This window comes from Streptomyces roseolus, assembly GCF_014649855.1.
Taxonomy (GTDB): Bacteria; Actinomycetota; Actinomycetes; order Streptomycetales; family Streptomycetaceae; genus Streptomyces; species Streptomyces roseolus.
Window position 1 is genome coordinate 1 of sequence record NZ_BMTV01000018.1, and the last position, 111933, is coordinate 111933.

Annotated in this window: 103 protein-coding genes and 1 pseudogene; 57 read left to right on the plus strand and 47 right to left on the minus strand. The window is 74.7% G+C overall.

What is annotated here, in order from left to right:
* Positions 1–687, plus strand: a 687-nt coding sequence (locus tag IE245_RS21390) for an ROK family protein (protein WP_189949989.1), incomplete at its 5' end; no start/stop codon positions are given.
* Positions 688–870: 183 nt separating this feature from the next.
* On the opposite strand, the gene IE245_RS21395 is transcribed toward IE245_RS21390, so the two are convergent.
* The 5 genes from IE245_RS21395 to IE245_RS21415 all read right to left on the minus strand — a co-directional run bounded on the left by IE245_RS21395 (position 871) and on the right by IE245_RS21415 (position 7663).
* Complete coding sequence (locus tag IE245_RS21395; RefSeq protein ID WP_189949991.1) at positions 871–2010, minus strand: XdhC family protein; 1140 nt, start codon at positions 2008–2010, stop codon at positions 871–873.
* A 39-nt stretch (positions 2011–2049) separates the two neighbouring features.
* Complete coding sequence (locus tag IE245_RS21400; protein WP_189949993.1) at positions 2050–3522, minus strand: NCS2 family permease; 1473 nt, start codon at positions 3520–3522, stop codon at positions 2050–2052.
* Between the two features lie 252 nt (positions 3523–3774).
* Positions 3775–6174 (minus strand): xanthine dehydrogenase family protein molybdopterin-binding subunit, encoded by a 2400-nt coding sequence (locus IE245_RS21405; protein WP_189949995.1) that lies wholly within the window; start codon positions 6172–6174, stop codon positions 3775–3777.
* A 2-nt stretch (positions 6175–6176) separates the two neighbouring features.
* Complete coding sequence (locus IE245_RS21410) at positions 6177–6770, minus strand: (2Fe-2S)-binding protein (protein ID WP_189949998.1); 594 nt, start codon at positions 6768–6770, stop codon at positions 6177–6179.
* Positions 6771–6772: 2 nt separating this feature from the next.
* A complete protein-coding gene (locus IE245_RS21415; RefSeq protein ID WP_189949999.1) occupies positions 6773–7663 on the minus strand; it encodes an FAD binding domain-containing protein in 891 nt (296 codons plus the stop codon).
* A gap of 325 nt (positions 7664–7988) precedes the next feature.
* Here IE245_RS21415 and IE245_RS21420 point away from each other — a divergent pair, with 325 nt between their 5' ends.
* Together IE245_RS21420 and IE245_RS21425 are read left to right on the plus strand one after the other, a co-directional pair.
* A complete protein-coding gene (locus IE245_RS21420; RefSeq protein ID WP_189950002.1) occupies positions 7989–9683 on the plus strand; it encodes a PucR family transcriptional regulator in 1695 nt (564 codons plus the stop codon).
* Positions 9684–9979: 296 nt separating this feature from the next.
* Positions 9980–10783 (plus strand): hypothetical protein, encoded by an 804-nt coding sequence (locus IE245_RS21425; RefSeq protein ID WP_373305364.1) that lies wholly within the window; start codon positions 9980–9982, stop codon positions 10781–10783.
* A gap of 7 nt (positions 10784–10790) precedes the next feature.
* On the opposite strand, the gene IE245_RS21430 is transcribed toward IE245_RS21425, so the two are convergent.
* Entirely contained in the window at positions 10791–12404 is a 1614-nt protein-coding gene (locus tag IE245_RS21430; RefSeq protein ID WP_189950006.1) for an AAA family ATPase, read from the minus strand.
* A gap of 506 nt (positions 12405–12910) precedes the next feature.
* Positions 12911–13750, minus strand: coding sequence for a GntR family transcriptional regulator (locus IE245_RS21435; protein WP_373305365.1), 840 nt, complete (start codon positions 13748–13750; stop codon positions 12911–12913).
* 194 nt (positions 13751–13944) lie between these two features.
* Here IE245_RS21435 and IE245_RS21440 point away from each other — a divergent pair, with 194 nt between their 5' ends.
* Both IE245_RS21440 and IE245_RS21445 read left to right on the plus strand, forming a co-directional pair.
* On the plus strand, positions 13945–14814 hold the full coding sequence (locus tag IE245_RS21440; RefSeq protein WP_189950010.1) for a (2Fe-2S)-binding protein: 870 nt from the start codon (positions 13945–13947) through the stop codon (positions 14812–14814).
* Positions 14815–15008: 194 nt separating this feature from the next.
* On the plus strand, positions 15009–16109 hold the full coding sequence (locus tag IE245_RS21445) for a DUF2637 domain-containing protein (RefSeq protein ID WP_189950012.1): 1101 nt from the start codon (positions 15009–15011) through the stop codon (positions 16107–16109).
* Between the two features lie 76 nt (positions 16110–16185).
* Here IE245_RS21445 and IE245_RS21450 read toward each other — a convergent pair whose 3' ends face one another.
* The 4 genes from IE245_RS21450 to IE245_RS21465 form a co-directional block, all read right to left on the minus strand.
* Positions 16186–16590 carry an ATP-binding protein gene (locus tag IE245_RS21450; RefSeq protein WP_189950014.1) on the minus strand — a complete coding sequence of 135 codons (405 nt, stop codon included), beginning with the start codon at positions 16588–16590 and terminating at the stop codon, positions 16186–16188.
* A gap of 84 nt (positions 16591–16674) precedes the next feature.
* Positions 16675–18417: a pyruvate dehydrogenase gene (locus tag IE245_RS21455; RefSeq protein ID WP_189950016.1), complete on the minus strand. Its 1743-nt coding sequence runs from the start codon at positions 18415–18417 to the stop codon at positions 16675–16677.
* A 27-nt stretch (positions 18418–18444) separates the two neighbouring features.
* Positions 18445–19902: a protein phosphatase 2C domain-containing protein gene (locus tag IE245_RS21460; protein WP_189950018.1), complete on the minus strand. Its 1458-nt coding sequence runs from the start codon at positions 19900–19902 to the stop codon at positions 18445–18447.
* A gap of 123 nt (positions 19903–20025) precedes the next feature.
* On the minus strand, positions 20026–23835 hold the full coding sequence (locus IE245_RS21465; RefSeq protein WP_189950020.1) for a S8 family peptidase: 3810 nt from the start codon (positions 23833–23835) through the stop codon (positions 20026–20028).
* 232 nt (positions 23836–24067) lie between these two features.
* Between IE245_RS21465 and IE245_RS21470 the strand changes: the two genes are divergently transcribed.
* Together IE245_RS21470 and IE245_RS21475 are read left to right on the plus strand one after the other, a co-directional pair.
* Positions 24068–25051, plus strand: a complete 984-nt coding sequence (locus IE245_RS21470; RefSeq protein WP_189950022.1) for a helix-turn-helix domain-containing protein — start codon at positions 24068–24070, stop codon at positions 25049–25051.
* 254 nt (positions 25052–25305) lie between these two features.
* Positions 25306–25782, plus strand: a complete 477-nt coding sequence (locus tag IE245_RS21475; RefSeq protein ID WP_373305373.1) for a DUF456 domain-containing protein — start codon at positions 25306–25308, stop codon at positions 25780–25782.
* Here IE245_RS21475 and IE245_RS21480 read toward each other — a convergent pair.
* Both IE245_RS21480 and rsgA read right to left on the minus strand, forming a co-directional pair.
* Positions 25769–27124: a DNA-3-methyladenine glycosylase 2 family protein gene (locus tag IE245_RS21480; RefSeq protein WP_189950024.1), complete on the minus strand. Its 1356-nt coding sequence runs from the start codon at positions 27122–27124 to the stop codon at positions 25769–25771. The two genes, IE245_RS21475 and IE245_RS21480, sit on opposite strands and share 14 nt — an antisense overlap.
* Positions 27125–27187: 63 nt before the next feature.
* Positions 27188–28312, minus strand: a complete 1125-nt coding sequence (rsgA, locus tag IE245_RS21485) for a ribosome small subunit-dependent GTPase A (RefSeq protein ID WP_189950026.1) — start codon at positions 28310–28312, stop codon at positions 27188–27190.
* Between the two features lie 334 nt (positions 28313–28646).
* Between rsgA and IE245_RS21490 the strand changes: the two genes are divergently transcribed.
* The 4 genes from IE245_RS21490 to IE245_RS21505 all read left to right on the plus strand — a co-directional run bounded on the left by IE245_RS21490 (position 28647) and on the right by IE245_RS21505 (position 32150).
* Complete coding sequence (locus tag IE245_RS21490; RefSeq protein WP_189950028.1) at positions 28647–30089, plus strand: hypothetical protein; 1443 nt, start codon at positions 28647–28649, stop codon at positions 30087–30089.
* Between the two features lie 50 nt (positions 30090–30139).
* A complete protein-coding gene (locus IE245_RS21495) occupies positions 30140–30619 on the plus strand; it encodes a hypothetical protein (RefSeq protein WP_189950030.1) in 480 nt (159 codons plus the stop codon).
* Between the two features lie 220 nt (positions 30620–30839).
* On the plus strand, positions 30840–31469 hold the full coding sequence (locus IE245_RS21500; RefSeq protein ID WP_229851430.1) for a hypothetical protein: 630 nt from the start codon (positions 30840–30842) through the stop codon (positions 31467–31469).
* A gap of 261 nt (positions 31470–31730) precedes the next feature.
* Complete coding sequence (locus IE245_RS21505) at positions 31731–32150, plus strand: VOC family protein (protein ID WP_189950032.1); 420 nt, start codon at positions 31731–31733, stop codon at positions 32148–32150.
* Here IE245_RS21505 and IE245_RS21510 read toward each other — a convergent pair.
* Together IE245_RS21510 and IE245_RS21515 are read right to left on the minus strand one after the other, a co-directional pair.
* Positions 32090–32743: a helix-turn-helix domain-containing protein gene (locus tag IE245_RS21510; RefSeq protein WP_373305366.1), complete on the minus strand. Its 654-nt coding sequence runs from the start codon at positions 32741–32743 to the stop codon at positions 32090–32092. The genes IE245_RS21505 and IE245_RS21510 overlap by 61 nt on opposite strands.
* Positions 32744–32868: 125 nt before the next feature.
* Complete coding sequence (locus tag IE245_RS21515) at positions 32869–33993, minus strand: YihY/virulence factor BrkB family protein (RefSeq protein WP_189950033.1); 1125 nt, start codon at positions 33991–33993, stop codon at positions 32869–32871.
* 17 nt (positions 33994–34010) lie between these two features.
* On the opposite strand from IE245_RS21515, the gene IE245_RS38240 reads away from it, so the two are divergent.
* From IE245_RS38240 to IE245_RS21580, 15 genes and pseudogenes are all read left to right on the plus strand, one after another.
* On the plus strand, positions 34011–34388 hold the full coding sequence (locus IE245_RS38240; protein WP_444545740.1) for a hypothetical protein: 378 nt from the start codon (positions 34011–34013) through the stop codon (positions 34386–34388).
* 54 nt (positions 34389–34442) lie between these two features.
* Positions 34443–34775, plus strand: a pseudogene (locus tag IE245_RS38245) (DNA alkylation response protein); the annotation flags it as partial.
* A 438-nt stretch (positions 34776–35213) separates the two neighbouring features.
* Positions 35214–36506: a helix-turn-helix domain-containing protein gene (locus IE245_RS21525; RefSeq protein WP_189950035.1), complete on the plus strand. Its 1293-nt coding sequence runs from the start codon at positions 35214–35216 to the stop codon at positions 36504–36506.
* Between the two features lie 311 nt (positions 36507–36817).
* Positions 36818–37387, plus strand: coding sequence for a GNAT family N-acetyltransferase (locus IE245_RS21530; RefSeq protein WP_189950037.1), 570 nt, complete (start codon positions 36818–36820; stop codon positions 37385–37387).
* A gap of 155 nt (positions 37388–37542) precedes the next feature.
* Positions 37543–37626, plus strand: coding sequence for a putative leader peptide (locus tag IE245_RS38120; RefSeq protein WP_311136957.1), 84 nt, complete (start codon positions 37543–37545; stop codon positions 37624–37626).
* A gap of 126 nt (positions 37627–37752) precedes the next feature.
* Positions 37753–39450 carry a nitrite/sulfite reductase gene (locus IE245_RS21535; RefSeq protein WP_189950039.1) on the plus strand — a complete coding sequence of 566 codons (1698 nt, stop codon included), beginning with the start codon at positions 37753–37755 and terminating at the stop codon, positions 39448–39450.
* Positions 39451–39538: 88 nt separating this feature from the next.
* Positions 39539–39718, plus strand: coding sequence for a hypothetical protein (locus IE245_RS21540; protein WP_189950041.1), 180 nt, complete (start codon positions 39539–39541; stop codon positions 39716–39718).
* Complete coding sequence (locus IE245_RS21545) at positions 39715–40431, plus strand: phosphoadenylyl-sulfate reductase (RefSeq protein WP_189950043.1); 717 nt, start codon at positions 39715–39717, stop codon at positions 40429–40431. Before IE245_RS21540 ends, IE245_RS21545 begins: the two co-directional genes overlap by 4 nt.
* Positions 40431–40997, plus strand: coding sequence for an adenylyl-sulfate kinase (gene cysC / locus IE245_RS21550; protein ID WP_373305367.1), 567 nt, complete (start codon positions 40431–40433; stop codon positions 40995–40997). Before IE245_RS21545 ends, cysC begins: the two co-directional genes overlap by 1 nt.
* Positions 40994–41929 (plus strand): sulfate adenylyltransferase subunit CysD, encoded by a 936-nt coding sequence (cysD, locus tag IE245_RS21555; RefSeq protein WP_189950047.1) that lies wholly within the window; start codon positions 40994–40996, stop codon positions 41927–41929. The genes cysC and cysD overlap by 4 nt, the downstream gene beginning before the upstream one ends.
* A 2-nt stretch (positions 41930–41931) precedes the next feature.
* Positions 41932–43275, plus strand: a complete 1344-nt coding sequence (locus IE245_RS21560) for a sulfate adenylyltransferase subunit 1 (RefSeq protein WP_189950049.1) — start codon at positions 41932–41934, stop codon at positions 43273–43275.
* Positions 43276–43475: 200 nt separating this feature from the next.
* Entirely contained in the window at positions 43476–44585 is a 1110-nt protein-coding gene (locus IE245_RS21565; protein WP_189950051.1) for an aliphatic sulfonate ABC transporter substrate-binding protein, read from the plus strand.
* A gap of 34 nt (positions 44586–44619) precedes the next feature.
* Positions 44620–45417 (plus strand): ABC transporter ATP-binding protein, encoded by a 798-nt coding sequence (locus tag IE245_RS21570; RefSeq protein ID WP_189950053.1) that lies wholly within the window; start codon positions 44620–44622, stop codon positions 45415–45417.
* Positions 45404–46291 (plus strand): ABC transporter permease, encoded by an 888-nt coding sequence (locus IE245_RS21575; RefSeq protein WP_189950055.1) that lies wholly within the window; start codon positions 45404–45406, stop codon positions 46289–46291. The genes IE245_RS21570 and IE245_RS21575 overlap by 14 nt, the downstream gene beginning before the upstream one ends.
* A gap of 4 nt (positions 46292–46295) precedes the next feature.
* Positions 46296–47093, plus strand: a complete 798-nt coding sequence (locus IE245_RS21580; protein WP_189950057.1) for a sirohydrochlorin chelatase — start codon at positions 46296–46298, stop codon at positions 47091–47093.
* On the opposite strand, the gene IE245_RS21585 is transcribed toward IE245_RS21580, so the two are convergent.
* Positions 47090–47644, minus strand: a complete 555-nt coding sequence (locus IE245_RS21585) for a DUF1697 domain-containing protein (RefSeq protein WP_189950059.1) — start codon at positions 47642–47644, stop codon at positions 47090–47092. The two genes, IE245_RS21580 and IE245_RS21585, sit on opposite strands and share 4 nt — an antisense overlap.
* Positions 47645–47842: 198 nt before the next feature.
* On the opposite strand from IE245_RS21585, the gene IE245_RS21590 reads away from it, so the two are divergent.
* The gene (locus tag IE245_RS21590) at positions 47843–48700 is read left to right on the plus strand and encodes a phosphotransferase (protein WP_189950061.1); all 858 of its coding nucleotides are present in this window, start codon (positions 47843–47845) and stop codon (positions 48698–48700) included.
* Positions 48701–48792: 92 nt separating this feature from the next.
* Positions 48793–49623 carry an alpha/beta fold hydrolase gene (locus IE245_RS21595; protein WP_189950063.1) on the plus strand — a complete coding sequence of 277 codons (831 nt, stop codon included), beginning with the start codon at positions 48793–48795 and terminating at the stop codon, positions 49621–49623.
* Between the two features lie 21 nt (positions 49624–49644).
* On the opposite strand, the gene IE245_RS21600 is transcribed toward IE245_RS21595, so the two are convergent.
* From IE245_RS21600 to IE245_RS21615, 4 genes are all read right to left on the minus strand, one after another.
* Entirely contained in the window at positions 49645–50370 is a 726-nt protein-coding gene (locus IE245_RS21600) for a 3'-5' exonuclease (protein WP_189950065.1), read from the minus strand.
* Between the two features lie 89 nt (positions 50371–50459).
* Complete coding sequence (locus IE245_RS21605; RefSeq protein ID WP_189950067.1) at positions 50460–51746, minus strand: DUF5919 domain-containing protein; 1287 nt, start codon at positions 51744–51746, stop codon at positions 50460–50462.
* A gap of 108 nt (positions 51747–51854) precedes the next feature.
* Positions 51855–53177, minus strand: a complete 1323-nt coding sequence (locus IE245_RS21610) for a copper amine oxidase (RefSeq protein ID WP_189950069.1) — start codon at positions 53175–53177, stop codon at positions 51855–51857.
* Between the two features lie 68 nt (positions 53178–53245).
* On the minus strand, positions 53246–54103 hold the full coding sequence (locus IE245_RS21615) for a Tat pathway signal sequence domain protein (RefSeq protein WP_189950070.1): 858 nt from the start codon (positions 54101–54103) through the stop codon (positions 53246–53248).
* A 137-nt stretch (positions 54104–54240) separates the two neighbouring features.
* On the opposite strand from IE245_RS21615, the gene glgX reads away from it, so the two are divergent.
* Positions 54241–56361 carry a glycogen debranching protein GlgX gene (gene glgX, locus IE245_RS21620; RefSeq protein WP_189950073.1) on the plus strand — a complete coding sequence of 707 codons (2121 nt, stop codon included), beginning with the start codon at positions 54241–54243 and terminating at the stop codon, positions 56359–56361.
* Here the strand turns inward: glgX and IE245_RS21625 are convergent.
* Entirely contained in the window at positions 56315–57574 is a 1260-nt protein-coding gene (locus tag IE245_RS21625; RefSeq protein ID WP_189950075.1) for an MFS transporter, read from the minus strand. The genes glgX and IE245_RS21625 overlap by 47 nt on opposite strands.
* An 81-nt stretch (positions 57575–57655) precedes the next feature.
* Between IE245_RS21625 and treY the strand changes: the two genes are divergently transcribed.
* Positions 57656–60082, plus strand: coding sequence for a malto-oligosyltrehalose synthase (gene treY, locus IE245_RS21630; protein ID WP_189950077.1), 2427 nt, complete (start codon positions 57656–57658; stop codon positions 60080–60082).
* 31 nt (positions 60083–60113) lie between these two features.
* The gene (locus IE245_RS21635; protein ID WP_189950079.1) at positions 60114–60332 is read left to right on the plus strand and encodes a cytochrome c-type biogenesis protein; all 219 of its coding nucleotides are present in this window, start codon (positions 60114–60116) and stop codon (positions 60330–60332) included.
* A 63-nt stretch (positions 60333–60395) separates the two neighbouring features.
* On the opposite strand, the gene IE245_RS21640 is transcribed toward IE245_RS21635, so the two are convergent.
* The 3 genes from IE245_RS21640 to IE245_RS21650 all read right to left on the minus strand — a co-directional run bounded on the left by IE245_RS21640 (position 60396) and on the right by IE245_RS21650 (position 63015).
* The gene (locus tag IE245_RS21640; protein WP_189950081.1) at positions 60396–60884 is read right to left on the minus strand and encodes a hypothetical protein; all 489 of its coding nucleotides are present in this window, start codon (positions 60882–60884) and stop codon (positions 60396–60398) included.
* Positions 60885–60994: 110 nt separating this feature from the next.
* Positions 60995–62068: a cytochrome P450 gene (locus tag IE245_RS21645; RefSeq protein WP_229851431.1), complete on the minus strand. Its 1074-nt coding sequence runs from the start codon at positions 62066–62068 to the stop codon at positions 60995–60997.
* 398 nt (positions 62069–62466) lie between these two features.
* Positions 62467–63015 carry an FHA domain-containing protein gene (locus IE245_RS21650; protein ID WP_189950083.1) on the minus strand — a complete coding sequence of 183 codons (549 nt, stop codon included), beginning with the start codon at positions 63013–63015 and terminating at the stop codon, positions 62467–62469.
* A gap of 177 nt (positions 63016–63192) precedes the next feature.
* Between IE245_RS21650 and IE245_RS21655 the strand changes: the two genes are divergently transcribed.
* Both IE245_RS21655 and treZ read left to right on the plus strand, forming a co-directional pair.
* A complete protein-coding gene (locus tag IE245_RS21655; RefSeq protein ID WP_189950085.1) occupies positions 63193–64161 on the plus strand; it encodes a GNAT family N-acetyltransferase in 969 nt (322 codons plus the stop codon).
* Between the two features lie 80 nt (positions 64162–64241).
* Positions 64242–65993: a malto-oligosyltrehalose trehalohydrolase gene (treZ, locus tag IE245_RS21660; RefSeq protein WP_189950086.1), complete on the plus strand. Its 1752-nt coding sequence runs from the start codon at positions 64242–64244 to the stop codon at positions 65991–65993.
* Between the two features lie 11 nt (positions 65994–66004).
* On the opposite strand, the gene IE245_RS21665 is transcribed toward treZ, so the two are convergent.
* The 5 genes from IE245_RS21665 to IE245_RS21685 form a co-directional block, all read right to left on the minus strand.
* Positions 66005–67159 (minus strand): aminopeptidase P family protein, encoded by a 1155-nt coding sequence (locus IE245_RS21665; protein WP_189950088.1) that lies wholly within the window; start codon positions 67157–67159, stop codon positions 66005–66007.
* Positions 67160–67245: 86 nt separating this feature from the next.
* Positions 67246–68205, minus strand: coding sequence for a DUF1444 domain-containing protein (locus tag IE245_RS21670; protein ID WP_189950090.1), 960 nt, complete (start codon positions 68203–68205; stop codon positions 67246–67248).
* 124 nt (positions 68206–68329) lie between these two features.
* Positions 68330–68854, minus strand: a complete 525-nt coding sequence (locus IE245_RS21675; protein ID WP_189950092.1) for a tetratricopeptide repeat protein — start codon at positions 68852–68854, stop codon at positions 68330–68332.
* Between the two features lie 16 nt (positions 68855–68870).
* Positions 68871–69977 carry a hypothetical protein gene (locus IE245_RS21680; protein ID WP_189950094.1) on the minus strand — a complete coding sequence of 369 codons (1107 nt, stop codon included), beginning with the start codon at positions 69975–69977 and terminating at the stop codon, positions 68871–68873.
* Between the two features lie 29 nt (positions 69978–70006).
* The gene (locus IE245_RS21685; protein ID WP_189950096.1) at positions 70007–70633 is read right to left on the minus strand and encodes a nucleoside/nucleotide kinase family protein; all 627 of its coding nucleotides are present in this window, start codon (positions 70631–70633) and stop codon (positions 70007–70009) included.
* Positions 70634–70791: 158 nt separating this feature from the next.
* On the opposite strand from IE245_RS21685, the gene IE245_RS21690 reads away from it, so the two are divergent.
* On the plus strand, positions 70792–71199 hold the full coding sequence (locus IE245_RS21690) for a VOC family protein (protein ID WP_189950098.1): 408 nt from the start codon (positions 70792–70794) through the stop codon (positions 71197–71199).
* Positions 71200–71470: 271 nt separating this feature from the next.
* The gene (gene fusA / locus IE245_RS21695) at positions 71471–73483 is read left to right on the plus strand and encodes an elongation factor G (RefSeq protein ID WP_189950099.1); all 2013 of its coding nucleotides are present in this window, start codon (positions 71471–71473) and stop codon (positions 73481–73483) included.
* On the opposite strand, the gene IE245_RS21700 is transcribed toward fusA, so the two are convergent.
* Positions 73480–73914 carry an ATP-binding protein gene (locus IE245_RS21700; RefSeq protein WP_189950101.1) on the minus strand — a complete coding sequence of 145 codons (435 nt, stop codon included), beginning with the start codon at positions 73912–73914 and terminating at the stop codon, positions 73480–73482. The two genes, fusA and IE245_RS21700, sit on opposite strands and share 4 nt — an antisense overlap.
* 108 nt (positions 73915–74022) lie before the next feature.
* On the opposite strand from IE245_RS21700, the gene IE245_RS21705 reads away from it, so the two are divergent.
* From IE245_RS21705 to IE245_RS21715, 3 genes are read left to right on the plus strand one after another with little or no spacing between them, the layout of a single operon-like run.
* A complete protein-coding gene (locus IE245_RS21705; RefSeq protein WP_189950102.1) occupies positions 74023–74898 on the plus strand; it encodes a helix-turn-helix domain-containing protein in 876 nt (291 codons plus the stop codon).
* On the plus strand, positions 74895–75134 hold the full coding sequence (locus tag IE245_RS21710) for a DUF397 domain-containing protein (protein WP_189950104.1): 240 nt from the start codon (positions 74895–74897) through the stop codon (positions 75132–75134). Before IE245_RS21705 ends, IE245_RS21710 begins: the two co-directional genes overlap by 4 nt.
* A 56-nt stretch (positions 75135–75190) precedes the next feature.
* Positions 75191–75979 (plus strand): SDR family NAD(P)-dependent oxidoreductase, encoded by a 789-nt coding sequence (locus IE245_RS21715; RefSeq protein ID WP_189950106.1) that lies wholly within the window; start codon positions 75191–75193, stop codon positions 75977–75979.
* A gap of 82 nt (positions 75980–76061) precedes the next feature.
* On the opposite strand, the gene IE245_RS21720 is transcribed toward IE245_RS21715, so the two are convergent.
* The 3 genes from IE245_RS21720 to IE245_RS21730 all read right to left on the minus strand — a co-directional run bounded on the left by IE245_RS21720 (position 76062) and on the right by IE245_RS21730 (position 78309).
* Entirely contained in the window at positions 76062–76928 is an 867-nt protein-coding gene (locus IE245_RS21720) for a GNAT family N-acetyltransferase (RefSeq protein ID WP_189950108.1), read from the minus strand.
* A 219-nt stretch (positions 76929–77147) separates the two neighbouring features.
* Positions 77148–77714, minus strand: coding sequence for a TetR/AcrR family transcriptional regulator (locus tag IE245_RS21725; RefSeq protein ID WP_189950110.1), 567 nt, complete (start codon positions 77712–77714; stop codon positions 77148–77150).
* A 67-nt stretch (positions 77715–77781) separates the two neighbouring features.
* On the minus strand, positions 77782–78309 hold the full coding sequence (locus tag IE245_RS21730; protein WP_189950112.1) for a hypothetical protein: 528 nt from the start codon (positions 78307–78309) through the stop codon (positions 77782–77784).
* Between the two features lie 100 nt (positions 78310–78409).
* Here IE245_RS21730 and IE245_RS21735 point away from each other — a divergent pair, with 100 nt between their 5' ends.
* On the plus strand, positions 78410–78805 hold the full coding sequence (locus IE245_RS21735; RefSeq protein ID WP_189950114.1) for a PPOX class F420-dependent oxidoreductase: 396 nt from the start codon (positions 78410–78412) through the stop codon (positions 78803–78805).
* A 286-nt stretch (positions 78806–79091) separates the two neighbouring features.
* Here IE245_RS21735 and IE245_RS21740 read toward each other — a convergent pair whose 3' ends face one another.
* Complete coding sequence (locus IE245_RS21740; RefSeq protein WP_189950116.1) at positions 79092–79724, minus strand: GNAT family N-acetyltransferase; 633 nt, start codon at positions 79722–79724, stop codon at positions 79092–79094.
* Between the two features lie 290 nt (positions 79725–80014).
* Here IE245_RS21740 and IE245_RS21745 point away from each other — a divergent pair, with 290 nt between their 5' ends.
* The 8 genes from IE245_RS21745 (at position 80015) to IE245_RS21780 (ending at position 90870) form a co-directional block, all read left to right on the plus strand.
* Positions 80015–82198, plus strand: coding sequence for a hypothetical protein (locus tag IE245_RS21745; protein WP_189950118.1), 2184 nt, complete (start codon positions 80015–80017; stop codon positions 82196–82198).
* A 1-nt stretch (position 82199) separates the two neighbouring features.
* On the plus strand, positions 82200–83450 hold the full coding sequence (locus IE245_RS21750; protein WP_189950120.1) for a TRAFAC clade GTPase domain-containing protein: 1251 nt from the start codon (positions 82200–82202) through the stop codon (positions 83448–83450).
* On the plus strand, positions 83447–85930 hold the full coding sequence (locus tag IE245_RS21755) for a GTPase-associated protein 1-related protein (RefSeq protein WP_189950122.1): 2484 nt from the start codon (positions 83447–83449) through the stop codon (positions 85928–85930). The genes IE245_RS21750 and IE245_RS21755 overlap by 4 nt, the downstream gene beginning before the upstream one ends.
* 4 nt (positions 85931–85934) lie before the next feature.
* Positions 85935–87536, plus strand: a complete 1602-nt coding sequence (locus IE245_RS21760) for a TRAFAC clade GTPase domain-containing protein (RefSeq protein ID WP_229851433.1) — start codon at positions 85935–85937, stop codon at positions 87534–87536.
* Positions 87533–87727 carry a hypothetical protein gene (locus IE245_RS21765; RefSeq protein WP_189950123.1) on the plus strand — a complete coding sequence of 65 codons (195 nt, stop codon included), beginning with the start codon at positions 87533–87535 and terminating at the stop codon, positions 87725–87727. The genes IE245_RS21760 and IE245_RS21765 overlap by 4 nt, the downstream gene beginning before the upstream one ends.
* A gap of 79 nt (positions 87728–87806) precedes the next feature.
* On the plus strand, positions 87807–88481 hold the full coding sequence (locus IE245_RS21770) for a vWA domain-containing protein (RefSeq protein WP_189950254.1): 675 nt from the start codon (positions 87807–87809) through the stop codon (positions 88479–88481).
* Positions 88478–89536 (plus strand): PP2C family serine/threonine-protein phosphatase, encoded by a 1059-nt coding sequence (locus tag IE245_RS21775; RefSeq protein WP_229851434.1) that lies wholly within the window; start codon positions 88478–88480, stop codon positions 89534–89536. Before IE245_RS21770 ends, IE245_RS21775 begins: the two co-directional genes overlap by 4 nt.
* Entirely contained in the window at positions 89533–90870 is a 1338-nt protein-coding gene (locus IE245_RS21780) for a protein kinase domain-containing protein (RefSeq protein WP_189950128.1), read from the plus strand. The genes IE245_RS21775 and IE245_RS21780 overlap by 4 nt, the downstream gene beginning before the upstream one ends.
* Positions 90871–90910: 40 nt before the next feature.
* On the opposite strand, the gene IE245_RS21785 is transcribed toward IE245_RS21780, so the two are convergent.
* From IE245_RS21785 to IE245_RS21810, 6 genes are all read right to left on the minus strand, one after another.
* Complete coding sequence (locus IE245_RS21785) at positions 90911–91246, minus strand: hypothetical protein (protein WP_189950130.1); 336 nt, start codon at positions 91244–91246, stop codon at positions 90911–90913.
* On the minus strand, positions 91243–92757 hold the full coding sequence (locus tag IE245_RS21790) for an AbeC-like domain-containing protein (RefSeq protein ID WP_229851435.1): 1515 nt from the start codon (positions 92755–92757) through the stop codon (positions 91243–91245). Before IE245_RS21790 ends, IE245_RS21785 begins: the two co-directional genes overlap by 4 nt.
* Before the next feature lie 51 nt (positions 92758–92808).
* Entirely contained in the window at positions 92809–93216 is a 408-nt protein-coding gene (gene msrB / locus IE245_RS21795) for a peptide-methionine (R)-S-oxide reductase MsrB (RefSeq protein WP_189950132.1), read from the minus strand.
* A 15-nt stretch (positions 93217–93231) separates the two neighbouring features.
* The gene (gene murC / locus IE245_RS21800) at positions 93232–94629 is read right to left on the minus strand and encodes a UDP-N-acetylmuramate--L-alanine ligase (protein WP_189950134.1); all 1398 of its coding nucleotides are present in this window, start codon (positions 94627–94629) and stop codon (positions 93232–93234) included.
* 116 nt (positions 94630–94745) lie between these two features.
* Complete coding sequence (locus tag IE245_RS21805; RefSeq protein ID WP_189950136.1) at positions 94746–95234, minus strand: indole-3-glycerol phosphate synthase; 489 nt, start codon at positions 95232–95234, stop codon at positions 94746–94748.
* 106 nt (positions 95235–95340) lie between these two features.
* Positions 95341–96120 (minus strand): pyrimidine reductase family protein, encoded by a 780-nt coding sequence (locus IE245_RS21810; RefSeq protein ID WP_189950138.1) that lies wholly within the window; start codon positions 96118–96120, stop codon positions 95341–95343.
* 36 nt (positions 96121–96156) lie between these two features.
* On the opposite strand from IE245_RS21810, the gene zapE reads away from it, so the two are divergent.
* The 3 genes from zapE to IE245_RS21825 all read left to right on the plus strand — a co-directional run bounded on the left by zapE (position 96157) and on the right by IE245_RS21825 (position 99201).
* A complete protein-coding gene (gene zapE / locus IE245_RS21815) occupies positions 96157–97242 on the plus strand; it encodes a cell division protein ZapE (protein ID WP_229851436.1) in 1086 nt (361 codons plus the stop codon).
* 35 nt (positions 97243–97277) lie between these two features.
* On the plus strand, positions 97278–97703 hold the full coding sequence (locus tag IE245_RS21820) for an OsmC family protein (protein WP_189950140.1): 426 nt from the start codon (positions 97278–97280) through the stop codon (positions 97701–97703).
* Positions 97704–97839: 136 nt separating this feature from the next.
* The gene (locus IE245_RS21825; protein WP_189950142.1) at positions 97840–99201 is read left to right on the plus strand and encodes an alkaline phosphatase PhoX; all 1362 of its coding nucleotides are present in this window, start codon (positions 97840–97842) and stop codon (positions 99199–99201) included.
* On the opposite strand, the gene IE245_RS21830 is transcribed toward IE245_RS21825, so the two are convergent.
* Positions 99182–99439, minus strand: coding sequence for a hypothetical protein (locus IE245_RS21830; RefSeq protein WP_189950144.1), 258 nt, complete (start codon positions 99437–99439; stop codon positions 99182–99184). The genes IE245_RS21825 and IE245_RS21830 overlap by 20 nt on opposite strands.
* Positions 99440–99648: 209 nt before the next feature.
* Here IE245_RS21830 and IE245_RS21835 point away from each other — a divergent pair, with 209 nt between their 5' ends.
* Together IE245_RS21835 and IE245_RS21840 are read left to right on the plus strand one after the other, a co-directional pair.
* Positions 99649–100245, plus strand: a complete 597-nt coding sequence (locus IE245_RS21835) for a helix-turn-helix transcriptional regulator (protein ID WP_229851437.1) — start codon at positions 99649–99651, stop codon at positions 100243–100245.
* A gap of 120 nt (positions 100246–100365) precedes the next feature.
* Complete coding sequence (locus IE245_RS21840; RefSeq protein WP_189950148.1) at positions 100366–101214, plus strand: polysaccharide deacetylase family protein; 849 nt, start codon at positions 100366–100368, stop codon at positions 101212–101214.
* 10 nt (positions 101215–101224) lie between these two features.
* On the opposite strand, the gene IE245_RS21845 is transcribed toward IE245_RS21840, so the two are convergent.
* The 4 genes from IE245_RS21845 to IE245_RS21860 all read right to left on the minus strand — a co-directional run bounded on the left by IE245_RS21845 (position 101225) and on the right by IE245_RS21860 (position 103764).
* A complete protein-coding gene (locus tag IE245_RS21845) occupies positions 101225–101926 on the minus strand; it encodes a bleomycin resistance protein (protein WP_189950150.1) in 702 nt (233 codons plus the stop codon).
* A gap of 70 nt (positions 101927–101996) precedes the next feature.
* Positions 101997–102185, minus strand: a complete 189-nt coding sequence (locus tag IE245_RS21850) for a hypothetical protein (RefSeq protein WP_189950152.1) — start codon at positions 102183–102185, stop codon at positions 101997–101999.
* A gap of 32 nt (positions 102186–102217) precedes the next feature.
* Entirely contained in the window at positions 102218–102862 is a 645-nt protein-coding gene (locus IE245_RS21855) for an ABC transporter (RefSeq protein WP_189950154.1), read from the minus strand.
* Entirely contained in the window at positions 102859–103764 is a 906-nt protein-coding gene (locus IE245_RS21860) for an ATP-binding cassette domain-containing protein (RefSeq protein ID WP_229851438.1), read from the minus strand. The genes IE245_RS21855 and IE245_RS21860 overlap by 4 nt, the downstream gene beginning before the upstream one ends.
* Positions 103765–103837: 73 nt before the next feature.
* Between IE245_RS21860 and IE245_RS21865 the strand changes: the two genes are divergently transcribed.
* From IE245_RS21865 to IE245_RS21880, 4 genes are all read left to right on the plus strand, one after another.
* Entirely contained in the window at positions 103838–104545 is a 708-nt protein-coding gene (locus IE245_RS21865) for a peptidyl-tRNA hydrolase (protein ID WP_229851439.1), read from the plus strand.
* Positions 104546–104627: 82 nt separating this feature from the next.
* Positions 104628–106325 (plus strand): MbnB/TglH/ChrH family RiPP precursor modification enzyme, encoded by a 1698-nt coding sequence (locus tag IE245_RS21870; RefSeq protein ID WP_189950157.1) that lies wholly within the window; start codon positions 104628–104630, stop codon positions 106323–106325.
* Between the two features lie 5 nt (positions 106326–106330).
* A complete protein-coding gene (locus IE245_RS21875; RefSeq protein ID WP_229851440.1) occupies positions 106331–107362 on the plus strand; it encodes a TIGR04222 domain-containing membrane protein in 1032 nt (343 codons plus the stop codon).
* 45 nt (positions 107363–107407) lie between these two features.
* Positions 107408–108136, plus strand: coding sequence for a TIGR04222 domain-containing membrane protein (locus IE245_RS21880; protein ID WP_189950262.1), 729 nt, complete (start codon positions 107408–107410; stop codon positions 108134–108136).
* Positions 108137–108304: 168 nt separating this feature from the next.
* On the opposite strand, the gene hemQ is transcribed toward IE245_RS21880, so the two are convergent.
* Complete coding sequence (hemQ, locus tag IE245_RS21885; RefSeq protein WP_189950161.1) at positions 108305–109018, minus strand: hydrogen peroxide-dependent heme synthase; 714 nt, start codon at positions 109016–109018, stop codon at positions 108305–108307.
* Between the two features lie 17 nt (positions 109019–109035).
* Entirely contained in the window at positions 109036–110511 is a 1476-nt protein-coding gene (gene hemG, locus IE245_RS21890; RefSeq protein WP_189950163.1) for a protoporphyrinogen oxidase, read from the minus strand.
* 61 nt (positions 110512–110572) lie between these two features.
* Here hemG and IE245_RS21895 point away from each other — a divergent pair.
* Positions 110573–111933: FAD-dependent oxidoreductase (locus IE245_RS21895; RefSeq protein WP_189950265.1), on the plus strand; the 1361-nt coding region annotated here is incomplete at its 3' end.

The following is a 111933-nucleotide window of genomic DNA, read 5'->3' on the forward strand; positions in this document are numbered from 1 at the left end:
AAGACCCTCGGCCAGGCCGAGATGTGGTTCGGCGCCGGCCGCGGCGCGAGCAGCGCCGTCGTCGTCCTCTTCGGCTCCGGCGTCGGCGCCTGCGTGACGACCGACCCGATCGGCCCCGGACGCGCCCTGGAATGGGGCCACTTGAAGGTGTCCGTACGGGGCCGGCGCTGCCGCTGCGGCGCCCAGGGCTGCCTGGAGGCGTACGCCGGCGCCGAGGCCCTCCTCGCACGCTGGCGCGAGGCCGGCGGGCGGCCACCGGCGGGCGCGGACGAGGAGACCGCCCTCGCGGCGTTCGTCGCGGCGGCGTACCCCGGGGACGGCGCCACCGCCGACCCGGCCGCGGCCGCCGTCCTGGAGGAGACGGCCGAGTACCTGGGCGCGGGGTTCGCCGACCTGGTCAACCTCTTCCAGCCGGAGCGGATCCTCGTCGGCGGCTGGGCCGGACTGCTGCTCGGCACGCGGTTCCTGGCGGCCGTCGAGGAGCACGCGCGCGCGTACGCGCTGGCGTACCCGGCGGCCCGGGTGACGATGGGCATGGGGCTGCTCGGCCCGGAGGCGGTCACGGTCGGCGCGGCGATCCTCCCGCTGGCGGACTTCTTCGCCCGCGGCGGCCGGCGCGAGGAGTCCGGTCCCGTCGGCGAGGCCCCCGCCTGGGCGGAGACCGTGCGGGAACGCGCCGCGCGCTGACCCCGTGCCGGGGCCGCGGCGGGCGGAGAGCCACCGGCCCGGGCCTCAGACACCCGCCGCCCCGGCTCCGGCGTGGTCCGGGGCCGCGCGGGCCGCACGCGGGGGTCCTGGTGTCGCGGGCCCCGCGCGGTCGTCCGTGGAGAGCGGACAGGCCGAGGGAGCCGGACAGGCCCAGGGAGCCGGTCAGGCGACGGAGCCGATGCGGCCCGCGACGGGCGCGTCGGGGCCGTCGTGGTGGATGGGGGTGTGGGCGCCGGTGAGCGAGGCGCCGCTGCCGCCTCGGCGGTCGGCGACGATCTCCGCGCCGATCGACAGGGCCGTCTCCTCGGGGGTGCGCGCACCGAGGTCGAGGCCGATCGGCGAGCGGAGGCGCGCCAGTTCGAGTTCCGTGACGCCGACCGCGCGGAGGCGCGCGTTGCGGTCCTCGTGGGTGCGGCGCGAGCCCATCGCGCCGACGTAGGCGACGGGAAGCTTCAGGGCCGCCTGGAGGAGGGGGACGTCGAACTTCGCGTCGTGCGTGAGCACGCACAGCGCGGTCCGGCCGTCGACCTCCGTCGACTCCAGGTAGCGGTGGGGCCATTCCACGACGATCTCGTCGGCCTCGGGGAAGCGCGTCCGGGTCGCGAAGACGGGACGGGCGTCGCACACGGTCACGTGGTAGCCGAGGAACTTGCCGACCCGGACGAGCGCCGACGCGAAGTCGATGGCACCGAAGACGATCATGCGGGGGGCCGGGACGGAGGACTCGACGAGCAGCGTGAGCGGCTGCCCGCAGCGGCTGCCGTCCTCGCCGATCTCGACCGTGCCGGTGCGGCCGGCGTCCAGCAGCGCCCGCGCCTCGGCCGCGGCGGTGCGGTCCAGCTCGGGGTGGCCGCCGAGCTTCCCCTCGTACGAACCGTCCGGGCGGACGAGGAGCGCCTGGCCGAGCAGGTCCCCGGGGCCGGAGACGATCCGGGCGAGGGCCGCCGCCTCGCCCGAGGCGGCGGCGGCCAGCGCGGCGGGGAAGACCCCGCCGCGGACCGGGGTGACGAGGATGTCGATGATGCCGCCGCAGGTCAGGCCGACCGCGAAGGCGTCCTCGTCGCTGTAGCCGAAGCGTTCGACGACGACCTCGCCGTCGTCGAGCGCCGCCTGGCACAGCTCGTACACCGCGCCCTCCACGCATCCGCCGGAGACCGAGCCGATCGCGGTGCCCTCGCTGTCGACGGCGAGGGCGGCGCCGGGCTGCCGGGGCGCGCTGCCGCCGACGGCCACCACGGTGGCCACGGCGAAGTCGCGTCCCTGCTCGACCCACCGGTGCAGCTCTTCGGCGATGTCCAGCATGTCGGTCTCCTTGGCGGTGTGGGAGGAGGGGCTCGGGCGTCAGCTGACGCCCAGCCAGCCCTCGATCGGGTGAAGGGCGAAGAACACGATGAATATCGCGGTGAGGCACCACATGAACGCGCCGACCTCGCGCGCCTTGCCCTGCGCCACCTTGATGACGGTGTAGGCGATGACGCCGGCCGCGACGCCGGGGGTGATGCTGTAGGTGAACGGCATCAGCACGACGGTCAGGAAGACCGGGATGGCGACGGAGCTGTCGCCCCAGTTCACGTGCTTGGCGTTCATCATCATCATCGCGCCGATGACGACCAGGGCGGCGGAGCCGACCTCGCGGGGCACGATCTGGGTGATCGGGGTGAAGAAGAGGCAGGCCGCGAAGAAGAGGCCGGTGATCACCGAGGAGAAGCCGGTGCGGGCGCCTTCGCCGACGCCGGTGGCGGACTCCACGAAGACGGTCTGGCCGGAGGCGCCGGAGACGCCGCCGATCGCGCCGCCCGCGCCGTCGATGAAGAGGGCCTTGGACAGGCCGGGCATGCGGCCCTTGTCGTCGGCGAGGTTGGCCTCGGTGCCGACGCCGATGATGGTGGCCATGGCGTCGAAGAAGCCGGCGAGGACGAGGGTGAAGACGATGACGCCGACGGTGATGTAGCCGACGTCGCCCCAGCCGCCGAAGGAGACGTCGCCGAAGAGCGAGAAGTCCGGGGCGGAGACCGCGCTGCCCTTGAGCTCGGGCGCGCCGTTGGCCCAGGCGCCCGCGCCCTTGGCCGGGATGTCGGCGACCGCGTTGACGATCAGCGAGAGGATCGTGCCGCCGACGATGCCGATGAGGATGGCGCCGGGGATCTTGCGGGCCTGGAGGGCGAAGATCGCGAGGAGGGTGACCGCGAAGATCAGGACGGGCCAGCCGACGAGTTCGCCGCCCGAGCCCATGGTGACGGGCGGGCCGAACTGCGGGCCGGCGCCGACGAAGCCGGCCTTGTTGAAGCCGATCAGCGCGATGAAGAGGCCGATGCCGATGGTGATGCCGTGCTTGAGCGGCAGCGGGATGGCGTTCATGATCATCTCGCGGAGACCGGTGACCACCAGGAGGCAGATCACCAGACCGTAGACGACGCACATGCCCATGGCCTGCGGCCAGGTCATCTGCGGCACCACCTGGGTGGCGAGCACACCGGAGACGCTCAGGCCGGCCGCGAGGACGAGCGGCACCTTGCCGACGAAGCCCATGAGCAGGGTCGTCACCGCCGCCGCGAGGGCGGTCGCCGTGATGACGGCGGAGGAGGCGAGGACGTTCTTGTCGACGTCCGGGCCCCCGAGGAGGATCGGGTTGAGCAGGAGGATGTACGCCATCGCCATGAAGGTGGTGACGCCACCGCGGATCTCCGTGCCGACGGAGGATCCTCTCTCCGAGATGTGAAAGTACCGGTCGAGCCAAGACCGTCCGGCGGGGTTGCGCGAGCCGGAGCCCGCGTCTTCCGCGGCGGTCTTCGGCTCCACAGACGACTGGGTCATGGGGCCTACTCCCAAGGTTCAAAGGGGCACCCGCACGAGGGGGACTCGTATGAGGCGGGATTTGGGAACTGCTGTTGGCTGCACGACCCGGGGGACGGCCCGAGACGAACGGGGTACTGCGGGCACTTCTGGTGGGGCGGGTACTTCGGGGTGGTGCGGGTGCTGCTGGTGGTGCGGGTACTGCGCTCCGGGCGGTGCGGGCGGGGAGGGACGGGTGACGTTCCCCGGGAGGCACGCACCGCCCGGAGGGTCCTACAGGGTGCCGGTGAGCGCCTCGGGGCGGACCGGGGTCTTGTTCAGCTCCAGGCCGGTCGCCGCCCGGATCGCCGCGAGGACGGCCGGGGTGGACGACAGGGTCGGGGCCTCGCCGATGCCGCGGACGCCGTAGGGCGCGTGGGGGTCGGCCAGTTCGAGGTAGTCGACCGGGATGGTCGGCGTGTCGAGGATCGTCGGGATCAGGTAGTCCGTGAAGGAGGGGTTGCGCACCTTCGCGGTCTTCGGGTCGACGATGATCTCCTCCATCACCGCGACGCCCAGGCCCTGGGTGGTGCCGCCCTGGATCTGGCCGATCACGGAGAGCGGGTTGACCGCCTTGCCGACGTCCTGCGCGCAGGCCAGCTCGATCACCTTGACGAGGCCGAGCTCGGTGTCCACCTCGACCACCGCGCGGTGCGCGGCGAAGGCGTACTGGACGTGTCCGTCGCCCTGGCCGGTGACGCGGTCGAAGGCCTGGGTCGGACGGTGCCGCCACTCCTCCTCGACCTCCACGGCCTGGTCCTCCAGGACGTCCGCGATCGTGGCGAGGGCCTCGCCGCCGTCGGTGACGACCTTGCCGCCCTCCAGGAGGAGTTCGGCGTTGGCCCACGCCGGGTGGTGCGAGCCGAACTTGCGCCGGCCGATCTCCAGGACCCTCTCGCGGACGAGCTCGCAGGAGTTCTTGATGGCGCCGCCGGTCATGTACGTCTGGCGGCCCGCGGAGGTCGAACCGGCCGAGCCCACCTGGGTGTCGGCGGGGTGGATGGTGACCTGCTGGACGCCGAGCTCGGTGCGGGCGATCTGCGCGTGGATCGTGACGCCGCCCTGGCCGACCTCGGCCGCGGCGGTGTGGACCGTGGCGACGGCCTCGCCGTTGATGACCTCCAGGCGGATCTTCGCGGTCGAGTAGTCGTCGAAGCCCTCGGAGAAGCCGACGTTCTTGATGCCGACGGCGTAGCCGACGCCGCGGACGACGCCCTCGCCGTGCGAGGTGTTGGAGAGGCCGCCCGGCAGAGCGCGGACGTCCGCGCTCTCGCCGGCGGTCTCCCACTGGCGCTCCGGCGGCATCGGGCGGGCCTTGACCCGGCGCAGCAGCTCGGCGACCGGGGCCGGCGAGTCGACGACCTGGCCGGTCGGCATGATCGTGCCCTGCTCCATGGCGTTGAGCTGGCGGAACTCGACCGGGTCCATGCCCAGCTTCGCCGCCAGCTTGTCCATCTGCGCCTCGTAGGCGAAGCAGGCCTGGACCGCGCCGAAGCCGCGCATGGCGCCGCAGGGCGGGTTGTTGGTGTAGAGGCCGATCGCCTCGATCTCGACGTCGTCGATGACGTACGGGCCGACCGAGAGGGAGGAGGCGTTGCCGACGACCGAGACCGTGGAGGAGGCGTAGGCGCCGCCGTCCAGGACGATCTTGCACTTCATGTGCGTGATCTTGCCGTCCTTGGTGGCGCCGTGCTCGTAGTAGAGCTTCGCCGGGTGCCGGTGGACGTGCCCGAAGAAGGACTCGTACCGGTTGTAGACCATCTTGACGGGCTTGCCGGTGCGCAGCGCGAGCAGCGAGGCGAGGATCTGCATGGAGATGTCCTCGCGGCCGCCGAAGGCGCCGCCGATGCCGGCCATGGTCATCCGGACCTTGTCCTGGGGCAGGCCGAGGCAGGGGGCGATCTGCTCGCGGTCCGCGTGCAGCCACTGGGTGGCGACGTACAGGTCGACGCCGCCGTCCTCGGCCGGCACGGCGAGGCCGGACTCCGGGCCGAGGAAGGCCTGGTCCTGCATGCCGAAGGTGTACTCGCCCCTGACGATGACGTCGGCGCGCTTGGCGGCCTCGTCGGCGTCGCCGCGGATGATCGGCTGGCGGTGCACGATGTTGGGGTGCGGGACGTGGGCCGCGTGGTGGTCGTCGCGGTTCTCGTGGACCAGGATCGCGTCGGGGGCGGTGGCCGAGGCCTCGTCCGTGATGACCGGGAGCTCCCGGTACTCGACCTTGATCTTGGCGGCGGCGCGGCGCGCGGTCTCCGGGTGGTCGGCGGCCACGAGGGCCACCGGCTCGCCGTGGTGCCGGACCTTGCCGTAGGCGAGCACCGGGGTGTCCCGGAACTCCAGGCCGTAGTTCTTGGCGGCCGGCAGGTCCTCGTGGGTCAGGACGGCGTAGACGCCGTCCGTGGTGAGGGCCTCGGAGGTGTCGATGGAGACGATCTCGGCGTGCGCGACGGTGGAGCGCAGGACCTGGCCCCACAGCATGTCCTCGTGCCACATGTCCGAGGAGTAGGCGAACTCGCCGGTCACCTTGAGGGTGCCGTCGGGGCGGAGGGTGGACGCGCCGACGCCGCCCTGGGTGTGGTTCTGGGTGACGTCGGTGGGCGTGCCCACCGGTACGGTACGGGTGTTCTGAGCCATCGTCAGACCGCCTCTCCCTGGCGCTCCTGGCGCGCGGCCGCGAGGCGGACCGCGTCGAGGATCTTCTCGTAACCGGTACAGCGGCAGAGGTTGCCGGAGAGCGCCTCGCGGATGTCCGCGTCCGTCGGGGACGGGTTGCGCTCCAGCATCTCGTCGGCCGCGACGAGCAGGCCGGGGGTGCAGAAGCCGCACTGGACCGCGCCGGCGTCGATGAACGCCTGCTGGATCGGGGAGAGTTCGACGCCCTCACCGGTCTGCGAGTCCTGCGGCTTGGCCTCCCACTTCTTGGCCTGGTCGACCGAGGTGCCACAGGCTCCGGAGGCGCAACCGCCGTGGGCCTCGCGCTCCTTGGCGTACTCGGCCAGGCCTTCGACGGTGACGACCTCGCGGCCCTCGACCTGGCCGGCGGCGACCAGACAGGAGCAGACCGGCACCCCGTCCAGGCGGACCGTGCAGGAGCCGCACTCGCCCTGCTCGCAGGCGTTCTTGGAGCCGGGCAGGCCCAGCCGCTCGCGCAGGACGTAGAGGAGGGACTCGCCCTCCCAGACATCGTCGGCTTCCTGCGGACGGCCGTTGACCGTGAAATTCACGCGCATGGTTATGCAGCTCCCTCAAGCGTGCGGCCGGTGCCGCGGTACTGCTCCCAGGTCCAGCCGAGCTGGCGGCGAGCCATGATGCCGACGGCGTGGCGCCGGTACTTGGCGGTGCCCCGTACGTCGTCGATCGGGTTGGCGGCGGCCGAGCAGAGGTCGGCGAACTGCTTCGCGATCGCGGGGGTGATGATCTTCCCGTTGTCCCAGAAGCCGCCCTCCTCCAGGGCCGCGTTCAGGAAGGCCTCGGCCTCCTTGGCGCGGATCGGGGTCGGCGCGGCCGAACCGATGCCGGTGCGGACGGTCCGGGTCTCCGGGTGCAGCGCCAGGCCGAAGGCGCAGACGGCGATGACCATCGCGTTGCGGGTGCCGACCTTGGAGTACTGCTGGGGGCCGTCCGCCTTCTTGATGTGGACGGTCTTGATGAGCTCGTCGGGCTGGAGCGCGTTGCGCTTCACGCCGGTGTAGAACTCGTCGATCGGGATGAAGCGGCTGCCGCGGACCGACTCGACCTCGACCTCGGCGCCGGCGGCGAGGAGGGCGGGGTGGGCGTCACCGGCCGGGGAGGCGGTGCCGAGGTTGCCGCCGACGCCGCCGCGGTTGCGGATCTGCGGAGAGGCGACCGTGTGGGAGGCGAGCGCCAGGCCCGGCAGCTCGGCCCTCAGGTTCTCCATGATCTGCGTGTACGGAACGGAAGCGCCGAGCCGGACGTTCTCCTCGCCGACCTCCCACTCGCGCAGCAGCTCGATGCGGTTCAGGTCCAGCAGGTACTCGGGGCGCCGGTGGTCGAAGTTGATCTCGACCATGACGTCGGTGCCGCCCGAGATGGGCACGGCTGTGGGGTGCTCGGCCTTGGCGGCGAGCGCCTCCTCCCAGCTGGCGGGGCGAAGGAAGTCCATGGTGGCTCTCTTCTAGCGATTCTGGTGGGGGTCGGACGTCTGGGCCCTGGGGGACGTTCGGCCCTCGACTTCGGTGTTCATGTCCTGTTCACGCGGTGTGTGGCCTAGTACACAAGCCACGGTGGCCGGGGTGCAGTCACCGAAAACATGAAGGAGTTGGCCGGTGCCCCCGCACGTCTTGTAGATTCGAACGAAAGACGGTGAGCGGAAACCTCGCCGTTTCCCCCTGGAAACGGCGGCACCACCCTCACCGACTCCACCGTCGATTACCCGACAACCCCATCACCACCCGAATCACCCACTCGAAGGAACGGCGGCGACACGAATGCGGCTGCGCGCACTGCTGGAGAACGACGCGCTCGGGCTGCGCCTGCTGGGCGGCGAGGAGGAGCTGGACCGCTCCGTCCGTGGCGTGATGACCACGGACCTCAAGGACCCCAGCCGGTACCTCTCCGGCGGCGAGCTGGTCCTCACCGGCCTGGCCTGGCTGCGGGAGCCGGCCGACGCCGAGCCCTTCGTCCGGATCCTCAGCCAGGCCGGGGTCTCCGCGCTCGCGGCCGGCGAGGCCGAGCTGGGCGACATCCCCGACGATCTCGTGGAGGCGTGTTCGCGCCACCGGCTGCCGCTCTTCGCCGTCAACGAAACCGTTGCGTTCGCGACGATCACCGAACACGTCGTTCGACAGGTCTCCGGCGAGCGGGCCGGCGACCTGGCGGCCGTCGTGGACCGGCACCGGCGGCTGATGACCTCGGGCCCGGCGGGCGGCGGCCCCGAGGCCGTCCTCGACCTGCTCGGTTCCGACCTGGACCTGCGCGCCTGGGTCCTCTCCCCCACCGGACGGCAGATCGCCGGCGCCGGGGAGCCCCTGGACCCGGCGCTCGCCGCCGCCCTCGCGGGCGAGCACCTGGCCGCCACCCGCACCGGCCGGCGCGGCCCGCACCGGCTGACCCTCCAGGGCAGCGCGTACTCCCTCTTCCCGATCAGGAACGCCGGCCGGGCCGCCGGGCCGGGCGCCCGGGACGTCCGCGAGACGGTGCTGTCCGACTGGCTGCTCGCCGTGGAGGCCGACGCCGGGGACTGGCCGGCCGCCCGGCTCGACCTGCTCCAGGGCGTCACCCAGCTGATCTCCGTCGAACGCGACCGGCGCGACGCGGCCCGCACGGTGCGCCGCCGGCTCGCCCAGGAGGTCCTGGAGCTGGTGCAGACGGGCGCCGCGCCCGCCGAGATCGCCGCCCGGCTGCGGGTCGCCGCCCCGGTGCTGCTGCCCGGCCTCGGCGCGGCCCCGCACTGGCAGGTCGTCGTGGCCCGCGTCGAGTGGGAGCAGGAGGGCGGCCAGGCCCCGGTGGAGCCGGGACCGGTCACCCAGGCGCTCCTGGAGGAGATCCTGGTCGACCCGGCGACCGTCGGCCCCGAGTCCGCCGACCGGATCGCCGTCGCCCACACGGGTGACGAGGCCATCGCGCTGGTGCCGCTGGCCGCCGGCCCGCTGCCGGAGAGCGAGGACGACGGCCCGTCGCCCGCCCTGGGCCTGCACGCGGACGCCCTGCTCGCGGCGGTACGGGCTCCGCTCTCGTCCGGCCTCGCCGACGACGGACGGCTCACCCTGGGCGTCAGCGCCGCCGTGCACTCGGCGGAGGGGCTGCGGGGCGCCCTGGAGGAGGCCCGGCACGCCCGCCGGGTGGCCGCCGCCCGCCCCGGCCGGGTCTGCGCGGCCGGCCACCACGAGCTGGCCTCGCACGTGCTGCTGCTGCCCTTCGTCCCGGACGACGTGCGGCGCGCCTTCACGGCCCGGCTCCTGGACCCGCTGCGGGACTACGACCGGCGGCACCGGGCGGAGCTCATCCCGACCCTGGAGGCCTTCCTGGACTGCGACGGCTCCTGGACCCGCTGCGCGACCCGGCTGCACCTCCACGTGAACACGCTGCGCTACCGCGTCGGCCGCATCGAGCAGCTGACCGGCCGGGACCTGTCCCGTCTGGAGGACAAGCTCGACTTCTTCCTGGCCCTGCGGATGAGTTGACGGAGTCTGACCGGCGCGGATCCGGATTTCACTCCTTCGGTTGAGTCCGGAGGAGTGACGGGGGACCCTCCGGCGCACCCCCTCCGCCGAGGCCCTCGCACCCCCGCCCTCCCTGATCACCGCGGTGATCAGGGGTCTCGGCGCCCTGGTGCCCCGCCGGGCCCTGCCCCGGCGGGGCACCACGACGACCTCCCGGCTTTGTGAAATTTTTCACCCGACCCCTTGGCCGGGTACGGCCGTTCGTGCTGAGATGCCGTCCTACTCAACAGCTCGATGGCGCGCTCGGGGAGGGCAATGTGGCGGACACCGCCATGTCTGGTTCCGAATCAGGGGGCGGCGGAAACCCGTCCCTCGCCTACGGCAAGGAGACTCCCGTGGAGACCGCCATATGGCGGCTCCGCTCCCGCGGCTGCTGGACCGACGCGGCGGCGCTGCTCGCCCCCCGCGCCCACGAACCGGCCGCCGCGCTCGAACGGGCCGCGCTGCTGATCGAGCGCTGCCTCTACACCGAACAGGGCTGGGCCGAGGCGGAGGAGGCGCTGCGCGCCGCCGAGGCGGTCGCGAGCAGCGACGAGGAGCGGGGCGCGGCCGCCTGCGAGCGCGGCTACCTCGCCTACGCCTCCACCCTGTTGGGCGTCCGGGACCGCGCCGACGAGGCCCGGATGGCGCTCGGCCGGGCGGCGGCCCTGATCTCCCCCTCCGAGCCGGGCCGTCCGCTCCTGGACTACCGGCGCGGTCTGATCGCCCAGAACCTCGGCGACTCCCCGCAGGCGGCCCGGGCCGCGTACCGCCGGGCGCACGCCGGCGCCACCGCGCAGGGCGACTCGCTGCTGCTCTCCTCCACCTGGCGCCATCTCGCCGGACTGGCGTTAAGGGAGGGCGAGTTGGCGGAGGCCCGGCACGGCTTCGCCGAATCGCTGCGGATCCGTGAGGAGTTGGGCTACCTGGTGGGTACGGCCCCGGCGCTGACCGCGCTGGCCGACACCGAGACCGAAGCGGAGGCCGGGCGGCTGCGCGCCGAGGCCCGCCGCCTCTTCCGCCTCCTGGGGGGCGTACCGACCTGGCTGGCGTCGCAGCTGACGCCCCGCACGGCCATGTGAGCTCCCGTCAGTCCGCCCGCGGCTCCAGGCAGACGAGGCTCTCCTCGGTGCCGACGACGAGCGCCCCGGTGGCGGTCACGGCGACGGCGCGGACGGCGGGGCCGGGCCGGAAGACGCGGCGCCGGCCGTCCTCCGGGGCGATCAGCTCGACCCGGCCGTCGGCCCAGGCGGCCGCGACGAGCGGCCCGCCGGGGGCGGGGGCGGCGTGCAGCGCGACCACCGGCGCCCGGCGCTCCGCCAACGCCTCGGGCACCGGGGCCCGGCCCGGCGTCCAGAGCCGTACGGTGCCGTCGGCGCCGCCCGAGCAGACGAACGGGGTCGCGGACTCGACGGCGGTCACGGCGGTCACCCGGCCGCTGTGCGAGGCGGCCTGGTGGAGGCCGTTGACCCCGAAGGCGTGCACCGAGCCGAGCCGGTCCCCCACCACCACCGAGCCCGCGATCGCCGCCAGCGCCGTACCGGGATGCCGGGACAGGGTGGTGGAGACGGCCTCGGTGAGCCGCTCCAGATAGGGCGGGCGGGGCGCGGTGCCCGGCACGGAGTGCAGCCGGCCGCGCTCGTCGAGCAGCAGCACCGTCCCGTCGGCGGTGGGCGCGAGGGCGGTGATCCGGCCCTGGACCCGGTGGGCGAGCCGCCCCGCGCCGGAGGCGTCGGCCTCCCGCAGCAGCCGGACCGTGCCGGTGTGGTCGCCCACCAGGAGCAGCTCGGCCGAAGGCCCGCCGGCGGTCGCGCCGAGCACCGCCACGGGGCCGGGCCACGGCGGGGAGACGTCCCCCCGGTGCCGGGCCCAGCGCAGCCGCCAGGGCGCCGGGGCCGCCTGCGCGGCGAGCGCGGGCCGCAGCCGGGGGTCGGCGCCGTCGCCGAGCGCGGTGAGCAGCACCAGGGCCCGGCCGGCCGGGCCGTCCGCCGCGCACAGCGCCTGCCCGGCCCGCAGCCAGGCGTCGCGCAGCCCGCCGTGGTCGTCGGGGGAGGCGGTCGCGTAGCCGGTGGTGACGAGCAGCGGATCGGCGGCGCAGACGGCGACCGGGTCGGAGAGGTCGGGGAGGCCGGGGAACGGCGCCGGGGCCGGCGGCCCGGGGGGCGCGTCCCCGTCGAGGTCGACGACGGTGGTGCGGGCGGCCCGGGGGACGCGGGTGCCGGTGCGGGCCTCCACGACGAGCCGGATCCGACCGACCTCGGCGAGGCCGCCGAGCAGTTCGGCGAGGGCGTCCGGTTCGGCGGCGGCGTGCAGGTCGGTGAGGAGCAGCACGGTCCGGCCGGTGCGGCGGGCCTCGCTGGTGGCGAGCGCGTGCACGAGGTCGGCGGGGGTGCGGGCCACCACGCCGAGCCGGTCGGCGAGCGTCCAGGCGACGCCGAGGGCGCTCTGCCCGGCGAGCGGCACCCGCACCCGCTCGGTCCCGGGCCGACCGCGCCGGGACCGCGTCCCGTGGGCGGCCAGCCAGTCCAGGAGGGCGCTCTTGCCGCTGCCCGGGGCGCCGGTGACCAGGCAGAGCCGCGGTGCCTCGGGGTCGGTGAGCCAGCCGAGGAGGGCGGCGGCCTCGGGCCCCGTACCGGTGTGCGGCGCCGAAGTCCGGGGGGAGGGCCGGCGCCCGTCCGCGGGGGACGGGGTCGCGGACGGCATGGGACACCTCACGGGCGCGCGTACGAACGGCTGTCGCCCCCGACCTTAGTGGGCGCGGCCCCCGGGGAGGCCGTCCCGTCGAAGACCGGCTTCCCGGAGACCGGCCGGCCTCCCCGGGGGGGGGGGTGGGCCGGTCTCCGGGAGCCACCGCCCGCCGCGACCGGCCCCGGCCTGATCCGGCCCGGGGCCCGGAGGTGCGCCGCACGCCCCCGGCCGGGCCGCCGTGACCACGGCGTGCCCGCGGCGGCCGAGGACGGCGGGACGACCGGGGACGGCGGGAGGGCCGAGGACGGCGGGGCGACGGGACGGCCGAGGACGGCGGGAGGGCCAGGGACAGCGGGACGGCCGGGGACAGTGGGACGGCCGAGGACGGCGAGACGGCCAGGGACAGTGGGACAGCCAGGGACAGTGGGACGGCCGAGGACGGCGAGACGGCCAGGGACAGCGGGACGGCCGGGGACGGCGCACGCGGGTTCCGGCGGCGGCGCGGCGGCCGTCCGGTGGTCTCAGCCGTTCGCGCCGGTGAAGTGCTCGCGGACCAGGGACTCCACGACCGGGAGGTCCCGGGCGACGAGGGCGTCGAGGAGGGCGGAGTGCTCGGCGGCGTCGGCGACCAGGTCCGCGTGGCGCAGGACGGGGGCGCTGAGCAGGGGCCACTGGGAGCGGCGGTGGAGGTCGTCGGCGATCACGAGGAGCTGTTCGTTGCCGGCGAGGGCGAGGACCTCGCGGTGGAAGGCGCGGTCGGTCTCCGCGTAGTGCGCGCGGTCGCCGCGGGCGGCGGCGGCTCCGGTCGCCTCCGCGAACGGCCGGAGCGCGGCCCAGCGGGCCGCCGGGACGGTGCGGGCGAGCCGCAGCATGACCGGGACCTCGATGAGGGCGCGGACCTCGGCCAGCTCGGTCAGCTCGCGGGCGGTGCGGACGACGACGCGGAAGCCGCGGTTGGGCACGACCTCGACGGCGCCCTCGACGGCCAGGCGCTGCATCGCCTCGCGGACGGGGGTCGCGGAGACGCCGAAGCGCTCGCCGAGGGCGGGGGCGGAGTACACCTCGCCGGGCCGCAGCTCGCCGGCGACGAGGGCGGTGCGCAGGGCGTCGAGGACCTGGCCCCGGACGGAGTGCCGCCGCACGGTGCGCGGGCCGTCCCCGGCGAGGGGGGACTCGCCGTGGGTGTGCTCGCCGTGGGTGTGCTCGCCGTGGGTGTGCTCGCCGCGGGCCTGCTCGGGCACGCGCGCGGAGCCGGCGCCGGGTCCCGCGCCGCCCCCGGGGGCGTACGGACCGGGCGCGGGGTCGCCGAATCGCACGGACGGTCCCTCCGTCGCCCGCTCGCGTGCTGCGCCCTGCTCCACCCGGGTCCTCCTGCGGCCTCGTGCCGGGCCCGGCTCGCGCGGCCCGGGTCCCCTGTGCACCATAGGCGAACGAACCGTTCCGCGGGACCGCGCCCACGAGGCGCAGGTGGGAACGGGTCGGCCGGTGGTGAGACGCGACGCCGATTCGGGTAAGGTAAGGCTTACCTGCTAACGATCGCGATTCGGTGGTCCGCATGACCGTCCCCGCTCTGCTGCCCTCCCTCCACGCCTCGCCCGTCGCGGCCTCGTACGCCCGGCTCGCCGAGGTCTTCTCCGGCCTGCGGATAGAGGAGACGGCCGAGAACGAACGGCTGCCGCGCGGCGCCGGCTGGGTCCTCGCCGAGGAGCTCGCCGCCGGCGGGGCCGCCCTGGACGCCTTCCTCGCCTGGGACAACGCGCAGGTGCTCCGCGACCACGGGCAGCAGGCCCGCCCCGACGTGGTCGCGAGCTTCGGGCTCCACCGGTACGCCTGGCCCGCCTGCCTCCTGGTGACCCTCCCCTGGTTCCTGCACCGCCGGGTCCCCCGCCTCCCGGTGACGGCGGTCTCCTTCCAGCGGACCCGTGGCCGGATGGCGGTGCGCGTCGAGGAGTTCGTCTGCCTCCCCGGCGACCCGGCGGCCGCCCTGCCCGGCGCCCGCGTGGTCGCGGACGAGGACGCCCTGCGCGCGGAGGTCCGCGCCTCCCTCGCCGAGCACTTCGAGGCCCTCCTCGGCGGCTTCGGCCCCCGGATGCGGCGCGGCCGCCGCGCCCTGTGGGGCATGGTGACGGACGAGATCGTCGAGAGCCTCTGGTACATCGGCGCCCTCCTCGGCGAGGAGGAGCGGGCGATGGCCGAACTGGAGCTGCTGCTCCCGGGGAGCACCGGCCGGCCGGAGAAGCCGTACGCGGGCGGGGCCGGCTTCCGGCCGCTGCCCGGGAGCGAGGGCCCGGACGGCGCTCCGCGCGCCACCCGGGACCGGGCGACCTGCTGCTTCTTCTACACGCTGCGCCCCGAGGACACCTGTCTCACCTGTCCGCGCACCTGCGACGCGGACCGGGTGCGGCGGCTCGCCGCGACCGCCTGAGGAATACGCCACCCGGACGGGTGACGTGAATCGAACACAACTCCGCCCGAGCGGCGGGGCGTTCGACCAGAAGGTACCTATTCGTATGCCCTGGACCCTCGTTGGCGTGCTCTTGCCCCGAAACCCCGTGCGTCCCGTGATCGGTCGGACAGTATGGGCGGCCCAACGCCCGACTGCGATGCGAGGGACACCGCATGAGACTGACCGACATATCGCTGGACTGGCTGCTTCCGGGCGGCGTGATGGTCGCCGGAGTCCTGACGGCGGTGGCGGTGCTCGCGCGCGGGAAGCGCGCCGGTGACCAGGCCGCGGCCGAGGACTCCTGGGAACGCAGCGAGGAGCGGCGCAGACGCAAGGAGGCCATCTACGGCTTCGCCTCGTACGGACTGCTGTTCTGCTGCGCCGCCGTCGCGGCGGCGCTCTCCTTCCACGGGCTCGTCGGCTTCGGCCGGCAGAACCTCAACCTGACGGGCGGCTGGGAGTACCTGGTCCCCTTCGGCCTCGACGGCGCCGCGATGTTCTGCTCGGTGCTCGCCGTCCGCGAGGCCAGCCACGGCGACGCGGCCCTCGGCTCGCGCCTCCTGGTCTGGCTCTTCGCGGGCGCGGCCGCCTGGTTCAACTGGGTGCACGCGCCGCGCGGCCTGGGCCACGACGGGGCCCCGCAGTTCTTCGCGGGGATGTCCCTGTCGGCGGCGGTCCTCTTCGACCGGGCGCTGAAGCAGACCCGCCGGGCGGCGCTGCGCGAGCAGGGCCTGGTGCCCCGCCCGCTGCCGCAGATCCGGATCGTGCGGTGGATAAGGGCTCCCCGGGAGACCTTCGCCGCCTGGTCGCTGATGCTCCTGGAAGGCGTACGGACGCTGGACGAGGCCGTGGACGAGGTCCGGGAGGACCGGCGCGAGAAGGAGCAGAACAGGATCCGCCGGCGCGAGCAGGCCAAGCTCGACCGGGCGCAGATCAAGGCGCTCAACCGTCAGCACCGGGCCTTCGGCCGGGGCGGCGGCCGCCAGGTGGAGGTGGCGGCGCTGACCGCCGCCTCCGGGACCGGCGGGGGCCAGCCCCCCGCGTCCGGGCCGGGTTCCGCGACGGCGTCGGTGACGGCGGCCGTCGCGGAACCCGCCATAGCGGACCCGGGACAACTGCCCCTTCGGCCCCGGCCCTCCCTGCAAGCCGTCAGGGAAAGTGAGAAGCGGGAGTCGCGGACGGTGGACCTCACCGCCGAGGACGACACCCAGGCCCTGCCCCGACTCGACTCCCTGGAGGCGAAGATCTCCGAGATGGAGCGGCTGCTCGGCTGACGGGACCGCCCCACGGCACGGCAGGACCGCGCCACCCCACGGCACGACCGTGACCCCCCGACGGCGGGGCCGCCCCTCAGGCGGCCCCGCCGTTCAGTTCGAACCAGACGACCTTCCCCGTGTCGCGCTCCTCGACCCCCCAGGAATCGGCGAGCTCCCGCACCAGGAAGAGCCCCCGGCCGCTCGTACCGTCGCCGGCGGGCGGTACGGGCGGGGCGTCGAGGCCGGGCTCGAAGTCGCGGACCTCGACCCGGAGCTGGACCGGATCGACGGTCGCGGTGACGACCGCGCCGTGGGCGGTGTGGACCAGTGCGTTGGTGACCAGTTCGCTGGTGAGCAGCTCGGCGACGGCCCCGGCGTCCGGCCCGCCCCAGGCGCCGAGCAGTTCCCGTAACGCGTGGCGCACCTCCGGCACCGCCGTCAGGTCCGCCCCGCCCACCTTCCTGAGCAGTTGAGTCGGCTGTCGTGCGTTCCCGGCCATAGCCCCCCACCCACGATCGCGTCGAACAGGCTCACGGAAGAGCCTGCCCCGCGCGCCGGTCCGCATGCGCCGTGCCCGGTGCCCTCAGGGGCGGGGCACGTTGCGCAGGTTGGATCGGGCCATCTGGAGCATCCGGCCCACTCCCCCGTCGAGGACGATCTTGCTGGCGGAGAGGGCGAAGCCGGTGACCATCTCGGCGCTGATCTTCGGGGGGATGGAGAGGGCGTTGGGGTCGGTGACGACGTCGACGAGGGCGGGGCCCTTGTGCCGGAAGGCGTCCTTGAGGGCCCCGGCCAGGTGCTTGGGCTTCTCGACGCGCACTCCGTAGGCACCGGCGGCCCGGGCGACGGCGGCGAAGTCGGGGTTCTTGTGGGCCGTCCCGTACGAGGGGAGTCCGGCGACCAGCATCTCCAGCTCGACCATCCCGAGCGAGGAGTTGTTGAACAACACGATCTTCACCGGGAGTTCGTACTGCACGAGAGTGAGGAAGTCGCCCATGAGCATGGAGAAGCCGCCGTCGCCGGAGAGGGTGACGACCTGCCGTCCCCGGTCGGTGAACTGGGCGCCGATCGCCTGCGGGAGGGCGTTGGCCATGGAGCCGTGGCTGAAGGAACCGATGATCCGGCGGCGCCCGTTGGGGGTGAGGTAGCGGGCCGCCCATACGTTGCACATACCGGTGTCGACGGTGAAGACCGCGTCGTCGTCGGCGAGTTCGTCGAGGACGGAGGCCACGTACTCGGGGTGGATCGGGGTGTGCTTCTCGACCTTGCGGGTGTAGGCCTTCACCACGCCTTCCAGGGCGTCGGCGTGCTTCTTCAGCATCTTGTCGAGAAAGCGTCGGTCGGTGCGCTGCCGGATCCGGGGCGTGACGCAGCGCAGGGTCTCGCGGACGTCGCCCCAGACGGCGAGGTCGAGCCGGGAGCGGCGGCCGAGGTGTTCGGGGCGGACGTCGACCTGCACGATCCGGACGTCGTCGGGGAGGAAGGCGTTGTACGGGAAGTCGGTGCCGAGCAGGATCAGCAGGTCGCACTCGTGGGTGGCCTCGTAGGCGGCGCCGTAGCCGAGCAGGCCGCTCATGCCCACGTCGAAGGGGTTGTCGTACTGGATCCACTCCTTGCCCCGCAGGGCGTGGCCGACGGGGGCCTTGAGCCGCTCGGCGAACTGCATGACCTCGGCGTGGGCGCCGGCGGTGCCGCTGCCGCAGAACAGCGTCACCCGTTCGGCCGCGTCGATCATCCGGACCAGGGCGTCGATCTCGGAGTCGCCGGGACGGACGGTGGGGCGGGAGGTGACGAGCGCGGAGCCGGCGGTCTTCTCGGGAGCGGGCTGGTCGGCGATGTCGCCGGGAAGGGCGACCACCGAGACGCCGCCGCGGCCGACGGCGTGCTGCACGGCGGTGTGCAGCAGCCGGGGCATCTGCTTCGGGTTGGAGATGAGTTCGCTGTAGTGGCTGCACTCGCGGAACAGCTGGTCGGGGTGGGTCTCCTGGAAGTAGCCGAGCCCGATCTCGCTGGACGGGATGTGGGAGGCGAGGGCGAGGACGGGGGCCATCGAGCGGTGGGCGTCGTACAGGCCGTTGATGAGGTGGAGGTTGCCCGGGCCGCAGGAGCCGGCGCAGGCGGCGAGGCGGCCGGTGATCTGCGCCTCGGCGCCCGCGGCGAAGGCGGCGGTCTCCTCGTGGCGCACCTGGACCCAGTCGATGGCGGGGTTGCGCCGGATGGCGTCGACGACCGGGTTCAGGCTGTCGCCGACCACGCCGTAGAGCCGCTGCACTCCGGCGCGGACGAGGATGTCGACGAATTGCTCCGCTACGTTCTGTTTGGCCATGGGTCCATCAACACACGGCCCGGCACCTCACGCCTCCCAGACGGCCGCTCCCGTACGGTCATCGGCGTACCCCGTCACCCTCAGCTGGGTGTCGGCGAGGAAGGCGGCGAGGCCGGGCGGTTCGGCGCCGGTCCAGCGGGCCGCCAGCTCGCGGGCGAGGGCGGGCTCGCCGCGCATCGGCTCGGCGAGGCCGGGCGAGGCGAGGAGGAGGGTGTCGCCGGGCCGGGCCACCGAGGCGCGGAAGCGGAACGGTTCGGCGGGCGGCGGGACGGGCTCCTCGACGAGCGGCCCGGGGGCGGTGGCGATGCCGAGGTCCATGGTGAGCCGGTCGCCCTCCTCCGTCACCTCGGGCGTCCCGTGCGGCGGCGTCGAGCCGAAGCCCACGACGGGCGCGCCGGTGACCGAGGCCGGGTCGGGGAGGAGCGGCTCGATGTCCTGCCAGGCGCCGTCGCGGAGCCGGAAGAGTCCGCCGCCGCCGATGCCGAAGAAGACCCGGGTGCGGCAGTCTGGGTCGGCGGGGATGAGCAGGCAGCGCAGGGTGGCGGTGTACGCGTCGGGGGCCAGGCCCCGCTCGGCGGCGCGGGCCCGCAGCCGGCCGTAGGTGCGGTCGGTGAGCCGCTGGAGCCCCGACTTGAGCTCGCCGCGGCGGCCGGAGCGGATGTCCTCGGAGAGCCGGGCGTGGCTGCGGCCGACGGCCTCGCCGATCCAGCGGCAGGCGTCGGCGGCGGCGAGGTGCGCCTCGTCGGCGGCGCGGGAGCCGGCCGCGACGGCGACGAGCACGAGCGCGGTCTCGTCGTGGCCGAAGCGGGCGGTGAGGAGGGCGTCGCGGCGGGGTTCGCCGCGGTAGCGGGCGGAGTCGCCGCGGACGGAGGCGGCGCGGAGGGTGGCGGTGCCGTAGCGGGCGCCGTCGAGGACGGTGTCGGCGACCAGGTCGGCGAGTTCGCCGGGGCGCGCGGCGGGCAGGGCGGTGGGCTCGGCCTCGTACGTCGGCGGCCGGCTGCCGAGGAAGCCGGTGCGGGGCCGGGGCATGGGCACCTGGACGGTCGGCTCGTGACCGGTCGGCTCCTGCCCGGGGGCGGGCAGCTCGACCAGCACGGTGGCGTCCGTCCCGGACCCGGGCGCGGGTCCGGGATCCGGTTCGCGTACGGGGTCGGGCTCGGGCTCCGCGTCGGCCGGGGGCGCGGCCGGGAAGGTGCGGGGCCCCGTGACCGGCGCCTCCCACGGTGCCGGCCCGAGCACGGAAGGCGCGGGCGGCCCGGAAGGCGCGGGCGGCGCGGGCGGCAGCGGCGGCGCGGAGGGCGCGGGCGGTGCGGAAGGCGCCGGCGGCACGGAGGGTGCCGGCGGCGGGGCGGCCTGCGGGGCCTGCGTGGCCTGGGTGGCGGACGTGAAGTGGGCGTCCAGCGAGTCGGACGAGGGCGTCGGCGTGAGGTCCTCCGCCGCGTCCTCGTAGAGCGCGTCCCACCAGTTGTCCCCCTGCTGAGTCATGCCCTTATTGTCCACCGCGGGCGGCCCGGGAAAACGGGACACGAGGAAAACCGTTGCTGCGAATGGGTGGTCCGCCGGACGACCCCACCCCCCACGGGAAGGACGTCCGGCGGACCGGCGTGGTCAGCGCACGTCGTAAGCGCGGACCACGGTCTGGGTGACGGAGTTGCCGCGGGCGTCCGTCAGTTCGGTCCTCAGGGTGACCGGCTTGCCCGTCGCGCCCGCGTGGTCCACGGTCGCGGTCCAGGTGCCGTCCTGCTGGGAGACCGGCGCTTCGGTCCAGGTCGTACCGCCGTCATAGGAGTACGAGAGCCTGGCCGAGGTGAGAGCGGCCGGCTGGTAGCCGGCGTGCCCGGTCGCGGTGAGGCCGATCTTCTGGCCGTCGGTCGCCGCGAGGGTCTTGAGTCCGTCCACCGGCAGGTCGTACCGGGGGAAGAGAATCGGGATGCCCTGAGAATAGACCGTCTCGTCGAGCTGAGAGGTGAATTTCCAGATCGACCGCACCGAGGTGGAGCGGGTCCAGTTCCGGTTGCCGAGCTTCGTGGTGTTCTGTTCCAGCTCGTACGCGCCCCGCTCGGCGGGCACCTCGAAGACGCCGGAGGGCCACGCGTTCTCGCCGATGAGCTCGCCGTCGCGGCGCAGCCGCAGGTTGCCGAGGTCGCCGAAGGAGCCGGGCTCGGCGTGGTGGGTGCCGTCGCCCCACATCGCGGCGGCGAAGCCGATCAGGTTGCCCTGGCGCTCGGAGACGAGGACGGGCTCGCCGGAGGCGTCGCGCGGTGCGGTCGGCACGATGACGCCGTCGTACCAGTCCTCGGTGCGCCGCTCGCCGGGGGCGTACGCGTGCCGGTCGCCGATCATCAGCTCGCCGTAGGGGAAGCTGCTGCCGGTCGTCTGCTGCCAGACGGTGTCGCCGGCCGTGTGGTATTCGGTGCGGCTGCCCGGGGCGGGGACGGTCTCCAGGCCGGCGAAGCCGACGGCGAGGCCGTTCGGGCGGTACGCGGCGGGGAAGTTCATGAAGTCCGCCGCGGTGCCGGCCGAGCCGTAGGTGACCTCGGAGCGGCCGAGGCGGGAGTCGCGGACCCGGTGGACGCGGTCCCGGTCCACCTCGCCGGTCTCGGGGAAGGCGAGGCTGTAGACGTACGGCGGCTTGGCCGTGGCCTTCCAGTGCAGGGTGACCTCGCCGGCGGCGAGCCGCTCGCGGAGCGCGGCGGCCTCGGCGGCCGGGACCGCGAGGGCCGGCAGACCGGCGCCGGTGAAGCCTCCGGTCGGGTACCAGCGGAGCGCCGACTCGTGGTGGACGACGACGCCGGTCGCGCCGGCGGCCTTGGCGTCGCGGGCGAGGACGGCGACGCTCGTGGTGGCGTCGGGGAGGCGGACCAGGGCGAGGCGGCCCTGGACGCCGGCGGCCCTCAGCTCGTCCGGGGTGCCGGCGCCGGCGTCGACCAGCCGGGCGGAGCCGGTGCCGTCGAGGTTGTCGGAGCCGGTGGAGGCGGTCACCGCGTGGAGGTCCAGGCCGTCGCCGGTGCGCAGCGAGGTGAGCTGCGGGGCGGCGGCGCGCCAGTAGCTGCCGGACTCGAAGGAGCCGTCGCGGGCCTCGCCCTCGACGGAGGCGTAGTAGGCGCGGAGGGTGCGGGGGCCGACGGCGGTGCCGGTGTGCGCCCAGACGTCGTCCCAGGTGCGGGCGAAGGCCAGGGTGGCGCCGCGGACCTCGGACGGCCGGTCGGTGCGGACCGAGAGGCGGGCGGCCTCGCGGGCGTCGAGGACGACGGTCGTGTCCTTGGTGACCTCCAGCTGCGGGCGGGCCAGGTGGGTGAGGGAGTCGGTCAGCGTGGCGCCCTCGCCCGCGTCGGGGGTGGTGACGAAGGAGGTGAGGAAGTAGCTGCCGGGGCGCACCCGGAAGACCTGGTCGGCGGCGCCCTCGTTGAAGCGGCGCTCGCCGGTGGCGTCGTCGGTGCCGATGACGTCGAGCGAGGAGGCGCCGTCGGCCGGCTTGCCCAGGCGGTCGATCAGCTTGACGCGGAGGGTGACGGTCTCGGGCTCGACGTACAGCGAGAACGGGGTGGAGACGTGGACGCCGCCACGGCCGGTGGCGACGACCCGGCCCGTGACGTCGCCGTACTGCGCGCGCTCCAGGCGGGCGGTGGGGTCGACGGCGAGCGGGACCTCGACGGTGGCTCCGGCGGGGACGGTGACCGTGCGCTTGCCGAGGCGGGCGACGGTGGACCGGACGGCGGAGCCGTCGTTGCCGGTGACCTTCTCGACGGCGAGGTCGAGGGTGACCGGGGCGCCGGAGGTGTTGGTGTAGGGGACGGTGACCGTGGTGCGGTCGCTCCTGTCCTGCGGCCAGTGATAGGTGCCGGCCTGGACGGCGGGGGCGGAGAGCACCGTCTGGTCGAGCGCGGCCCCGACGTCGAGCCGGCCGGCGCCGGTCTCGCGGACGTCGCCGGGTGTGTCGGTCTCGGCGGAGGCCACGAGCGCGGCCTTCAACTGCTGCGCCTTCCAGTCGGGGTGACGCTGCTTCAGGATGGCGGCGGCGCCCGCGACGTGCGGGGTGGCCATCGACGTGCCGGACATGGCCTGGTACGCGTAGAGGCCGCGCCCGCCGGCCGCGGCGGCGGAGATGCCGACGCCGGGGGCGGCGATCTCCGGCTTGAGGGTGTGGGCCTCGTTGGCGACGGGGCTGCGGCTGGAGAACCAGGCGGTGGAGTCGTCGCGGTCGGTGGCGCCGACGGTGAGGACGCCGGGGGCGCAGCCGGGCGAGGAGACGGAGTTGAGGGTGGGGCCCGCGTTGCCCGCCGCGACGACGAACAGGGTGCCCTCGCTGCGCGCGAGGTGTTCGGCGGCGGCGCTCATCGGGTCGTCGCAGTCGGTCTCGGAGGGGTTGCCGAGGCTCATGGAGACGACGTCGGCGCCCTGGGCGACGGCCCACTCCATGCCGGCGATGATCCACGAGGTGGCGCCGGAGCCCGAGTCGTCGAGGACCTTGCCGTTGAGGAGCGCGGCTCCCGGGGCGACGCCCTTGTTCCGGCCGCCGCTCGCGGCGCCGGAGCCGCCGACGGTGGAGAGGGTGTGGGTGCCGTGGCCCCCGCGGTCCTCGGAGGTGTCGGAGTCGGTGAAGTTCTCCGAGGCGACGATCCGGCCCCGGAGGTCCGGGTGCCCGGTGTCGGCGCCGGTGTCGAGGACGGCGACCTTGGTGCCGGTGCCGTCGTAGCCGGCGGCCCACGCCTCGGGGGCGTGCACCTGCCGGGTGGAGCGCTCCAGGGCGGCCTCGACCTTGCGGTCGAGCCACAGCTTCTCGATGGCCGCGGCGGAGGAGCGGGCGGTGGGCGCGGAGACCTCGGACCAGAAGGTGGCGGCCTGCTTCTTGTCGGCCTTGAGGGCGACGCCGCCGATGGTCGTGAGGACCTGGCCCTTGCGGGCGCCGCGCGGGGCGGCCGGGGTGGTGCGGGCGGTGGCGCCGGAGCCGTAGACGGCGATCAGCGGCAGGGTGGTGGTGGAGGCGTCGTCGTAGCCCTGGCGGACCAGGCCGGTGACGTTGAAGAGCTCCTCGTCGACCCGGTCGGCGGCGAGCGCGCCGGTGGCGTCCTCGGGGTAGACGTAGAGGTCCCGGCCGGAGCGGCGGGTCTGGACCAGGGGCACGGTGCCGTCCGCGCGGGGCAGCACGGTGGCGGCGGGGTCGCCCCGCTCGTCCCGGCTCACCAGGACGCGGTCGCCGGTGACCAGGGTCACCGTGGCGGGCCTCCCCCGGCCTTCGGCCAGGGAGGCCCCCGTCTCGCTTCGCTCGCCGGCGCGGGCCTGGGCCTCGCTGCCGACCGGCGGGCGGTCGGCGGGGCCTCCGGCCGGCGGCTGGGCCGCGACGGACGGCAGGGCCGCGGTGACGGCCAGGACGGCGGCGGTCGCCGCCCCCAGGGCCGTACGCGAAATCGGGCGCATCGCTCTCCCCATCTGAATCCGGACAACAGGAGTAAGTCACCTGAATCCGGAGGCGGTTGGTGCTGCGGTGGCGCCACATTGGCAGAGGTGAGGGCGGTACAGGGATGATGGGCGCGGCGGGAATGCGCCGTGGCCGATTCCCGCCAGGTCACCAACGGAACGAATGCCTCCGGAGAACACGCGCGGAACGTCGCGCGCGCTCCCCCGGAGGCACGGCGAGGGGCGGGAACCGATGCTGGGTGCGATAGGACTGGACGAGCGGCAGGAGTCCGCCTACCGGGCGCTGATCGCGCTCGGCGCGGCGGAGGTCACCGACCTGGCGCACCGGCTCTCGCTCCCCGAACCGGACACCGAACGGGCGCTGCGCCGCCTGGAGGCGCAGGGCCTCGCCGCCCAGTCCTCCGCCCGCACCGGCCGCTGGGTGGCGGCCCCGCCCGCGGTCGCGCTCGGCGCGCTCCTCACCCAGCAGCGGCACGAACTGGAACAGGCGGAGCTGGCGGCGGCGCTGCTCTCGGAGGAGTACCGGTCGGAGGCGGCCGAGCCGGCCGTCCACGACCTGGTGGAGGTGGTGACCGGCGCGAGCGCGGTGGCGCACCGCTTCTTCCAGCTCCAGCTCGGCGCCACCGAGGAGGTCTGCGCGCTCGTCACCGGCAAGCCGATCGCCGTCACCGGCCTGGAGAACGACGCGGAGGAACTGGCCGCGGGGCGGGGCGTCCGCTACCGCGTGGTCATCGAGCGGGAGGTGCTCACCCTCCCCTCCGGGCTGCTCGAACTGTCGGCGGCGCTCGGCCGCGAGGAGCAGATCCGGGTGGTCGACCGCGTCCCGACCAAGCTGGTGGTCGCCGACCGTACCCTCGCGATGGTCCCGCTCACCGGCCGCGGCGCCGAGCCGGCCGCGCTCGTGGTCCACGCCAGCGGCCTCCTGGAGTCCCTGATGGGCCTCTTCGAGTCGGTGTGGCGGGAGGCGCTGCCGCTGCGGCTCGGCGTCGGCGCCCAGATCACCGAGGACCAGGCCCCCGGCCCGGACAGCACCGACCTGGAGATCCTCTCCCTCCTCCTCGCCGGCATGACCGACGCGAGCGTCGCCAAACAGCTCGACCTCGGCCTGCGCACCGTCCAGCGCCGCGTCAAGGGCCTGATGGAACTGGCCGCCGTGACGACCCGCCTGCAGCTGGGCTGGCACGCCTACGAGAAGGGCTGGGTGGCGAGGGGCTGACCACACCGCCCGGGAGCGGGCACGCCCGCCGCCCCGGGGGCACCCCCGTTCCCATGGATGCGCGCCCAATCCCCCTGGGCAGGCCCGCCCGCGGGGCGGGACGCCTGCCCACGGGACGGCGCCCCCCCCTGCCGGGCCGGGGCTTCCGGGCCCGGAACCGCGTCCGCCGCGCGGCGCACCCGCTCCCCCGTCCACCCCTTCGGTCCCCGCGACCTGCGGGAACCCGCCCGGTGGGGGAGGCTGGCCCCGTGGGTGTGTGGCAGCTCCTGATGGTCGCGGCGGTCATGCTCCTCGGCCTGTTCGGGGTCCTGGCCCCCGGCGTGCCGGGCAGTTGGCTGGTGTGGGCCGCCGTGCTGTGGTGGTCGCTGCACGAGCAGACCGGCCTCGCCTGGATCCTGCTGGTCTCCTCGACCGCCCTGCTGCTCCTCACCCAGGTGGTGGTCTGGCAGCTGCCGCCGCGCCGCTTCCGGGGCACGGCCCTGACCCGCCGGACGATCGGCTACGCGGGCTCCGGCGCCCTCCTCGGCTTCGTCCTGGTCCCGGTGCTCGGCGCGGTCCCCGGTTTCGTCGGCGGGATCTACCTGTGCGAGCGGCGCCGCCTCGGCGGCCACGGCCAAGCCCGCGCCGCCACCCGCGCGGTGATGCGCGCCGGCGGCACCAGCATCCTCGTCGAGCTCTTCTCCTGCCTGCTGATCGTGGGCGCGTGGGCGGGCGCGGTCATACTCGGCTGACCTGCGAGAACTCCAGGTGGCGCCACGCGTACGACCGCCAGGGCGCCCACTCCCCCGCCTCCCCCGCCACGGCGACGTCCGGGTCGCCGAGCGACCGGATCCGGATCAGGGCGGCGGCACGGGCGTCGACGCCGGGTACGGCCCCGAGGACGCGGGCGGACTCGTCGCGGTCGGCACCGGGGTCGAGCCGGAGGCCGCCGTCGACGAGGGCCCGGGCGAGCGGCCCGGCGACGGGGTGGCCGACGAGGTCCGCGGGCGCGGGAAAGAGTGCGCGAAGGGTCCCGTCCGGGCTGTCCAGCGGCGTGCCGAGCTCCGCGAGGACGCGCGCGGACTCCTCCGGCCCGAGGACGGTCCGGAGGGCGTACTCCTCCGGGTCCGCGGCGCCCGGCGAGCGCAGCCCCGGCCGGGCGGCGACCGCGGCGGCGAGCCGCGGGTCGGCGCCGAGGCGCTCGGTGACCGCGTGGGGATCGGCGTCGAGGTCGAGGAGGCGGCGCAGCCGGTGCACGGCGGTGGTGAGGTCGCGCAGCTCGGCGAGGTGCAGCCGCGCCTCCAGCCAGCGGCCGGGCGCCGCTTCCGCCACGGCGACGACCCCGGGACCGTACGGCAGCCGCAGGGTGCGCCGGTAGGTGCGGGCGCCGCGCTCCCCGGTGACCTCCTCGACGCCCGGCAGGGCCTCGGCGGCCAGCAGGTCGAAGACCTCGGCGGCGGCGTACGGCCCCCGGTAGGCGAGCCGCAGCGGTACGCCGGTGGTGGTGGCGGCGCGCGGCCCGGCCGCTCCGGCGGTCTCGGCGCGGAGCTCGGTCGGGGTGCGGGCGTACACGGCCCGGATGGTGTCGTTGAACTGGCGGACCGAGGCGAAACCGGCGGCGAAGGCGATCTCGGTGACCGGCAGGGAGGTGGTCTGGAGCAGGACGCGCGCGGTGTGGGCCCGCTGGGCGCGGGCGAGCGCCACCGGCCCGGCGCCCAGCTCGGCGGTGAGCTGGCGCTGGACCTGGCGGGTGCTGTAGCCGAGGCGGACGGCGAGGCCGGGGACGCCCTCGCGGTCCACGACCCCGTCGCCGATCATGCGTACGGCCCGTCCGACGACGTCGGCCCGGACGTCCCACTCGGCGGAGCCGGGCACCGCGTCGGGCCGGCAGCGGCGGCAGGCGCGGAAGCCGTGACCCTGAGCGGCGGCGGCCGTCGGGAAGAAGGCGACGTTGCGCCGCTTGGGGGTGACGGCGGGGCAGCTGGGCCGGCAGTAGATGCCGGTGGTGCGGACGGCGAAGAAGAACTCCCCGTCGAACCGCGCGTCCCTGCTGCTCACCGCCTGGTAGAGGGTGTCGCCCTCGTCGTCCGTCATGCCTCCAGTGTGCGGCGGCGGACCGCCGCGCACCGGCGGCTTTCGGACATCGCGGGCGACCGCCTACCGGAGCCGCCCCTCCCTCTTGAAGGCCAGGGCGGCCCGGCCCTCGGCGCCCTTGCGCTTCCAGTCCTTGCGGATCTCGTGGCGCATCCGGGCGTCGGTCTTGGCGACGAGCCGCTGGTTCTCCCGGAGGAGCTTGCGGTAGCTCTCCAGGCGCCGTACGGACAGCGTGCCCTCGTCGAGGGCGGCGGCCACCGCGCACCCCGGCTCGGCCTCGTGGGAGCAGTCGTGGAAGCGGCACCCGGCGGCCAGTTCCTCGATCTCCGCGAAGGTCTGCCCGACCCCGGCCTCGGCGTCCCACAGCCCGACCCCGCGCAGCCCCGGGGTGTCGATGAGCACGCCGCCCCCGGGCAGCACGAACAGGTTCCGGGTGGTGGTGGTGTGCCGGCCCTTCCCGTCCACGTCACGGGCCGCCCGCACGGTCATGACGTCCTCGCCGACGAGGGCGTTGGCGAGGGTGGACTTGCCGGCGCCGGAGACGCCGAGCAGCACGGTGGTGCCGCCGCCGACCACGGCCGACAGCACCTCGACCCCCTCGCCGGTGGAGGAGCTGAGCGGCAGCACCTCCACGCCGGGGGCGACGTTCCGGACGTCCTCGACGAGGTGCGAGAGCACGACCGGGTCGGGCACGAGGTCGGCCTTGGACAGCACGACGGTGGGCAGGGCACCGGACTCCCACGCGAGGGCGAGGAAGCGCTCGATCCTGCCGAGGTCCAGCTCGACGGCGAGCGAGACGGTGATGACGGCGTGGTCCACGTTGGCCGCGAGGATCTGCCCCTCGGACCGCTTGGACGACGTCGACCGCGCGAACGCCGTCCGCCGCGGCAGACAGGCCCGTACGTACCGGGGATCGGCGGCGCCCTCGGGATCGACGGCGGCCCAGTCCCCGGTGCAGACGACCCGCAGCGGATCGTGCGGCGTCACGAACGCGGTGTCGGCGCGCACGACCCCGTCGGCCGTGGCCACGTCACACTGCCCCCGGTCGACCCGGACGACCCGCCCCGGGACCAGCCCCTGGGCGGCGTACGGCGCGAAGGCCTCCGCCCAGCCGGCGTCCCAGCCGTGGGCGTCGAGGACGGACGAGGAAGTGGAAAGGGAAAGCTGGTGAAGCGAAGCGTTGAACAAGGGGGACCCTTCGAAGGGCGGCCCCCGGCGGCGCGCTCCGAGCGCGCGGTACGAGTGGGTGTCAGCCGGAGACCACAGGGGCGGGAACGATGAACTCCTGAATGCGGGCAGAGCCCGTCACCGTGACAGTCATCAATGTCCTCACCTCCTGCTTCTTCTCAACGAACCGACACCGCGCCCTGCTTGGGAGCGGATGAGCAGAACCATAACCCCGTCCCAGGGCGCGGCACCACCGATTAAATCCGAGACCTCACCCGCCCGACATCGGCCGCGGACGCTCCGTCGTCACGCCCCGGGGAAACCTCGTGGCGCTGTGATCCGATGATGCGATGGCATGGGACGAATGGGACCGCGCGAAAGCGGACGTGACCGCCCGACAGCAGGCGCCGACTGGAAGCGCATGGTGGAGAAGATGCAGCGGCTCGGCGGTGACGCCCGGGACGGCATGAAGGCGAGGGCCGACAAGGCCCGTTGGGACGGAGTCAACGCGAGCGTGACGCGGGCTTTCGTCGGCAAGACGGTGAAGGAGCTCGCGGACCTCCACAAGGAAGCTCAGAGCATCTTCAGTGTCCTTGATGACGCACTCACCGAGCTGAGAGGCCTCCGGCAGCGGGCCGGGAGTGTGACCGCCGAGGCCGAGGAGAAGGGCTTCAGCGTCACCGGTCACGAGGACGGAAGCATAGCGATCGCGGACGCCCTCATCTGCGAGGTGGACGGGCCCGGGCAGAAGAAGCGCGACATGATGCAGTGGTACGCCGACACATTGACCGGGATCCTGAGCCACGCCACCGAGGTGGACGCGGCCGCGGTGCGGGCACTGCGTGCGAGCCACGGCGGTGATCCGACCAACGCAGGTCACGCCTCGTACACGGCACTCGACGAGGACATGCTCCCCCGCGCGATGAAGCTCGCCGGGTTGGGAGCGGATGCCGATGACAAGCAGCGTGGGGAGCTGCGGCGGCTGTGGACGTCCCCGAGTCCTGAGGCCCGGGCTCGGCTCTGGACGCAGCACAAGGACGACCTGCTGGCGGCCGGCCTGTTGACGCCGTCGGTCAAGTGGGTGGCCGCCGACGACGGTGCAGGGCCGTACGACGTCGATTCGCCGGGCTTCGGGGACTACTGGATGGAGTTGCAGGCCAACGGGATATCGAACAGTGGTGACTTCCTCGGCAAGACGGATGCGGCCCGACACATGGACCACTACCTGAACGAGACCGGCAGTACTCTCGACCTCGATGTCGACAGGATGCTGAGCGACGAGAACGACACCGTACTCCGCGACGTATCGGCGGCGACGCGCGCCAAACAGGAGGACGAATGGCGCCGTCAGGCACTTGAAGCGTTCGCGCGGTCGGGTGGCAAGCCCGTCGCCATCCCCGTGGAGACCGCAGGGGTGGGGTACACCCATGGCAAAGGGCCGGACGGCACGGCGAACTGGTACCTCGCGGTGGGTAGTGCCATGACGAACACCACGGGTGTCGTCACTGCGGTGCCGGGCCCGGACGGCAAGCCGCACGTCAGCATCGACTACCAGGTCGATGTCTGGGACCGGTACAACTGGGACCCCGGCAAGGCCACGCCCATCGGTCCGACCACGGTCACCGACGCCGACATGGCCCGCATGCACACGACTGGGCAAGCCAGGGAGTTCGACATGAGAGGGAGCAGTTCGGTGCAGCGGCACGACTTGCCGTCGGGCGGCGCCTGGCCCGATCCGAAGGACCCCGGCCGGAACGGCACACGCACCGACATCGGCCGGAACGGGGACGCTCGATGAACAGGGAGCCACGGGACCGGTGGCGTCCCGCGCTGACCGGCGGGGCGACCGTGCTCACCGCGCTGCTGGTGACCGGATGCTCGGGGGCGGCGGAGAACCGTACTCCGGCGGCGGAACGCTCCTCAGGAGGGGTGACCCACTGGGTGGACACGGCCACCGTGGAGTCGGTGGCCGAGATGCTGCGCGTGCGGGTGCCGGCGACGGCGACGCAAGCGAAGGCGGCGCACTTGGCAGGGCTCCAGGACGACGGCCTGATCATGGCGTTCGTCCTCCCTACGGCCGAGGTGGATGACTTCGTCGCGCAGTTGAAGCCAGAGGAGCCGCTCAGCCTGCGGGAACGGCCACTCGCCCGCAACACGAACCCGTCGACGCCGTTCTCGCACCTCGGACTGCCCGAGCCCGACCTGTCGGCGAAGGTCCGTGAAGCTCAGGTGTGCGCGCCCTGCGAGGATGACCTCGACTGGTTGAAGATCGCGGTGACGAAGGTCGACGCACACACCAGCCGGGTCTACCTGAGCGGCGCCGACTGACGACCGCGCGCTTCCGGTCCGTCGACGCGACCCGCGCGGCCGCGCGGGCTTCGGTGACGACCATGGGGTGGGCAGCACCGCCTCGGGCGGTGGAACCCGTCTCCACTCCGGGCGGCGGCTTTCAGAAGTCGCCTGCTGCCGCAGCCGGACCAACCGGGCCGCGAGGGCGACCGGACGGATCCGGGTCGTGAGCGGCAGGAAGCGCGATAGAGGATCACGGATGGACACCTCCCCCCGGACCGCTGCCGGCACCCGGCCCGTGCGCCGCCGTCGTGTGCCGGTCGCAGTCGTCGTCGTCGCGGTTCTCCTCGGCTGCGTCGCCACCGCGATCGGTGCGGTGTCCTGGGTCGCCGATGACGTGTCGTCGGATCTGACGGACCAGGAAATGACGTGCTGCTGGGAAGAGGGGGCCACGCCCGCCTGGATGAGCGACCAGCTCGGTATCCGCATTCCGGAGGGAGCCTCGGACCGGCGGTCGGGCTACAAGACCGGCCAGCGTTACGACACCGGCCTGCTCGCCTTCGTCCTGCCGAGCGAGGACGCGGAGCGGTACACAGGCAGACTCATCCGGAGCGGCACCGAGATGATCGGGAACGTGCACCCCGAGGAGAAGGGCTACCGGCCCGCCGCCGCCTTCGGTCACCTCGGACTGCCCGAACCCGAGACGCTCGTCCAGGGCCTCCGGAAGGCCAGCCTGTGCCCGGACGACCTGGCGTCCCCGGAGGGCAAGTACCTCCAGCGCTGCGTCGACCTCTTCGCCCACGAGTTCACACCCGGCACCACGCGGATCTACGTCCGGTCGACCATCGAACCGTCCCTCACGCCTCCACCCGCGAGCAGCGCTCCGTAAGCCCGTTGCGCGGGCATCGCGGAAGGGATCGGCGGTGGCCGCGGAGGTGGGTGAACGAGCTTCTGCGGGCGGGCGAGGCCTTTCGTGACGACGGCCATCGTTCACACCTCCTGTGCCTTTCCCGGCGCGCGACCGGCGTGCGGGGTCCGTCGGGCACGGGCGTGCGTCGCCCCGGCCGGGGCCGCGTGGGCCGCGCCACGGGTTCTTCCGGTGTCCGATCCGTACAAGACGCCGGTGTCCGGCGGGCCTAGTTTCCGGGGCATGAAGACACTTCGACTCGACCTCATCGGGCTGGTGGTCGCCGACATGGCCGCCTCGCTCGCCTTCTACCGGCGGCTCGGATTCGACTTTCCGGAGGGGGCGGAGGAGGAACCTCACGTGGAGGTGGCGGTGCCGGGCGGGCTTCGGTTGGCGTGGGACACGGAGGAGTCCGTGCGGGCCTTCGATCCGGGGTTCCGGCGGGCGGAGGGCAGCCGGGGGGAGCTGGCGTTCCGGTGCGGCACGGCGGAGGAGGTGGACGCGGCGTACGCGGAGCTGACGGGGGCCGGGTACGCGGGGCACCTGGCGCCGTGGGACGCGGTCTGGGGGCAGCGGTACGCCGTGGTGACCGATCCGGACGGTTACGGGATCTCGCTGTTCGCCGATGTCCCGGCCGGCTCCGGGGCTTCCGGCGGCGCCTGACCGGCCGCCGCGCGCGCGTACGCCCCGGGGGTCGTGCCCGCCAGGGCGCGGGTTTCGCGGGTGAGGTGGGCCTGGTCGGCGTAACCGGCGCGGGCGGCGGTCTCGGCGGGCGGCAGGCCGGCCCGCAGCAGGGCCAGGGCGCGCTGGAGGCGGAGGACGCGGGCCAGGGTCCGGGGGCCGTAGCCGTAGGCGTCCAGGGCGAGCCGGTGGAGGCGGCGGGTGCCGAGGCCGAGGGCCTCGGCGGTCTCGCCGACCGGGCGGCCCGCGCGGAGCCGGGCGGTGACCGCGCGGAGCAGCGGGTCGGGCGGTCCGGTGCGGGCGGCGCGGCGGAGCGCGTACGCCTCCAGGGCGGCGGCGGGGTCGGGGGCCTCGCCGATCCGCTCGGTGAGGCGGCGGGCGGCGGCGGCGTCCCACAGGTCGGTGAGGTCCGCCCGGCGGTCGCGGAGTTCGCGGGCCGGGACGCCGAGGAGGCGGGGGGCGTCGCCGGGGGCGAAGCGCAGGCCCGCGTACCGGGCGACGGGCTCGGTGGAGCGGTGCGCGCGGGTGTCGGCGCCGGCGACGAGGAGGCGGCCGTCGGCCCAGATGAGGTCCATGCAGCCGTCGGGGACGACGAGGGCTGCGGAGACGACCGGGGCGGGCGCCGTCCGGGTCCACAGGACGGCGCCGGCGAGCCGGGCGGGGCGCTCCCCGTAGGCCCCTGCGGGGGCGGGCGGGGTGCTCAGTCCTTCTCCCAGCCCGTGTGGAGGCGGGACTTCACGTCGTCCGGGGGGAGGAACCTGGACCAGCGTTCGGGGAATTCGGAGGGCATGTCGGGGTCGTCCTCGTCGACGTCCTCGGCCTCGGCTCGGATGCGGGCGACGAGTTCGGCGGCCTGGACGGCGCGGGCGCGTTCGTTGGCCTCGCGGGCGGCGGCGGTGGCGACGGACGGCCAGACGCGGTCGATCGCAGCGTTGACCGCCGCGCCGACGAGGACGGCGAACGCGGAGACGCCGATCCAGAGGAGGATCGCGATGGGGGCGGCCAGGGAGCCGTAGATGGTGGGGCCCTCGACCTGGCTCGTCAGGTAGATCCGCAGCAGGAAGCTGCCGAAGGCCCACATCGCGAGGGCGACGAGCGCGCCGGGGATGTCCTCGATCCAGGGCGACCGGACGGGGACGGAGACGTGGTACAGCGTCGTCAGGAAGGCGATGGAGAGCAGGATGACGGCCGGCCAGTACAGGACGGCGACGACGCCGGTGCCCCAGGGGACGAGTTCGACGACCCGGTCGGGGCCGACGACCGCGAGGGGCAGGACGACGGCTCCGATGAGCAGCGCCACGATGTAGAGGAGCAGGGCGAGGAGCCGGGTCTTGACGATGCCCCGGTGTCCGTCGAGGCCGTACATGACGGTGATGGTGTCGATGAAGACGTTCACCGCGCGGGAGCCGGACCACAGGGCGATGGCGAAGCCGAGCGAGATGAGTTCGGGTCGTTTCGCGCGGGTGATGTCGTCGAGGATCGGCTGGGCGATCTCGGCGACGCCCCGGTCGGAGAGGATCGTTCCGGCCGCCCGGAGGATGTTCTCCTCGATGCTGGCGACGGTGTCGGTGTTGGTCCAGTCGTCGGCGTAGCCGAGGACGGCGATCAGGCCGAGCAGGAGGGGCGGCAGGGACAGCAGGGTGAAGAAGGCGGCCTCGGCGGCGAGGCCGAGGATCCGGTACTCGATGCACGAGTTGACGGTGTCCTTGAGGAGCAGCCAGACCATCTTCCGCTTGGAGACGTTGCGGTAGAGGACACGGGCCCGGTGGAGCCTGCTCCAGGGGCGTCGCTCCGGCCGTTCGGGTGTTTCGCTTGCTGCCTGCACGTGCTTACCGTATCGGCATGGAAGCACCCTCCCGCACCGCCGTCGACCAGGCTCCGCCCCTGGTGGGGTACGACGTCTTCGCGTGCGACCGGGCCCTCGCCGAGGCGGTCGACCGCCACCTGCCCGCGGAGCTCCTCGACGGGGCCCGCGAGGAGCTGCGGGCGCTCGGCCGGGCGGCCGGTTCGGAGCGGGTCCGGGAGTGGGGCGAGCGGGCGAACTCCTTCCCGCCCCGGCTGCGGACCCACGACCGGCACGGGCGGCTGATCGACGAGGTGGACTTCCCTCCGGCCTGGCGCCGGCTGCTCGGCGAGGCGGTGGCGGCGGGGCTGACGGACGCGTGGGACCGGCCGGGCGGGCACGTGCGGCGGGCCGCCGGGTTCCTGGTGGCGACGTAGACCGGGGCCGGGGTCGGCCGCCCGGTGTCGATGCCCCACGCGCCGGTGCCGGCGCTGCGGGCGCTGCGGACGGAGCCGGCGGCGCTCGACGCGTATCTGCGGGAGGTCGGCGAGGCGCGGGGCGCGGACCCCCGTCTCGACCGGGCGATCCGCGGCGTCCTCTCCGAGCTGGCCGATATGGAAGGCGCGGAGGGGCGGGCCCGGCGCCTCGCGGAGCGGATGGCCCTGGTCCTCCAGGGCGCGCTGCTGGTCCGCTGGGCGCCGCCGGAGGTCGCGGACGCGTTCTGCGCGGGCCGCCTGGGCGGCGATTCGGGTACGTCCTTCGGCACCCTGCCGCCCGCCCTCGACCTGCGCGCGGCGGTGGAGCGGGCCCGGCCGGCGGAGTGAGCGGGGCCCGGGGCACGGTTCCGGACGGGTGTGCGGGAATCGGTCACGCGGCGGGGAGGCGGGGCGCGTTCCGGAGGGGCCGGTCGCGCGTTCCGGAGGCCTGGCCGCGCGTACCAGGGGTGGCCCGGCGGCCCGCGGGGCGGGGCGCGCGGGCGGTACGCGCGGAAGGCGGGGGTGGTGCTGCGCCGACACGGCACCACCACCCGCCGTCATCCACCCTCACGCACGGGGGCGGTAGGGGGCCAGAGTTGCAAAGGGTTGCAGGATTACCCGAACCGGGCTCCATGGAGGGCTTCCGGGCGGCACGATGGACCCTCGGCACTGCGAGTCGCGGCCCTGGAGGACAATTCGGACGGGCCGTGCGGGCTCATGGCGCTCCGGTCATCCGCCCGGGCACTGCAGAACCGATCCAGCGCACCGGGTGGCGGGGAGGGACCGATGAACAACACGCGGCTCGACATGAAGCGGCTGTCCACCATGGACGCCGTCCAGGCGGCCCGGCTGCTGCACCGCGTCCGCGACGAGACCCTGGCCGGGCGTACGCCTCCGATCGCGCCCCGCGCGGAGATCGACGCCTCCTGGCGGCGGATGGCCCGGCTCGGGCTCGACCCGGACCAGGGCACCAGGAGCGTGCTGCTCCGCCGCGACGAGCTGGAGCACCGGCGGCGGAGCACCCTGCTCGCCGAGGTGATGGAGACGCTCAGCTCCGGGCTCGCCGGGATCGCCGACGCCTCGCTCCAGATCATGGTGGTCACCGACGAGCACGGCCGGGTCCTCTGGCGCGAGGGCCACCCCTCGGTGATGCGGCAGGCGAACGGCATCTGCCTGGAGGAGGGCGCGGCCTGGGACGAGCACGCCACCGGCACCAACGCGGTCGGCACCGCGCTCGCCACCCGGCGTGCGGTGCAGGTCCACTCCGCCGAGCACTACGTGCAGTCGCTGCACAACTGGACCTGCGCGGCGGCGCCCGTCCACGACCCGCGCGACCGGCGGCTGCTCGGCGTCCTCGACGTCAGCGGACCGGCCTCCACCTTCCACCCCTCGATGCTGGCCCTCGTCGGCTCGGTCGCCCGGCTCGCCGAGGCCGAGCTGCGCGAGCGGCACCGGTCCACGATCGAGCGGCTGCGGGCGGTCGCCGCGCCGATCCTGTGCCGGGTGGGCGGCCGGGCCGTCGCCGTGGACGCCCACGGCTGGACCGCCGCGGTGACCGGGCTCGCCCCGGCGGACCGGATCCCCCTGCCGAAGGGGCTGGGCGCCGGCCGGGTCTGGCTGCCCTCGCTCGGGCTGTGCACGGTGGAGCCGCTGCCGGGCGGCTGGCTGCTGCGGGTGGAGGAGGACACGGCGCCGGCCGGTACGGGGTCGGGGGCGGCGAGCCGGGTGGTCCTCGATCTGAGCCGGCCCCGCCGCTGGACGGTGGCGGTCTCGGGGGCGGCGGGGAGCTGGCAGCAGGAGCTGAGCCCGCGCCACGCCGAGCTGCTCTACCTGCTGGCCCTGCACCCGGACGGGCGGACGGCGGCGGATCTGGCGGAGGACGTGTTCGGGGACCGGACCAGGACGGTGACCGTCCGGGCCGAGATGTCCCGGGTGCGGAGGACCCTCGCGGGGGTCCTGGCGCACCGCCCGTACCGCTTCCGCGAGGAGATCGCGGTGGAGGTGCGGCGCCCGGAGCACCCGGACGAGCTGCTGCCCCATTCGACGGCCCCGGCGGTCCGGTCCGGCGTCGGCGTCTGAGACCGGACCGGCCGACCGGACCGGGTCCCGGGCTCACCGACCGGACCGGACCCCGGACCTGCCGACCGGGCGGCCGCCGGACCGGACCGATCCACCCGCCCGCCCACCGCCGTCCACATGCTGGACAACGCGTCCGACGCGTCCTCGAGGGCACCCCGACGCCGCCCCGAGGCCACCTCGAGGGCGTCCCGAGGGCTTCCACGGTCCCGGGACCCCGCCGCGCCCGGCGTGACGCCCCCGACCCCCGACCCCCGACCCCCGACCCCCGACCCCCCTGGGAATCCCGCGCTCCGCATGATGCGATAAGGGGCATGAGCATCACTCTCACCACCTGGTCCCTGGAACAGACCTCGCCGGACGACCTGCGTCCGGCCCGGGTCCCGGAGGGCGACGGCATCGCCGTCCGCCGGGCCGAGGTGCCCTCCCCCGAGTTCAGCCGCTTCCTCTACACCGCGGTCGGCGGCGACATCCACTGGGCCGACCGGCTGTCGCTCTCGTACGAGCAGTGGAAGGAGATAGCGGAGAAGCCGGGCGCCGAGATCTGGGTGGCGTACGACCGGGGGACGCCCGCCGGGTACGTGGAGTTCGACCCGCAGGACGACGGGGTCGTCGAGATCGTCTACTTCGGCCTGATCCCCGCCTTCCGGGGCCGCCGCATCGGCGGCCACCTGCTCACCGAGGCCGTCCGGCGCGCCTGGGACCTGGCCGAGCGCTGGCCGGACCGGGAGCCGACCAAGCGGGTCTGGCTGCACACCTGCTCGCTGGACGGGCCGCACGCCATGGCCAATTACGAGCGCCGCGGCTTCCGCCTCTTCGACACGAAGACGGAGACGGTCGAGGAGGCCGAGACGCCCGGACCGTGGCCCGGGGCGCGGGCCTGAGCGTCCGCCGGTCCGCCGTCGCGCGGCGTGAAAGGGGCCCTGATCAGGGCCCCTTTCACGTGACCCAGACCACACTGTCTCGACAAGCGAGACGTTCGCGTCCACATAGCGGACGAAGCTGGACTGGGTCCAAAGTCCCGTGACACGCTTCCGCCATGCCTGGAACTGGAACTGCCTTGGTGAGTCGGCGGCACGTCGACCTCGGCCGCATGTCCAGCGCCATCTGTCCGGCGCGCTGAGCAAGCCAGCACTGCCGCACCTCCCTCTGAGCCCGACCCTGCTGCGCACCGTCGCGCCACTCTCTGTTCTGCGCGCGAGTGTGCAGGTCAGAGCCGCCCTCCCGCAGTCCCGAAGGACAAGACGCCATGGCCGCCACCCCGGAAAACCCCACTCCCGCCGCCGCCCGCCGCAAGACCGGGCGCCACCGTGGCGAGGGTCAGTGGGCCGTGGGGCACTTCACCCCGCTGAACGGCAATGAGCAGTTCAAGAAGGACGACGACGGTCTCAACGTGCGGACACGCATTGAGACGATCTACTCCAAGCGTGGATTCGACTCGATCGACCCCAACGACCTGCGCGGGCGCATGCGCTGGTGGGGCCTGTACACGCAGCGGAAGCAGGGCCTCGACGGCACGAAGACCGGCGTCCTGGAGCCGGAGGAGCTGGACGACGAGTACTTCATGCTCCGCGTCCGCATCGACGGCGGCCGGCTGACCACGCGGCAGCTCCGCGTGATCGGCGAGATCTCCGAGGAGTTCGCGCGCGGCACCGCCGACATCACGGACCGGCAGAACGTCCAGTACCACTGGATCCGGATCGAGGACGTCCCCGAGATCTGGAACCGCCTGGAGGCGGTCGGCCTCTCCACCACCGAGGCGTGCGGCGACACCCCGCGCGTCATCCTCGGCTCGCCGGTGGCCGGCATCGCCGAGGACGAGATCATCGACGGCACCCCCGCCATCGACGAGATCCAGCGCCGGATCGTCGGCAACAAGGACTTCTCCAACCTGCCCCGCAAGTTCAAGTCCGCCGTGTCCGGATCCCCGCTGCTCGACGTGGCGCACGAGATCAACGACGTCTCCTTCGTCGGCGTCGTCCACCCGGAGCACGGCCCCGGCTTCGACGTCTGGGTCGGCGGCGGCCTCTCCACCAACCCCAAGCTCGGCGTCCGCCTGGGCACCTGGGTCTCCCTGGACGAGGTCCCCGACGTCTACGAGGGCGTCATCTCGATCTTCCGCGACTACGGCTACCGCCGGCTGCGCAACCGCGCCCGCCTGAAGTTCCTCGTCGCCGACTGGGGCGCGGAGAAGTTCCGCCAGGTCCTGGAGGACGAGTACCTGAAGCGGAAGCTGACCGACGGGCCCGCCCCGGCGGAGCCGGCCGGCCGCTGGCGCGACCACGTCGGCGTGCACCGGCAGAACGACGGCAACTTCTACGTCGGCTTCGCCCCGCGCGTCGGCCGGGTGGACGGCCCCACCCTCACCAAGATCGCCGAGCTGGCGGAGGCGCACGGCTCCGGCCGGGTCCGCACCACCGCCGAGCAGAAGATGATCGTCCTCGACGTCGTCGAGTCCCAGGTCGAGTCGCTCGTCGCCGCCCTGGAGGCGCTCGACCTGCGGGTCACGCCGTCGCCGTTCCGGCGCGGCACGATGGCCTGCACCGGCATCGAGTTCTGCAAGCTGGCGATCGTCGAGACCAAGGGCCGCGGCTCCGCGCTCATCGACGAACTGGAGCGCCGCCTCCCGGACTTCGACGAGCCGCTGACCATCAACATCAACGGCTGCCCGAACGCCTGCGCCCGCATCCAGGTCGCGGACATCGGCCTCAAGGGCCAGCTGGTCCTGGACGACGAGGGCAACCGCGTCGAGGGCTACCAGGTCCACCTGGGCGGCGCCCTCGGCCTGGAGGCCGGCTTCGGCCGCAAGGTCCGCGGCCTCAAGGTCACCTCGGCCGAGCTGCCCGACTACGTGGAGCGCGTCCTCACCCGCTACCGGGCGGAGCGCGAGGACGGCGAGCGCTTCGCCACCTGGGCGGCCCGCGCCTCCGAGGAGGCCCTGTCGTGAGCGACGACCGCGCGGCCACCGGGCCGCGGACGACCACGAAAGCCGCACCGGTGCGCCGCGCGGGCGGAGAAGCGAACGAGGAGGCACCGTGAGCGAGCGCGCCGCCCCGTTCTTCTGCCCGTACTGCGGGGACGAGGACCTGCGTCCGAACGAGCAGGGCCACGGGGCCTGGGAATGCGCCGCGTGCAGTCGAGCCTTCCAGCTGAAGTTCCTGGGGCTCCTCGCCCCGGCGACTTCGAGCGACACCTCTGGAGGGGAAGAGACATGACGGCCACGCGCATTTCCGAAGCGACCACCGACGCCGAGCTGAAGGCGCTCGCCGAGCAGGCAGGCCGCGACCTGGAGGACGCCTCCGCGCTGGAGATCCTCCAGTGGGCGACCGCCACCTTCGGCCCGAAGTTCTGCGTCACCTCCTCGATGGAGGACGCGGTCGTCGCCCACCTCGCCTCCCGCGCCCTGCCCGGCGTGGACGTCGTCTTCCTCGACACCGGCTACCACTTCGAGGAGACGATCGGCACCCGTGACGCCGTCGAGGCCGTCATGGACGTCAAGGTCATCACCCTGACCCCGCGCCAGACCGTGGCCGAGCAGGACGCCGAGTACGGCCCGAAGCTGCACGACCGCGACCCCGACCTGTGCTGCGCGCTGCGCAAGGTCCAGCCGCTCCAGGAGGGGCTGACCGCGTACACCGCGTGGGCGACCGGCCTGCGCCGCGACGAGTCCCCGACCCGGGCGAACACCCCGGTGGTCGGCTGGGACGAGAAGCGCCGCAAGGTGAAGGTCTCCCCCATCGCCCGCTGGACGCAGGACGACGTCGACGCGTACGTGGCGGAGTTCGGGGTCCTCACCAACCCGCTCCTCATGGACGGTTACGCCTCCGTCGGCTGCGCGCCCTGCACCCGCAGGGTCGAGGCGGGCGAGGACGCCCGGGCCGGCCGCTGGGCCGGCCGCGCCAAGACCGAATGCGGGCTGCACGGCTGATGACCACCCCCGACACCCCCCTGGAGACCCCCGTGACCGGTGCCACCGTCTGGCTCACCGGCCTGCCGAGCGCCGGCAAGACCACGATCGCCTACGAGCTGGCCGGCCGGCTGCGCGAGGAGGGCCGCCGCGTCGAGGTCCTCGACGGCGACGAGATCCGCGAGTTCCTCTCCGCGGGCCTCGGCTTCTCCCGCGAGGACCGGTTCACCAACGTGCAGCGGATCGGCTTCGTCGCCGAGCTGCTCGCCTCGCACGGCGTGACCGTGCTCGTCCCGGTCATCGCCCCGTACGCCGACAGCCGCGAGGCGGTCCGCAAGCGCCACCAGGCCGAGGGCACCGCGTTCGTCGAGGTCCACGTGGCCACCCCGGTCGAGGTCTGCTCGGTCCGCGACGTCAAGGGCCTGTACGCCCAGCAGGCCGCGGGCGAGATCTCGGGCCTGACCGGCGTCGACGACCCGTACGAGGCCCCCGAGGCCCCCGATCTCCGGATCGAGTCCCAGAACCAGACCGTGCAGGAATCGGCGGCGCAGCTGCATTCCCTGCTCACCGAGAGGGGTCTCGCATGACGACCGTCGCTCATGTCCACGAGGAGACGGACAGCCCGTTCGCGCTGTCGCACCTCGACTCGCTGGAGTCCGAGGCCGTCCACATCTTCCGTGAGGTGGCGGGCGAGTTCGAGCGGCCGGTGATCCTCTTCTCCGGCGGCAAGGACTCCATCGTCATGCTGCACCTGGCGCTGAAGGCCTTCGCCCCGGCGCCGGTCCCCTTCACGCTGCTGCACGTCGACACCGGGCACAACTTCCCCGAGGTCATCGAGTACCGCGACCGGGTCGTCGCCCGGCACGGGCTGCGGCTGCACGTCGCGTCCGTGCAGGAGTACATCGACCGCGGCGCCCTCAAGGAGCGCCCGGACGGCACCCGCAACCCGCTGCAGACGGTGCCGCTGACCGAGGCGATCCAGCAGCACCGCTTCGACGCCGTCTTCGGCGGCGGCCGGCGCGACGAGGAGAAGGCCCGCGCCAAGGAGCGGGTGTTCTCGCTGCGCGACGAGTTCTCGCAGTGGGACCCGCGCCGGCAGCGCCCCGAGCTGTGGCAGCTGTACAACGGCCGGCACGCCCCCGGCGAGCACGTCCGGGTCTTCCCGCTGTCCAACTGGACCGAGCTGGACGTCTGGCAGTACATCCAGCGGGAGGGGATCGAGCTCCCGGAGATCTACTTCGCCCACGAGCGCGAGGTCTTCGCCCGCAACGGCATGTGGCTGACGGCCGGCGAGTGGGGCGGCCCGAAGGAGTCGGAGACGGTCGAGACGCGGCTGATCCGCTACCGCACGGTCGGCGACATGTCCTGCACCGGCGCCGTCGACTCGGACGCCACCACGCTGGACGCCGTCATCGCCGAGATCGCCGCCTCCCGCCTCACCGAGCGGGGTGCCACCCGGGCCGACGACAAGCTGTCCGAGGCCGCGATGGAAGACCGCAAGCGCGAAGGGTACTTCTAACCATGAGCACGTCCACCGAGCAGCCGGCCGCCGAGCTGGCGGCCACCACCCTGCTGCGCTTCGCCACCGCCGGCTCCGTCGACGACGGCAAGTCGACCCTGGTCGGCCGCCTCCTGCACGACTCCAAGTCCGTCCTCGCCGACCAGCTGGAGGCCGTCGAGCACGCCTCGCGTTCGCGCGGTCAGGAGGCGCCGGACCTGGCGCTGCTGACCGACGGCCTGCGGGCCGAGCGGGAGCAGGGCATCACGATCGACGTGGCGTACCGCTACTTCGCGACCCCGCGCCGGCGGTTCATCCTCGCCGACACCCCGGGGCACGTGCAGTACACCCGGAACATGGTGACGGGCGCGTCGACGGCCGAGCTGGCCGTGGTCCTCGTCGACGCCCGCAACGGCGTCGTCGAGCAGACCCGCCGGCACGCGGCGGTCGCCGCCCTGCTCCGCGTCCCGCACGTGGTCCTGGCCGTGAACAAGATGGACCTCGTCGACTACGCGGAGCCCGTCTTCGCCGCGATCGCCGAGGAGTTCACGACGTACGCCTCCGAGCTCGGCGTCCCGGAGATCACCGCGATCCCGATCTCGGCACTCGCCGGCGACAACGTGGTGGAGCCGTCCGCGAACATGGACTGGTACGGCGGCCCCACCGTCCTGGAGCACCTGGAGACCGTGCCGGTCAGCCACGACCTGACGGCCTGCCACGCCCGTTTCCCGGTGCAGTACGTGATCCGTCCGCAGACGGCCGAGCACCCCGACTACCGGGGTTACGCGGGCCAGATCGCGGCCGGTGCCTTCCGGGTCGGCGAGGAGATCACCGTCCTGCCCTCGGGCAAGACCTCGACGATCACCGCGATCGACGCGCTGGGCGAGCCGGTGGACATCGCCTGGGCCCCGCAGTCGGTGACGATCCGGCTCGCCGACGACATCGACATCTCGCGCGGCGACCTGCTCGCCCCGAGCGCCGACGCCCCGGCGACCAGCCAGGACGTCGAGGCGACGGTCTGCCACGTGGCGGACCAGCCGCTCACCGTCGGCCAGCGGGTGCTGCTCAAGCACACCACCCGCACGGTCAAGGCGATCGTCAAGGAGATCCCGTCCCGGCTCACCCTGGACGACCTCTCCCAGCACCCGGAGCCCGGGCGCCTGGTCGCCAACGACATCGGCCGGGTGAGGGTCCGCACGGCGGAGCCGCTGGCGCTCGACGCGTACGCCGACTCCCGCCGGACCGGCTCGTTCCTGCTGATCGACCCGGCGGACGGCACCACGCTCGCGGCGGGCATGGCGGGCGAGTCCTTCGCCACCGCCAAGGCCGTCGTGTCCGTCGACGACGAGGAAGGCTGGGACTTCTGACGATGGATCAGGACTGCTACGGCTCTTTCGCGAAGGAAGGGGGCCGGGTGGGTTCCGGCGCCCTCGGCGCAGGCAGGGGAGGTGTCGCGCGATGTGCGTGCTGACCGCCTCCGCGCACGGCTGTCGCCGTGCGGCGACGCTCCACCCGCACCGCCGTAAACGCAGACCACAGACCCACTGAACCGAGGGGAAGACCTCCCGTGCCTGCCACCACCCGCACCACCACGCTCCGCGGCCTCGCCGCCGCCGCCACGCTGCCTCTGCTGATCGGCGCGCTCGCCTCGTGCGGCTACGGCTCCCAGGCCAAGAACGACAAGGAAAAGGTGGCGGCGACGGGCGAGAAGCTCTCCGCCGACTCCGTACGGCTCGGGTACTTCCCCAACCTGACGCACGCCACCGCCCTGGTGGGTCACCAGGAGGGCATCTTCCAGAAGGAGCTCGGCGGCACGAAGCTGAACGTCTCCACGTTCAACGCCGGCCCCTCCGAGATCGAGGCGCTCAACGCCGGTTCGATCGACATCGGCTTCATCGGCCCCTCCCCGGCGATCAACGGCTACACCAAGTCCAAGGGCACCAACCTCCGCATCGTCGGCGGCTCCGCCTCCGGCGGCGTCAAGCTGGTGGTCAACCCGGAGAAGATCAAGACTTTGGCCGACGTCAAGGGCAAGCGGATCGCGACCCCCCAGCTCGGCAACACCCAGGACGTCGCCTTCCTCAACTGGATCTCCGAGCAGGGCTGGAAGGTCGACGCCCAGAGCGGCAAGGGCGACGTCTCCGTCTTCCGCACCGACAACAAGGTGACCCCGGACGCCTACAAGTCCGGCTCCATCGACGGCGCGTGGGTCCCGGAGCCGACCGCGTCCAAGCTCGTCAGCGAGGGCGCCAAGGTCCTCCTCGACGAGTCGACGCTGTGGCCCGACGACAAGTTCGTGATCACCAACGTCATCGTGTCCCAGAAGTTCCTGAAGGAGCACCCGGACGTGGTGGAGGCCGTGCTGCGCGGCTCGGTGAAGACCAACGCCTGGATCAACGCCAACCCGGAGAAGGCGAAGGAGTCGGCCAACTCCAAGCTGAAGGAGCTGACCGGCAAGCCGCTCGGCGCCGAGGTCATCGACGGCGCCTGGCCCTCGATCCGGTTCACGAACGACCCGCTGGCCGCCACCCTCCAGGCCCAGGCCGACCACGCGGTGAAGGCCGGTCTCCTGGAGCAGCCCGACCTCAAGGGCATCTACGACCTGAAGCCGCTCAACAAGGTCCTCGAGGCCGAGGGGCAGCCCGAGGCCGCCGACGCCGGTCTCGGCGTCAAGTAACCAGCCAACCGCTGCTACCCAGGAGGTGACGACCATGGCCACGCCCACGACGCTCGCCAAGGCCGAGGACCGCGTGCCCGCCACGGGTCACGCCGCGCGCCTCGCGCACGTCTCCAAGTCCTTCGGCGGCCCCGCCGGCGGCCAGCTCGTCCTGGACGACATCTCGCTCGATGTCGCCCCCGGCGAGTTCGTCACCCTTCTGGGAGCCTCGGGCTGCGGAAAGTCCACGCTGCTCAACCTGGTCGCCGGGCTCGACCGGCCGTCCGCGGGGTCGATCGAGACCCCCGGCGGCCGGCCGGCCCTGATGTTCCAGGAGCACGCCCTCTTCCCGTGGCTGACCGCCGGGAAGAACGTCGAACTCGCCCTGAAGCTGCGCGGACTCCCGAAGGCGGAGCGCCGCCCGGAGGCCGAGCGGCTGCTCGAACTGGTCCGGCTCGGCGGCTCGTACGGCAAGCGGGTCCACGAGCTGTCCGGCGGCATGCGGCAGCGCGTGGCGCTGGCCCGCGCCCTCGCGCAGGCCAGCGACCTGCTCCTGATGGACGAGCCGTTCGCCGCGCTCGACGCCATCACCCGGGACGTGCTCCACGACGAGCTCACCCGGATCTGGCGGGAGACGAACCTCTCCGTCCTCTTCGTCACCCACAACGTGCGCGAGGCCGTGCGGCTGGCCCAGCGCGTCGTCCTCCTCTCCTCGCGGCCCGGCCGGATCGCCCGGGAGTGGACCATCGACATCCCGCAGCCGCGCCGCATCGAGGACGCCGCCGTGGCGGAACTGTCCGTCGAGATCACCGAAGAACTGCGTGGGGAGATCCGCCGCCATGGCCAGCACTGAGACACCCGTCCGCAAGGGCGACGACCTGGCGGGCCTGGAGGCCGGACTCGACGCGCTGGACAGCGTGCAGATCCGCCGCACCCCGGTGCGCGAGGTGCTGCTGAAGAAGGTGCTGCCGCCGGTCCTGGCGATCGTGCTGGTCCTGGCGGTGTGGCAGCTCCTCGTCACCCTGGAGGTGACCGACGAGGGCAAGCTGCCGTCGCCCGGCGCCGTCTGGGGCAGCCTGTCCACGATGTGGCTGGAGGGCACCCTCCTGGAGGTGCTGTGGACCAGCGTCTCCCGCGCCCTCCTCGGCTTCCTGCTCGCCCTGGCGATCGGCACCCCGCTGGGGCTGCTCGTCGCCCGGGTGGGCGTGATCCGCACCGCGATCGGCCCGATCCTGGCCGGCCTGCAGTCGCTGCCGTCGGTGGCCTGGGTCGCGCCGGCCGTCCTCTGGCTCGGCCTCAACGACTCGATGATGTACGCGGTGATCCTGCTCGGCGCCGTCCCGTCCATCGCCAACGGCCTGGTGGCCGGCGTCGACCAGGTGCCGCCGCTCTTCCTGCGGGCCGGGCGGACGCTCGGCGCGACCGGGCTCAAGGGCGCCTGGCACATCGTGATGCCGGCCGCGCTGCCCGGCTACCTCGCGGGCCTCAAGCAGGGCTGGGCGTTCTCCTGGCGCTCGCTGATGGCCGCCGAGATCATCGCCTCCTCCCCCGACCTGGGCCTCGGCCTCGGTCAGCTCCTGGAGAACGGCCGCAACAACTTCGACATGCCGGGGATCTTCCTGGCGATCTTCCTCATCCTGCTCGTCGGCATCGCGATCGACCTGCTCTTCTTCAGCCCGCTGGAGCGTGCGGTCCTCCGCCGCCGCGGCCTGCTCGTGAAGGCCTGATCCGATGCGCACGTCCCCGGCCCTCCCGTCGCCCACCACCACCCTTTCAAGGAAGCGCTGCGCGCCCGCTCTCCTTGTCATCGCCCACGGCAGCCGCGACCCGCGGCACGCGGCGACCGTCCAGGCGCTGGTGCGCCGGGCCGGCGCGCTGCGGCCGGGGGCGCGGGTGGAGACCGCGTTCCTGGACTTCAACCTGCCGTCGGTGGCGGGCGTCCTGGACCGGCTCGCCGCCGAGGGGGTCCGGGACGTGGTGGCGCTGCCGCTGCTGCTGACCCGGGCCTTCCACGCGAAGGCCGACATCCCCGCCGTCCTGCGCCAGGCCCCCGCCTCCCTGCGGATCCGCCAAGCGGAGGTCCTGGGCCCGTCCCCGCTGCTCCTCGCGACGGTGGAACGGCGCCTGTACGAGGCCGGGCTCACGCCCGCCGACAAGAGCACCACCGGGGTCGTCCTGGCCTCGGCGGGCTCCACCGACCCGGAGGCGATCGCGGCGATCGCAGAAACGGCGCGGGAGCTGCGGCGCACCGGTTGGTGCTCCGTGCGACCCGCGTTCGCCTCCGCATCCCTTCCCCGGACCGGGGACGCGGTCCGCGCCCTGCGCGCCGAACCGGGCGTCCGCCGCGTGGCGGTGGCCCCGTACGTGATCGCCCCCGGCCGGCTCCCCGACCGCATCGCCGCCGGCGCGGCGGAGGCCGACGTCCTGGCGGACGTCCTCGGCCCCTCCCCCGAACTCGCCGCCCTCCTCGTGGAGCGCTACCAGGAGGCCCTCCGCGCCCCGGACCGGCTGGCGGTCGCGGCCGGTTAGGCGCCGGCCGTCAGTTCCACCAGTTTGCGGACGGTGTTCCAGTTGCGGGCGGTGGCGACGAGGCCCTTGGTGAGGGACGGGCGCATGACGGCTTCGGCGAGCTTGGAGCGGCCGAGGCCGTCCGGTGTGTAGAGGTACATCACGCGGTCGCCGAGCGCGAAGGCCTCGGGGGCGAAGGCTTCGGGGTCGACGGCGGCGAAGCGGTCGGGGGTGACCGGGGCGGAGTAGTAGACGGCGTGGAGCTGTTTGCCCTCCAGGCCGGCCGCCGGGAAGGGGCAGGCGTCGGCGACCGCGGTCAGATAGGCGGCGTCGCGGACCAGGCAGTCGCAGGCGAAGCCGAAGCGCTCTTCGACGGCCCGCTCGACGGCGGTGGCGAGGGTGGCCTCGGAGCCGGGTCCGTCGGTGGTGAAGACGGCGTTGCCGCTCTGGAGGTAGGTGCGGACGTCGCGGTGGCCGAGGCCTTCGAGGAGCTCGCGCAGTTCGGGCATGGGCAGCTTGCGGTGACCGCTCACGTTGATGCCGCGGAGGAGGAGCGCGTACGTCGTGGTCATGCGCCCCACCTTAGGGGTGCCACCGCGCCTCGTGGGGGGCGGCGCGGTGGCTGGATCGAACCCTTCCCGATGGGCGGGCGGGAACGGAAGGGCCGTCACGCAGTTGTGACTTATCAAACAAGGTTTCGTAATGACGGGGGGTGCGGCCGGGAGTGGGAGACTTCGGGCGAGGACGTACCACCTGGCAGGGAGAGAGTGATGGACGAGGCGAGGGCACGGGAGATCCTGGCGGCGGCGGGGCCGGCGGCCGGCGGGGCGCGGCTCCTCGCGCTGGGCGAGAACGCGGTCTTCGCGGTGGACGGCCTGGTCGTGAAGGTGGGCCGGTCCGCCGAGCTGTTCGAGCGGGCGGAGCGGGAGCTGGCGCTGGCCGGATGGCTCGCGGAGGCCGGGGTGCCGGCGGTGCGGGCGGCGGAGAAGGAGCCGCGTCTCGTCGAGGGGCATCCGCTGACCTTCTGGCACCCGCTGCCGGAGGCCGTCCGGCCTGCCGAGCCGCGCGACCTGGCGCCGCTGCTGCGGGCGGTGCACGCGCTGCCCGAGCCGGCGGGCCTCGTCCTGCCGCGGCGGGAACTGCTCGGCGGGGTGGAGCGGTGGCTGCGGCTGGCCGGCGGGGCGATCGACCCGGCGGACGCGGCCTTCCTGCGGGAGCGCCGGGACGCCTTCGCCCCGGCGGCCGCCGCGCTCACCCCGCACCTCGCCCCGGGCCCGATCCACGGCGACGCCCTGCCGCGCAACGTGATGGTGGGCCCGGACGGGCCGGTCCTGATGGACCTGGAGACCTTCTCCTCCGATCTGCGCGAGCACGACCTGGTGGTGCTCGCGCTCTCCCGGGACCGGTACGGCCTGGACCCGGCGGCCTACGACGCCTTCACCGGGGCGTACGGCTGGGACGTGCGGGAGTGGGAGGGGTGCGCGGTGCTGCGCGGGGCGCGGGAGACCGCGAGCTGCGCCTGGGTGGCCCAGCACGCGCCGCACAACCCGAAGGCGCTGGCCGAGTTCGAGCGGCGGGTGGCGTCGCTGCGGGAGGGCGATCCCGAGGTCCGCTGGTACCCCTTCTGACCGGTTTCCGTCGCCCTGTCGACTGGTCCGCGTTCCGCCCGGGCTGCCATCATGATCCTCGGCGAACGGACCGACGGGAACGGGGTGTTGTGATGCGCGTGCGGCTGTCCGAAGTGAGTCTCGACGTCGAGGTGAGCGGCGAGGGGCCGGTGGTCCTGCTCCTCCACGGCTTCCCCGACAGCCACCTCCTGTGGCGCCGTCAGGTCCCGGTGCTGAACGCCGCGGGCTACCGGACGGTCGCCCCGACGCTCCGCGGCTTCGGCGGTTCGGACCGTCCGGAGGGCGGCCCGGAGGCGTACAGCCCGGCGAAGCACGTCGGCGACATGCTGGAGCTCCTCGCGCACCTGGAGGTGGACCGCTTCCACGTGGTGGGCCACGACTGGGGGTCGGCCGTCGCGCAGGGGCTCGCCTCGGTGGCGCCGGAGCGGGTGCGGAGCCTGGGCCTGCTGTCGGTGGGGCACGTGACGGCGGTGCGGGGCGCGGGCTGGGAGCAGAAGCAGCGCTCCTGGTACATGCTGCTGTTCCAGCTGGCGGGGCTCGCGGAGGACTGGCTCTCCCGGGACGACTACGCCCAGCTGCGGGAGATGCTGGCCGAGCACGCGGACGCGGAGCAGGTGATCCAGGCGCTGCGCGCGCCGGGGGCGCTCACGGCCGCCCTGAACATCTACCGCTCGGGCTTCCCGGCGGAGGCGCAGTTCGGCCCGGAGGTCCCGGTGCCGCCGCTGCCCGCCGGGGTGCCGGTGATGGGCGTGTGGTCCACCGGGGACCGCTTCCTCACCGAGCGTTCGATGGAGCGGACGGGCGACGCGGTGAGTGGCACCTGGCGGTACGAGCGGGTCGAGGACGCGGGGCACTGGCTCCAGCTGGACCAGCCGGAGGCCCTGAACGACCTGCTGCTGTCGTTCCTCAAGGAGAACGCCTGAGCGACGGGGCGCGCGGCGCCGTCAGGAGGTCGCGGCCACCGGCTCGCCGCGCAGGGGCCAGACCGGGTCGACCACCGCGTCCCGGTCGCCCTTGCGCCGCAGGAAGTCCTGGAAGTTCTCGGCCCAGGCGCGGTACCAGCCGATCTGCCGCCGGTGCAGCTCGGCCGGGTCGAGGGCGGCGACCTGCGGGTGCCGCTCGGCTATCGCGAGGGCGACCCGGACGGCGGCGAGGGCGTCGGCGGACGCCTGGTGGGCCCGGGTGAGTTCCACGCCGTACTCGCCGCAGACCGCTTCCAGGGTGCGCTTGCCGCGCCGGTAGCGGTCGACGGCCCGGTCGATGGTGTACGGGTCGAGGACGGGGCCGATGCCGGCGCCGCCCGTCCGCTCGGCGAGCGAGGGCAGTCCGTGCCGGCGCAGCTCGGCGGAGAGCAGGCTGAGGTCGAAGGAGGCGTTGTACGCGACGACGGGGACGCCCCGGGCCCAGTAGCCGGTCAGGGTCTCGGCGACCTCGTCGGCGACCTCCCGGACCGGGCGGCCCTCGGCGGCGGCGCGCTCGCTGCTGATGCCGTGGATGGCCGAGGCCTGGTCGGGGATGCGGACGCCGGGGTCGGCGAGCCAGTCGCGCTGGCCGGTCACCGCGCCGCCCCGGACCTCGACGATCGACGCGGTGACGATGCGGGATTCGAGCGGGTCCGTCCCCGTCGTCTCCAGGTCGAAGCCGACCAGTGCTTCCCCATGCCAGGCCATCGGGTCCTCCTTACGTGATCTCCCCCGTGGTGCTCCCACCCTCGCACGCGCCTCTGACAACGCGGCCGAGGGGGCGGGGCACGGGGCTCTCAGGAAACGGGCCGGGAGTCCAGCCAGACGGACTCGAACTCCTCCCGGTAGGTCTCGAAGAGTCCGTGGTCCGCGTCACGTCCGGGGGTGCCGTGGCGGACGACGGTGCGGCCGCCGCCGCGCAGGACGAGGACGGGGGCCTCCATGCCGCGGGCCCTGCGGAGGTAGGACTGGACGACGCCGACGCCGTCGGGGCCGTCGCCGTCGACGAGGTAGGCGGTGAAGCGGGGGGTCTCGTCGAAGACGTGGATCTGGAAGGCGTCGGGGTCGCGGAGCTTGGAGCGGACCCGGCGCATGTGCAGGATGTTCATCTCGACGGAGCGGCTCAGCTCGCCCTTGCGGATGCCGAGCTCCCGCTCGCGGCGCTTGACGGCGCTGCTGGCGGGGTTGAGGAAGAGGAGCCGTATCCGGCAGCCGGACTCGGCGAGGCGGACCATGCGGCGGCCGGAGAAGTTCTGCACGAGCAGGTTCAGGCCTATGCCGGTGGCGTCGAGGCGGCGGGCGCCGCCGAAGAGGTCCTCGGCGGGCAGCTGGCGCTGGAGCCGGACGCGGTCGGGGTGGACGGAGACGACGTCGGCGTACCGGTCGCCGACGAGGTCCTCGACGGCGTCGACGGGGAGCCGGTCGGCGGAGGGGACGCCGGCGCCGCTGCCGAGGATCTCCAGGATGCGGGCGGAGGCCCGTTCGGCCTGGGCGAGGACGGTGGGCGAGAGGGCCCGGTTGCGGGAGACGACGTTGCGGGTCACCTCCAGTTCGTCGAGGGCGAGTTCGACCTCGCGCCGGTCGTCGAAGTAGGGCTCGAAGCAGGGCCAGTGCTGGACCATCAGCTCGCGGAGCTGGGGCAGGGTGAGGAAGGAGAGGACGTTGTCGTCGGCGGGGTCGAGGAGGTAGCCCTTGCGGCGGGAGACCTCGCGGACGGCGACGGCCCGGCGGACCCATTCCTGGCCGGCCGGGCCGGCCGCGGCGACGACCCACTCGTCGCCGTGGACGGGCTCGTAGACGGGCCTGAGGACGGCGGCGACGACGGCCCGCATCCGCTGTTCGACGAGATTGAGCCAGATGTAGGCGCGGCCGGCGCGCTGGGCGCGGGTGCGGACCTCGCTCCAGGCCTCGGCGCCCCAGTCGAGCTCGGCGCCGATCTCGACGGGGCGGGCCACCTGGACCGCGCCGGGGGGCGCGGTCGGTCCCGCGGGGAGGATCACCGTGGGTGGTTCCTCCCCGGGGCCGGCCGGTCCCCCCTCGTGACCCGCGTCCCCTGGGGGCAGCTCAAGGCCTCCCGAGCTCACCCGTGCACCGCCTTCTGCTCTGGACGCCCGTCCCGATTCTTCCGACAAGATCAAGGAAGGGTACTCCGCGAGCGGGAGGCGGTGCAGCAGGATCGTCCGGCGGCTTGCTCAACTCTGCGTCGGCGGCTGTCCGTTCTGGGAGGCGAGTTCGGACGGAGTGAGGGGATTCATAGCGGTTACGTCCCTGGGGGCGAGCTGGAAGCCCTGCCAGTGGACGGGCATGGGCTGCTGGTCCTCGTCCCGGGCGATGTGGTGGAACCCGATGTTGACCCAGACGGTCGGCTTGGTCAGCGTCTCCCCGTTCACCCACTTGTCCACGCTGTCGCCGGCGCCGGCCGGGCAGTTGCCGATGTTGTTGCTGGCGTACTGCTCGCAGGCGCGGGACTGGGTGAAGTAGACGTCGTGCCGGGTGAAGCCGCGGCCGGCGTGGGTGTCGGTGTGGCCGGGGACGATCTCGTAGCTGCGGGCGTGGCCGTCGGCGTTCTTGCCGGTGCCGCTGACCACCCGCCACCAGCGCATGTTCTTCGCGTCGCCGGCGAGCTCCTTGGTGACGGTGGTGCGCTTGGTGTGCACGGTGGGGCTGCCGTCGCCGGCGGGCGGGGTGACGGTGGAGTCGTACTGCTCGACGCGGTCGCGGCCGCCGTCGAGGCCGAAGTCGAGCTTCCAGAAGACGTTGTGGGCGTGGCTGGTGGCGTAGCCGCGGGCGCCCTTGCCGATGGGCCAGCCGCGGCCGTCGGTGGCGTTGTAGTCGACGGGCGAGAGGCTGCCGGTGGCGCCGACGTTGGCGCCTATGGTGCCGTCGGAGGAGAAGCGCCACTCGGAGATGTACTCGTACCAGCCGACCTTGTTGACGGTGTAGACGAGGAGGTCCTTGGCCTGGGCCTGGTAGACGCCGGCGCCGGAGTCGCTGGCCATGCGGTAGGCGTGGCCGCGGGCGCGGGTGGTGGTGCAGAGGCCCTTGACGGTGCCGACCTCGGGGACCTTGACGGAGGAGAGGGTGCCGCCGGGGCATTCGGCGGGCTTGAGGTCCTGGAGGCCCCAGCCGAAGCCGGCGCCGGTGAGGTCGTCGTACTCGGCGCCGCCGTCGTCGTACGGCACGTGGATCTGGGCGAGGCGGGCGGTGGTGAGGACGCGGACCGGGGCACCGCCGGGCGGCTGGTAGGTGACCCGGTCGAGGATCAGGCCGGCGTCGGTGCTGTAGCGCCAGCACATGTCCCAGGAGGCGCCGCCGTCGAGCTTCCCGGTGATGCGGTGGGCGGGCGAGCAGACGGCCGAGACCGGGGGCTTGGCGAGGGTGGGCCGGGGTCCGGGCGTGGGCGGCGGGGTGGGCGTCGGGGCGGGTGCCGCGGCGGCGGTGGCGGTGCCGAGGAAGGCGGTGGCCGCGAGGGCGGCGAGGATCCCCCTGGCTCGCCGGTGGAGCGGGCGGGTCATGCGGTCGTACTCCTTGCGTGCGGGCCCCGCGCAGGCGGGGCGGGTGGCGGAACGGCGGGCGGCGGTGGTCAGCCGACGCGGACGACGTTCTTCGCGGAGAGGTCGACGATGATGTTCCGGGTGTCGATCCAGGCGCCGTTGCGGACCTTGGTGACGAGCCGGACGCAGCGGTGTTCGCCGCAGCGGGAGAGCGCCTCGGGGACGTTCTTCTCGCGGTAGGTGCGGTAGACGTCGCCGTTGAACCAGAGCTGGTCGGCGCTGGTGAGTTCGGTGCCGGTGGCGTCCCGGTAGTCCTCCTTCACGCCCTTCCCGAGGGGGCTCGCGAGGATCAGTTCGAGGGCGGCGCGCAGTTCCTCGGGGTGGGCCGAGGGCTGCACCCCGCGCCGGGCGGCGGTGGTCTCGACCTTGCCCGTGGTCAGGTCGACGGTCCGGGTGACGAGCTCGTCGCGGGCGTAGTCGTAGAAGCGGACCTGGGCGCGGCGTTCGTTCTCCCGGCCCGGGGCCGGGTCGGCGAGTTCGGTGCCGAGGTGCTGCGGGCGGCCCCGGTCGCCGTCGACGTCCTGCCGGGCGGCGGAGTCGGGGGCGCCGAGGGCGAGCTGCCGGGCCCGGGCCAGTTCGTCGTCGGTCAGCGGATCGGTGCCGGTGCCCTTCGGGCCCTCGGCCGCGGGCGGTGCGACGGTGGCGGGGGCGAGCGCGGCGGCCCCCCGGCCGCCCGTTCCCTCCGCGCCTTCGGCGCCGTCCGTCCCCCGCGCGTCCCGGGCGCCGTCCGCCGGGGCGCTCCCGGAGCCGGCCGCGCGCGCGGCGGGCGAGTCGTCCGCCCCGGCCGTGCCCGGCAGGCTGATCGCGACCGCGACGGCGGTGCCCGTCACCGCCATGGCCGCTCCGGCCACCACCTTCCCCAGGTGGCGGCGCACTATTTCGTACACATTTCCCCCTCTATCCCCCGCTTGGCCTGCGGTCACCCGGTAGGACGGGGCGGGTTCCCGCGAGGTTGCGTGTCTTTCGGGCAGGATCTGGCCGAAGAGCACGCATGAACCCGGACAGAAGAGGAATATTCGTATCCATGCAGGTCTGGCCGGGACGGGCGTACCCCCTGGGCGCCACCTATGACGGAGCGGGCACCAACTTCGCGGTCTTCTCGGAGGCGGCGCACCGCGTGGAACTGTGTCTCATCGACGACGACGGCACGGAGACGTCCGTCGAACTGCGCGAGACGGACGCCTTCGTCCGCCACGCCTATCTGCCCGGTGTGATGCCGGGGCAGCGGTACGGCTTCCGGGTGCACGGGCCGTACGCGCCGGAGCGCGGCCTCCGGTGCAATCCGGCGAAGCTCCTCCTCGACCCGTACGCGCGGGCGATGTCGGGCGCGATCGACTGGGGCGAGGCGGTGTACGGGTACCCCTTCGGGCGCCCGGACGCGCGCAACGACCTGGACTCGGCGGGCCGGACGATGACCTCGGTCGTGGTGAACCCGTACTTCGACTGGGGCGACGACCGCCGGCCGCGCACCGAGTACCACCACACGGTGATCTACGAGGCCCACGTGAAGGGCCTGACCAAGCTGCACCCGGACCTTCCGGAGGAGCTGCGCGGCACCTACGCGGGGCTCGCGCACCCCTCGGTCATCGGCCACCTGAAGGAACTGGGCGTCACGGCGCTCGAACTGATGCCGGTGCACCAGTTCGTGAACGACCACCGGCTGGTGGACGCGGGCCTCTCGAACTACTGGGGCTACAACACGATCGGCTTCTTCGCCCCGCACAACGCCTACGCCTCCTGGGGCGACCGGGGCCAGCAGGTCCTGGAGTTCAAGTCGGCGGTGCGGGCCCTGCACCAGGCGGGCATCGAGGTCATCCTGGACGTGGTCTACAACCACACGGCGGAGGGCAACCACCTGGGCCCGACGCTCTCCCTGCGCGGCCTGGACAACCCCTCGTACTACCGGCTCGCCGACGACCCCCGGTACTACATGGACACCACCGGCACCGGGAACTCGCTGCTCATGCGGTCCCCGCACGTCCTCCAGATGATCATGGACAGTCTGCGGTACTGGGTGACCGAGATGCACGTGGACGGCTTCCGCTTCGACCTGGCGGCCACCCTGGCCCGGCAGTTCCACGAGGTGGACCGGCTGTCGTCCTTCTTCGACCTGGTGCAGCAGGACCCGGTGGTCAGCCAGGTGAAGCTGATCGCGGAGCCGTGGGACGTCGGCGAGGGCGGCTACCAGGTGGGGAACTTCCCGCCGCTGTGGACCGAGTGGAACGGCAAGTACCGGGACTGCGTACGGGACCTGTGGCGGGGCGAGCCGCGCACGCTGGCCGAGTTCGCGTCCCGGCTGACCGGCTCCTCCGACCTGTACCAGGACGACGGCCGGCGCCCGCTGGCCTCGGTCAACTTCGTGACCTGCCACGACGGCTTCACGCTGCGCGACCTGGTCTCGTACGACGAGAAGCACAACGAGGCCAACGGGGAGGGCAACCGGGACGGGGAGAGCCACAACCGGTCCTGGAACTGCGGGGCGGAGGGCGAGACCGACGACGTCGGGATCAAGGAGCTGCGGGCCCGGCAGATGCGCAACTTCCTGGCGACGCTGATGCTGTCGCAGGGCGTGCCGATGCTCAGCCACGGCGACGAGTTCGGCCGCACCCAGGGCGGCAACAACAACGCCTACTGCCAGGACAGCGAGCTGTCCTGGGTGGAGTGGCCGAAGGGCGACAGCGAGGCGGAGGCGACCCTGCTGCGCTTCACCCGGGCGATGGTGCGGCTCCGCCGCGAGCACCCGGTCTTCCGGCGCCGCCGCTTCTTCCACGGCCGGCCGGTGGAGGGCACCCACGACGAGCTCACCGACATCGCCTGGTTCACCCCGGAGGGCGAGGAGATGACCGCCCGCGACTGGCAGGCCGCGCACGCCCGGGCGCTGACCGTCTTCCTCAACGGCAACGCCATCTCCGAGCCCGGCCCGCAGGGTGAGCGGATCGCCGACGACTCCTTCCTGATGATGTTCAACGCCTCCTCGCAGGAGCTGGAGTTCGCGGTCCCGGACAGCCACGGGCGGTGCTGGCGGACGGTGGTGGACACCTCCGAGCCGGACGGGCTGCCGCCCCGGGAGGGACCGGAGATCGGGGCGGGCGAGCGCGTCACCCTCGCGCCGCTGAGCCTGACGGTGCTGCGCCGCCCGGCGTGACCCCGGCCCCGCGCGGCGCCCTCCCCGTCCGTACGGTCCAGGAGAGCGCCGCGCAGGCCACGGCCGCCCCCACCGCCACCGCGAAGGCGGCGGGGGCGCCGTGCCGTTCGGCGAGCCGCCCGGAGAGCGCCAGGGCGAGGGCCTGGCCTCCGACGATCCCGCTGGTGAGGAAGGCCATGGACTCGGCGAGCCGGCCGGCCGGGACGGACCGCTCGGTCAGCGCGAAGACCGTGATGAGGTGCGGGGCGTAGGCGGCGCCGAGCACGGTCACCACCACGTACAGGCCGGCGAGGGAGTCGACCGCGAGCAGCGGCAGGGAGAGCAGGACGAGTCCGGCGGTCGCGGCCCGCCAGCGGAGGGCGAGCCCGACCGTGGCGGGCAGGGCGGCGAGCGACAGGCCGACGGCGGCGCTCATCACGCCCATCGCCGCGTAGACGAGCCCGGCCTGGGCGGGCGCGCCGAGCCCGGCGGTGAGGGCGGTGATCCCGGCCTGGGAGGCGCCGAACATGGCGCCCTGGAGGACCATCGTCACCCGGAGGGCGTACGCGGAGCCGGGCAGCCGCGTCCGTTCGGCGGCGCCCGTGCGGGTGGCGGTGCCGTCCGGCGGGGGCGCGGCGGCGGAGGCGGTCGGGTGGAGCGCGAAGCCGGTGCCGCAGAGCGCGAGGAGCAGGGCCGCGCCGAGCAGCGCGGCGCCGGGGTGGGCGAGGGCGGCGGCGAGGCCGACGAGCGCGGGGCCGAGGACGAAGGAGACCTCGTCGAGGGTGCCCTCGAAGGAGAGGACCGTGCCCACGGTCCGGTCGTCGGCGCCGGCGCGGCGGGCGAGCGCCACCGAGCGGGTCCGGGCGAGCGGGCCGATCTGCGGGACGGTCGCCCCGGCGAGCAGCGCCAGCGGCACGAGGAGCCCGGTGGGGGCGTCGGCGACGGAGGCGAGGACGAGGGCGGCGACCGCGAGGGCGTTGGCGAGGGAGGCGGCGAGGACGGGGCCGCGCTGGCCGCGCCGGTCCGCGAGCCGGCCGAGCAGCGGGCCCGCGACGGTCTGCCCGGCGGCCAGCGCGCCGCCCGCGAGCCCCGCCGTGGCGAGCGAGCCGCTGGTCTCGGCGACCAGCAGCACGCTGCCGAGCTGGCACATCGCGGTGGGCAGCCGGCCGAGGAAGGAGAGGACCGGAAGGGCGGGGCCGAGCAGGGAGAGGGTGTCGCGGTACGTCCGGAGCATCGGCCGAAAGTAACCCGATACCCCCGAACGGGTGCATCGGGTGATGACACGGAAGCTTCCGTACGGGGTACGTACGTTCGCATGACGCCCAACCCGTCCGCACACCCGCCGTCCGACCGCCGCCCGTCCGACGGCACGCCGTCCGCCGCCGCGTCCGGGCCGCCCGCCGCGTCCGCCCGGCCGGGGCCGCCCGTCGTCCCCCGCGCCACCTACCGGCTCCAGCTCCAGCCCGCGTTCCCGTTCGCCGCCGCCGAGCGGGTGGTGCCGCACCTGGCCGGGCTCGGCGTCTCCCATCTGCACCTCTCCCCGGTCCTGGAGGCGGTGCCCGGTTCCGCCCACGGGTACGACGTCACCGACCACCGGGCCGTCCGGGCGGAGCTGGGCGGCGAGGCGGGGCTGCGGGCGCTCGCCGCGACCGCCCGCGCGCACGGACTCGGCCTGGTGGTGGACCTGGTGCCCAACCACATGGCGGCCTCGCCGCGCCACAACCACGCGCTGCGGGAGGTGCTGCGGCACGGCCCCGACTCCCCGTACGCCCGCTGGTTCGACGTCGACCGGTCCGCCGGGGACGGCAGGATCCTGCTGCCGGTGCTGCCCGCCCGGCTCCCGGAGGTGCGGGACCGGCTGCGGGTCGAGGACGGCGTGCTCCGCCTGGACGGGCAGGAGTTCCCGCTCCGGCCCGGCACCGAGCACCTGCCGCTGGACGACCTCCTCGACCGCCAGCACTACCGCCTCGGCTGGTGGCGGCTCGCCCGCACCGAACTGGGCTACCGGCGCTTCTTCACCGTCTCGGACCTGATCGGGGTGCGGGTGGAGGACCCGGAGGTGTTCCGGGAGACCCACGCGACGATCCTGCGGCTGGTCGCCGACGGGGTGATCGAGGGGCTGCGGATCGACCACCCGGACGGACTCGCCGACCCCCAGGGCTACTTGGAGCGGCTCTCGGCGGAGACCGGCGGCCGGTGCTGGATCGTCGTCGAGAAGATCCTCACCGGGGACGAGACCCTGCCGGCCTCCTGGCCGGTGGCCGGCACCACCGGCTACGACGCACTGCGCCTGGTCGACGGCGTCCTCACGGACGCGGCCGGGGCGGCGGAGCTCGCCGACCTGTACCGCGCGTTCACCGGCCGGGCCGGGGACCGGGGCGGGGCGTGGGAGGCGACCGCCCGGCGCGCCGCGTACGAGGTGGTGCGGCACGACCTGGCGGCCGAGACGAACCGGCTGACCCGGGAGGCGGTACGGCTCTGCGCGGCCCGGCCCGAGCACCACGACCACGCGCCCTGGGCGCTGCGGACCGCGATCGAGGAGCTCCTCGTCCGCGTGCCGGTCTACCGGCCCTACGACGCCGGCGACGCCGGGCGCCTCCTCACCCCCGAGGTCGTCCGGGGCGCGCGGGCGGCCTTCGCCGTCCCGGAGGAGGCCGCCGCGGTGGACGCCGTACGGGAGCTGCTCCTCGGCGACTCCCCCGAACTCGGCCGGTTCCGGGCCAGGTTCGCGCAGACGTCCTCGGCGCTGCGGGCCAAGTCCACCGAGGACACCGCCTTCTACCGGTACGCGCCCCTGCTCTCGGCCAACGAGGTCGGCGGGGATCCGGGCCGGCCGGCCGTCGGGGTCGAGGAGTTCCACGCGGCCTGCGCCCGGCTCGCCCGCGACTGGCCGGCGACCGGCACGGTCCTCACCACCCATGACACCAAGCGCAGCGCGGACGTGCGGGCGGCGATCGCGGTGCTCGCCCAGTGCCCGGACGTGTGGGCCGGTCTGCTGGCCGAGGTCGCCGGGGTCCCGGTGCCGGACCCGCACCTGGCGTGGACGGTGTGGCAGACCGCCTTCGGCTTCGGCGCCCCGGACCCGGACCGGATCGGCCCGGCGGTGCTCAAGGCCGTGCGGGAGGAGGGGCTGCGGACGTCCTGGACCGAGCAGGACCCGGCGTACGAGCGGGCGGTGGCCGAGTTCACGGCGGCCGGGCCCGGCCGGGTGCCGTTGCGGGCGGCGTCCGAGGCCGCGTTCGCCCTGGAGCCGCACATCCGGGCCCAGGCGGACGGCGCGGCCCTGGTGCAGCTGACCATGCCGGGCGTGCCGGAGCTGTACCAGGCCACCGAGCGGGAGTACCGGGCACTCGTCGACCCCGACAACCGCGCGCCGTACGAGCCGGGTCCCGACGACGGCCGGACGGCGCTGGTGCGGGCCGCCCTCGGGCTGCGCCGCGAACGCCCGGCGGCCTTCGGTCCCGGCGGCGGCCACACCCCGCTGGTCGCCGAGGGCCCGGCGGCCGCGCACTGCCTGGCCTTCGCCCGCGGGGGGCAGGTGGTGACGGCGGTGACCCGGCTGTCGCTGCGGCTCGCGGAGGCGGGCGGCTGGCGGGACACCGAGCTGGTGCTGCCGGAGGGACGGTGGGCCGATGTCCTGGACGGCGTCAGGGAGTTCACCGGGGGCCCGGAGAGCGAGCTGAAGCTGGCGGAGCTCTTCGCCGACCGTCCGGTCGCCCTCCTCGCGAGGATCACGGAGTGACCGCATACTGACGGGACGAGAAGGGGGAACGATGGCACTGATGCTGCTGTTCGGGGCGCTGGGGGGCGCCGTCACCGCGCTGATCGTGGTGCTGCTGCGCCGGGGCCGGTCCGACACGGAGACCGCGGAGGGCCTGCGCATCGAGGAACGGGCGCGCCTTCAGGCGTCCATGGACCGGGTGTCGTACAACTCCTTCGCGGTGCACAACGCGCCGCCGACGCAGTCCGACTCCTACCGGCCGCACCACTGAGGCGGGGGCGGAGCACAGGTGGGCGGGGCACCGGCGCACGGCCGGTGCCCCGCCCGCCTCGGATCAGATCCGGCTGGCGCGGTCGACCTCGCACTTGGTGTACTCGGAACCGTCGCCGCTGCCCAGGTACGGGGTGGTCAGCTCGGCCTCCACGGAGGAGCCCGCGGTGACCGCGATGCCGGCCTTGAAGGCGGTCCTCGTGACCGCGCCGCTGCCGGTGAACTTCATGGTCACGCTGTAGTCGTAGTCCAGCGAACCGTCGTTCTTGACCGTGATCCTGGCGGTCAGCTTCTTCGTGGCGGCGTCGTAGGCGCACTTGTCGATGGTGATGTCGCGGACCGCCTTGTCGGCGCTGCCGCCGCCACCGGGCACGGAGACGCCCCCGGAACCGCTGCTGCTGTCGCTGTCGCTGTGGCTGCCGCCGCCACCCGAGCTGGAGCTCGAACCGGAGCTGTTGTTGTCGCAACCGCCGCCACCGGAACCGCGGGCGCCGGTGAGGGCGAGGACGGCGATGCCGAAGACGGCGATCGCGCGGGCATGACGAAGCTTCACGTGTTTCTTCCCCGTTGGACGTGATTCATCAGAGGGCTCGGCAGGGAGCCATGCAGAATGGCCCGCTTGACGAGCGCACGTCACCCTAGCAGCGCCGCGGGGGTCTCGTTTCAGCCGTTCGGCAGGACGTCGAGGGTGCGCGGGGCACGGGTGATCAGACCGGTCGACACCGGGCGGAAGCCGTCCGCGAGGCGCAGCCGGGGCATCGCCTCGAACAGCGCGCGGAGGCCGTACTCGGCCTCCAGACCGGCCAGGATCACCGCCGGGCAGAAGCCGGAGCCGTACGTGAGCTGGCCGGGGTCGTCACGGAGCGGGTCGAAACGGTCCGGCTCGCGGAACCGCTCCGGGTCCCGTCCGGCCGCGCCGACGAGCAGCGCCACCGAGGAGCCGCCCGGCAGGATCCCGCCACTCACGGGGACGTCCTCGCGGGTGCGCCGCACGGCGATCTGCACCGGCGGGTCGCGGCGCAGCGACTCCGACCACGCCCGCGCCACCAGGGCCGTGGGGGCGTCCCGCAGGGCGGCGACCTGGTCGGGATCGGTGAGGACGTTGCCGAGGAAGGAGGCCAGCGCCTTCTCGCGGACGGCGATCTGCCCGCCGCACTCGCCGGCGAGGGCGGTCGCGGCCCGGCCCCTGACCAGCCGCATCATGTCCCGGTACGGGACGCCGACGGCGGCGGCGACGGTCCCGGCGGGCAGCCAGTGGCAGAAGTCGGCGACGAGGTCGGCGCGGGGCCGGTCGGCGATCCGCCGGGCGAGGACGTGGGCGGTGCGCTCGGCGACGGACCGCAGTTCGGCGAGGTCCACGTCGACGTGGGCGCGCGCGCAGGCGGGGTCGCCGGGCCGGTGCCCGTGGGTGAAGCGGGCGTCGGTGAGGGCGGTGGCCACGTCCGCGTACCGGCTCAGCACCCAGGCCCGCAGCAGCGGGTCGTAGGTGAGCGGGAACTCCTCCCGCAGCCGCCGGAAGACGGGGTACGGATCGGTCGCCGCGCCGGGGTCCAGCGGGCTGGGCGCGACGGTCCGGCCGCCGGGCGGCACGGGCGCCCCGGCCGCCGGGTCGGCGACGCTCCGCACCCGGCCGGGCGCGGCGGCGCCGGTCCGCCCGCCGGGCGCCATGGCCGGCGGCCGCCGGAGTCCGGTGACGCGGGGGGTGCGGGAGGGGTCGGGGGTCCGGTCGTCGCGCATCGTGCCCCCAGGGTCGGGTCGGTCGGCGGTGGGTCACCCCAGCCCATCACCGGCGGGGGCGCGGCGCTCGTCGCGTACCGCCGATCGGGTGAAGCGGCACGGCCCTGACCAGGCCCGGAACAAGTCCTCGGCCGACCGGTGGACGAACGGCCGGAACGGTCTCGGCACGACCGGCGGACGGTGACGGCAGGCCGGGCACGACCGGCGGACGCCCGACGCGAGCCCGGCACGACCGGCGGATGCCCAGGGCAGGACCGGCCCACCGACAGGTGGACGCCCGACGCGAGCCCGACGCGAGCCCGGCACGACCGGCGGACGGCCCAGGCGGGACCGGCCCACCGACAGGTGGACGCCGGGGGCGGGACCGGGGCGCCTGCCGGCCGGAGGCCGGAGCGGGCTCAGTCGACCGACAGGCGGAAGGTCATCTCGCCGAAGCCGACGACGTCCCCGGCCCGCACCACCACCGCGCCGACGACGCGGCGGCCGTTGACCGTCGTGCCGTTGGTGGAGCCCAGGTCGCGCAGGACCCAGAGTCCGTCCTGGAGGGAGAGTTCGGCGTGCAGGCGGGAGGCGGTCTCGTGGCTGAGCCGCAGCCCGTTCACCGGGTCCCGGCCGATGCGCAGCGGGTACGGCCCCGGCTGCGGCAGCAGCAGCTTCGGGAGCCGCTCGGAGTGCCAGGCCCGGCCGATGCGCGCGGTGAACGCCGACATCCGCTCGACCGCGCCGACCACCCGCCGGGTCCAGGTGCCCTCGCCGCGCAGGTCGGCGGTGAGCACGTCGAGTTCGTCGGGGCGGCGGGCCTGGAGCGCCCGCTCCATCCGGAAGAGGAAGGTGTCGTGCGAGAGACGTCCCTGTGCGGCGCCCTCCCGGAGCAGGCCCAGGGCACGGTCCCGCTCGGCGTCGGTCAGCCGGGGGGCGTGCGCGGGGGGCTCGTAAGGGGTCGTCACACCGTGATTGTCCGCGTGGCCGGGCCGCACTGTCCAGAAGCCTCCGTACCAGGACCGTCACCGCTTCCGTGCGCCTCCCGCACGAGCATGAGGACGCGGAAATCCGTGCGGCCGTTCCCCGGGATCGCTGTTACGGTCTGCGGGCTCGCTCACCTGTACCCCTGGGGGAACCACCGCATGACCGACGACCTCGTCGTCCGCCCGCTCACCGGGCCGGAGGAGCTGGACCTCTTCCTCGGCCTCGCCTACACGCTCGACGACGAACTCGCCGACGACCTCGGCTCCGGCCGCCGCCGCCCCGACTGGATGTGGGTGGCCCTCCGCGACGGCCGCCTGCTCGGCCGGATCGCCTGGTGGACCGACAAGGACGGGGGCGAGCCGCTCGCCCTCGACTTCTTCGACCTCGCCCCCGAGCTCCCGGCCGGGGAGGCCGAGGAGGTGGGCCGGCGGCTCCTCGCCGCCGCGCTGCCCGCCGTCGTCCCGGCCGGCACCGTGCCGCCGGAGTTCAACCGCTACCTGCCGCCGGACTGGCGCGAGGTGCCGGAGACCCGCGACCGCGTCGAGCTGCTGCTCTCGCTGCTCGCGGAGACGGGCGCCCGGCCGCTGGTGGAGCGGCTGCGCCTGGAGTGGCGGGCGGGGACGCCGATCGCGGAGCCCACCGGCCGGCTCGTGTTCCGGCCGGTCCGGGACCGCGAGGACCTGCTCGCCCTGATGACGCCGGTGATGGACGGCACCCTCGACGCCCACGGGCAGGCCGACCTGGCCGAGGGGCTGTCGCTGCGGGAGGCCGCCGAGCGGCACTACGACGAGGAGTTCCCGCACTACACCACGCCCCGCGAGTGGTGGCGGGTGGCCGAACTGCCGGGCACCGGCGAGCCGGTCGGCTTCGTGATCCCCGCCCGCAACAACTACAACCCGATCATCGCCTACATCGGCGTGCTCCCCGCCCACCGGGGCAAGGGCCACATCGACGAGATCCTCGCCGAGGGCACCCGGATCCTCGCCGCGCAGGACGTGCCGCGCGTCCGGGCCGCGACCGACCTGGGGAACGTCCCGATGGCGGCGGCCTTCGCCCGCGCCGGGTACGTCAACTTCCAGCGCCAGATCGACTACGTGTGGGACGCGCCGGGCGCGTCGCGGTCCTGACTGCCAGGATGGGAGTGATCCACCGGCCGTGACGCCGGCCGTACCGATCGACCGTATCGCCGTCTGCGAGGAGAACCACCGTGCTCTTCGAGGTGTGGGCGCCGCACGCCCGCGACCGGGTGACCCTGGAGCTGAACGGCGCCGGGCACCCCCTGGAACGGGACGCCCTGCGGGAGGGCTGGTGGACCGGCACCGTGCCGGCCGCCGACGGCGACCGGTACGGCTTCCGGCTCGACGACGGGCCCGTCCTGCCCGATCCGCGCGGCCGCAGGCTGCCGGACGGACCGCACGGGCTCAGCGCCGTCGTCGACCACACGGCCCACACGTGGCTCCACGAGCCGCCCCGGCTGCGGCTGCGCGGCGCGGTCCTGTACGAGCTCCACGTGGGCACCTTCACCCCGGAGGGCACCCTCGACGCGGCGGCGGCCCGGCTCGGGGAGCTCGCCGGGCTCGGGATCACCCATGTGGAGCTGATGCCGCTCTGCCCGTTCCCCGGGACGCACGGCTGGGGGTACGACGGGGTGGCGCCGTGGGCGGTCCACGAGCCGTACGGCGGCCCGGCGGCGCTGAAGCGCTTCACGGACACCGCGCACGGCCTCGGCATGGGCGTGGTCCTGGACGTGGTCCACAACCACCTGGGCCCCTCCGGCAATTACCTCCCGCCCTTCGGGCCGTACTTCACCGACAGCCACCACACCCCGTGGGGCGCGGCGGTGAACCTGGACGCGGCCGGTTCCGACGAGGTGCGGGCGTACTTCCTCGGCAGCGCGCTCGCCTGGCTGCGGGACTACCGGATCGACGGGCTGCGGCTCGACGCGGTGCACGCGCTCGCCGACGACCGGGCCCTCACCTTCCTGGAGGAACTGTCGGCGGCGGTCGACGAGTTGGCGAAGGAGCAGGGCCGCCAGCACTTCCTGATCGCCGAGTCCGACCTGGCCGACCCGCGCACCACCACCCCGCGCGCGCTCGGCGGCCTCGGCCTGCACGCGCAGTGGAACGACGACTTCCACCACGCCCTGCACTGCGCGCTGACCGGCGAGTCCCAGGGCTACTACGCGGACTTCGCGCGCGCCCCGATGGCGGCGCTCGCCAAGACCCTGACCCGGGTCTTCTTCCACGACGGCACGTACTCGTCCTTCCGGGGCCGCCACCACGGGCGCCCGGTCGACCGGGAGCGCACCCCCGCCCACCGCTTCCTCGGCTACGCCCAGACCCACGACCAGATCGGCAACAGGGCACTCGGCGACCGCCTTTCGTCCTCCCTCTCCCCCGGTCTGCTGGCCTGCGCGGCGACGCTCGTCCTCACCGGGCCTTCGGTGCCGATGCTCTTCATGGGCGAGGAGTGGGGGGCCCGCACGCCCTGGCAGTACTTCACCGACCACACCGACCCGGAGCTCGCGGAGGCCGTACGGAAGGGCAGGCGGCGGGAGTTCGCGGCGCACGGCTGGGACGAGGGCGAGGTGCCCGACCCGCAGGACCCGGCGACCCGGGACCGCTCGGTCCTGGACCGTACGGAGCGGGAGCGCGACCCGCACCGCCGGCTCCTCGCCTGGCACCGCGAGCTGATCGCCCTGCGCCGCACCCTCCCCGACCTCACCGACCCGGACCTGGGCGGGGTGAAGGCCGCCTTCGACGAGGAGGGCCGCTGGCTGGTCTTCCGGCGCGGTGACGTGCGGGTGGCGGTGAACCTGGGCGAGGAGCCGGCCGAGATCCCGCTGGGTTCCAACGGCCGCGACCGGGTCCTGGCGGCCTGGAACCCGGTCGAGGCGCCCGGCCGGGACGGGCTGCTGCGCCTCGGCGGCGAGTCGGCGGTGGTGCTCGCCGACGGTTAGCCCCGGCGGGGCTACTCCACGATCGCCATCTCGTGCGGGGTGGCGTTGAAGCGGCGGCCGGTGCCGTCCTCGGTCATCGTCACGATGTCCTCGATGCGGACGCCGAAGCGGCCGGGGAGGTACACGCCCGGTTCGATGGAGAAGCACATGCCGGGGACGACCGGCCGCGCCTCGCCCTCGATCATGTAGGGCGGCTCGTGGGTGGTGACGCCGATGCCGTGGCCGGTGCGGTGGATGAAGTACTCGCCGTACCCGGCGTCGGTGATGACCTCGCGGGCGGCGCGGTCGACGTCCTGGCAGGCGATGCCGGACCTCACGGCCTCGAAGCCGGCCTGCTGGGCCTCGCGGACCAGGTCGTGGACCCGGCGCTCCTCGTCGGTGGGTTCGCCGACGTGGACGGTGCGGGTGGTGTCGGAGCCGTAGCCGTGCTTGAGCCCGCCGAAGTCGAGGACGACCATGTCACCGTGCTCGATGACCCGCTCGCCGGCCTCGTGGTGCGGGTTGGCGCCGTTGGGGCCGGAGCCGACGACGGTGAAGTCGACCTGGGAGTGGCCGAAGTCCAGGAGCAGCCGGGCGAGGTCGGCGGCGACCTCGGTCTCGCGGCGGCCCGCGAACCGCACCTTGAGGATCTCCCCGTACGCCCGGTCGGCGGCGGCCCCGGCGGCCGCGATCCGGTCCAGCTCGTGGGCGTCCTTGACGGCCCGCAGCATCGGCAGGGCCTCGGTGAGGGAGACGTACGAGGTGCCGGGGAGGGCCTGCTGGAGGCCGAGGAGGTGCATCGCCCAGGCGTTGTCGCTGACGCCGAACCGCCCGTCCACGTCGAGGAGCGGCGCGGTGACGGCGTACGGGTCCTTGCCGTCGGTCCAGTCGCGGAGGGTCAGCGCGGGCGCGCCGACGGCCTTCTCCGCGTCGGGCGCCTCCAGGGTGGGGACGACGAGCACCGGGTCCTGGCCGGGGGCGATCACGAGGACGGTGAGCCGCTCGGTGATCGCGGTCGGCCGGTAGCCGGTCAGGTAGACGAGGTCGGGGCCGGGGGCGACGAGCACCCCGGCGAGTCCGGCGTCGGCGGCGGACGCGGCGGCACGGTCCATCCGGGCCCGGTAGTCGTCGGCGGTGAACGGCGTGGGGGCGTCACCGACTGCGTCGGCGGAGGCGGTCGTCGGCATGGGGTCTCCTTCGCGGTGGCGGACGGGCGGTCCTCCCCCGGCATCCTCCCCGCCGGATCCGGCCGCCGCGACCGGGCGGCGGCCCGTCAGCGCGGGCCCGGTCCCTGGGCGATGAGCCGTTCGAGGAGGTCCTGGAAGTCGTCGCCGACGACGATCCGCAGCTCGCCGTGCTCCTCGTCGTGTTCGCTGAGCTGGGTGAGCGTGCCGCCCCGCCACCAGAAGACGTACGGGCTGATGGCGCCCGGGGTGTCCTCGTACTCGGAGGCGGCGAAGGAGGCCATGGCGCCGAGCGCCGGGATGATCGAGGTGTCCCGGATGGGGTGGAAGGCGATCTGGTGCCGGAAGGGCACGGCGACGAGGGCGCCGTGCTCGCCGATCGGCAGGCCGGTGACCCGCTGGGCGAGGGCGTCGAGGTCGAGGACGCGGCTGGCGGTGTAGAAGGAGTCGCCGACGACGACCTCGAAGGACATGCCGTCGGCGTCCCGGACGGTCTCGTGTTCCTCGACGGGCAGCCCGCGCAGGTTCTTCAGGGCGCGGGCGCGCAGCTGGGCGGGGTCGCCGAGCCGGTCGAGGGCCTCGTCGGTGAGCATCATGACGCTCTCGGGCAGGTCGAGCGCGAGGACCTCGTACAGGCCGGGGGCGAGCGTCCTGGCGTAGCCGAAGGCGCCGGGGTCGATGCCCTCGCCGTTGACGACCCGGGGGTAGAGCTGGGCGCGGATCTGCTCGGGCGGCAGCGTGTCGAGGGCCGAGGGGCCGTCCAGGGTCCGCACCACGAGGGTGACGTGCCGGCGGATCAGGTCGGGCCAGACGCGGGGTCCGCGCCGGTCGCGGTGGCAGACGGCGGCGAGGTTGCCGAGGCCGAAGCGGCGCTGCTTGTCGTCCTGGACGGAGGAGGCGTAGACCGTGACCTCCAGGCCGAGTTCGGCGAAGGCCTCGCGGACGGTGGCGCGGAAGAGCGCGGCCTCCCGCTCGGAGAAGTAGGCGAACTCCGGGTCCCGGGGCGCGTCCTCGCCGTCCCGCTTCGGTGTCCTGCGCAGCCACCCCACGCCTGCCCTCCTTCCGTCGCCGTCGCGTTCAGCGTAGCGAGTGCGGCGGGGCCGTCACCGGCCGCCCGCCGAACTCGCCGCAGCCGGGAGCCGTCCCCGGCCGTCCCCGGGCGGTCCCGCGCCGTCAGGAGCCGTGCCGGGTCTGGAGGAGGTCGCGGGCGTAGTGGGCGAGGGAGCGGTTGTAGCGGGGCAGCAGCGGCGCGAGGGCGCCGAGGGCCAGCGACGCGGCCTCGCGGTCGCGGCCGGTGTCGGCGAGGGCGAGCGCGAGGAAGGCGTCGACGGCCGGGGCGAGGGCGAGCTCGTCGGCGTCGAGCCGCTCGGCGGGCAGGGCCCGCTCCTCGGTGAGCAGCTCCACGCTGCGGTCGGGCCGCCCGAGGTTCCGCAGGCTGCTCGCGAGCTGGATGACGGCCCGGCGCCGCCGCAGGCCGGTCAGTCCGAGCTCCAGGGCGCGCGTGTAGTGCCGGACGGCTTCGACGGGCTGCCCGGTGGAGTCGTGGGCGGCGCCGACCTCGAAGACGGCGGCGGCGTCCGTGTCGCCGCGTTCGGCGGCGAGCGCCGCGATCCGCTCCCGGAACTCCTCGGCGCCGAGGTCGTCGATCCGCTCCCAGAGGGCGGCGACCCGCCCCTCCCACCCGCTGTCGTCGCTCATGCGGCCACCCTAGCCACTAGTCGCCGCCACCACCGCCGCCGCCACCGTCGCCGCCACCGCCGCCGCTGTCCCCGCCGCCGTCTCCCCCGCCGGAGTCCCCGGCGTCGCCGCCGTCGGAGCCCCAGCCGTCGCCGCCGCCGGGTTCGTTGTCGGCGCGGGAGGTGCCGAGGTTGCTGTACCAGGGGCGGAGCCAGTCGGTGTCCACGGCGACGGGCTCGTACCCCTCCCTGATGCGCCACTGGGCGGGGAAGCGGGCGAGCCCGGTGGTGTCGCCGAGGCCGAACGCGGTGGCGAAGGCGTGCGCCATGACGGCGTCCAGCGGGTCGGAGGTCTCGTGGCCGACGGGGCCGAGCGGGAGCAGGAGCTGCCCGGGGACGGTGGGGGTCCGGCGGCGCGGCGGGCGGGCCAGGAGGGCGACGCGGACGCCGTCCCTGAGCAGCCAGGAGCTGGTGGCGCCGTGCCGCCGCAGCTCCCAGAGCCGGCCGACGGGCGAGGCCGGCCCGGGGAACTCGGCCTCCACCACGCTCTTCGACCTCCGCAGCTTCTTGTGCGTGAGCCGGAGCTCGGCCGTCACGTCGCCGACGGTGAGGGTGAGGCCGCGGGACGGCTGGGGCTCCTGCGGGTGGAAGCCGTACGGCGCCCGGATGCGGACGGCGGGGGCGTGCGGGCCCCAGACGTCGACGCGGACGAGCCGCCGGTCGACGGCGACGGTGACGTCGCCGTGGGGTCCGGGCGCGGTGCGGCGGGCCATCCACAGCGGTACGCCCTCGGCCCCGGCGCGCCGGGCGAGCTCGGCGACCCGCTCGGGCCCGCCGCTGAGCCGGACCGCGAGGCGCCCCAGCTCGTGGGCGAACGCGGCGGCCCGCCGCACCTTCAGCGGGGTGCTGGTGCCGGTGACGCGGACGACCGGGACGACGCCCGGGCCGTCGTCGAGGCGGGTCAGGGCCCGCTCGGACCCGCCGCCGCCGAGCCACTGCCCGCGCAGGTACGCCTCGGCCGTCGCGGCCAGGTTCAGCTCGGCGTGCGGGGTGAGGCGGCCGCCGCGCCGCAGCCCCTCCTCCGTCAGTTCGACCGTGCGGGCCAGTGGGTTCCACGACTTCTCGCCGTACAGGACTTCGTTCACGTCTCCCCCTGCGGTGTTCCTCGGGGCCGTCAGGGCCCCATGTTCACCACGCGGTCGGCGCGGTCGCGGTTGCGGGCGACGAGCAGGGCGTTCGCCTCGTCGGAGCGCCGCACCCAGGCCTCGGCGTCGGCGCGGCCGCGGCCGAAGGCGACGTGGCGGTCGACGAGCCGGGGCACGCGGACGGCGTCGGGGAGGTCGGCGTACCAGACCTCGTCGAGGAGCGGCCGGACGGCGGCCCACCCCTCGCCGTCGTGGAGGAGGTAGTTGCCCTCGGTGACGACGAGCGGGGTTCCGGCCGGCACGGGGACCGAGCCGGCGACCGGCTCCTCCAGGGCCCGGTCGAAGGCGGGCGCGTAGACGACGGTCCCCGGCTCGGGTGCGCGCAGCCGGGCGAGCAGGGCGGCGTACCCGGCGGCGTCGAAGGTGTCGGGCGCGCCCTTGCGGTCGGCCCGCCCGAGCCGCGCCAGCTCGGCCCCGGCGAGGTGGAAGCCGTCCATGGGGACGAGGACGGCGAGCCCGCCGAGCCGCTCGACGAGCCGCCCGGCGAGCGTCGACTTCCCGGCCCCGGGCGGCCCGGCGATCCCCAGGATCCGCCGCCCCTCTCCGGCGAGCTCCCGCGCCCGCCCGACCAGCTCCTCGAACTCCCGCACGTCCATGCGGCCGATTGTCGCAGCCCCCGGCGGTGGCCCCCGGACCCTCGGGGGGTCCCTCCCCCGACCCTCGTACGGACCCTCCTCGGGTCGAGGGTCGGGGCGGGCGCGACGCGGGGTCGTGCGGGTGGGTCGCCGTGCTTTCCGCGTATTACGTTGGGGTAATGCCGTCCATCGCACTCGTCACCCTCGTCGTCCGTGACTACGACGAGGCCATCGCCTTCTACACCGACGCCCTCGGCTTCGAGCTGGTCGAGGACACCGACCGGGGCAACGGCACCCGCTGGGTCGTCGTCCGTCCGGCCGGCTCCGGCGGCGTCGGCGGCCTCGGGAACGCCGGGCTGCTCCTCGCCCGCGCCAAGAACGACGAGGAGGAGGCCGCCATCGGCAACCAGACCGGCGGCCGGGTCGGATTCTTCCTCCACACCGACGACTTCGCCCGCGACCACGAGCGGATGTCGGCCGCCGGGGTGAAGTTCCTGGAGGAGCCCCGCCACGAGCCGTACGGCTCGGTCGCCGTCTTCGAGGACCTGTACGGCAACCGCTGGGACCTCCTCCAGCCGGCCGGCTAATTCGCTGTCGCCCGGGCCGCGCCGCTCCCTAGACTCGCGGCACGGCCCGCCGCCCGGTGCGCCGTGCCGAGCCATGTCGACCGAGGGGAGCCGGCCGTGCGCAGTCACCCGTCGGCTGTCCGCGCCCGCCGCTTCGACGTGATCCTCGCCTCTTCCGCCTGCCGGTGACGGCTGCGCGCCCGTCACCGCAGGACCGTGCCGTACGGATTCGGCCCGTACGGTCGGCAATCGCGCTGCCCTGTGTTCCCACAGCAGCGAAAGGCACGTCACCGTGCGCGTTCTCCCGAACCCCCGCGTCCGCAACCTCGGCATCCTCGCCCACGTCGACGCCGGCAAGACGACCGTCACCGAGCGGATCCTGTTCCTGACCGGCGCCGTCCACAAGCGGGGCGAGGTCCACGACGGCACGACCGTCACCGACTTCGACCCGCAGGAGCGGGAGCGCGGCATCACGATCTCCGCCGCCGCCGTCAGCTGCGCCTGGGACGGCCACCGGCTCGCCCTCATCGACACGCCCGGCCACGTCGACTTCTCCGACGAGGTCGAGCGCGCGCTGCGCGTCCTCGACGGCGCGGTCGCCGTCTTCGACGCGGTCGCGGGCGTCGAGCCGCAGAGCGAGACGGTGTGGCGGCAGGCCGACCGGCACGGCGTCCCCCGGATCGCGTTCGTCAACAAGATGGACCGGGCGGGCGCCGACCTCGACGCGGCCGTCGCCTCGATCCGCTCCCGCCTCGGCGCCGTCGCCCTCCCCGTCCAGCTGCCCATCGGACGGGAGGACGGCTTCCGGGGCGTCGTGGACCTCGTCCGGATGAGGGCGTACGTGTGGGACGGCGGCGGTCGTGAGGAGACCGACGTCCCCGCCCGGCTGAGGGACGAGGCGGTACGCCGCCGACGCGCCCTGGAGGAGGCCGTGGCGGAGCTGCACCCGGAGGCCCTGGAGGAGTTCTGCGCGGACGGGTCCCTGTCCGACGGGACGCTCGCACGGGCGCTGCGGGCGCTCACGTTGGCCGGCGCGGCCGTCGTGGTGCTGTGCGGCTCGGCGTACCGCGACCGCGGGATCGAACCGCTCCTGGACGCGGTCGTCGCCTACCTGCCCGCTCCCACCGACCGGCCCCCGGTCGGCGGCGGCGAGCGGGCCGCCGATCCGCACGCGCCGCTGGTCGCGCTCGCCTTCAAGGTGAACGCGGCCCCGACCGGCCGCATGACCTACGTCCGCGTCTACGCGGGCCACCTCACGAAGGGAACCACCGTGCTCGACACCGCCACCGGACGCACGGAGCGGATCTCGCGCGTGTTGCGCGTGCAGGCCGACCGCACGGCCGAGGTCTCTCTCGCCGTCGCCGGTGACATCGTCGCCGTCGTCGGCCCGAAGACCGTCCGCGCCGGCGCCACCCTGTGCGTCCCGGACGTGCCCGTCGTCCTCGAACCGCCGGTACCGGCCGCCCCGGTGGTCTCCATGGCCGTGGAGGCCCGCCGGAGCACCGACACCGGCCGGCTGGCCGCCGGGCTCGCCCGGCTCGCCGAGGAGGACCCGTCGCTGGTGGTGCGGACCGACCCGGAGACGGGCCAGACCGTCCTGTCGGGCCTCGGCGAGCTGCACCTGGAGGTCGCCGTGGAGCGGCTGCGGCGCGACCGGGACCTGGAGGTCACGGTCGGCCGCCCGCAGGTGGCGTACCGCGAGACGGTGGTGAAGGGCGTCACGGGCCTGCTCCACCGCCACGTCAAACAGGACGGCGGCGCGGGCCAGTTCGCCCACGTCGTCCTCGACGTCCAGCCCCTGGACGGGGACGCGGGAGAGGAGGGGTTCGTGTTCGCGTCGACGGTGACGGGCGGGCGGGTGCCGCAGGAGTACGTCCGCGCGGTCGAGGCCGGCTGCCGGGACGCCCTCGCCGAGGGCCCCCTCGGCGGGCACCAGGTCACCGGCGTCCGCGTCACGCTCACGGACGGCGCCACGCACCCGAAGGACTCCTCGGAACTGGCCTTCCGCACGGCGGGCCGCGCCGCGCTCCGGGAGGCGCTGCGCGCGAGCGCGATGACCCTCCTGGAGCCGGTGGCCGAAGTGACGGTCACCGTCCCCGCCGAGTCCGTCGGCACGGTCCTCGGCGACCTCGCGGCCCGCCGGGGCCGGGTCACGGACTCGCAGGTCAGGGGCGGTACGTCGGTGGTGACGGCGACGGTCCCGCTGGCCGAGCTCTTCGGCTACGCGACCCGCCTGCGCGGCCGCACCCAGGGCCGGGGCACCTTCGCCACCCGCCCGGCGGGCTACGAGCCCGCCCCCGCCTAGAGGTCCAGCTCGGCCCGTACCGTCTTCCCGACCGGTACGCGGTCGAGCACCTCCCACCGCGTCGCCAGCGCCCCGACGAGCAGCAGCCCCCGGCCGCCCTCGTCCAGCGGCCCCGGCGACGCGGCCGGGGCGGGCCGGCACTCGCCCCGGGTGTCGCTGACGTCGATCCGCAGGTGCAGCCCGGGCGCGTAGAGGAGCCCCAGCTCGCAGTCGCGCCCGGGCACGCGGCCGTGGGTCACGGCGTTGGCCGCCAGCTCGGCCGCGATGAGGCCCGCCGTCTCGGACAGCTCGGAGTCGTACGGGACGCCCCACTGGTGCAGTTGGTGAAGGGCCAGCCTGCGGGCGAGGCGGGCGCCGCGCGGGGTGGAGCTGAAGCGCTGCGCGAACATACGTACGGTGACGGGCCGTTTGCGCGCGAGGGGAGTCGTCATGTGGCCAATTTCGCGCCGATCATGGCGAGTTACCAGCTACCGGACTCGTACGCTGCGCTTGTACGGGTTCGTTCGCTGGACTGTACCGGTGACAGTCCGTGACCCTGGATGCGATCAACGCGGGCACACGGTGCGGGAGGTGACGGGGTGGCGGAGGACGTTCCCAAGAGAAGCGGCGATTCGGAGACGTCAGAGAGTCTGAAGGCGTTCGGGGAAGTACTCAAGGCCTTCCGCAAACGGGCGGGACTGACCCAGGAGCAGTTCGCGCCGAGGGTGGGGTACTCGGTGCCCATGGTCGCGTCGATCGAGCAGGGCAGGCGCGTGCCGTCGAAGAAGTTCGTGGACAAGGCGGAGGAGGTGCTGGACGCGTTCGGGGTGATCCGGGCGGCGGCGAAGCACCTGACGCGCAGGGCGGGGCTGGCGAAGTGGTTCGAGGAGTGGGCGGAGCTGGAGCCGCAGGCGGTGACGCTGTACACCTTCGAGAGTCGGCTGGTGCCGGGCCTGCTCCAGACGCCTGCGTACGCCCGGACGCTCTTCGAGAAGCAGCTTCCGGCGATGAGCGACGACAAGATCGAGACGAACCTGGCAGCCCGCCTGGAGCGTACGAGCATCCTCACGGAGCGGCCGGAAACGATCTACAGCTTCATCGTCGAGGAGTACGCTCTGCGCCGCCAAGTAGCCGAGCCTGACGTCATGCGCGAGCAGATCGACCACATCCTCGCCCTTGGTGAGCGGCGCAACATCGACATCCAGATCATGCCGCTTTCGCGCGGTCACCACGCGGGCCTTGACGGGCCCATGTGCCTCCTGGAGACCGAGAAGAACGTCTGGTACGCGTACAGCGAAGGCCAGGGGACCGGCCAGCTCACCTCCGAAGCCAAAGAGGTCAGCATCCTCCAGCAGCGGTATGCCAGGATGCGGGCACAGGCTCTGTCCGTAGAGGCGACCGTGGGCCTGTTGCGGGAGATCCGAGGAGCACTATGAGCACGACTGAACTGGCCTGGTTCAAGAGCAGCTACAGCACCGGGGACGGCGGCAACTGCATTGAGGTCGCCCTCTCCTGGCACAAGTCCAGCTACAGCAGCGGCGACGGCGACAACTGCGTCGAGGTGGCCACCTGCCCCTCCACCGTTCACGTCCGTGACTCCAAGGTCCCGGACGGGCCGCAGTTCGCGGTGGCGCCGGCCGCCTGGACGGAGTTCGTCGCCCAGCTCGCCTGAGACGTGGCGGGCACACGCCCGTTCCACGGGAACGGGCGTGTGCCAGGATGCGTGGCATGACCAACGAATCCGCCTCCCCGTACCTCTCCGGTCTCTTCTCGCTCGAAGGCCGCACCGCGCTCGTCACCGGGGGCAGCTCCGGGATCGGGCGGGCGATCGCCGGGGCGCTGGCCCGGGCGGGGGCGCGTGTCGTGGTCCTCGCGCGCAAGGAGGCGGAGCTGGTCGCGACCGTCGAGGAGCTGACGGCCGACGGGTGCCGGGCGGCGTGGGTGAGCGCGGACCTGAGCACGCGGGAGGGGATCCGGGCGGGCGCCGAGGCGGCGGCGGAGGTGTTCGGGGAGCCGGACATCCTGGTGAACTCCGCCGGGATCAACCTCCGTCCGCCCTTCGGGGAGCTGGGCGAGGACGTGTGGGACACGACGATGACCGTGAACCTGGAGGCGCCGTTCCTGCTGGGGCAGCGGTTCGGGCCGGGGATGGCCGAGCGGGGCTACGGGCGCATCATCCACGTCACCTCCCAGCAGGCGCACCGGGCGTTCGTGCAGAGCGGGGCGTACGGGGTGTCCAAGGGCGGTCTGGAGTCGCTGGCCCGTTCGCAGGCCGAGGCCTGGTCCTCGTACGGGGTCACCGCGAACACCCTCGTGCCGGGCTTCGTGATGACGCCGCTGAACGAGCGCCTCTCCTCCGACCCGGAGAAGGTCGCCGCGCTCGCCGCCCGGACGATGGTCGGGCGGAACGGTCTGCCCGAGGACTTCGCCGGCGCGGCCGTCTTCCTGGCGAGCCCCGCGTCCGCGTACGTGACGGGCCACTCCCTCTTCGTGGACGGCGGTTTCTCCGTCCACTGACCCCGGCCGACGGCCCGTGCCGCACGGGGTGCGGCACGGACTGGCCGTCGCAGAGGGACGCGCCACGGGTCGGGGGGCGATTTCAGGCGGCTCGACTGAGGTCCGGCCGTTCGGGCGACGGCTCGAATCCGGCCGCCCTGTAGGCGGCGACGGCGACGGCGTTCGAGGTCGGGGTGCCGACGAGGGCGCTGGACGCGCCCAGGTCGCGCAGCGCCGCCGCGGCGGCGACGCTGATCGCCGTGCCGTGGCCGCGACCGCGGTGGTCGGCGTGCACGCCCACCGGCTCCAGCAGGCCGGGCCTACCGGGCCCGGCCGACCAGACCGTCGCCGCGGCCACGGCCTCGCCCCGGTCGTCGTAGCCGATCAGGCAGCGGGCGTCGGCGTAGACCGGCCCGGCGGCGAGGGTGTGCCACCTCTCCTCGGTGAACGCCGGGCTGCCGAACGCCGAGCGGTGCACCGCGGTCCGCACCCCCGCCGTCTCCGGGCCTGCCACCTCGATCCGCAGGCCGGAGTCCCCCACCGGGTCGGCGAGGTCGCGGCGCAGCGGCGTCCACGGCTCGTCCGGCACCCAGCCCGCCTCCAGGAGGACCTCGCGGAGCAGGGCGCCGTCGGGGACTTCGAGGCCGGCCTTCCCGGCCGGCAGGACCCCGCGCTCCGGATCGTCGAGGTCCGCCCGCAGCCGGCGCGCCAGATCGCCGTCCCGCCGCAGCTCCGGCGCGGTCGTCAGGCGCAGCAGATCGGGGTCGTCCAGGTAGCCGACGGCGACGATCCGTCCGTCCGCGCTCCAGGTGCGGACGGCCGCGGCCAGCCTCTCCGCGCCGAGCGCCCAGGCCCAGCCGAGGTCTCCCGGGTGGAGTTGCAGGGGCGTGCGGTCGTCCTGCCACGCGCGGAGGGCGTCCACGGCCCCGGTCAGCCCGTCGACGCCGGGCTCGTCCAGAACGATCGTCATGTCCCGCATCCCACACCCTCGCGACGACCGGCCGCACCTGGTTTTGCCCGGCCGTCCGGATCCGGAGGACGCGGCCTCTCCGACCCGGGCTCTCCGGAGGAACGGCGGCACTCGCGCTCGGCGTCGAGGTTCTCCGGCTCCTCGAGCATGGTCACGCGCTCGGCGACCTCGGAGCGGAGGCCGCACGGATCGGATCCGGGGGTGCGAGGAGGGTGCGGCTCACAGGAGGCGCCGCACGGCCTGGACGATCGAGCGTCGGCGGTCGTCGGCGCTCTCGGCCTCGATCGCGGAGACGGGGACTCCGACGGCACTGCTCGGGTTCCACGCGAGGGCGAGACCCAGGACCAGGGTGAGGAGCGCGGTGGGGGAGAAGTCGGCGCCGGTGCCGTCCTCCTTCTGCACCGAGGCGAGCGCCTCCAGCTTCGCGTCGCGTGCCGGTGCCGCCACGGCCGGGTCCCGGTCGTGGCCGTCGCCGCGCTCCAGTCGGTGCCAGAGGGCGAGCCGGATGACCTCGGGATGCAGCAGGCAGTGGTCGAAGAGCCGCCCCGCGTATCCCGGGAGGTCGTCGGGCGTGAAGGGAACCGCGTTCAGGCCGTGGGTGACGTGGGCGTCGAAGACCGCGTCGAAGAGCCGGTCCTTGCTGCAGAAGTAGACGTAGATGAGGTTCTTGTTGGCAGCCGCCGCCTTGGCGATCCGGTCCACCCGGGCTCCGGCGATGCCGTGGGCGGCGAACTCGTCGGTGGCGGCCTGGAGGATGCGGGCCTTGGTTGCGTCTGCGCGGGACATGCGGGTCATCGTAACGAGGGGCCGACCAGTGAGATGTGCCCCTGGGGGGCGCCCGGGCCCGAGCCGGTCATTCGGTCCCGAAGGCGCCGAGGACCGCGTCCGACGCGACCAGCAGAACCGCGCACCACAGGGTGACCCCGGCCATCAGCCAGCGGATCAGCCGCCATCGGGGGATGCCCAGAGCGGCCCCGAGCAGGGACGATCCCCAGGTGCCGAAGAGGGCGGGCCCCACGATGCCGAAGCCCGCCGCGCCGTAGCGCTCGAAGACCCGCCGCGCCCGCCGGCCCGCCGCGCCGGAGAGCCGGTCGCCCGCCGGTGACCCGACGGCGGCCGCACCGGTGGGCGGTGCGCCGTCGGCGGAGGCGCCCGGCGCCGAACCGGCGCTCGCCGCGGGGGACTTCCGGCGCGCTCGCCAGGACTGCCAGCGCGACCGCGCCCGCTCCATGGCGAACACCGCGAAGACCACGCAACAGGCGGAGCCCAGAAGCACCGCGAGCAGCGCGACCGGACCGGGCAGGGAGAGCGAGAGGCCGAGGGGGATCGCGGGAGTGCCGAGGGCGAAGCCGGCGAGCAGGGTCCAGACGAATCTCCCCATGCGGTTCCCTCCAGCTGCGCCGTTCGCATCGTCACGCCCTGCCCTGCCATGCCATGCCATGCCGCGGCAGTCTAACTAACTAACCAGTTAGTCTACTCTCATGAATCATGTCGACGTGGTCTTCGACGAGTTGGCGGCCGGCAGGTACCTCCTCCTCACCACCTTCCGCCGGGACGGCAGGGCCGTCCCCACCCCGGTCTGGGTGATGCCGGACGGTCGGACGCTGGCCGTGTGGAGCGCCGCCGACGCCGGGAAGGTGAAGAGGATCCGCAACGACGGCCGGGTGCTGGTCGGCCCCTGCGACTGGCGGGGCAGGCCCCTGGGCGCCTCGACACCCGGCTTCGCGGAGGTGCTGGCGCCGGACGCGAGCGCGCATTTCACCGGCCTGATGAAACGCAAGTACGGGCTGCCCGCCAGAGTCGGGCTGCTCGCGGGCAGGCTGCGCACCGGCTCCGAACGCTCGGTGGGAATCCGGATCCGGCTGGACGGCCGGTAGCGCAGGGACGTCGCCCATGCCGAAGGGGCCCCGCCGCGACGGCCCGCCCATGGCGGGCCGTCGCGGCGGGGCCCCCACCTCGCTGCCGCTCCCCGTGACGGGGTCGCTGACGGCGCCCCGGGGGGCGGCCCGGTTCCGACCGCGGAGGCCCGGGAAGTCGAACCCTCGCCACACCGGTCGGTGCGGTTCGCCCTCGCTCGCGACCGAAGCCACGTCGACGGTCACCGCGTTCGGCACCCCGGGCACCGTGCGCGGCCTCCCGGACAGCGGGCCTGACGCGGCACCATCAGGCGCCGGGTCGGTGGACGAAGCCGTTCAGGGGCGCGAGGACCTTCCAGCCGAGCGTCTCGTAGAGCGCCCGGCCCGGGACGGTCGCGCCGAGGACGCCCTCGGTCACGCCGGCGGCGAGGGCCGCGTCGGTGAGGAGGCCCATGACCACCGTGCCGAGGCCGCGCCGCCGGTGGGCCGGTTCGGTGACGATCCGGTCGTAGACGCAGGCGGCGTCGGTCAGTCCGGCGAGGCCGGAGGCGGCGAGTTCCCCGCCGGCGTCACTGAGGACGCGTACCGAGACGACGCCGTCGGTGGTCTCGACGGCGGCCGTGTAGCCGTCCGGCATCCGTACGGGCGCGGGGCGCAGGTCGACGGCCATCAGGAAGCAGGGGTCGACGGGTTCCCAGGTCGGCGGGAACCAGGGCCGCATGGCGTCCAGGGTCAGGAACGCCTTGACGCAGACGGCGGGTTCGGTGATCGACCCGATGAGCGCACGGGCGGTGGCGGCGTCCGCGTCGAGCAGGACGTGCCGGACGGTCCGGGCCGGCTGCCCGGCGTCGATCCGGAGCCCCCAGGGCACGTCCACCGGCCGCGACGCCCGCCGGGCCACGGCCCAGCCCTCGACCCACCGGCGTCCTGTCCGTGTCATCGGCCTCCCCCGTCCGTCGTCCGTCACGGGTCTCATTGTGCGGGGGCACGGACCGCACGCGGCCTCCCCGCCGCGGGCCGGGGCGCGGACGGCGCCGAAGAGTTCGGCGAGGGACCCCTCGCGAGCCATCGCCGAAACGTTTCCTCGGCCGGTCTCCCGCCCCGGACCGCCTCCCGCACCCTCCGCAGCCGCTCCGGCACCCTGCGTGATCTGCGAAAAGGGCCTGCGCGCGGGCGTTTCTTCTGCTGAGATGAAGCCCTTGTGAACCGCACGAGCGCGAGGGACGGGGGATGCGACGGGGGTTCGGTGAGAAGCTGGGCCTGCCCGGCGCCCTGGGTCCCTTACCCCTCGCACCACTCGCGCCCGAGTACGGGAAGCTGACGGAGGGTCAGCGTGCGGCGGGATTACGGTTCGCGGGAGAAGTCCTGACGGATCCTCAGGAGCGGGCCGAAGGCGACGCGTTCGTCTCCGTCCTGGACGGGGTCGCCCTGTGCACGCCCCGTCGGCGGCGGCTCGTCGACGAGGCCGCCCTGCTCGCCCGCGCCGACGCGCGGCCCGCGCACGCGCCCGTGCTGCGGCTGCTCGCCGCGATCCGGCGGCAGGACCCGGCACTGCTCCGCCGCGTCCTCCTCTACCAGCTCCTCCCCCTCGCCCGGCAGGGCGCCGACGGCCTCGGGATCGACCCCGCCGAACTCGCCCTCCTCGCGAAGGCGTCCCGCGCCCTCCCCGAGCTCGACGACCGGCAGCGGACCGCCGCCGAGGCCCTCGCCCCGCTCTGGTCGCGGCGGCGGCTGCGGGCCTGCGCCCACGCCCTCACGGTCCTCGGGCCCGACGCCGTGCGCGCCGACCCGTGGCTCGGCTCCCTCGACGCGCGGCTGCGGCGGCGCCTCGACCGCTGCGACCGGGAGCTCGCCGCGGCCCGGCTCGCGGCCCCGGCCGACCCCGCCGGGGCCGAGGCCGGCTATCTGCGCGTCCTCGCCGTCGCCTCCGACGACGACGAGGCCGTGCGGGGCCTGATCCGGCTCGGAGCCGTACCCGCCTCCGCCGACGCCCCGCTCACCACCCGGCCCGTCGAGGGCGGCCGGGTCGCGCTCGCCTGGCCCGCCCGGCCCGGCACCCACTGGCGGGTGCTGCGCGAAGGGCCCGGACCGGACCGCGCGACGCCCGTGCCCGGCACCGGCGGGACCGCGTCCACCGCCGTCGACGCCGACCCGCCGGTGGGGCTCCGGGTGCGGTACGCCGCCTTCCCCGTGGAGGACGGCAGACCGACCGGCGCCCCGCTCGTGTCGCACCCGCTGCTCGTGGCGCCCGACGCCGAGGACGCCGTCCTGGAGGACGGGCCCGCCCGGATCGCCGTCCGCTGGCGCCGCCCCCGCACCGCCTCCGCCACCGTGCTCACCCTGACCGGCCCCGGCGCCGTCACCCTCCGGCACACCGCCGACCGCACCGAGGAACACGTCTTCACCGGCCTCGAACCCGGCGCCTACCAGGTCACCCTGACCGCCCGTCACCCCTCGCCGGACGGCGGCGCCGTGGACGCCCCGGGAATCCTGCGGACCGCCACCGTGCACCCCTGGCCCCGGGAGCTCACCGCGCTCACCGCCCACGCCGGGCCCGAGGAAGGCGTGCGGTTCACCGGGCAGGGCGCCGGGGGATCCGAGGTACGGCTCGTGGTCTGGCCCGAGGGGACCGCGCCCGCGCCCGGCACCGAACTGCGCGCCGACGCGCTGCCCGCCCCGCTGCCCTGGGCCCGCTGCGGCGACCCCGTCCCCACCGTGCCGGACGCCGCCTTCGCAGGGCTCGTCAGCGCCGTCACCGTCCTCGGGGAGCGGGCGCTCGCCGGCCCCGGGGTCCGGCTCGACGTGCCGGGCCCGGTCGGCGCGCCCCGGGCCGTGCGGGAGCCCGGCGGACAGGTGCGGCTCCTCTTCGACTGGCCGTCCGGGGCGGGCGCCGTGACCGCCGCCTGGCCGGGCGGCGACCTGCGGATCAGCCGCAGCGCGTACGTCCGCGAAGGGCTGCGGCTGCCCCTCGGGCCTAGGCCCGCGCGCGTCACGCTCCGGCCGCACGTGCCCGACGGCGCAAGGGCCGTCGGTGTCCGCCGCGCGCCCGTCGGCGTCGACGTGCCCGGGGAGGCCGTGGTGCGGTACCGGCTGCTGACCCGGCGGCGCGGCCTCGGACGGCGGGTGCCGTACGCCGTCGAGGTGAGCGCCGACGGGCACGACCCGGCCGTGCCGCTGCCCGCACTGGTCCTCGTCCACCGGACCTCGGTGCGGCCCCGGCACGCCGAGGACGGCACCGTCCTGCTCAGGATCGACGGCGCGGCGCTCGCCCGCACCCCGCTCCAGACCCTCGAACTCCCGCCGGTCCCGGACCTGTCCCGCCCGCCGTACGCGCTCCGCGCGTTCCTGCTGGGCGACGGGGCCGGAGCCGTACGCCTCGAAGAACCCGCCCTCACGACCCTGGTGGTGCGCTGACATGACGACGGTGATCTGCCCCTACTGCTTTCACCGCACGCAGGCCGCCCGGCTGCCCTACCGCTGCCTGATGGCACGGACCGGGCTGCGCGGCGGCACGCCCTGCGACCCCGAACGGGACGACGTGTGGGCGGGCTTCACCGGCTCGACCCGCGCCCCCGCCGCGTACATGCGGGGGCCCGTCTTCACCCCGCCGCGCGGCTTCGGCGGGCTGCGCGGACCCGGGCCGCGCGCCGCGTGCCCGCACTGCGGGGTGCCCACCCCCGTCCGGGTCTGCGTCAACTGCCACAGCGACCTGCCCAGCGACTACTGCGAGCAGGACAGCCGGATCATCGCCCTGGTCGGCGCCAAGGCCTCCGGCAAGAGCACCTACGTGTCCGTGCTCGTCAACGAACTGCGGCACCGGGTCGGCCGGGCGTACGGGGCGGCGCTCGCCGCCATGGGCGACGAGAGCCAGCGGCGCGACCGCGAGATGGCCGAGGACCTGTACGACCGGATGCGGCTCCCGGACGCCACCATCCCGTCCGCCGCCGGCTTCAACGACCCGCTGCTCTACCGGCTGAGCCTGCCCCGCAAGGGCTTCGGCCGCGACGGCAGCCGGCACACCGCCCTCGTCTTCTTCGACGCCGCCGGCGAGGACCTCAAGTCCGCCGAGGCGATGAACCTCTACACCCAGTACCTGAGCGCCGCCGACGGCATCGTGCTGCTCGTCGACCCGCTCCAGCTCGGCGCCGTCCGCGACACCGTCGGCGACCGCGGCGGGCCGGTACCCGCCCGGGACACGCCCGCCCTCCAGATCGCCGCCGAACTCGCCACCCAGCTCCGCTCGCACGGCCGGGGCGGCTCCCGGGGCCGGGTCGGCACCCCGCTGGCCGTCGCCGTCACCAAGACCGACACCGTGCGCGGCCTGCTCGACCCGCACTCGCCGCTCCTCGGCAACGCCCCGCACACCGGCGGCCGTTACGACCCCGCCGACCGGCTCGCCGTCCACGAGGAGACCCGCTCCCTCCTGGAGGGCTGGGGCTCCGGCGCGCTGTGGCGGCAGCTCGAACGGGACTTCTCCGAGGTGTCGCTCTTCGGGATCTCCGCGCTCGGCGCACCGCCGCCCGACGACTCCCCCGCCGACGCGCCCGCCGCCGGGCCCCAGCCGGTGCGGGTCGAGGACCCGCTGCTGTGGCTGCTCGCCCGGCGCGGCCTCGTGCCCGTCGCCAAGCCACCGCGCGAGAACGGCAAGGGGGTGCCGGTCGCGTGAGCCTCCTCCAGATGCACTACACCTCGGCCCCGCCGGGACCCGACGGCTCCGGCTTCCGCTTCACCGCCGTCAGCCCCGGCGTGCCGCACGCCGTGCTCCGCGAGGCCGAACAGCTCGTCGGCTACGAGCCGCCCCGGGACGCCCCGGCCCGGCCGACCGACGACGAACTCGGTTCCTTCCCCGAGATGTTCGGCTTCACCCGGCTGTCCGACGGCAGCGGCCTGCTGAGCCGCACCGTCTACACCGGCGCCGACTACAGCGGCCGCTGGGGCAACTTCCACGCCCACGCGCTGCTCGTGCCCGCGGGCGAACCGCTCCCCGGCGACCTGCCGCCCATCGCGCTGTGGGGCGCCGCCGAATGGGCGGACCGCTCGCCCGAGGGCGGTGCTCCGCCGCCCCTGGAGCGGCTCACCCCGGGGCTGCCGGGCGGCCTCGGGGCCACGCTCACCGCCTTCGCCGCCGGGGCCGGGCCCCGGCTCGCCGCCCTCCTCGCCGACCTGCGTCGCCTCGCCGAGGACCCGGGGGCCCCGCAGGTCGTCCTGGCCGAGCGGGACAGCCGGGACGTCGCCCACTGGCTGATCGTCGCCTGCGCCGCGCTCCCCCGGGACGCCGCCAGGAACCTCACCTTCACCACGTACACCCGACGGCCCCAGCACGCCCGCCAGCAGGTCGTCGGCGTCCGCCCCGAGGACGCGCGGGCCGTCGCCGGGCAGCCCCACCGCTACGCCGTCCACGACCGCTCCGACCCGCGCGCCGCACCTCCCGCCACCGACGACGTGTGGGCGCTCACCGCCGCCGCCGTCTGGGCCGCCGGGGCCAGTGCGCTCTTCGCGTCGGCCCGCGACCTGCCGGGCGCCGGGCCCTTCGCCGCCGGGCCGCTCGCCGCGCTCGCCCTCGCCGGCGGCGTGCCCGTCCCGGCCGGCGCCGTCGCCGAGGCCGCCCGGTGGGCCGCCGCCCACCCCCGCGCCCTGGACGAGGCCGCCCTGGAGACCTTCCTGCGGGCCGTCTGCGAGGAGGGCCGGCCCGGCGCGCTCGCCCCGGACGCCCTCGCCGACCTGCTCGCCGCCTTCCGAGGCACCGTCCCGCTCGCCGTCACCGCCCCGGTCACCGCCCGGCTCGTCGCCGCCGCCGTCCAGGACAAGGCCGCCACGCCCCCGCCGCTGCCGCCGGGCGCGCTCCCGGAGCCGTACCGCACCCGGCTCACCGGCGAACTCGGCGAACCCGTCCGGGCCGGGATCGCCACCCCCACCACCCCGCTGCGGCGGGTCGGCGGGCTCCTCGCCACCGCGCGGGCGCTCGGCGTCGAACACGAGGACCTGCTGCCGGGGCTCGCCGAACGCCTCTGCCGCCGCGTCCTGGACCGGGCCGGCGCCGGCGCCGACTCCGTACGGGACGTGCCGGACGTCCTGGCCGGATCCGAACCGCTGCGGGTCCGCTTCCTCGACCTCCTGGAGAACAGGGCCGCCGACGATCCGACGACCGTGGCCCGCGCGCTGCGCGCCGTACCGCTGCCCCTCGACGGGCCGGGGGACGGGGACAGGGCGCACCTCCGGCTGTGCGCGGCGGCCATGGAACCCGAGCCCGGCACGGAGAACCGGACCGTGGCCCTGCGCGAACTGCGCAGGACCGCCGGCCTGGACGGCGGCCCGCCCGCGCCGATGGTGCTGCGGACCGCGCTGGCCCTCGTCTGGCCGGACCGCACCCAGACGGCCGCCGAGGCCGCCGCCCTCCTCGACGACGGCGCCGCCCTCCACCAGGCCGCCGGCACCTGGAACGACCTGGTGGCCGCGGCCGTCGAGGCGCCCGCGAGCGACCCCGACGCCCCCCTGCTCGCCAAACGGCTCCTCGCCGAGGGCGTCGAGGCGCTCGGCCGGTCCGTCGTCGCCGACCTGAAGCTGCTCGCCCTCGTCCACGCCCTCCAGCACCCCGACGGCGACCCGAGCGTCCCCCACGGCGGCCTCGTCCACCGGGTCCAGGGCCTCTCCCACAACGCCCGGCCCGCCGTCCAGAAGCGGGCCTCGCACGCCCTGGCGCTGCTGCTGCTCCGGCCCCGGCGGCCGGCGGAGGAACTGAGGGCCTTCGCCGAGAGCAACGATCCGAACCTCATCGACGCCTACGACAGGGCGGCCCGCTCCCCCGTCCTCACCGACTTCCTCGCCGCCCCGCACCGGGTCGCCGACTGCTACGTCGCCTGGACCTCCCACGAACGCGTCGGCCCGCTGTGGGAACTCACCCGCACGGGCCTCCTCGAAGAGGTGCTGCGGCCCGTCGTGCGGCGGCTCCCCGACGACCAGATCCGGGCGGCGGCCGAGCTCGTCGCCCGGCAGGCGCCCTCGCGGCGGGCCGCCTTCGAGGAGTGGTGCCGGCCCGCCGGCGGGATGAAGCAGCTCTTCCGCCGCTTCGGCGGCGGCCGCAGGCCCGACAAGGCCCAGGAGCCCCGCTGGGGCGACGTCCGGCCGCCGCGCGAAGGCGGGAGGTGACCGCGTGGACGGCGGACAGCTGACCGAACTGGTCGTCACCCTGCTCGTGGTGCTGTGGGCCGTCACGGCCCTCCTGGTGTGCGCCGGCAACGCCTTCTGGAAACTGCTCGCCACCGCCACCCGGGCCGCCGTGGTCGAACTCGGCCCCTTCGACGCGGGCCGCTCCGACCAGCGGGTCATCGGCCTCGACGCCGAGCCCGCCCACCCCTCGTACTGGGCACGGCAGGTGTGGGTCGACACGGCGGGCGTCCTCGGCGCCGGGCTGCGGGCGCCCTGGCGCCGGTGGCGGAGCCACTGGATGGCGACCGTCGTCGCCCGCCTCCTCCAGCGGCGCCGGCCCTCCACCGGCGCGCGCGGCGGCAACCCGGTCAGCCGGCTGTGGCTGCTGCTCATGGCCCCCGGCACCGCGCTCGGCGCCACCCTCGCGGTGCTGCTCGTCGCCGTCCTGCACGGCGCCGCGCTGCTCCTCTTCGCCCTGCTCGTCACCGCCGCGTGGAGCGGGTGGCTGCTCGCCGTCGGAGTGCTGCGCGGGGCCGAACGGGCCTGGCTGCTGGCCTTCCGCGTCCGGGCCGTGTGCCCGCACCCCGGCTGCCACCGGCCGGTGCCGCTGGCCGCCCACCGCTGCACGTGCGCCGACGCGGTCCACCGGGAGCTGCGGCCCGGCCGGTACGGCGTCTTCCGGCACGCCTGCCGGTGCGGGGTCAAGCTGCCCGCCTCGCTCCTCACCGGCCGGGCGCGCGTGGCCGCCGAGTGCCCCGCCTGCGACCGGCCGCTGCCGCCCTCCCTCGCCACCACGCGGGTGGTGCACGTCCCCCTGATCGGCGCCTCCTCCTCCGGCAAGACCATGCTGATGGCCGCCGTCGTCGCCGGACTGCGGTCCTGGGCCACGAACGGGGCGCTCACCCTCGACTACGCCTCCGACGCCGACCGGCACGACGGCGCCCTCCTCGACCAGCGGCTGCGGGACGACGACTGGGCGCTGAAGACCCAGGGCGACCAGCGAGCCTGGATGATCCTCGTCGGCAGGGGCCGGCGCCGCCGGCTGCTCTACCTGTACGACCCGATGGGCGAGGCCCTCCAGGGTGCCGACCGGCTGCGCGAACAGCAGTACCTCGCGCACGCCGACGGCGTCCTGTTCGTCGTCGACGTCCTCGCCGACCGGGAAGTCCGGCGGAGGATCGCCGAGGCCGACAGCGGCCGGATCGCCGACGCCCGGCCCGCCGCCCAGGGGCCCGTCGACACCTTCGACGGACTCAGCGGCGAACTCACCGCGCTCGTCGGACGGAGAGGAAGACTGCCCGTGGCCGTCGTCGTCACCAAACGGGACGTGCTCGACCGGATCGCCTCCCTGCCGCCCGCGGGCGCGCGGGTCGACGACTGGCTGACCCAGCTCGGCCTCGACGGGCTCGTCCGCGGCTTCACCCACCACTTCGGGACCGCCCGCTACTGGTCCGTCAGCGCCTTCACCGCCACCGGCACCGGCGCCCTCGACCCCGAGGGCCGCCGGGCCGCCGAACCCGTCCTGTGGCTGCTCGCCCGGTCCGGGCTCCGGGTCGGCCCGCTGGTCGACGCACGGCCCGGCGGAACGGGGGTGCGCGCCCGATGACCGTGGTCACCCCGCGGGTCGCCCGCGCCCGGAAGGCCGTACGCGCCCTGCTGACGACGGCCACCGTCCTCGTCCTCACGGCGGCGGCCCTCGGCGCCGTGTACGGGGCGCCCGGGCTGCTCGACGCGATCCTCCGGCTCGTCGAGTCCGTCCCCGCCCGCTGGGAGGAGCTGACGGCCACCACGTCCTGACCCCGCACCGCTGTCCCCCGTCCCCGAACACTCCCTGACTCCCCTGGAGGAAACCGTGTCCGACCTCCCCGGCGGCGCCATGGCGAACCGCCCGGTGCACTTCATCTGGCTGCTCGACACCTCGTACTCGATGTCCGGCGAGAAGATCGGCCAGCTCAACTACGCGATCCGGGAGGCGATCCCGGAGATGCGCTCGGTGGCCGACGACAACCCGGCCGCCCAGCTCCTGCTGCGCACCATCACCTTCTCCACCACCGCCCGCTGGCACCACAAGGACCCGGTGAAGGTGCACGACTTCACCTGGCAGGACGTGACGCCCGACGGCACCACCAACCTCGGCGAGGCGCTGGCCCTGGTCGCCGGCGAGCTGCGCACCCCGCCGATGCCGGAACGGGCCCTCAAGCCGGTGATCGCGCTCGTCTCCGACGGGGCTCCGACCGACGACTGGCGGGCCGGGCTCCGGGCCATCGAGGCGACGCCGTGGGGCCGCAAGGCGGTCCGGGTGGCCATCGCGATCGGCGCGGACGCCGACCGGGGCGTGCTCCAGGAGTTCCTGGCCAACCCCGAGCTGCGGCCGCTGGACGCCAACAGCCCCAAGCAGCTCGCCGCCGCGATCCGCTGGGCGTCGACGGCCGCGGTGAAGGCCGCCTCGCAGCCCGTCGCCGGCGGCAACGGCGCGGGCGACGGGCCGACCAAGCCGGCCGCGCCGTACGCGCCGCCGGTGCTCGCCACCGACGACGACGACGTGTGGTGAGCGCCCTGGCGACGTGGGACATCCTCGAAACGAGCGTCATCGGCTACGGCAAGGGGCTCAACCAGGACTCGGTCCGGACCGGCGGCACGGGGGCGGCGACCGACCCGGTGGTCCTCGCGGTCGCCGACGGGCACGGCTCCGCCTCGTACCCGCGCAGCGACATCGGTGCTCGTTTCGCCGCCGAACTCTTCGCCGCGAAGGGGCGGGAGTTCGGCGCGCTCGTCCGCACCGGCCGGCTGCCCTGGCTGCGCGACTACGCCCGCTACGAGCTGCCGGAGCAGCTGGTGCGGGACTGGCAGGCCCGGGTGTGGGCGCACTGGGGCCGCCAGCCCGGCCCCGAGGGCGCCGACGCGCCCCGCGAGGAGGTGCTGCGGCTGTACGGCTCCACGCTCGTCGGGGCCGTACTGGCGCCGGGTCTCTTCGTCGCCTGGCAGCTGGGCGACGGCGATCTGACCGTGGTGGACCCGGACGGCCGGGTCCGGCTCCCGCTCGCGCCCGAGCGCGCCGAACTCGGTGACGAGACCGCCTCCCTCTGTCTCCCCGAGGCCTGGCACCTGGTCCGCGTCCACTGGGAGCCCCTGCCCGAGCCCGCGCGGGCCCCCCGGCTCGTCGCCCTCTCCACCGACGGCCTCTCGAAGAGCTTCGCCTCGGACGCGGGCTTCACCGAGTTCACGTCCGGACTGTACGCACGGCTGGCCTCCCGGGGCCTGCCCGGCATCGAGGACGACGTACCGCGCTGGCTGGAGGCCGCGTCCCGGCACTCCGGCGACGACACGACCCTGGCGCTGGCCCTCCGGGCGGAGGACGGGGGCGCGGGGCGGGACGGCGGGGTGGCGGGGGCCGACCCACGGGAGGCGTGGGCGCGGGCGCCGGAGCCGGCGCGGCCGTGGGGCCCCGGGGCGGAAACGGAAGCGGAAGCGGATCCAACATCCGATCTATCGGATCCACCATCCAGCCTTTCGAATCCTGGACCCAACCTCTCGGATCCACTCTCCGAGAGATCGGATCCCACCGGCGGCACGAGGAACGACGACGAGGAGACCGAACGACCATGAGCGGCATGCTCGACAACGGGGACACGCTGACGACCGGCACCGGGGAGACGCTCGTCGTCGACCGGCTGCTCGGCCAGGGGGGCCAGGGCGAGGTCTACCGGGTGACGCTCCCGGACGGCTCCGCCAAGGCGCTCAAGTGGTACTACCCCGAGAGCGCGACCCCGCAGCAGCGGCGGGTCGTCGAGGACCTGGTGGAACGGGACTTCGACGACGAGCGGTTCCTGTGGCCGACCGCGTTCGTCGACGCGGCACCGGACCGCTTCGGCTATCTGATGGACGTGCGCCCCGACCGCTTCCGGGGTCTGCCCGAGCTGTTCCGGCGGACGGTCACCACCAGCTTCCGGGAGCTGCTGACCGCCTGCCTGTACACGGTGGAGGCCTACCAGGCGCTGCACTCGCGCGGCATCGCCTACCGGGACATCTCCTGGGGCAACATCTTCTTCGACCCCACCACCGGCGACGTCCTGGTCTGCGACAACGACAACGCGGTGGTGGAGGGCGACCGGAGCGGCATCTCCGGCACCATGGGCTTCATGGCGCCGGAGCTGGTGCGCGGCGACCCGGGGGCCATGCCCGGCACCCAGAGCGACCTGCACTCGCTGTCGGTGCTGCTCTTCATGTTCCTGGTGAACCACCACCCCTTCAAGGGGGCCAGGGAGCTGGCGATCCGCTGCCTGGACGAGCACGCGGAGCGCAGGCTGTACGGCAAGGACCCGCTGTTCATCTTCGACCCGGACGACCCGGACAACCGCCCTGACCCGGTGGAGCACACGACGGCGCGGGTGCTGTGGCCGCTGGTGCCGCCGTCGCTCCAGAAGCTGTTCACGCAGAACTTCACCGTGGGGCTGCGGGAGCCCTCGGCCCGGGTACGCGAGTCCCAGTGGCGCGACGCGCTGCGGGCGGCCCGTGACGCGATCGTGGAGTGCCCGAACTGCGGCCGGCCGAACATGACGGAGCCGGGCGCGGCGACGCCCGGGACCTGCTGGAAGGACGGCGCCCCGCTGGTGCTGCCGCCCCGGCTCGTGGTGACCACGCCGCCGCCGCGGTCGGAGCGGCACATCATGCTGGGGCGGGCGGCCCGGATCCACCGCCACCACCTGACGGCCGAGCCGACCCGGCACGACTACTCGGACGGCAGCCTCGTCGCCGAGCTGGTCGAGCACCCGCAGAAGCCGGGCCGGTACGGGCTCGCCAACCGCTCGGCGGAGGCGTGGACCGGCACCCGCTCGGACGGCACCAGCCAGCGGATCGTGCCGGGCCAGACGGTGCCGCTGCGCGCCGGCCTCGCCCTGGAGCTGGCCGACGGGGCCCGGGCCGAGGTCCGCGCCCGCTGACCCGGGGCGGCCGGGCGACTTCGGTCGCCCCGGCCGTCCCTCAGCCGCCGAAGATCGCCAGGATCCCCTGGAGCAGGGCCATGCCGCCGCTGCCGACCGTGACGTACGGCTCGACGGCGGCGAGCGCGGTGCGGACCCGGCCCTCGTCGACGGGGCGGTTCTCCCGTTCGGCGGCGGCGAGTTCGTCCCGTACGGACTCCGCCGGGGCGACCGCGGTGGTGGCGGCGGGCTGCTCGCGCAGCAGGGTCACCAGCTGCTCGGCGAGGGCGCGGGCGGTGACCGGCTCCTCGGCCCGGTGGAAGTGGTTGTTGGTGACGGTGTTGTCGTTGCCGAAGGCGTTGCCGCTCACCGGGCCGTTGAAGTTGAAGGTGGTCACGGGGTCCCCTTTCCTTGTGCCCACTGGCCGCCGGGGCCGGGCTGGCCGCCGCCGGCCCCGGGCTGGCCGGGTGTGTTCTGGACGACGTTCTGGTGCCCGAAGGCGTTGCCCTGGACGATCCCGTTGAAGTTGTACGTCGGGTTCGAGTTGATGATCTGTTTCGTCGAGTCGAAGGACGCGCTGTCGATGTGGTGGTCCTTCAGGAAGCGTTCCGTGGCGATGAGGATGCCGCCCTGGAGGCGCTGGAGGTAGTCCTGCGCGTCGGCGGAGTCGCTGAAGAGCATCTGCTCGGGGTCCGAGACGCGTTCGCGGACGCTGTCGGTGGCGCCGTGGTCGTGCAGGGTGTTGCGGCGGGTGATGTCGCGGCGGTCGCGGCGCAGGGCCCGCTCGCGGCCGCGGCGCAGGGAGCCGCGGCGGGCCGCGCGGGACCAGGAGCCGGTGAGGCAGCGCCACCAGATGGAGTTGGTGCCGCTGAAGAGCATCCGGAAGCGGTCGAAGCCCTGGGTGGGGAGGGTGGTGACGGTGGAGAAGCGGGCGGCGGGCGGCGGGATCACGAAGATCATGAACTCCCAGGAGAGACTGGGGGGATGGAGCCGCGCGCGCATGTGGACGGAGACGACGACCCGGCCGCCGTCGCTGATCCGCTCCAGGCTGAGGTAGGTGCGGGCGCCGGCGCCGGGCTTGATCAGGCCGGTGCGGACGAGGTCGGGGGAGATCTGGGGGCGGGGACGGCCGACGCGCGAGTCGAGGAGTTCGCCGACGAGGTACGGGACGTGGTCGCCGGAGACGTACAGGCGGTTCCTGGCGCGCAGCCCCTCCAGGCCGGATATGTTCTCCATCTCGCGGGCGACGAAGGTGTGCAGGTCGACCGCGTCGAAGGGCCGGACGGTGAGCTTCCGTCCGGGGTGGGCCGGGTCGTCGGCGGGCTGGGAGACGTCGATGGGATGCCAGACGACGTCCTTGACCTTCTCGCCGTGGCCGACGAACGGGTCGTGGTGGCCGGCGGAGGCGGTGTACGGCAGGACGTTGGCGCGGGCGAGGGCCCGCAGCCGGTCCTCGGCGTCGCGCTCGACGGGCGGGGCCTGTTCCTCCGGACGGGTGGCCTCCTGGAAGACCCGCTGGGCCTCCCGCCAGGAGACGGCCAGGTCGTGGTGGGTGGCCCACCAGCCGCCGGCGAGGGCGGCGAACCCGATCGCGGCACCGGTCCAGCCGAGCAGCGGGTCGACGGCGAGGCCGGCGGGAAGGAGCGCGACGCCCGCCCAGAGCGCGAGGAAGAGCAGCGACAGGGTCCGGTCCCTGGCCCGGACCCGGCGCGCGGCCACCCGCGCGTGCCGCGCGAGCGCCACCAGGTTCACCCCGAGCGGCAGCCCCAGGGCGGTCAGCCGGTCGCCGGTGAGCTCGACGTCCATGTCGTGGGCGAAGGTGTCGTCGAGATAGACGTGCGCGCAGAGCTTCCTCGTCACCGCGTCCTTGCGGTAGGTGGGAAGCGGAGCTGAGTTCCGGCCGGCCATGCGGTCCCCCTGATCCGTCACCGGACACCCTAGGGGGACCGCGCCGCCGTGTCAGGCCTCCGTCGGCTTCAGCCGCAGGGAGATCGAGTTGATGCAGTAGCGCTGGTCCGTGGGGGTCGGGTAGCCCTCGCCCTCGAAGACGTGGCCGAGGTGCGAGCCGCAGCGGGCGCAGCGGACCTCGGTGCGGATCATGCCGTGGGAGGTGTCCGCGACCAGCTCGACGGCCTCGCTGTCCTTCGGGTCGAAGAAGGACGGCCAGCCGCAGTGCGACTCGAACTTCTCGTGCGACGTGAAGAGCTCGGCCCCGCAGGCGCGACAGGAGTAGACACCCTCGGTCCTGGTGTCCGTGTACTCACCGCGGAAGGCGGGCTCCGTGCCGGCCAGCCGGAGCACCTGGTACTCCGACGGGGTCAGCTGCGCCTGCCACTCCGCGTCCGACTTCTCGACCTCGTACGCCATCGTCCGTCCACTCCCTCAGTTCGCCAGGCGGGCGAGGATCAGCGGACCGAGGTCCGTGACGTCGCCCGCGCCCATGGTCAGAACGAAGTCACCGGGCCGCGTCATTCCCGCGATCACCTCGGGGACGGCCGCCTTGTCGTGGACGGCGGTGACGCCGGCGCCGGCGGCGCGGGCCGCGTCGAGGACGATCTCGCTGGTGACGCCGGGGACCGGGTCCTCGCGGGCCGGGTAGATGTCGAGGACGACGGAGCCGTCGGCGAGGGCCAGCGCCTCGCCCATCTCCTTGCCGAGCTCCTGGGTGCGGGAGAAGAGGTGCGGCTGGAAGACGACGAGCAGCCGGGCGTCGCCGGCGGCGCCGCGCATGGCCTCCAGGTCGGCGGTCATCTCGGTGGGGTGGTGCGCGTACGAGTCGATGACCTGGACGCCCGCCGCCTCGCCCTTGAGCTGGAGGCGGCGGCCGACGCCGGTGTAGGCGGTGAGCGCCTGGGCGAGGGCGGCCGGGTCGAGGCCCGCGCGGGCGCCGGCGGCGAGGGCCGCGGCGGCGTTGTGGGCGTAGTGGCGGCCGGGGACGGAGACGGTGAAGGTGTGCTCGGCGCCGTCGAGGGCGACGGTGACCTCGCTCTTCATCCCGTTCGGGACGATCTTGAGGATGCGGGCGTCGGAGCCCTCGCCCTCGCCGACGGTGACGATGCCGAGGTCCGCGCGGCCCGCGGCGGCGACCCGGGCTGCGAGCTCGCGGGCGCCGGCGTGCTCGCCGACGACGAGGGTGCCGCCGGGGCGGAGTTTCGCGGCGAACTTCTCGAAGGACTCGTAGATCTCGTCCATGGAGGCGTAGTTCGCGTGGTGGTCGAGCTCGACGTTGAGGACGATCGCGACCTGGGGGTCGTACTTCTGGAAGCTGCGGTCGCTCTCGTCGGCCTCGGCGACGAAGACGTCGCCGGCCCCGTGCCGGGCGTTGGTGCCGGGGCCCGCGAGGTCGCCGCCGATCGCGTACGAGGGGTCGAGGCCCAGCTCGGTGAGGGCGACGGCCAGCATCGAGGTGGTGGTGGTCTTGCCGTGGGTGCCGGCGACGGCGATCGCGGTGAGGCCGTCCATGAGGGAGGCGAGCGCGTCGGAGCGGTGCACGACCGGGATGCCGAGCTCGGCGGCGCGGACCAGCTCGGGGTTGTCGGCGCGGATGGCGCTGGAGACGACGACGGCGGAGGCGTCGTCGGCGAGGTGCTCGGCGGCGTGGCCGAGGTGCACGGTGACGCCGTGGGCGCGCAGCGCCTCGGCGGTCGGGGAGTCCTTGGCGTCGCTGCCCGCGACCTTGGCGCCGCGCTGGGCGAGGATCTTCGCGATGCCCGACATTCCGGCACCGCCGATGCCGATGAAGTGCGGCCGTTCCATGGCGGCAGGGATGGCGGGTGCCATGCGGTTCTCTCCCCGGTTGTGCGCGTTCGCTGACCTCCCCAGCCTAGTGGCTGCGGGCGGGCGGCCCGGGAAGCCGGCCGGGACACGGGTCCGCCCGTGTCCCGGCCGCCCCGCCGCTAGGCGCTCTCCTTGCCCTCCTCGCTGTGCGCGAAGAGCTTCAGGACGGGGACGCCCACCTTGTGCCGGGCGCGGGAGGCCCAGTCCCGGTGGAAGAACTCCTCCACGTAGTGGGGGGCGGTCAGGACGATGACCTCGTCCGCCCCCGCTTCCTCGACGACCGCCTTCATCTTGTCCAGGGGGTGGTCCTCGACCACCTGTCCGACCGCCTCGCAGCCCGCCGCTCTCAGGGCCCGGAGCGAGTGCTCCAGGGCCAGCTCGGCCGGCTCGCGGGCCTCCTTGCCCTCCGGTTCGTCCCCCTCCCGGGCCGCCTCCTTGAGTTCGCCCAGCGCGACGTCGTCGATGGCGCGCAGCAGTACGTCGGCCTGATCACCGCGCGGCTGCATCAGCACGATGAAGGACACGCCCTCGTCGCCGTGCAGGGTGGTGACGAATTCCACGTCCACGGACGTCAGGGGCTTCTCGATCATCAGAACGCTTGTGAACACCTCAGGAGCCCTTCTGCGGAAACCATCCTTCCCCGTGACCGCACGGGGACTGCGACTGTGATTGTGCCCAGCGGACGCTAAGCGGAACGGTAAATTCCGCCGATTGTCAGATCCGACGGTAGCGGCTGAAGAGGAAGCCGTCCTGCTCCAGCAGAGAAGCCAGCCCAAAGCGTGTCGGAAGCGCGATCGAAGGCCCGTGGGCGATGCGCTGGGCATCACCCGCCGTCATCGTCGGGGAGACCGTCAGGCACAGCTCGTCGAGCACCCCCGCGGCGGCGAACTGGCCGAGCAGCCGGGGCCCGCCCTCGGTGAGCTGCCGCCGCAGCCCGCGCTCGGCGAGCAGGGCGACCGCGCGGGCCGGGTCGACGGCGGCCCCCTCGCCGGCGAGGAGCACCTCGACCCCGGCGTCCCGCGCCGCGGCGATCCGCTCGGCGGGCGCGCCGGCACCGGTCAGGATCAGGGTCGGGACCAGCGGGGCGGCGAAAAGCGGAAGGGTGAGGTCCAGGCCGAGCGAGGCGGTGACGACGGCGATGACGGGGGCCGGTCCCTGGCCCGCGGCGGCCCGACGCGCGGCGAAGGCCTCCCGGGCGCGGGCGGGCCGGTAACCCTCCTGGCGTACCGTTTCCGCACCCACGACGACCACGTCCGCGAGCCCGCGGAGGGTGCCGAAGATCCGCATGTCGGTGTCGGAGGAGAGCGGCTGGGAGCGTCCCTCGTGCTGCCCGGCGCCGTCGAGGGAGGAGACCATGTTGGCCCGCAGCCAGGTCCCGGCCCCTTCCGGATAGCCGTAGGCGTCGGCCAGCTCGTCGAGGGACCACTCGCGGTCCACCGCGTTGACCTGGGCGTTCGGTGCTGTCATGTCCGTCACAGGAAACAGGCGTCGCATTCTCGCAGTCTGACACGGCGCTTACAGTGGGGAACTGTGTCGACCCGTGCCCTGAACGAAGCCGCCCCCGCAGCGGCGACCCCGCTCTCGCTGTGCTCCCGAGAGCCCCACGTCCCCGCAGACCGGCTGGTCGCGGAGATGGTCCCGCCGCCGCGCTTCGACTCGGTGCGCTTCGACACCTACCTCCCGGACCCGAACCAGCCGAGCCAGTGCGAGGCCGTCAAGGTCCTCTCCGGCTTCGCCGAGGGCCTCGGCGGGGCGCACGCGAGCGGCGCGGGCAAGCGGCGCTGGTTCGCCCGCAGGCCCGCCGCCCCGGCCGGTCCGCGCGGCGTCTACCTCGACGGCGGCTACGGCGTCGGCAAGACCCACCTGCTCGCCTCGCTCTGGCACGCCACGCCCGCCGAGCCCTCGCTCAAGGCCTTCGGCACCTTCGTGGAGCTGACGAACCTGGTCGGCGCGCTCGGCTTCCAGGAGACCGTACGAACCCTGAGCGGGCACCGCCTCCTGTGCATCGACGAATTCGAACTGGACGACCCGGGCGACACCGTCCTCGTCTCCAGCCTGCTCGGCAAGCTGGTCGACGCCGGCGTGGCGCTCGCCGCCACCTCGAACACGCTCCCGGGCAAGCTCGGCGAGGGCCGCTTCGCCGCCGCCGACTTCCTCCGCGAGATCCAGGGCCTCTCCGCGCACTTCCGGCCGCTGCGGATCGACGGCGAGGACTACCGCCACCGGGGCCTGCCCGAGGCCCCCGCGCCCCACTCCGACCAGGTCGTCACGGAGACCGCGTACCGGACCCCGGGCGCCTCCCTCGACGACTTCCCGCACCTGCTCGAACACCTGGCCAGGGTTCACCCGAGCCGGTACGGCGCCCTCACCGACGACCTGACGGCCGTCTGCCTCACCGACGTCGGCCCGGTCCCGGACCAGTCGACCGCGCTGCGGCTCGTCGTCCTCGCCGACCGCCTCTACGACCGCGAGATACCGGTGCTCGCCTCCGGGCTCCCCTTCGACCGGCTGTTCAGTGACGAGATGCTGAACGGCGGCTACAAGAAGAAGTACTTCCGCGCCATCTCCCGGCTCACCGCCCTGGCGCGGGACGCAAAGGAGCTCGTGGCGCAGTAGGTTGGGGGCCGTACCCGATCGGAAAGGCATCCACCATGGCCACCGTGCGTCACGCCCACACCGTCTGGCAGGGCGACCTCCTCAAGGGCTCCGGCGTCGTCTCCCTCGACTCCTCCGGGCTCGGCTCCTACGACGTCTCCTGGCCGGCCCGCGCCGAGGAGCCGAACGGCAAGACCAGCCCCGAGGAGCTCATCGCGGCCGCGCACTCCTCCTGCTTCTCGATGGCCTTCTCGAACGGCCTGGCCAAGGCGGGCAACACGCCCACCCGCCTGGAGACCAAGGCCGACGTCACCTTCCAGCCGGGCGAGGGCATCACCGGCATCCACCTCACCGTGCGCGGCGAGGTCCCCGGCCTGGACGCGGACCAGTTCCAGTCCCTCGCCGAGGAGGCGAAGAAGAACTGCCCGGTCAGCCAGGCGCTCACCGGCACCACGATCACCCTGACGGCCGAGCTGGTCTGATCCTCCGGCGCCCCGGGTCCCCCCGGGGTCGGTTTTGCGCCATCCGAGGCACCGTGGACCCGCGTCATGGCTTCGCGCACTCCGCTGCGTGGTACATGAAGCGGGTCCACACCTGGTTCGGCGGGAAGGCCCCCTCATGGCAGTGACGCGACGCCAGATCCTGGCCGGTACCGGCGCCTCCGTCGCCGGAATCGCCTTCACCGGCGCCCTGGCCGACCTCTTCTCCGGCGCCCCCGCCGCCGCGGCACCGCGCGGCGGCTACGGCCCCCTCCTCCCCGATCCGGCCGGCCTGCTCGACCTCCCGGCCGGCTTCTCCTACCGGGTCCTCTCCCGCGAGGGCGAGCCGCTCCGCTCCGGCGAGGGACCGGTTCCCGGCCGCTGCGACGGGATGAGCGCCTTCGCGGCGCCGCGCGGCGGCGTCCGGCTCGTCCGCAACCACGAGAACCGCCCCGACGCCCGCCACCCGGTCCCCCACACCCCCGGCCTGGTCTACGACCGGGGCGGCAAGGGCGGCTGCACGGTCCTCGACCTCGACGCGTACGGCGGAGTGCGCTCCGAGCGCGTCGGCATCGCCGGCACCGCCGTGAACTGCGCGGGCGGCCCCACCCCCTGGGGCACCTGGCTGACCTGCGAGGAGACCGAGGACAAGGCCGGGACCAAGGGGTACGAGAAGGACCACGGCTTCGTCTTCGAGGTCGACCCGGCCCAGCCGCACCGCAGCGGTGCCGTCCCGCTCACCGCCCTCGGCCGCTTCGCCCACGAGGCCGTCGCCGTCGACCCGCACACCGGGATCGTCTACGAGACGGAGGACGCCTTCGAACGCCCCTTCGGCCTCTTCTACCGCTTCCTGCCCGACCGCCCGCACGGCGGGCCCGGCTCCCTGCGGGCGGGCGGCACCCTGGAGGCCCTGCGGGTGCCCGGCGTCCCCGACCTGTCGGTGGTGCGGGAGGCGGGGACTGTCTTCGAGGCCGTGGAGTGGGTGCCGGTGCCGGACCCGCAGGCGACGACGGATCCGATCCGCTTCCAGGACTTCGGACGCGGCGGCATCACCCACGCGCAGAAGCTGGAGGGCTGCTACTGGGGCGGCCGCGCCGTCCACTTCGTGTCCTCCTTCGCCCGCACCTCCGACGGCTCCGGCGCCACCCACTTCGGGCAGGTGTGGAAGTACGACCCCGCCGCCCGGAACCTCACCCTGTCCGTGGTCTTCGGCCCCGACACCGACGTCCGGCTCCCCGGCGAGTCCCCCGACAACATCTGCCTGGCGCCCGCCGGCGGCCTGATGGTCTGCGAGGACGGCGGCGGGGCGCAGCACGTCTACGGCGTGGACCTGCGGGGCGAGGTGTACGCGGTGGCGCGGAACCGGCAGGACGTGGGCGAGCCGGGCGCCCCGGAATGGGGCGAGTTCGCGGGCGTCACCTTCTCCCCGGACGGCTCGACGATGTACGTGAACTGCTACGACCCCGGCACCACGTTCGCCGTCACCGGTCCCTGGCGCTGACCCCGACCTGACGGACACTCAGCACACGGGCGCACAGGGCGGCCGCGGCCCGTTCGGAGGCGGCGAGGCTGCCCAGCCGGACGAAGAGGCCGACGACGGCCTCCCGGTCGGACAGGTGGTGCACGGTGGCGTGCTCCCTCCCCTCCTCCGGGGCCGCCGCGGCGAGGAACGCGCGCGCCGGCCACGGGAACGGCTCGCTGTCGGCAGGGCGGCGCAGCCGCGCATGGACCAGGTACATCCCTCGATGGTCCCGGGCGGGCGGCTCGAACCCCCCGTGGTCGGGAGGCCCTTGGCCGCCATGGCCGGAACCTGACAAGGAGTCCACTTCCTCCGTCCGGACGGCGGGCAGCGGCCCCCTCCGCGTGATGATTCGATCACGTATCCATGGGGGATACACATATGTTTGACGCATCGGGAATCGACACACGAACGGAACGCATCTATCGGATGTCGCTTCGGCACTCCGACTGGGGGGCCGCGGAGCTGGCGGCCTCGCTCTCGCTGACCACGGCGGAGGTCCGGGAGGCGCTCGACCGGCTCAGCGAGCTGTCCCTGCTGCGCCCCTCGGCCTCGGAGCGCACCCGACTCCACCCGGTCAGCCCGGAGCTGGGGATGGAGTCGCTGCTCGCCCGCCGGCAGGCCGAACTCCTCGCGCAGCAGCAGCGCCTGGAGGCGTCCCGCGCGGCGGCGGCCCAGCTCATCGCGGACTGGGTGGGCTTCCAGCCGGTGGGGGACTCGTCCGGTGTGGAGACGCTCGTCGGCGTGGACCGCATCCGCGACCGACGGGGCCTCACCCCGCAGGAGCGCGAGACGCTGCGGCTCCTGGAGCACGGCCACACCGACGAGACCATCGCGAAGCGGCTCGGCGTCTCCACCCGCACCACCCGTCGCACGGTCGCCGGGATCATGGACATGCTGGGCGCGCGGAGCCGTTTCCAGGCCGGGGCGACGGCCTCGCAGCGGGGCTGGCTCAGCGCGCCCGAGCACGCGCCGGACGGCCTCCCCCGGGCACGGGACGCCGGCGCCTCCGACCCCGCCGACTGAACGCGTCCGGACGAGGGGGCGTCAGCTCCGCGCGTGGACTCGGGCGTCGTCCCCGTCTCCTTGCGAGCATCGCCCCCTTCAGTCGGTTAACTTCCGTTCGTGAACACTCCTGCACGGAAAATGGCGGTTTTCGTTCTGCTGGGGGCGGCGCTCCTCGGCTGCGGCGGAGGCGGCGACCTCCCTGCGGCGGGTCCGGCGACCGCGGCCCCCTCTCCGGCCGAGCCGACCGCCGCCCCCGGCCCGAAGAAACCGGGGCCCGCCGCGTTCCCCACCCTGGCGCCCGGCGCCGGCGGCCGTACCCCCGTGTACGAGCGGCGGACCGGCCGGAGCGGCGAGAAGGTCGTCGCGCTCACCTTCGACGCCGACATGACCGCCGACCAGGGGCCCCGGGCCGCGCGCGGCGAACGCTTCGACAACCCGGAGCTCATCGCCACGCTGCGCCGCCTCGAGGTGGACGCGACGGTCTTCATGACGGGCCGCTGGGCGGAGGAGTACCCCGACCAGGCCCGCGCGATCGGCACCGACCCCCGCTTCGAGATCGCCAACCACTCCTACAGCCACTACGCCTTCGCCGAGCCCTGCTACGGCCTGCCGACGGTCGCCGCACCGGACATGGCGGCCGACGTGAAGCGCGCCTTCGACTCCTTCCGGAACGCCGGGGCCGTCAACGTCGTGCCGTACTTCCGCTTCCCCGGCGGCTGCTACGACGACACCGCGCTGCACGCCCTCGCCCCGGCCCGGGTCACCGCCGTGCAGTGGGACGTGGTCGGCGGCGACGCCTTCGCGAAGGACCCCGACGCGGTGGCCGAACAGGTCCTCTCCGGCGTCCGCCCGGGCTCCGTGGTCGTCCTGCACTGCACCCGCAGCGCCGCCCCGGCGACCGAGCGGGCACTGCGCCGCGTCGTCCCCGAACTCCGGGCGCGGGGCTACCGCTTCGTGAAGGTCTCGGAGCTGATGCGGGCGGGCTGAGGCGCCGGGTTCAGTCGAGCAGCTCCGCCAACCGGACCAGCTCGTCCGCGGCCTCCGCCCGCTCCTCGCCGGTGAGCGGTACGGCTCCGGCCTCGGCGAGCGCCGCCGCGGCGAGGTCCTCGTCGCCGAGCCGGCGGGCGAGGTCCGCGCGCAGCACCAGGAGGCGCAGCAGCTCGACGGGGGCGGGCCGCTCGTCGTCCCGGCCGAGCGCCCGCTCGACGATCCGCGCGGCGCCCGCGAGGTCCTCCTTGGAGTCGGCGAGGAGGGCGGCGTGGTGCAGGGCGCGGGCGAAGGTCCCCCCGGGGGCGGGGGCGTGGTGGAGGTCCTCGCGGATCCGCTGCCCGACGCGGAGACAGTTGCCGCCGGGGTCGGTGAGGAGGAACTGCCGCATCCCGAAGCTGGTGTCGCGGAGCGCCCCGAGGCGGGGCAGGCCCCGGGTCGGGATCCGTCCGTACGCCTCCTTGAGCCCGGCGCGGAAGGCGGCGTGCAGCCCGTCGACGTCGTCGGTGACGACGTAGCAGGTGCTCATCGTGGTGGCGGGGTCGTGGTGCCCCACCCCGAAGAACTGGAGCTCCAGGGAGCCGCGTGCGACGGCGGCGTAGGGGTTGGGGCTCTTCTGGAGGAAGGTGACCTCGAATCCGAGGGCGGCGTAGAAGTCCAGGACGGGCCGGAGGGTCCGGCAGGGCAGGATCGGGATCGTTCGCTCGGCCATGCCCAGCAGGCTACTCAAATTTGACTAATAGGGGGAGGGGGACGCCCGCCGACCGTCGGCGGGCGCCGTCTCAGCCGGAGCAGGCGGTGCGCTGGGCCTCCTGCCACTCGCAGACCGGGCAGAGCACGATCCCCTTGACCGATTCCGCGTACTCGGTCGGCTCCAGGCACAGGACGCAGCGCGCGTACGGCCCCTCGGTGGCCTTGGGCGGCCGGGGCGCGGGCTCGGGGGCGCAGTACGCGGCGGATTCCGTGGTCATGACACCGAGGCTACTCCGGTACGGCTACGGCCTCACTCCCGTCGCGCACCGGCCCGGCAGGACACGGCCGCCGTGACGGCGGCGAGGAGGACGGCGGCGGCGCAGGAGGCCCACGGCGGGCGGGTCGCGCCCTCGGCGGCGACCAGGGCGGCGACCGCGTGCTTCGCGGGCGAACCGGTGGTCACCAGGACGAGCAGCGAGCCCAGCAGCAGCCCGGCCACCGACCAGCCCGTCGCCTTCACGAACGGCCGGGAGACGAGCGCGCCGACGGCCCCGCCGGTGAGCGCGCAGGCGGTGGTGGCCAGGAGGCCGGCGAGCAGGGCGGCCGGCCCGCCCGTCCCGGCGAGGTCGCCCGTCCCCGTCACCGCGCCGACCGCGACCGCGCCCGCGAGCACGGGCCACCCGGCGCCGGTGAGGAGCGCCGCGAGGTGCGCCCGCGCCCGGCCCCCGGCCGCGGCGGTCACGGCCCGCGCGGCGGCGGCCTCCTGCGTCAGGCAGATCCGCACGGACCAGGCCGCGACCGGCAGCAACCCGGCCGCCGCGATGCCGAGCGAGCCGAGGACGGGATCGCCGGGCCTGACCCCGACCGCGACCAGCGCCGCGTACAGGAGCAGCGGGGCGAGCCACCGCTGGGAGCGCAGGAACAGCCCGGAGTGGTACCGCAGCAGCGCCGTCACGGGCGTCCCCCGTCCGCCCCGGCCCGGAGGGGTTCGACGCGGTGGACGTGCCAGGCGGCGGCGAGCAGGGCGCGCAGCAGGTCGTCGGAGTGCGCCGCGGCGACGTGGAAGAGCACGGCCCCGTCGGCCGCGAGGGGCGCCCCGGCGGCTCCGCCGGGAAGGGGATCGGGCAGCGGCCGGTCCCCGGAGGCGACGATCCGGACGGGAGAGGGGGCCCGGACGGGGGCGGCGCTCCGGAGGAGGGCGGGGACGGGCGGGGGCGCGTCCGCGAGGACGCGGCCGGCGCCGACGGTCAGGGTCGTGTCGGGTTCGCCCGCGAGGCGGTGCGGATCGTGGTCGACGAAGAGGGCCGTGGCGCCGGCCGCGACGCGCTCCCGCACCGCCGCGTCGAGTTCCGCGCGGGCCTCGGGGTCGAGGCCCGTCCAGGCCTCGTCGAGGACGAGGAGTTCGGGGTCCGCGAGCAGGGCCTGGGCGACGGCCACCTTCTGGGCGGTGCCCTTGGAGAGGGCGGTCAGAGGGGTCCCGGCGTACGCCTCCGCACCGAACCGGGCCAGCCACTCCCCCGCCCGCGCCCGGGCCGGGCCGGTCCGCAGTCCCTGGACGCGCCCCAGGTGGACCAGGTAGTCGCGGGCCGTGAACGGCAGGGCGGGCGGGAAGCGCTCGGGGACGTACGCGGTCCTGGCCGGGCGGCCGGTGATCCGGCCCTCGGCGGGGGCGTCGACGCCGGCGACCAGCCGCAGCAGCGTCGACTTGCCGGTGCCGTTCGCGCCGGCGACCCGGACGAGCCGGCCGGCGGGCAGCTCCGCGTCGACGCCCCGCAGCACCCACGGGCCGCGCGGCCCGTACCGGCGGCCCACCCCCGCGAGCCGCACCGGCTCCCGCGCTCCGACGATCGTGCTCATGGACGGGATCCTCGCCCGGCCCCGGCCGGACCCGCAAGATCCGGCTCCCCGCGACCGGTGGCAGACTTGCCGGGTGAGCAGCAACGACACCGATCCCCGCGACGAGAAGCCGCAGTTCGTCCTGCCCCTGGTGGTACGGATCGAGCGCGACGCGCCCCCGGCCCGTACCGACGCCCTGGAGACCGCGGCCCGCGCCGTGCTCCGGCTCCTCACCGACGAGCGGTCGCTCGGCGACGGCGCGTGGGCGGCGGCCGTCGCCGACTGGGAGGACGCCCGCATCCGCAAGGTCGTGCGGCGGGCGCGCGGCGCGGAGTGGCGACGCGCCGAGGCCCTGCCCGGCATCACCGTGACCGGCGGGACCGCGGAGGTGCGCGTCTTCCCGCCGGTCCCCCTGGACGGCTGGCCCAAGGACCTGGTCAAGCTCCAGGTGTCCGGCACCGACCTCGACGACCCGGCCGCGCCGGGCCCCGTGCCGGAGGGCGCGGCGGTGCTGTGGACGAACCCGGGGCTCGGCATGTCCGCCGGCAAGGCGATGGCCCAGGCCGGACACGGCGCCCAGCTGCTGTGGTGGGCGCTGGACGACGCCGCCCGCGCCGCCTGGCGGGAGGCGGGCTTCCCGCTGGCCGTGCGCACGGCGTCGGAGGCGGAGTGGCCCGCGCTCGCCGCGAGCGGCCTGCCGGTGGTCAGGGACGCGGGCTTCACGGAGATCGCGCCGGGCAGCGCGACCGTGGTGTCGGCGTACCCCGGTGTCCTGGCCGTGGCGCCCGGGAACCTCAAATGAAGCTCTGAACCTCTCCCCCCTGGGGTTCGACCGGCTTCGCCGGGGTCATCACGTGGATGACTGAGGACCGAAGGAGGGGGACATGACGGAACTCGGCATGGGCATCGGCTGGCGTCCGGAGATCGCGGACGCGGTCGAGGAGCTGTCCGGCGTCGACTGGGTGGAGGTCGTCGCGGAGAACGTGTGCGCCGACCACGTGCCCGACTCGCTGGCCCGGCTGCGGGCCCGGGGCGTCACGGTCGTGCCGCACGGGGTGTCGCTGGGGCTCGGCGGGGCGGACCGGCCGGACCCGGAGCGGCTGGCCGCGCTCGCGGCGAAGGCGGAGGCACTGGGGGCGCCGCTCGTCACCGAGCACATCGCCTTCGTCCGGGCCGGCGGGCCGCTGACCGCGACCCCGCGTCTGGAGGCCGGGCACCTGCTGCCCGTCCCCCGCACCCGGGACGCCCTGGACGTGCTCTGCGAGAACGTGCGGATCGCGCAGGAGTCGCTGCCGGTGCCGCTGGCCCTGGAGAACATCGCCGCCCTGTTCTCCTGGCCGGGCGAGGAGCTGACGGAGGGCCGGTTCCTGGCGGAGCTGGTGGAGCGTACGGGGGTACGGCTCCTCATCGACGTCGCCAACCTCCACACCAACCACGTCAACCGCGGCGAGGACCCGGCGCGGGCCCTCTCCGAACTGCCGGTCGAGGCCATCGCGTACGTCCACGTGGCCGGCGGCCTCGAACGGGACGGCGTCTGGCACGACACCCACGCCCACCCGGTCCCGCGGCCGGTCCTGGACGTCCTCGCCGACCTGGCCGGACGGGTCGCCCCGCCGGGCGTCCTCCTGGAACGGGACGACCACTTCCCGCCCGCGGCGGAACTCGCCGCGGAGCTGGCCACGATCCGCGCGACGGTGACGGCGGCGACCCGCCGCCCGGCCCGCCCGGCGGCCACCGCCGGAGCCCCGGCGCACGCCCTCGCCGCCGAGGACGCGGCGGACGCGGCCGACACGGCGGACGCCCACAGCGCCCCGGACGCGTACGACGCCCACGCGGCGGACGCCCCCGCAGGCGCGGCCGGCGCCCTCGACGCCGGAGGCGCGGGGGACGTCCGCGACGCCCGGGCGGCGTCCGGTCCGCTCGCCGCGCGCCACGGCGTCGGTGCCGCCGCCCTGCGCGCGGGTCGTGTCCTGGTGGGCGGCGAGCCGCTCCACATCGGCGCCGGCGCCCGCGTCTCGGGCGGGCCGATGCCCGCCACCCGGCCGAGCGCCCCGGAGCCCGAGCCGGTGCGGCGGGCCACGGCGGCCGTGCCCGCGCCACCGCGCCCCGACGGCGCCCTGGCCGTCCTTCCCCGGCCCGCGACCGAGCCCGCGCCCCCGGCCGGCGACCGGCGGGGGGCGGGGGCGGCCGGCGACGCCGTACGGCAGCGCGTCGGGGTGGGGCAGGCCGCGGTGCTGTCGGCGCTCGTGGCGGGGACTCCGGTGCCCGAGGGCTTCGACGTGCGGCGGATGCGGGTGCAGAGCCGGGCGCTCGCCGCCAAGCGGGCCTCCGTCGTGGCGCGGATCGCGCCCGAGCTGCCGGAGATCCTCGGCGACGGCTTCCGGCCCGCGTTCCTCGCGTACGCCAAGAGCCGCCCCATGCCGGGCGGTTACCGGCGCGACGCGCTCGACTTCGTCGAGCGGCTGCTCCTGGAGGACCGGCCGGAGCGGCGGGAGCTGACCCGCTGGTGGCGCGAGCGGGCCGAGAACCGGCCGGCCGGGCTCGTGGGGCGGCTGGCCCGGCGCGTGTTCGGGGGGCGGTGACCGGCATGGACCCGCTCCTCCTGACGCTCCACCTGGCGGCCGCCGCCGTGTTCGTCCGCCTCTTCGTGCTGGCCCGCCGCATCCGGGGCGGGCCCAGCGGGCCGGTCCGGGACGTCCACGAGGCCGCGTTCCTCGCCGGCGGCCCCGGACGCGTCGCCGACACGGCGCTCGCCGCCATGCACCTGGACGGCCGGATCGTCATCGGCGGCCCCGGGGTCGTCGCGGTCGTCCATCGGATCGCCCACGACCCGGTGGAGCGGGCGGTCCTGGACAGCCACGCGACCGCCCCCAGCGGCTCCCTGCGCGCCCTGCGCCTCGCGGTGATGACCCACCCGGCGGTGCAGGAGATCGGCGACGACCTCTCCGCACGGGGGCTGGTGACCCTGCCGGGCCCCCGCCGCACCCTGCGCCGGTGGTGCGTCGGCCTCCTCGTCGGGGCCGTCCTGCTGTTCCCGGTCGGCATCGTGGCCACCGTCGCCGAGTTCACGGTGCTCGGGCCCACCGTGCCGTTCTTCGTGAAGCTGCTGCCGCTCTTCTTCGTCTGCTTCGCCACGGCGCTGATCTGCGGCACCACCTACACGCGCCCGGTGAGCACGGCGGGACTCGCGGCGCTCGCCGCCTACCGGAGCGCCCACGGCCACGGGGGCGTCAACACCGTCGCCCTCGGCGGGATCCGGGCGCTGCCCGACCGCGACCTGTTCGAGCGGCTGCGGGACGCGGCCCGGCCCGACGGGCCGGTGCGCGGGAGCCGGAGCCGTACCGGGTCGCCGTACTCCTCCGACACGACGGCCGTCGCGGCCGTGGTGATGTGGTGCGCGGGAGCGGCGACGGGCGGCGGGGACGGCTGGGGCTCGGACTCCGGGTCGGGCACCGGATCGGGCGGCTCGTCCTGCTCGTCCTCCTCCTCGTCCTGCGGCTCGTCGTCCTCGTCCTGCGGCTCGTCGTCCTCGTCCTGCGGTTCCTCCTCGTCGTCGTGCGGCTCCTCGTCGTCCTCGTCGTGCGGGGGCGGCGGCTCCTCCTGCGGGTCCAGTGGTTGAGCCGTCCGGGTGGCGGGGCCGGGGGCCCTGGCGTACAACTCGATCGTGGTGTGGATCCCGCTGCTCCTCGTCGCCGGCGTCGTGACCGCCGTCGCCTGCGCCCGGCTCTGCCGGGCCTCGATCGCCGCCGGCGGGTCCGCCGCGGGGACGGCCTGGGCCGGTGAACTGACCCTGGGCGAGGCGGCGTTCCTCGCCGGGGGCCCCGGGCGGGTCACCGAGCTGACGCTGGTGGCGATGCACCGGGACCGGCGGCTGCTGCTCGCGCGCACCGGCTGGGCCACGGTCGTGGACGGCTCGGGCGGCGGGGACGAGCTGGAGCGGGCGGTGCTCGGCGCGATCGGGCCCGAGGGGCAGGCGCCGGTGCCGGGGCTGCGTCCGGCGGTCGCCGGCGCCGCGTGCGTACGGCGGATCGAGGAGGGGCTGGTGGAGCGGGGGCTCGCGGTGCCGGCGCCGGGACGGCGTGAGGTCGCGGCCGGGCTGCGGGCGGTGCGGGGCGCGTTCCTGCTGGCGCTCGCGCTCGGGGCGGTGGCGGTACCGCTGGTTCCGGAGGCGGACCGGACGCGGGTGGTGGCCGGGTTCGCGCTGCCGCTGACGGCCTCGGGGCTCTGTCTGCTGATGGGGCGGGCGGAGTCGTACCCGCACAGCCCGTGGGCCTCGCACGCGGGTCAGCGGCTGCTGGCGGGGCTCTCGGCGGAGGACCCGCTCACCGCGCTCGCCACCCGGGGGCCGGCGGTCCTGGAGCCGGAGCTGCGGGCCGCGCTGGGGACCTCGTAGGGACTCCCCGGAAGGACGCCGGTGCGGCGCGCTCGCGCGCGCCGCACCCGGTGCCGGACCCGGTGTCGCTGGAGCGGCCGGCCATGGCGTGGCGGCCGTCTGATCTTCCGGGTCGAGGGGCGGACGCCCCGGCTGGGAGCCGGGGCGACGCCGGGTTCGGGGTGGCCGTCAGGCCAGGCCCGCCACCAGGTCCGCGACGTTCTTGCGGCGGCCGGTGTAGAAGGGGACCTCCTCGCGGACGTGCATCCGGGCCTCGGAGGCGCGCAGGTGGCGCATGAGGTCGACGATCCGGTACAGCTCGTCGGCCTCGAAGGCGAGGATCCACTCGTAGTCGCCGAGCGAGAAGGAGGCGACCGTGTTGGCCCGGACGTCCGGGTAGCCGCGGGCCATCTTGCCGTGGTCGGCGAGCATCCGGCGGCGGTCCTCGTCCGGCAGCAGGTACCAGTCGTAGGAGCGGACGAAGGGGTAGACCGAGACGTAGTCGCGCGGAGTCTCGTCGGCCAGGAAGGCCGGGATGTGCGACTTGTTGAACTCGGCCGGGCGGTGCAGCGCCATGTTCGACCAGACCGGCTCCAGGGCGCGGCCGAGCTTCGTGCGACGGAAGAGGTTGTACGCCTCCTGGAGCTGGTCGCTCGTCTCGGCGTGCCACCAGATCATGACGTCGGCGTCGGCGCGCAGACCGGAGAGGTCGTACGTGCCCCGGACGGTGATGTCCTTCTCCGCGAGCCGGTCGAACAGCTCCTGGACCTCGTCGGCGTAGCCGCTCCGGTCGGCGGGCAGGACGTCGCGCAGCTTGAAGACGGACCACAGGGTGTAGCGGATGACCTCGTTGAGGTCCTTCGCCTTCTTACCGGCGTTCGGGATCTTTTCGGGCGCACTCATACGCCTATTCTCGCCCGTCACGAGGAGTGCCCCGCACCGGGGTGCCCCGTTTCCGACGTGGCGATGATCTCGTCGGCCAGGGCGTCGGCGGCGCGGTGGGCGGAGGCGACGCAGGCGGGGACGCCGACGCCGTCGTACGCGGCGCCCGCGAGGCGGAGTCCGGGCAGGTCCGCGAGGGCGGCGCGGGCCCGGGCGACCCGGTCCAGGTGGCCGACCGGGTACTGCGGGAGGCCGCCGGTCCAGCGGGTCACGGTGGTGGCGACGGGCCGGGCGGCGAGGCCGGTGGCGGCGCCGAGGTCCTTGAGGGAGGCGGCGGCCAGGTCCTCGTCGTCGCGGTGGAGCTGGGTCTCCTCGCCGTACCGGCCGACGGAGGTGCGGAGCACGAAGAGGTCGGGGGCGGCGTCGCCGACCCAGCCCCACTTGGCGCTGGAGAAGGTGGAGGCCTTGATGGTGTGGCCGTCGACGGGCGGCACGAGGAAGCCGGAGCCGGGCAGCCCGGGGACGTCGGCGCGGCGGAAGGCGAGCGTGACCAGGGCCATGGAGGCGTACTCGATCCCGCCGAGGAGCGCGGCGGCCCCGGGGGCGTGGCCGCCGAGGAGGCCGGCGGCGACGGGCGCGGGGGCGGCGAGGACGACGGCGTCCGCGTCGAGGGTCCGCTCCGGGGTCTCCACCCGCCAGCCGGTGGCGCCCGCCCGGTGCAGGGCGGTCGCCGGGGTGCCGGTGAGGATCGTGCCGCCGGCCGCGCGGACGGCGTCCGCGACGGCCCCCGGCAGGGTGCCGACCCCGCCGGTGATGCCGGCGAAGACGGACCCGCCGAGGCCGGTGGCGGCGCCCGCGACGTCGGCGGGGACGGCTCCGCCCGCGGCCTGGACGGCGCGGACGGCGGCGGTGAGGCTCGGGTGGCGGCGGGCGGCCTCGAAGAGCGCGGGGACGGCGGCCCTCATCGAGATGCGGTAGGCGTCCCCGGCGTAGACGCCGCCGAGGAGGGGTTCGACGAGCCGGTCGACGACCTCGCGGCCCATGCGTGCGGCGACGTACGCGCCGATGGCGACGTCCTCGCCGATCTCGGTGGGGGGCAGCTCCCGGTCCCGGCCGATCCGGCGCAGCGCCTCCTCGGAGAGGAGCCCGGCGACGGCCTCCGCGTCGCCGGGGACGCCCATGACGTGGCCCTTCGGCATGGGGACGAGCCGGCCCCGGGACCAGACGGAGGCGGTGGTGGTGGCCGGCGGCCGGAGCCGGTCGCCGAGGCCCACGGCCTCGGCGAGGGCGACCGCCTCGGGGCGGCGGGCGAGCAGGGACTCGGCGCCGAGGTCCACGGGGGCGCCGGCGATCTCCCCGGCGAGCAGCTTGCCGCCGAGCCGGCCGCCGGCCTCCAGGAGGGTGACGCGCGCACCGGCGGCGAGCAGCCGGTGCGCGGCGGCGAGGCCGGTGATGCCGCCGCCGACGACGACGGCGTGAGGTCCGGCGTGGGGTCCCGTGGTGTCCGCGTTCATGGGACCACTCTCTCAAATCGCCCGTGCCGCCCGGCCGCGAGGCGGCACGTAGCGTGGGCGCATGAGCGAACGACTGGTGATCATCGGCGGGGACGCGGCGGGCATGTCGGCCGCCTCGCAGGCGCGCAGGCTCAAGGGGTCCGGGGAGCTGGGGATCACGGCCTTCGAGCGGGGCCGTTTCTCCTCGTACTCGGCCTGCGGCATCCCCTACTGGGTCGGCGGCGACGTGTCCGGGCGGGAGGAGCTGATCGCCCGCTCCCCGGAGGAGCACCGGGCGCGCGGGATCGACCTGCGGACGCGGACCGAGGTGACGGAGATCGACCTGGCCGGGCAGCGCGTTCTGGCCAGGGACCTGGCGGCCGGTACGGAGGCGTGGACGGGCTTCGACAAGCTGGTGATCGCGACCGGGGCGCGGCCGGCCCGGCCGGCGGTGCCGGGGATCGACGCGGCGGGCGTGCACGGGGTGCAGACCCTGGAGGACGGGCAGGCGCTGCTGGACTCGCTGGCCGGGACGGCGGGGCGGCGGGCGGTGGTCGTCGGCGCCGGGTACATCGGCGTGGAGATGGCCGAGGCGCTGCTGAACCGGGGCTACGAGGTGACGGTCCTCAACCGGGGCGAGCAGCCGATGGCGACGCTCGACCCGGACATGGGGCGCCTGGTGCACGCGGCGATGGACGGGCTCGGGATCCGGACGGTCGGCGGGGCCGCGGTGACGGCGGTCCTCACCGGTGACGACGGCGGGGTCCGGGCGGTGGCCACGGAGGAGGGCGAGTATCCGGCGGACGTGGTGGTCCTGGGGACGGGTGTCGTGCCGGAGACCTCGCTGGCGAAGGCGGCGGGGCTGCCGCTCGGCACGCACGGCGGGCTGCTGACGGACCTGTCGATGCGGGTGCGGGGGCAGGAGAACGTGTGGGCGGGCGGGGACTGCGTGGAGGTCCTGGACCTGGTGTCGGGCCGGGAGCGGCACGTGCCGCTGGGCACGCACGCCAACAAGCAGGGGCAGGTCATCGGCTCGAACGTGGGCGGCGACTACGCGACCTTCCCCGGGGTGGTGGGGACGGCGGTGTCGAAGGTCTGCGACCTGGAGATCGCCCGCACCGGGCTGCGGGAGAAGGACGCCCGCGCGGTCGGGCTGCGGTACGTGACGGTGACCGTGGAGTCGACGAGCCGGGCCGGGTACTACCCGGGGGCGGCGCCGATGACGGTGAAGATGCTGGCCGAGAAGCGGACCGGGCGGCTGCTCGGGACGCAGATCGTGGGCCGGGAGGGGGCGGCGAAGCGGGTGGACGTCGCGGCGGTGGCGCTGACGGCCCGGATGACGGTGGAGCAGGTGGCGGCGCTCGACCTGGGGTACGCGCCGCCGTTCTCCCCGGTGTGGGACCCGGTGCTGATCGCGGCCCGGAAGGCGGTGGCGGCGGTGCG

Bases quoted from the DNA above. Each gene is read 5' to 3' on its own strand.
- IE245_RS21395 (WP_189949991.1), bottom strand. From the start codon at position 2,010: ATGCTGGACATCGCCGAAGAGCTGCACCGGTGGGTCGAGCAGGGACGC.
- IE245_RS21400 (WP_189949993.1), bottom strand. From the start codon at position 3,522: ATGACCCAGTCGTCTGTGGAGCCGAAGACCGCCGCGGAAGACGCGGGC.
- IE245_RS21405 (WP_189949995.1), bottom strand. From the start codon at position 6,174: ATGGCTCAGAACACCCGTACCGTACCGGTGGGCACGCCCACCGACGTC.
- IE245_RS21410 (WP_189949998.1), bottom strand. From the start codon at position 6,770: ATGCGCGTGAATTTCACGGTCAACGGCCGTCCGCAGGAAGCCGACGAT.
- IE245_RS21415 (WP_189949999.1), bottom strand. From the start codon at position 7,663: ATGGACTTCCTTCGCCCCGCCAGCTGGGAGGAGGCGCTCGCCGCCAAG.
- IE245_RS21420 (WP_189950002.1), top strand. From the start codon at position 7,989: ATGCGGCTGCGCGCACTGCTGGAGAACGACGCGCTCGGGCTGCGCCTG.
- IE245_RS21430 (WP_189950006.1), bottom strand. From the start codon at position 12,404: ATGCCGTCCGCGACCCCGTCCCCCGCGGACGGGCGCCGGCCCTCCCCC.
- IE245_RS21440 (WP_189950010.1), top strand. From the start codon at position 13,945: ATGACCGTCCCCGCTCTGCTGCCCTCCCTCCACGCCTCGCCCGTCGCG.
- IE245_RS21445 (WP_189950012.1), top strand. From the start codon at position 15,009: ATGAGACTGACCGACATATCGCTGGACTGGCTGCTTCCGGGCGGCGTG.
- IE245_RS21450 (WP_189950014.1), bottom strand. From the start codon at position 16,590: ATGGCCGGGAACGCACGACAGCCGACTCAACTGCTCAGGAAGGTGGGC.
- IE245_RS21455 (WP_189950016.1), bottom strand. From the start codon at position 18,417: ATGGCCAAACAGAACGTAGCGGAGCAATTCGTCGACATCCTCGTCCGC.
- IE245_RS21460 (WP_189950018.1), bottom strand. From the start codon at position 19,902: ATGACTCAGCAGGGGGACAACTGGTGGGACGCGCTCTACGAGGACGCG.
- IE245_RS21465 (WP_189950020.1), bottom strand. From the start codon at position 23,835: ATGCGCCCGATTTCGCGTACGGCCCTGGGGGCGGCGACCGCCGCCGTC.
- IE245_RS21470 (WP_189950022.1), top strand. From the start codon at position 24,068: ATGCTGGGTGCGATAGGACTGGACGAGCGGCAGGAGTCCGCCTACCGG.
- IE245_RS21480 (WP_189950024.1), bottom strand. From the start codon at position 27,124: ATGACGGACGACGAGGGCGACACCCTCTACCAGGCGGTGAGCAGCAGG.
- IE245_RS21490 (WP_189950028.1), top strand. From the start codon at position 28,647: ATGGGACGAATGGGACCGCGCGAAAGCGGACGTGACCGCCCGACAGCA.
- IE245_RS21500 (WP_229851430.1), top strand. From the start codon at position 30,840: ATGGACACCTCCCCCCGGACCGCTGCCGGCACCCGGCCCGTGCGCCGC.
- IE245_RS21505 (WP_189950032.1), top strand. From the start codon at position 31,731: ATGAAGACACTTCGACTCGACCTCATCGGGCTGGTGGTCGCCGACATG.
- IE245_RS21510 (WP_373305366.1), bottom strand. From the start codon at position 32,743: ATGGACCTCATCTGGGCCGACGGCCGCCTCCTCGTCGCCGGCGCCGAC.
- IE245_RS38240 (WP_444545740.1), top strand. From the start codon at position 34,011: ATGGAAGCACCCTCCCGCACCGCCGTCGACCAGGCTCCGCCCCTGGTG.
- IE245_RS21525 (WP_189950035.1), top strand. From the start codon at position 35,214: ATGAACAACACGCGGCTCGACATGAAGCGGCTGTCCACCATGGACGCC.
- IE245_RS21530 (WP_189950037.1), top strand. From the start codon at position 36,818: ATGAGCATCACTCTCACCACCTGGTCCCTGGAACAGACCTCGCCGGAC.
- IE245_RS38120 (WP_311136957.1), top strand. From the start codon at position 37,543: ATGCCTGGAACTGGAACTGCCTTGGTGAGTCGGCGGCACGTCGACCTC.
- IE245_RS21535 (WP_189950039.1), top strand. From the start codon at position 37,753: ATGGCCGCCACCCCGGAAAACCCCACTCCCGCCGCCGCCCGCCGCAAG.
- IE245_RS21545 (WP_189950043.1), top strand. From the start codon at position 39,715: ATGACGGCCACGCGCATTTCCGAAGCGACCACCGACGCCGAGCTGAAG.
- cysC (WP_373305367.1), top strand. From the start codon at position 40,431: ATGACCACCCCCGACACCCCCCTGGAGACCCCCGTGACCGGTGCCACC.
- cysD (WP_189950047.1), top strand. From the start codon at position 40,994: ATGACGACCGTCGCTCATGTCCACGAGGAGACGGACAGCCCGTTCGCG.
- IE245_RS21560 (WP_189950049.1), top strand. From the start codon at position 41,932: ATGAGCACGTCCACCGAGCAGCCGGCCGCCGAGCTGGCGGCCACCACC.
- IE245_RS21570 (WP_189950053.1), top strand. From the start codon at position 44,620: ATGGCCACGCCCACGACGCTCGCCAAGGCCGAGGACCGCGTGCCCGCC.
- IE245_RS21575 (WP_189950055.1), top strand. From the start codon at position 45,404: ATGGCCAGCACTGAGACACCCGTCCGCAAGGGCGACGACCTGGCGGGC.
- IE245_RS21580 (WP_189950057.1), top strand. From the start codon at position 46,296: ATGCGCACGTCCCCGGCCCTCCCGTCGCCCACCACCACCCTTTCAAGG.
- IE245_RS21585 (WP_189950059.1), bottom strand. From the start codon at position 47,644: ATGACCACGACGTACGCGCTCCTCCTCCGCGGCATCAACGTGAGCGGT.
- IE245_RS21590 (WP_189950061.1), top strand. From the start codon at position 47,843: ATGGACGAGGCGAGGGCACGGGAGATCCTGGCGGCGGCGGGGCCGGCG.
- IE245_RS21595 (WP_189950063.1), top strand. From the start codon at position 48,793: ATGCGCGTGCGGCTGTCCGAAGTGAGTCTCGACGTCGAGGTGAGCGGC.
- IE245_RS21600 (WP_189950065.1), bottom strand. From the start codon at position 50,370: ATGGCCTGGCATGGGGAAGCACTGGTCGGCTTCGACCTGGAGACGACG.
- IE245_RS21610 (WP_189950069.1), bottom strand. From the start codon at position 53,177: ATGACCCGCCCGCTCCACCGGCGAGCCAGGGGGATCCTCGCCGCCCTC.
- glgX (WP_189950073.1), top strand. From the start codon at position 54,241: ATGCAGGTCTGGCCGGGACGGGCGTACCCCCTGGGCGCCACCTATGAC.
- IE245_RS21625 (WP_189950075.1), bottom strand. From the start codon at position 57,574: ATGCTCCGGACGTACCGCGACACCCTCTCCCTGCTCGGCCCCGCCCTT.
- treY (WP_189950077.1), top strand. From the start codon at position 57,656: ATGACGCCCAACCCGTCCGCACACCCGCCGTCCGACCGCCGCCCGTCC.
- IE245_RS21635 (WP_189950079.1), top strand. From the start codon at position 60,114: ATGGCACTGATGCTGCTGTTCGGGGCGCTGGGGGGCGCCGTCACCGCG.
- IE245_RS21645 (WP_229851431.1), bottom strand. From the start codon at position 62,068: ATGCGCGACGACCGGACCCCCGACCCCTCCCGCACCCCCCGCGTCACC.
- IE245_RS21655 (WP_189950085.1), top strand. From the start codon at position 63,193: ATGACCGACGACCTCGTCGTCCGCCCGCTCACCGGGCCGGAGGAGCTG.
- IE245_RS21665 (WP_189950088.1), bottom strand. From the start codon at position 67,159: ATGCCGACGACCGCCTCCGCCGACGCAGTCGGTGACGCCCCCACGCCG.
- IE245_RS21675 (WP_189950092.1), bottom strand. From the start codon at position 68,854: ATGAGCGACGACAGCGGGTGGGAGGGGCGGGTCGCCGCCCTCTGGGAG.
- IE245_RS21685 (WP_189950096.1), bottom strand. From the start codon at position 70,633: ATGGACGTGCGGGAGTTCGAGGAGCTGGTCGGGCGGGCGCGGGAGCTC.
- IE245_RS21690 (WP_189950098.1), top strand. From the start codon at position 70,792: ATGCCGTCCATCGCACTCGTCACCCTCGTCGTCCGTGACTACGACGAG.
- IE245_RS21700 (WP_189950101.1), bottom strand. From the start codon at position 73,914: ATGACGACTCCCCTCGCGCGCAAACGGCCCGTCACCGTACGTATGTTC.
- IE245_RS21705 (WP_189950102.1), top strand. From the start codon at position 74,023: ATGCGATCAACGCGGGCACACGGTGCGGGAGGTGACGGGGTGGCGGAG.
- IE245_RS21710 (WP_189950104.1), top strand. From the start codon at position 74,895: ATGAGCACGACTGAACTGGCCTGGTTCAAGAGCAGCTACAGCACCGGG.
- IE245_RS21715 (WP_189950106.1), top strand. From the start codon at position 75,191: ATGACCAACGAATCCGCCTCCCCGTACCTCTCCGGTCTCTTCTCGCTC.
- IE245_RS21720 (WP_189950108.1), bottom strand. From the start codon at position 76,928: ATGACGATCGTTCTGGACGAGCCCGGCGTCGACGGGCTGACCGGGGCC.
- IE245_RS21725 (WP_189950110.1), bottom strand. From the start codon at position 77,714: ATGTCCCGCGCAGACGCAACCAAGGCCCGCATCCTCCAGGCCGCCACC.
- IE245_RS21730 (WP_189950112.1), bottom strand. From the start codon at position 78,309: ATGGGGAGATTCGTCTGGACCCTGCTCGCCGGCTTCGCCCTCGGCACT.
- IE245_RS21735 (WP_189950114.1), top strand. From the start codon at position 78,410: ATGAATCATGTCGACGTGGTCTTCGACGAGTTGGCGGCCGGCAGGTAC.
- IE245_RS21740 (WP_189950116.1), bottom strand. From the start codon at position 79,724: ATGACACGGACAGGACGCCGGTGGGTCGAGGGCTGGGCCGTGGCCCGG.
- IE245_RS21745 (WP_189950118.1), top strand. From the start codon at position 80,015: ATGCGACGGGGGTTCGGTGAGAAGCTGGGCCTGCCCGGCGCCCTGGGT.
- IE245_RS21750 (WP_189950120.1), top strand. From the start codon at position 82,200: ATGACGACGGTGATCTGCCCCTACTGCTTTCACCGCACGCAGGCCGCC.
- IE245_RS21765 (WP_189950123.1), top strand. From the start codon at position 87,533: ATGACCGTGGTCACCCCGCGGGTCGCCCGCGCCCGGAAGGCCGTACGC.
- IE245_RS21770 (WP_189950254.1), top strand. From the start codon at position 87,807: ATGGCGAACCGCCCGGTGCACTTCATCTGGCTGCTCGACACCTCGTAC.
- IE245_RS21780 (WP_189950128.1), top strand. From the start codon at position 89,533: ATGAGCGGCATGCTCGACAACGGGGACACGCTGACGACCGGCACCGGG.
- IE245_RS21790 (WP_229851435.1), bottom strand. From the start codon at position 92,757: ATGGCCGGCCGGAACTCAGCTCCGCTTCCCACCTACCGCAAGGACGCG.
- msrB (WP_189950132.1), bottom strand. From the start codon at position 93,216: ATGGCGTACGAGGTCGAGAAGTCGGACGCGGAGTGGCAGGCGCAGCTG.
- murC (WP_189950134.1), bottom strand. From the start codon at position 94,629: ATGGCACCCGCCATCCCTGCCGCCATGGAACGGCCGCACTTCATCGGC.
- IE245_RS21810 (WP_189950138.1), bottom strand. From the start codon at position 96,120: ATGCGACGCCTGTTTCCTGTGACGGACATGACAGCACCGAACGCCCAG.
- IE245_RS21820 (WP_189950140.1), top strand. From the start codon at position 97,278: ATGGCCACCGTGCGTCACGCCCACACCGTCTGGCAGGGCGACCTCCTC.
- IE245_RS21825 (WP_189950142.1), top strand. From the start codon at position 97,840: ATGGCAGTGACGCGACGCCAGATCCTGGCCGGTACCGGCGCCTCCGTC.
- IE245_RS21830 (WP_189950144.1), bottom strand. From the start codon at position 99,439: ATGTACCTGGTCCATGCGCGGCTGCGCCGCCCTGCCGACAGCGAGCCG.
- IE245_RS21835 (WP_229851437.1), top strand. From the start codon at position 99,649: ATGTCGCTTCGGCACTCCGACTGGGGGGCCGCGGAGCTGGCGGCCTCG.
- IE245_RS21840 (WP_189950148.1), top strand. From the start codon at position 100,366: ATGGCGGTTTTCGTTCTGCTGGGGGCGGCGCTCCTCGGCTGCGGCGGA.
- IE245_RS21845 (WP_189950150.1), bottom strand. From the start codon at position 101,926: ATGGCCGAGCGAACGATCCCGATCCTGCCCTGCCGGACCCTCCGGCCC.
- IE245_RS21850 (WP_189950152.1), bottom strand. From the start codon at position 102,185: ATGACCACGGAATCCGCCGCGTACTGCGCCCCCGAGCCCGCGCCCCGG.
- IE245_RS21860 (WP_229851438.1), bottom strand. From the start codon at position 103,764: ATGAGCACGATCGTCGGAGCGCGGGAGCCGGTGCGGCTCGCGGGGGTG.
- IE245_RS21870 (WP_189950157.1), top strand. From the start codon at position 104,628: ATGACGGAACTCGGCATGGGCATCGGCTGGCGTCCGGAGATCGCGGAC.
- IE245_RS21875 (WP_229851440.1), top strand. From the start codon at position 106,331: ATGGACCCGCTCCTCCTGACGCTCCACCTGGCGGCCGCCGCCGTGTTC.
- hemQ (WP_189950161.1), bottom strand. From the start codon at position 109,018: ATGAGTGCGCCCGAAAAGATCCCGAACGCCGGTAAGAAGGCGAAGGAC.
- hemG (WP_189950163.1), bottom strand. From the start codon at position 110,511: ATGAACGCGGACACCACGGGACCCCACGCCGGACCTCACGCCGTCGTC.